Below are 111,518 nucleotides of genomic sequence, written 5' to 3' on the forward strand. Positions count from 1 at the left end.
TTCAGTCTGCACATCATGCTTTTGGAGCTTGGGCCAGTTTAGACTTAACTGAGCGTGTAACCTATTTGCAACGATTTAAACATCAGATTGAAAAAAATAATAAAGCATTATCGACTCTGATCTCTAAGGAAACCGGCAAGCCATTATGGGAGTCTAACACAGAAGTTAAATCTGTTATTGGAAAGATTAGCTTATCTATTGAAGCCTATCATGAACGTACTGGTGAAAAAAAAATACAAGCACCTGAGGCGACTGGGCATTTACGATTTAAGCCGCTTGGTGTGGTGGCGGTTTTAGGGCCATTTAATTTTCCAGCGCACTTAAGCAATGGTCATATCGTCCCTGCTTTGCTCGCTGGCAATACCGTTGTTTATAAACCTAGTGAACTAACCCCTGCGGTTGCAGAATTTATTATTCGTTGCTGGGATGAATCGGGATTGCCTCCTGGAGTTTTAAATTGTGTGCAAGGTGACGCAAGCACTGCCAAAGACTTATTAAACCAAGATATTCAAGGCGTTTACTTTACTGGCAGTTACAAAACTGGTTTATCTATCAATAAGCAATTCAGCAACCGTCCAGAGGTTCTTTTAGCGCTCGAAATGGGGGGGAATAATCCGCTCCTAGTTGATTCGGTTTCAAATCTCAGCGCCGCAGTGTACCAAGCAATACTGTCATCGTTCATTACAGCAGGCCAGCGATGCACCTGTGCTAGACGCCTATTGATAGCCGATAATCACCATGGGGATGAGTTTCTATCACAATTTCTAGAGGTGACCAAATCCTTAAACGTTGGAGCTTACACACAAGAACCAGAACCATTTATGGGTTCTGTGATCAGTTATGAACATGCCCTTTCTCATATAACCGCTCAAGAACAGCTGATTAATAAGGGAGCCAGGTCTTTACTTGAAATGTCGCTCATATCTGAACAATCCGCACTTCTCTCACCTGGGATTGTGGATATGACGCCAGTTACGGACTTGTTTGATGAAGAAATTTTTGCACCTTTTGTGCAGGTATATCGCTATCGCGATTTTGAACATGCACTAGAATTGGCGAATCAAACTCAATATGGTTTAGCGGCAGGAATTTTGTCAGATAGCTTCGAGCGCTATCAGCAGTTTTATCGAACAATTCGAGCCGGTTTAATCAATTGGAATCGGCCAACCACTGGTGCAGCGAGCAACCTCCCGTTTGGTGGGGTTGGACATAGTGGAAACCATCGTCCAAGCGCTTGGTTCGCTGCGGATTATTGCGCATATCCTATTTCGAGCCTTGAACAATCAGAGTTGTCTTTGCCTTCAACGTTATTACCAGGAATCAATTTACCATGATGAACGTTTATGAACTGAATATGGATGGTTTAGTGGGGCCTACACATCATTACGCAGGTCTCGCTCCTGGCAACCTCGCATCCACACAAAATGCCTTTAAACCGGCCAATCCAGCAGCAGCTGCGATGCAGGGCATCGAAAAAATGCGGCTGCTCCATCATTTAGGCATAAAACAAGCGGTATTACCCCCGCATCAGCGCCCTAATTTAGAGTTATTACGTCGCTTAGGGTTTCATGGAACACCAACCGAACAAATCAACCAAGCAAGCAAAATCGATATTAATATACTGAGTGCCTGTTATTCGGCTTCCAGTATGTGGACCGCCAATGCTGCAACGGTATCCTCTAGCTTGGATACCTCGGATAATCGAGTTCATTTTACAGCAGCAAATTTAGTGAGTAACTTACATCGACACCAAGAGTCTGAATTTTCTGCAGAACTTTTAAAGCGCCTATTCTCAAGTAGAGACTATTTTTATCATCATTCGCCCTTACCTGCTACCGATGGGCTGGGTGATGAAGGCGCTGCAAACCACAACCGCATTTGTGCTCGTCATGGCGAGCGAGGAATAAATATCTTCGTTTATGGGAAACGAGCGTTACCAGCGAATAATAAGTATGCCAAGCCCGAACGTTTTCCAGCGCGACAAACTTATGAAGCTTCACAAGCGATCGCACGTAAACATCAACTTGATCCTCAACAGGTACTTATGGCTTGTCAGAATCCCGCCGTTATTGATCAAGGCGTGTTTCATAACGATGTGATTTCTGTCGCGAATGAATCCGTGTTCTTAGTTCATCAAGAAGCCTTTCTCAACCAACAAGAACTATTAAGCACCTTGCAGCAATCTGCCAATTTCCCTTTACATCTTTTGGTGGTGAGCAGCGAGCAGGTTTCTGTTGCAGACGCTGTCAGTAGCTATTTATTTAACTCGCAATTAGTCACCCTTCCTAATGAACCCAATCAATCCATGGCGTTAATCGCTCCCATTGAGTGCGAAGAAAATGAGCACATTAAAACTTATATTCAAGAACTGATTGCTGACGACAATAATCCTATTGACTCAGTTCATTACATTGATCTCAAGCAAAGTATGCGAAATGGCGGCGGACCTGCCTGTTTACGGTTGCGAGTGCCTTTGCTTGAACCCGAATTAGCAGCCATGCACCAAGGGGTTTTGGTCAATGACTCACTATTAGATAAGCTCGCCAACTGGGTTAAACGTCACTATCGAGATGAGCTACACGCCGATGATTTGTCAGATCCAATGTTAATTGATGAGTCCTTTTCCGCGCTCGATGAGCTAACTCAACTATTACAACTTGGAAGTATATATCCCTTTCAACGCCCATGAGAATTATCAGGCTTAAAACTTATTTTAAACATTGCATCTATGAGTCGGACTCTGGGATCCAAGTATATCAAAATTTAATCTATCGCTGGTTAACCTTCAGCACAAGACCAATACAAACTTTAATTAACCGCTATAATCCTCAGCGACCAATGCTTGATTATCTAAATCCTTTAACCCTAGCAGTCAGAGCTAGACCCGGGAACACGTGCCTCCTAGGCCTGGGTGGAGCTGGGGCAGCTCATTACTTACAACCCTATTTGCAGACAATTCCCTTAGATATTATTGAGTGTCATCAAGAAGTCATTGAGGTGGCCAAGAAGTTTTTCATGACTGATAGGCTATTAAATACCACGATATATCATCAACTCGCAGAATTATTTGTTCAAGAAAAAAATCATTATTATGAACACTTACTGATTGATTTATTCGATGAACAGGCTTTTCCTAACTCCTGTAACACAGAAGAATTTTTCACACAGTGCGTTAATCGATTGTCACCTAAAGGAGTACTTGCGATTAATATGGCTAATCCGAGCCAACAATGGTCTATATTTACAAAATTAAAAGCCCTATTTCATCCTGGAATAGTCTCTTTTCCTATAAATAATTCTGCGAATATTGTCGTTTTAGCTTCAAAAGATCGCTCCATCGATACCTTGAAACAATACATAGGTACAGAATATAAAAGCACGAAATTATTTTGGGACACTAAATGGGGATATATCGTAGAACATTAACTTTGAATTGCTTATGGTACTTCAAAAATCGATTTCACAAAACCCATCTTTGTTAATCATTTTTGTTACACAACCATCTTTGACCTAAATCTTCATCAGCAGTCTTAACGAGAGCGATCATGAATCTTTTTTTTGTTGGGCTATGCTTTTCTCTAGCCCAACAAATGATAACTTTCTAGATTTTCATGCACACTCAATCTTATGGGGTAACTGAAGCACGAGCTATCGCGTTTCTTCCATTGATAGTTGTTCTTTCTCCGCGAACAGTCACTGATTGGTTAACTCGAAGATGCTGTCTGCATAGACGTCTGATATCCCCTTGATTGCGTACACCCACTCCAGCAATGGCAACCGTTGGGAAGACACGGTAACTTTGACCTTTTTTTGTTTTCACCAATATTTCATTATCTTCACATAACAGCTCTTTGATTTTACCGCGTACGGTAACTGGAATGACTTTGGGAGCAATTGGTTTCAAGGCTCCTGGTTTAAGATTAACATTAGGGACTTGCTGTTGCGGATTTTGAGCGGCTTGTAATGATAGACTGTATGCAGAAAAAAAAGCGAAAATGAATATGAATATTTTTTTCATAATATTATCCTTAATGTACAGGGTCAGCTAACAATTCCTTTTACGGTATAAAATGTCACCTATTGTTCACATTAAAATATAGCTTTACTATTCCTATTACGCAAATAGTTCCTGCAATCGTTCAGGGCAAATGAATGAATGCTCAAAAAATCCACTCAATACTTTTTGTGCATACTCTGGCTGCAAAGCGGCCTTATAACCTTTGGCTTTTACCCCTTTTTGCATATATTTCATTACGAAAGCTATTAATGGCAACGTGGCTAAATACGCCTAAATTTTCTGAGGCATTATCCCTTTGTACCCTTGAATCATCCTCTCTAAAAGTTACATCAACATCCAATGTAACTGATTCTCAACTGACCAATGCTTTCTGACGGCATTAGAAAATATTGTTACGTCAAGTCTGTTTTTTTATTTTTTTCTTAGGTAAGATATAGCAATATACCTCTATCAAAATTAGCCCACATATAAACTGTGGATAATTTCATTAAGAAGCCCATACTTTCTACTTGACAAACCGTCTCAAATTTTAGAAAACCCAATAAATAAAAGAGCTATAGATTATATTTGAAAAATACTTACAATGTATCTTATCCACAATTTCTGTGGATAAACCTGTTAGCATGCATTTAAAAACCTTGTAAAATAAGAACCTTTAGGACGTGATCAGAGTTTCTTCAGGGGTACTTAGAATTGATCGCTGTGTTCTGTGTTATAGTCCGACAAAACATTATAAATTTAAGCGTTATGCGTACACTTATTTTAACGATCTGGTTTGCCATTGGAATATTTTTTATGAGCTCGCAAGCATTAGCCTTGGACATTGTAACCATCGAACAAAAAAACTATGAGACGGTTTTAAAAACGCCTGCAAAAACGGTTTTCTTTCCATTAAACTCAGAAGATAAAGAATTAATTGAAGCTATGAAAGCAAAGCTTGAGTCACTCGGTGGTGTTGGATTAGCAGCACCCCAAGTCAACGCCCATAAGCGAATCATTGCCGTATACATTCCTGAAGGAGCTTCTCTTTTAAGAGACAACGTCGAAATGCACCCCATGCATATACTAATTAACCCATCTTTTAAACCGGAGAGTGAAGAAACAGTGAGTGATTTTGAAGCGTGCTATTCCGTTACGAGCCTCGCTGGAAAAGTGCCGCGTTTCAATCGAATTAAGCTGAGCTATCAGGATGAAACGGGCCAAAGTCATCAAAAAATAGCCAGCGGGTTTTACGCGCGTGTACTACAGCATGAAATCGATCATATAAATGGATTTTTAATTAAAGACCGATTAACCCCTGATTGCGTTCAGGGCAGCGTTGAGGACATTTTAGCGTTAAGACGCGCTGAACTTTCATCGGATAAACAAAAGCTCTTTGATGAAATCATGTCTAAAAAGCGAAAGGGATAATTCATGCACATTCTGCTCTTTTTAAAAAATTTCGTAACACCCCACGTCATCCCGAGCGCAGCGAGGACGCTCTCTTCAGTGGCACAATTTTTAAAGTAACGTTCGATACCAATCAGTCCACTCAGGATTCAATGCATGAATCAAATCCTACTTCTTTTTTCGTGACCATCGCTTGATTTGTTTTTCTCGTTCAATAGGAGTAATGATACTTCCACAAACTTCATAATAAACCAGACGATCCACATTATTTTTTTTCGTAAACCCTGCCACCAGTTTGTTCTTATGTTCATAAACGCGGCATATCAAATCATTGGCAACACCAGTGTAGAAAACATGATTGTGTTTATTGGTCAGCGTGATAGTCAGTTGCCGTTTTAATCGATGCTACGTGTAACCAATGTGTTTTTCCTGCCACACGAACCCCTGTTTCATCCAGGTTTTTTACCGCAGCAGTTTTGACCTCTGACAAGATAGATTCTTCATCTGACTAGGCAACGTAATAAAAAACATGCAAAAAAGGGATAAAAGCCAAACGTTAAGGCCGCTTTACAACCAGAGTATGCACAAAAGGCATTAAGTGGTATTTTTTGAGCATTCATGCGCATGCCCTGCTGCAATCGTTTTTCCTGCAATCACTCTCTGGCATAACTAATCTTTTTATGTTGATGAAATATGATTTCAGACCTATACCCGTGATCGTTCAAAATACGTGTTTTTAGGCACCTCTATTTTTTGTCCTCTCGCATTTTAAAAAGCGAGTAATGGATCATTCTCTTGCGAGTTTTTAAAATGTGGCGGGGCGAAAAAGGAAAAGCATAAATCACGTATTTTAAACGATCTCGTATATAGGTCGAATGTTGCAGCAGAGAGACTAGACTTCCATTAAGTCTTTTTCCTTTTCAACCAATAACGCATCAATTTGGGCAATATATTTATCAGTTAATTTTTGAATGACTTCACTGGCGCGACGTTCATCGTCTTCTGATATTTCTTTTTCTTTTACCAACTCTTTCAGCTGGTTATTTGCATCACGACGAATATTCCGAACCGAAACCCGCGCTTGCTCAGCTTCACCACGAACTACGCGAATCATTTCTTTCCGACGTTCTTCAGTTAAAGGAGGCATAGGCACACGGATTGATGTCCCAGCGGTTGCAGGATTTAGACCAAGATCAGAGGTTAAAATCGCTTTTTCTACAGCCTGAACCATACTCTTATCCCAGGGGGTGACCAAAATTGTTCTAGGATCACTTAACGTAACATTAGCAACCTGGTTTAACGGTGTGAGGGAGCCATAAAAGTCCACTTGAATATGATCAAGTAAACTAGGATTGGCACGTCCTGTTCGGATCTTTGTGAAATCTTGACTCAGTGCTTCGACTGATTTTGCCATGCGCTTCTCTGCATCTTGCTTGATGTCATTGATCATGCTTCGCTCCTATAATAGTTCCTACGCGTTCACCAGTTACAATTCTTTTTAATGCCCTTGGTTCAAACATATTGAACACTTGTAGAGGCATGTTGTGATCCTGGCAGAGGCAAATCGCTGTTAAATCCATGACTTGTAAGCCCTGACTTAACACCTCACGGTAAGTCAAAAAATCATACCGAACCGCATCCGGATTTTTAACCGGATCCGCAGAGTATACCCCATCTACCTTGGTGGCTTTCAGCACAACATCGGCCCCAACTTCGATTGCCCGTAAGCAAGCGGCTGAATCGGTGGTGAAAAAAGGATTTCCTGTGCCTGCGGCAAAAATAACGACCTGCCCATTCCTTAAGTTGGTGATTGCCTTTCTGCGGTGGTAAGGATCAACAACACCTAGCATGGGTATAGCGGACATAATCCTCGCTGGCAAATCAATACGTTCTAAGGCGTCACGCAAAGCGAGCGCATTCATCACAGTGGCTAGCATGCCCATGTGATCACCAGTTACCCGCCCCAAACCTGCTTCGGATAAGGCTTTACCACGAAAAAGATTACCGCCACCAATAACCAAACCAACCTCAACCCCCATTTGGATAAGCTCTGCTACGTCGTTTGCTATTCGGTCCAAAACGGCTGGGTCAATACCATATTGCGCATCGCCCATCAAGGCTTCACCGCTGCATTTAAGAACGATACGCTTATATTTTAGTTTTGTTTGGTTTGGACTTGTCATTGTTCACGAACCTGAGCCATAACTTCAGCTACAAAGTTATCTTCTTTTTTCTCAATGCCTTCGCCAACTTCATAGCGTACAAATGAAAGTACTTCCGCATTTTTCTCTTTTAGGAGTTGTCCTACCTTTTTATTCGGATCTTTAACGAAGGATTGACCTGTCAAGCTCACTTCATCGACAAATTTGCTAATACGTCCTTCAATCATTTTATCAATAATCTCTTGAGGCTTACCACTTTCACGTGCTTGAGCAGTAAAGATTTCACGCTCATTTTCAATCGCATCAGCAGGAACTTGCTCACGACTCACCACCAAAGGGCGGCTGGCTGCAATGTGCATGGCGATGTCTTTGGCTAATGATTCATCAGCATTTTTCATTGCTACTAAAACACCAATTTTAGTGCCGTGCAAATAAGAACCAATCACGCCATCGCATTCAACTTGTACTAAGCGACGTAATTTAATATTTTCGCCGATTTTTGCTACCAATTCTTGTCTGGCTTCTTCCACCGTATTGTTGCCACCTTCAAGAGTGTTCGAAGAAAGCTCGATCACATCAGCAGCATTTGATTTTAGTGCAGTTTCACCAACACGATTAGCAAATGAAGTAAAATTATCATCGCGAGCGACGAAATCGGTTTCACTGTTTAGCTCTAACATTACTGCTCTCTTTAAATCTTCTGATTTAGAAATTACAATAATCCCTTCCGCAGCAATTCGATCAGCCTTCTTATCGGCTTTTGCCCCGCCAGCTTTGCGCATTTCCTTAATTGCTTCATCGATGTCACCATTGGCCATCACTAGAAACTTTTTGCACTCCATCATACCAGCGCCAGTAATTTCACGTAGCTTTTTTACTAATGAAGCATCAATAGACATGTTGGTTTCTCCGTACAAAAATTAGTTTGATTACCTGAAAAAAAGGGTATTTAAAAAATACCCCTTTTAATTGACTCGAATCTGAAAGATTCTTACTTGCTTTTCTTTTCAGCTTTTTCAGTTTCATTAGCCGATTTTGCCTTTTTAGATTCTTTGGCCTCTTCAGACTTAGCGGGTTCTTTAGCCTGTTTAGTGTCTTCAGTTTCTGTTTTAGACTCTTTAGCTTTTTTAGGCTCTTCAGCTTTTTTAACCGTTTTGGTTTGCTTAGTTTCGGCTTCTGAGGTTACTTCGACAAACTCAGTATCTGATACTCCACCAACGGTGTTACCACGTTTTGCATCAATGATTGCATCGGCCACACAACGGACATAAATTTCAACAGCGCGCATAGAATCATCATTCGCAGGAATGATATAATCCACAGGATCGGGATCGTTATTCGTATCAACAATGCCGATAACAGGAATTTTTAAGCGCCGAGCTTCTTCAACTGCAATATCTTCAAAGCCAACATCCACAACAAACAGCGCATCTGGCAAACCACCCATATCTTGAATACCGCCTAAGCTGCGCTCTAATTTTTCAAGTTCGCGTGATAGCATTAGGGCTTCTTTTTTGATCATCTGTTCAAATGCACCATCGTCACGCATTTTTTGTAATTCTTTTAGGCGAAAAATAGATTGACGCACGGTTTTGTAGTTGGTCAACATACCGCCTAACCAACGATGATCGACATATGGCATACCACAGCGAGTCGCGTGCTCACGAATGCTTTCCTGAGCTGCACGTTTAGTACCTACAAATAAGATTTTTGCTTTATTGGCAGCCAATCTTCCAACGAAATTCATCGCGTCATTGAGCAAAGGGATAGTTTTTTCAAGATTAATGATATGGATTTTGTTTCGAGAACCAAAAATATAATCGGCCATTTTAGGGTTCCAGAAACGGGTGCGGTGACCAAAATGGGCGCCTGCTTCTAAAAGTTCACGCATACTAACATTCATAAATTTTCTCCAGGGTTAAGCCTCCACGCTTCCCATACGGAACCCAATGGCCTTAAATCATCCATCAGGACCCTACCGCATGTGTCGAAACGTGTGTGTCGTTAAAAAGCGCGAGAATCATAACATATCTATTTAATATCAGCAATTTATTTGTTACAAATTATCTCTGCTTAACAATTCATGGATTTTGTTGATGTAATCTTGGCAAATTGAAATTAAGGTCTATACTTACAGCGGTTAAATAAGGAATCAAACTTACAATAAGGAACTTCGAGATGAAAAAATCACTAGTATTACTACCAATATTGGCGTTATCACTTTCTTTTAGCCCCATAACCTATGCAGATACGCAAATGAAGGCAGAGTGCCCCTGCAAGCGCATGGAGCAGATGAAAAAAATAACTAAAGACCTCGACTTAACTGCGGATCAAAAGAAACAAATCGATGCAATAAAAGAAGATTCCAAAAAGCAATTAATGGATATTCATCAGCAAATGATGAATCTTAAAAAGCAAATGAAGGACTTGGTTACTGTTGACAAACTGGATGAAAGCAAAGTCGATGAGTTAGTAAATCAAAAAAAAGAACTTGTTGCTGAAAAAACAAAACTAATGCTGCAAACCAAAAATAAAATTTATAATGTCTTAAATGCTGAGCAAAAGCAAAAATACGAAAGCATGCTGGAACAATGGCAACAAAAGCGAATGGATGCCATGAAAAAAATGCAAAATCAAAAAGACACCTCAGTCGACGCAATGACTGATGATGACTAATCACTGAACTATACTTATACGCCGACATTGATTTGCCATGAATACTGCCACAATGTCGGCGTTTTTATTTAGGTTTTCCTCTGTACATGACAGGTTTTTTGTCATGTACAGAGTAGGTTTTCATATACTTAGTGTGCTAACATCTAATGCATGTTAGTAATAAAAAAGTTTTGGATAAGATACAAATGGCTGTAACCATTAAGACCGCTGATGAAATTGAAAAAATGCGTGTGGCCGGTAGACTCGCTGCCGAAGTTCTTGAGATGATTGGTCCTCATGTGCAAGAAGGCATTACAACCGATGAATTAAATTCCATTTGTCACAACTATATTATTAATGAGCAACAAGCTATCCCTGCCCCGCTAAATTATAATGGCTTTCCTAAGTCTATTTGCACCTCAATTAACCACGTTGTATGCCATGGAATTCCTGGGAAGCGAGCCCTTAAAAATGGCGATATTATTAATATTGATGTAACCGTCATAAAGGATGGTTATCATGGGGATACCAGCAAAATGTTTTTTGTTGGCGAACCATCGATCAAAGCGGCCCATGTTATTAGCGTTGCCCATGAGTGTCTATTTATTGGTATTGGAATGGTCAAACCTGGCACTCGCTTAGGCGATATTGGTCATGCAATACAAAAGCACGCCGAACAAAATCGATGTTCCGTGGTTCGAGAATATTGTGGCCATGGAATTGGTCGAGTTTTTCATGAAGACCCACAAGTATTGCATTATGGAACACCAGGAACCGGGGAAATATTACGTGAGGGGATGACGTTTACGATCGAACCAATGGTAAATGTCGGTAAACCTCATACTCGACTTTTACCCGATCAATGGACCGTTGTGACGAAAGATCATAGCTTATCAGCCCAATGGGAACATACTCTCTTGGTCACCAGTGACGGAGTTGAAATTTTAACATTGCGAAATGAAGAACGATAACCAAGTTTTAAAACGTCGTTTAAAAAAGCTCAAGGATGAGCTAAGCCAAGAATTTTTCAAGAAAACAACAAATATCGCTAGCCTCACCAATAGATTGGTTAAAGGAATTGATGATCTTATTATTCCTTTATTTCAAAAACACCTACATGACCAAGAGCATCAGTTTTGTTTACTCGCTTTAGGAAGTTATGGGCGAAGAGAGTTGCAACTTTATTCGGATATCGATCTGCTTCTGTTGCATTCAGAAAACCTGGAGGAGCAACCGCTCCTAAGAGCCCAGCAGTTTATTCAAGATTGTTGGGATATTGGCCTTGAAATCAGCCATCAAATTACCACGATAAATGAGTGCGCAAAACTCGCGAGCCAGGACATCAGCGTAATCTCCAGCATTCTCGATATGCGATTATTATGTGGTCGTTCTTCTTATTTGGAAGAATTGACATACCAGACCCACCCTCTTCATATCTGGACTAGTCACGATTATTATTTTGCTAAAGAAAAGGAACAACGATTACGCTATGAAAAGTATGGAGAAACCGCATACAACTTAGAACCTAATGTCAAAAACGGCGCTGGAGGACTTAGAGACATCCAAGTACTGCTCAATATCTGTAAGCGTCACTTCGGTATCCACAAACTCTCTGATGGAATCGGGTTTGGATTCATTACGCCAAAAGAATATGAAGAATTGATTTACTGCCAACTTTTTTTATGGCGCGTTCGCTTTGCACTTCATATTCTTGCCGATAAAAAAGAAGATCGCTTGTTATTTGACTACCAAACTCAACTTGCCGAGTTATTTGGTTACTCTGACACAAAGCATTCCCTTGCCATTGAACAATTCATGAAAGCTTATTTTAAAGTGATTAAGCGAAGCCGTGAATTAAACGAAATGTTGTTACAATGGTTCGCAGAAACCATCGTTTATCATCAAAAACAGAAACTTACACCACTAGATGATTGGTTTCAATTGTCCAATAATTATATTGAAGTTAAACATAGCAAAGTTTTTTCAAATCGTCCTCAAGCCCTATTGGAAATTTTTCTCTGGCTTGCCAAGCACCCTGAAATTAAAGGAATAAGAGCCAATACTATCCGTTTAATCCGGCAGCATCTTTATTTGATTGATAAACCTTTTTGTATTTCAAAGGAAGCTACCCACACCTTTCTTGCGATTTTAGCCAGTAAACATTCTCCATTTGATGCCTTACAACGAATGAGTCGTTATGGTGTGCTTGGCTATTACTTAGAGCCTTTTGGTGTAGTAACCGGTCAAATGCAGTATGATTTGTTTCATGTGTATACCGTTGATCAGCATACTTTATTTGTCATTCGCAATCTAGGTCGATTTAGTCATTCAGAATACTCTCAGCATTTTAAACTTGCCCATAAATTATTTCACACCATACCAGATAAAGAAGTTCTGTACTTAGCCGCTCTATTTCATGATATTGCTAAAGGAAGAGGTGGTGATCATTCTGATCTTGGCGCCATAGAAGCGAGGCTCTTTGCTAGACGCCATCGGTTAGTAAAACGAAAATCAGACCTACTGATTTGGCTAGTGCAAAATCATTTATTAATGTCACAAACAGCTCAGCGCCAGGATATATATGATCCGCGTACCATTGCTAAATTTTGTAACCAGTTACCCAATGCTCAATACCTGGATTATTTATATTTATTAACCGTTGCCGACATTTGTGCCACAAATCCAACGCTCTGGAATGCTTGGAAAGATTCGCTGCTCAAGGAGCTCTATTATGCTTCTAAGAAAGCGATGGATGCCGAAAAGGAATTGTTGGATGAACACGTGCTGATTGAGCAACGAAGGAGCGAGGCACTTTCTATTTTAAAAAATAAAGGTCTTAACGAAGAGCGAGTATTAACGCTTTGGTGTCATTTTAAAGGAAAATATTTTCTGCATGAGTCCTCTGAAGTGATCGCTCAACATACCCAAGAAATTCTTACCAGCAAGCAATTCCCACTCGTTATGATTATGCCCCATCACAGCCAGGGCGGAACAGAAGTGTTTATTTACCTACCCCACTGCGATGAACGTTTCACGATCACCACCACGACCTTAAGTAATCATCAAGTAACCATTCAAGAAGCAATGATTTTAACGTGTGACAACCAATTCGATTTAGATACTTATGTCATACTGGATGAGCGCAACCAAGCCATTGCAGATGAACAGAGAATGGCTGAGATAAAACGTGATTTACAAAGAAATCTGAGTAATCCTTGTCAGCTCCCTACCATTACCTCTCGTCGACTATCTAGGATCCAAGCGCATTTTAAAATTACCCCCCTCATAACCTTCAATGAAGATACGGAAAAGCGATTAACCCAGTTATTTATCATCGCTGGAGACCGGCCTGGATTATTAGCCCATATCAGTCAGTTGTTTCTAAAGGAAAAAATCTATTTACACAGCGCAAAAATTGCTACGGCTGGTGAGCGAGTAGAAGATATGTTTCATGTTACTAATCTAAAAGGCGAACCATTAAGCTCTGAAGAACAAATGAAATTAAAGAAAAAATTAATCGTTGAATTGAAAAGATAATTTTAAAGACGTTTCGTCTTAAAAAAATCACTTAAAAGTGATGCGCATTCTACTTGTAAAATGCCTTCGTCAACCTGGACTTGGTGATTTAATGATATTCCGCTGGTTAAGTTGTAAACTGAGCCAGCAGCACCAGCCTTGACGTCGCGACATCCAAATACAAGACGCTTAATGCGTGCATGAACAATGGCTCCCGCGCACATGCAACAAGGCTCCAATGTGACGTATAAACTACTGTTGTTTAAACGATAATTCTGTAATGCTAATCCTGCTTCTCGTAATGCAATTATTTCAGCATGAGCGCTGGGATCATGAGTATGCAACACTTGATTCCAGCCGCGACCAAGAATTTGATTATCCTCGCTCACCAGAATAGCGCCTACCGGAACCTCACCCTTACTTTCGGCGTGTTTGGCCAAATCCAGCGCTTGCTGCATCCAAACCATATCGTGCCCCACCACCCCATTACTCCCATTCAATCGTGGCTGGAGGTTTTCCAGAAATGTCGTAAGTAACGCGGGAAATGCCATTAACTTCGTTAATGATACGGTTTGAAACCCTGCCTAAAAAATCCCAGGGTAAAGGCGCCCAGACAGCCGTCATAAAATCAACCGTTTCTACCGCCCGTAAGCAGATGACATAATCATAACGTCTGCCATCCCCCATTACCCCTACGCTTTTAACAGGTAAAAAAACCGCAAAAGCTTGGCTTACCTGGTGATATAGATTGGCATTATGAAGCTCTTCTATGAAAATGGAATCGGCCTCTCGTAACATGTCCGCGTAGTTTTTTTTAACTTCACCTAAAATTCGGACACCTAATCCAGGACCAGGAAATGGATGACGGTAAACCATATCATACGGTAAGCCAAGCTCTAAGCCGACTTTTCTGACCTCGTCTTTGAACAGTTCACGAATGGGTTCAAGAAGCTTTAGGTTCATGGTTTCTGGAAGTCCACCAACGTTATGATGAGATTTAATGACCTCCGAACCACCTTTAATATGAGTTGCCGCAGACTCAATTACATCAGGATAAATAGTTCCCTGAGCCAACCACTTTACATCCTCAATTTTGGCAGCCTCTTCCTCAAATACATCAATAAATGTTTTCCCGATTTGCTTTCGTTTTGCTTCTGGACAAGTGATGCCTTTTAATGCCTCTAAAAATTGCTCTTCAGCATTCACGGTAATGATTTTAATGCCCATATGTTTGCCAAACATAGTCATCACTTGCTCTTGCTCATTCAAGCGTAATAAACCAGTATCTACGAATACACAAACGAGCTGATCGCCTATCGCCTTATGCAACAATGCAGCGACTACGGACGAATCAACACCGCCGGACAACCCCAATAAAACTTTATTCGTTCCAACTTGATCCCGTACTTTTTTAATCGCTTGATCAATGATGTTCTCTGGCGTCCAATCGGCTGTCGCACCACAAATATCGATCGCAAAGCGCTCTAAAATTCGATTTCCTTGTAACGTGTGCGTTACTTCTGGATGAAACTGTAGTCCGTATAAGTGGCGTTGTTCATCAGCCATGCCGGCCAATGGTGCGTTATTGGTTTCACAAATCACCTCAAATCCAGGCGGTAACTCAGTCACCTTATCCCCATGACTCATCCACACATCAAGTAGAGCTTGCCCTTCTGAGTTAGTTTTATCTTCAATGTTTTTTAAAAGTTGGCTATGCCCGTGTAATCTTAGCTCAGCGTAGCCAAACTCTCGTTTTGTGGAGGTATGTACTTTACCACCAAGCTGTACAGTCATGGTTTGCATGCCATAGCAGATTCCTAGGACGGGCAAGTTAGAATGGAATATCCACTCTGGTGCTCTGGGGTTTGTTTCCAGTGTAACCGTTGAAGGGCCACCTGAAAGAATAAAACCACAAGGATCAATTGATTTTAAAACATCATTACTGACATCAAAGGGATAAATCACGCAATAAACACCAAGTTCACGAATTCGTCGACCAATTAACTGGGTATACTGCGATCCAAAATCTAAGATAACAAGTGGCTTATGTTTAATACTATTCATGGATTAATTGTCTACTTGATAATTCGGTGCTTGTTTAGTAATGCTTACGTCGTGGACATGAGATTCACGAATACCCGCATTTGTCACACGGACAAATTCCGCTTTTTCATGCATTTCCTCGATTGTTTTACATCCTAAATATCCCATACAGGAACGTAAACCGCCAAGCATTTGATGAATAATAGTTTGTACAGGGCCTTTATAGGGAACTCGTCCTTCTATGCCTTCTGGGACCAGCTTTTCTGCGCCTTGGCTGATGTCCTGAAAATAACGATCGCTCGACCCTTGTGCTTGCGCCATTGCACCAATTGACCCCATTCCGCGATAATTTTTATAGGTACGACCCTGATAAAGCTCTATCTCTCCTGGTGACTCTTCTGTACCTGCAAAAAGGCTACCCAGCATGACCGTATCAGCACCAGCCGCAATGGCTTTACAAATATCGCCAGAGAAGCGAATGCCACCATCGGCAATAACAGGGACTTTTCCTTTAATGGCAGCTGCTACATTGGCGACAGCAGACACTTGCGGAACCCCAACACCGGTTACAATTCGAGTCGTGCAGATAGAACCTGGTCCTATACCCACTTTCACAGCATCTGCGCCCGCTTTTACCAAATCTTCTGCAGCAGCGGCCGTTGCAATATTTCCACCAATCACTTGGATTTCAGGATAGTGTTTTTTAATCCATTTTACGCGAGTTAATACACCTTCTGAATGCCCATGGGCCGTATCAACGACGATGACATCTACGCCTGCATCCACTAGGGCGGCCACCCGTTCATCAGTACCCTCGCCTACGCCCACAGCCGCGCCAACTCGCAGTTGTTCAGCGCTATCTTTACAGGCATAGGGATTTTCTTTAGCTTTTTGAATGTCTTTAACAGTAATCAATCCACGTAGACAAAATGCGTCATTAACTACCAGAAGCTTTTCAAGCCGATGCTTATGCAATAGACTGCGAATTTCTTCACGACTAGCGCCTTCATTCACAGTTACTAATCGCTCCTTAGGCGTCATTACAGCCGAAACAGGTAAAGACATATTCGTTTCAAAACGAATATCTCGACTGGTTACAATTCCAACCAATTTATCGCCTTCGACAACGGGCACACCGGAAAAACTATGTTTATCCATCACATCCAATAGTTCTTTAACCGATAGCTCCGGGGTTACCGAAATCGGGTCTTTAACCATGCCGCTTTCATATTTCTTAACTTTTCGGACTTCTTCAGCCTGCGAAAAGATACTCATATTTTTATGAATAACTCCAAGTCCACCATCCTGGGCCATTGCAATGGCTAGCCTTGATTCAGTCACCGTATCCATTGCTGCTGCAATGAGTGGCATATTTAGATCAATCTCTCGCGTTAATTTTGTTTTTAATGAAACGTTTTTAGGCAATACAGATGAGTGAGCAGGAATTAGCAAAACATCATCAAACGTTAACGCCTGTTGGATGATAGAAAGAGGCATACATCAATCCCCCAGTTATTTAGTTAACCGATCATTATACATTAAAACTAATTAGTAATAAACTGAATTGAGCAATCTTACCCGAACCTACGCATAAGCATTTTGTGAATAAAGCCCGATCTTGAATTTTATTTCTAAACGGTTGAACTTTGGGGATAACTCCGTGTAAACTGACCATAAATAATATTGATCTGTCAACTATAGGGAAGGGCTGAGCGTTGGCTAAAATTATAGTAGTTACATCTGGCAAGGGCGGAGTAGGTAAAACAACCTCATCAGCCGCGATTTCAACTGGATTGGCCTTAAAAGGTCATAAGACTGTGGTCATTGACTTTGATATTGGTCTTCGAAATCTTGACCTAATTATGGGTTGCGAGCGTCGGGTTGTCTATGATTTCATTAATGTCATTAATGGTGACGCAAGCTTAAAGCAAGCCCTAATCAAGGACAAAAGAACTCCCGAACTTTACATTCTTCCTGCCTCTCAAACCCGTGACAAAGATGCACTGACCCTAGAAGGAGTTGACAAGGTACTGAAAGAGCTTTCTAAAGAATTCGATTATATAGTCTGCGATTCGCCAGCAGGAATTGAATCAGGCGCGCTTATGGCCATGCACTTTGCCGATCATGCCATCATCGTAACTAACCCAGAGGTTTCTTCAGTTCGAGATTCTGACCGTATTCTAGGCATCTTGGCTAGCAAAACAAAACGTGCCATTGATGGTGGTGAGCCTATTCAAGAACATTTATTACTTACACGTTATGATCCAGCTCGTGTAGAATCGGGTGAAATGTTATCTGTTGAAGATGTAAAAGAAATCCTTGCCATTCCTTTAATCGGAATAATCCCAGAGTCAAAGGCCGTATTAAGAGCGTCGAATACCGGCACCCCTGTTACTCTGGATGAGCAAAGCGATGCCGGCGTTGCTTATCAAGATGCTATCGCACGTTTTCTCGGGGAAGACAGACCCATGCGATTTATTAATACAGAGCGCAAGGGATTATTGCGCCGAATCTTTGGCAAGAACAAGGAGGAAGTTCCAGCATGAGTATATTTAACTACCTACGTAAGCGTAACACCACCGCCAAAGTCGCAAAAGAGCGATTGCAGATAATCATTTCTCATGAACGCTCAAAAAATAATACTCCCGATTACTTCCCTAAACTGCAAGATGAAATTCTGGCAGTTATCGCAAAATACGTCCCGATAAGTCGGGATCAGGTTACAGTTAATTTGGAGCGTCTAGGTGATAATGCCGTATTGGAATTAAACGTCACAATGCCGGATGATGCTTTAGCACAGTAGTCGTTAGCTAATAATAATAGACAATTCGAACCAATATGGGTTTTGTCGCGAAAATTTTCGTGTTAACAAGATACATTTGTGTCCGACGAAATTATGCAACGAGGCCGTAACTTTCCGCGACATCAACTCGAGCGAACGAGTGATCTTCTATCGAAAGCCGCATTTTGAACGATCATGGGTATATAGGTTGACTTTTCCGCAACAGGGATAAGCGCAATACTGTTAGAGACTAAACCTTGATCGCTCACACCATATGAGCTATTAGTGCACACTTTAATCAACAATGTAGTACCAAACTCCTATGTATACTAAACTTAAGTAATTAACTCAATACAAGACAGAAAAATCTGTACTGTACAGAGATCTTTATATTAAAGCTCTTTTCCTTTTTCCATATAATAATATTAGCAGCATAGCTAGGCACAATTGAATTATAATAATCCCTAAGCCTCTACTATAGACATGATAAGGGTAACCTGCAAAGTTTAATATTGTTTCTAATAGAGACAGGTTATTATCAATAAACCATCCAATCAGATTGTTCGTCAATATACTGATTACAATGCTAAATGCGCTCATGATTGAATTCATTGTTCCGACGGAATTTTGATGACACAGATCCCGCAAAAATGAATAGCAAAACACCGTGGCGCCTAGGAAAATTCCTGTAACAGCAACTAAAACGATAATCATGAGCTCGCTAAGATTAGAGAAATATATAATAGATGTATAGAATATTGTGGCTAAGAAGGTTGCCAGGAACAGAATGAGAACCTTGTGTTTGACTTTACTGTAAAGATAAGAAAAAAATATTACACCCAAAGAATAAAAAAGAAAAAATAAGGAGCTAATTAAGCTCGCGTGCTCAACAGACTCAGAAAATCGAACCTTAAAAAAATGAATTGCCCAAAAGCTATAAAATGAAAGTAACGGAACTTGTAATAAGCTAAAAAAAAGAATTATTAGCCAAGTATCTTTTGTTTTTAATTGGTTGAATACATTCGACAAAATAAGAGATATTTTCTCTTTTTCTCGCATTTCGTGTACTTTTTCTTTTGGGTAGTCCCGAATAATGAGAAACGTTAATAAAGCTAAGATTATTGCTACAACTCCTGAACTAAAAAATAAGTTATGCCAATCTTTCTCTTGCAACCATAAGGATAATACGCCTTCACCTAAAAATGCGCCTATGCTTCCAATAGTGATGGTGACACCCACTAATAATTGAAAATATTTTTTATCAAACCAGTCATCAATTAATTTTATCGAACCGAGGAATGCAATGGGTGCGCCCAACCCCATTAATGTTCGTGAAAGTTCAAGTTCTCGAACATCAACAGAATGGACGAAAGCGAAGCAACCCGCCCCCATAAATAATGCTCCAAGAGTAAGCATAATTCTTACGCCAAACCGATCGATTAAAAATCCACCTAAGAGTTGTGTACCAATGAATGTATAAAAGAATGCATTATTTAAATTGGAAAGACTGATCATGTTTAGATGGAATAGTTCGGTAAATTTATCCGACAAACTTGTAAACGAAAGTCGCAAAAAATATTGGTGCAAATAATATAAAATTGAAATGAACCAAATTACCCAAGGAAATACTAATATTAACCATTTCTTAAGCATTAAAGATTTCTGTCCTTTAGCTTGATTGTAAGTCACTAAGGGCTGTTGACATTTGAACCCTCCCCCCGTCGTCCCGCGGCTTGTCCGAGGGATCCAGTGTTTTTAACTAAGTACAAATCTATTCAGATAATTTAGACCCATTAAGGGTAGTTTTTATTTTTCATCCAACCAATTGATTAATAATCGCAACTCGTAAAATCGCAGTTCCAACACCAATATTAAAATGAGTTTGCAATGGCCCGACTAATGCTCACAGATGAGCTATGGTCGAAGCTAAAGATGATCATGCTACAGCACGGAATTTATGACAAGCCAAATCTTCGACTTATGGTTGAGGGAATGTTCTACCGTATGCGAGTTGGCGGTCCTTGGCGAGACCTTGCAGCAGAATTTGGACACTGGTAATCCCCCCTAACTCAGCAATAGAAGGAATTCCACCCAAAAGAAAATTGGCTCTACTGGCCTAGGTTTCTACTTTTGACGCCAGTTAAAAATGGGGGGATTACCATGTGTCGGATTCATAAGGAACGTGGCTATAACAAAGCGGCTGTTGCTGTGGCAAATAAGAACGCCAGACATATTTGGGCGATGTTGGCTTATGGCGATAAATACGTTGACCATTTAAAAGTTTGTACTTCTAAAACAATATCGCCAAAGAGGTTATGTATTTAAAACGTGTTTGGAAAACAAAGAGGTTTATACCCGTAATCTTTCAAAATGCGTGTTTTTAGGCGCCTTTATTTTTTGTCCTGCCGCATTTTAAAAAGCGAGTAATGGCTCATTCCCTTGCGAGTTTTTTAAAATGCGGCAGGGCGAAAAAGAAAAAGCATAAATCATGCATTTTGAAAGATTACGGGTATAACAAAGAAGAAACGATAACTTACCTGTGTTTTGCAAGAAAATTGATGTGAAAATGGTAAAACCTGCTCTGTCAATACCGGATAGGCAACCTGGATGAATATCCGTAGGGACGATAAGGAGACAGAGCGCGAATATCATCAAGGCCCGAGTGAATTAAAACAGTTCTCACTCATTGAATGGCCGGATATACGTATGCATACATATACTTCTCTTTTCACTCAATGATTACTTGCGAAAACGGATGAGTCCATATACGTTGCCTAATTTAGCGTGAAACTTTTACGCATCAATTCCTAATGCCTCTAGCATTTTATTCTTTTTTGAAGGTTTATTACCCTTGCCTAAAGCAAGCTCTTCGGTGCTAAAGTCATCAACTGCAATAACGTGTTGCCTTGCTGCTTCTGCTTGTCGAAGTTTCTCCGCCTCTTCTGCTGTGAGAATTGCTTTTTCTAGAGCTTCATTGATCTGTTCAAAGGTCGTGAGTGAGTCTAATTTTTTCTCTTTTATGGCCGAGGATAGTTTCTTTTCCAGCTCTTCCACACGACATATTCTCTGAAACGCTTCTTCAACTTCCCCAAGCGGACAGTTAGGTATAGCTTCATGAAATACAAATCTGGTTAACCGTTCACGAGATTCATTGGGTGATAAAAGGATTCGAGCTAGTTTTTGGCCCAGTCTGTCACTGGGAAGAGCCCGTTGTCTTCCAATAGGTTGTAAAATTATTTTCAAAATGATTCTAGCCCAACGCATTGGCATATTAACAATAACTCCGTGTATGGCCTCTTCAATTTGATAGAATAAATATTGGCAACACCAATCCACTAACGGCTTATCTGAGGCAGGTTCTCCATCACGATAAAATCGATGTAATACGCACGATGCAATATACAAGTAACTGAGCACATCCCCTAAACGAGCGGAAATTTTTTCTTTACGTTTCAGTTTTGCGCCTAAAACGATCATTGAAAAATCAGCCAAAAACGCTAGATTCGAACTATAGCGATGAATCAGTTGATAATATCTCTTGGTATACCCATTTGGAGCAAATGTGAAACGACCATCGCTTAACGAAAAGAAGATTGATTTTACAAAATTAGCCATAAAAAATCCTGCATGGCTCCATAATGCTGTATCGAATTCGGCTAAATTATTCTCACGAATGCTTTCCATTTCTTTTAAAACGTATGGATGACAGCGTATAGCACCCTGTCCAAAAATAATTAAGCTACGGGTCAAAATATTTGCTCCTTCAACAGTGATACTGATAGGTGCACCTTCATAGCCGCGACCAAGATAATTTTGGGGTCCTAAGCAAATTCCTTTTCCACCGTGAATATCCATTGAATCAATACCAATTTGCCGCGCCCATTCAGTGGTATGATATTTTAAGATAGCGCCTGCAACCGCGGACTTTTTACCCTTATTAATGGCGCTCGCGGTTGTAGTGAGAGCCGCATCTATCATATAAGTTTTACCTGCAATTCTAGCCAAAGCCTCTTCTATGCCTTCAAATCGACCAATTGGCTGATTAAATTGCTTGCGAACTCGAGCATAAGCTCCAGTTGCCATTGAAACCGCTTGAGCAGCTCCCACGGCACTGGAAGGCAATGAAATTGCTCTGCCAGCACTTAAGCACTCCATCAACATTCGCCAGCCATGGCCTGCCATTTTAGCGCCACCAATTAAATAATCGATGGGTACAAACACATCTTTACCCTGCGTTGGCCCATTCATAAAGGGAGTATTTAACGGAAAGTGTCGACGTCCTTTAATTACACCAGGATAGTCTGCTGGAATTAAAGCACAGCTAATGCCAATATCCTCTTTTTCTCCAAGAATATGGTCGGGATCAAATAAGCGGAAAGCAAGACCAATCACAGTCGCAACCGGAGCTAAAGTAATATATCGTTTATTCCAGTTTAGCCGTATTCCAACAACTTCCTCACCATTAATCTTTTGAATGCATACAATACCAGTATCCGGAATTGATGCTGCATCAGATCCTGCATTAGGCCCAGTCAGTGCAAAACAAGGAATGTCTCTTCCATCAGCAAGTCTTGGCAAGTAATGCTCTTGTTGTGCCTTGGTTCCGTATTTCAACAGCAATTCCGCAGGGCCTAGTGAGTTGGGGACTGCGACTGTAGTTGCAACGGTTATAGATCGAGCATATAGCTTCACTAAGACAGACATAACACCAACGGCTGAAAATCCTAAACCACCATAGAATTTAGGAATAATCATTCCGAAAAACCCTTTCGTTTTAACAAATTCCCACAGTTCAGGTGGAAGATCAGCCCGTTTATGTGTAATGTCCCATTCATCAATCATGCGACATAACTCATTAACTGGACCATCTAAAAATGCTTGTTCATCGTTTGATAATGCGGCGGGTGATATATCTCTTAAATGTTTAAAGTCGGGAGAACCACTAAACAACTCACCTTCCCACCCAATAGACCCAGCTTCTAAGGCTTCACGTTCTGTGCGAGACATAGCTGGCATAGCTTGACGTACTTTATGAAACAGAATCTTAGAAAGATATTTCCTACGCAACGGTTTGATAGAAGCCAAAGTCAAAAGACTTAACAGCCCCCACATTAAAAAAGAAAGAAAAATGCCAGGAGAATAATAGTGTGTAATCCATAACGCCACGAACGCATAACTTATCGTCCATACCATTATTGATGCCTGCTTGGCCAAGAGAATGGCTGCAGCCGCTATGAAAGCGAACAAAATTAGGCTGTTTAACACGTGTATCTCCTTATAAAATGAACACGGGGTAAGTGTTTATCCACGAGACTGTTTCTCGGTAATTCCTATCCTGGTTGCAAGGAATCAGGATGCCTTACTAGATCTTCAATTGCTCTAAAAACGAACCGGGCGGTTAATTCAGGATGCTCCATCGGAAACATATGAGAACCGGGTATCTCGTAACAATATATGTTGTAGTTCTTTTTCATGTTACGTAAATCCAGGCCATCTATGACATTGCTCTTTTTACCATGTATTAGTGCGCATGGTACTGTAAGCCGTTGTTCATATTTATAGAGCATATGAGGGATTGTACGATAAATTTGATACTCTATCGTTTTGTCAAAGCGAAGAGAATATCCGTTATCGTTTTTAGTCATACCATATTCAATATAGTCTTCGAGACAAGCGTCTGTAAAGTGTTTAAATAAATCACGACTTCTTAAATACTTTATTGCATCTTCTTTCGTTTTCCAAAAATGACGCCGACCTCGAGTTCTAAATGCAGGCGTTATGTGATCAATCATGCCTAATGTTTTTGAAAGTTTCAAAAGACGGGATTTAAAGCGGCCAATGATTGGAGAATCCAACATAATCACCGCTTGAAATAACTCAGGCTGTTCAATTGCGGCCCTAAAACTGAGCACTCCTCCCAACGAATGCCCAACTGCAATTACTGGCTCCGCTGATTGCGATTTTACGCTGTGAATAAGTTCTTCCACGAGCTTATGCCAATTTTCGGTTACAGGATAATCAGAAGAGTGTCCTATCCTATCAATAAAACAAACATTAAATCGCTCACTTAGACGATTAAGCAATTGATGGTAACAAGGCGATGGAAACCCATTCCCATGAGCAAAATGAATGGTCTGCCTCATGAACGCACCATTTTATGACGCTCAAACTTAATACACGCCAGTGCGTAATAAAAATATCCAGCTAACAAAGCAAGATATACAAACCCAAGTCCAGGAAAAGCTATATCGAAAGTCATCAAGATAAAAAAGACGATAATTTGTGGTGTGGCTGCTACAGCAAACACTCGACAAGCTTCGATATATTTGAGTTTGAAGTTAAAAAATACTGACGCAAGGATTTGACCCATCAACGGTAAAGTCAATAATAGAACTAAATAGATAGAATAAAATAAGATCAACATCACTGGATAAACCAGAACTTGGACCATCAGTCGAACATTGAAAACCCCACTGTGTTGAATCCACGCTTTGGCGTCAAAGATCTCCGTATCTTCATCTGAAATAGTTTGTACTTTAACTTCTTTCTCAGCAACAGGAACAGTTGTAGCTTTAAACAACGGTGGAGGCGGGGGTTCTCTGAAGTACAGTTTATTTTTAGTAATCAGTAATACTAAATGTGGGTATTCAGGCGTAATTTCTTTTATTTTACCCGTGGTATCAACAATCGCCACCACATTGCCAGATTTGTTTTTGATCATATAAGGCATGGGTTTATCCAAAGAAATTTGCCCGCCTTGGATATATAACTTAGGTATTTTCTCAAGGGGCGCGATAAGCTCGTTATCAATATAATCGGTCATATAACTAATCACACGGACACTTAAAGGAACGCAACCAATCGCAATAACAAGAAACAGATAGATGGCACCCACCCCCTTCCAACGCTTGCTTACATCACGATAAAGACTAGGCGAGTAAAACGATAGGAATATTGCCTGCCAATAGTGATAAATTGGCTTATCGATTAATCGCAGTTCTTTACTCTTACTCATCCCAACCTCCAAGTCTGCGCCCACTTTTACTACAAAAAAGACTCGCCTTAGTTAAATTAAAGCCCAGCATCAACTGGCTTTTATGCTCAGGCAATCGTTCAACTAAACGAATTGATAACGAAAAGTTACCAATCTCACTGATGACCTGTACCAACATATCTGAACCCATATCATCCACATATTGCACTTGGGTCATAATGCCATTTGCTACGTCGTTTTGAATCAAATGAAAATGTTCCGAACGAACCCCAACCATCAAATCATCCGCATCATCTAAAGAACCTTCTAACCTAGGCATGGGATGCTCAGTTCCGACCAGTGTTCTAATTTTATTTGTAGATTCATCTATAGTAGCAGGAATAAAATTCATTGGGTAATGTCCAATGAATCCAGCTACAAATATACTCGCGGGCTTTTGATAGAGATCTTGTGGGGTTCCTACCTGTTCGATATTTCCTTGATTTAAAATGACAATTCGGTCAGCCAGAGTCATCGCTTCCGTTTGATCATGGGTAACGTAAAGACAAGTTGTATTTAACTTTTGGTGTAGTTTTTTAATCTCATGACGCATTTCTGTACGTAATTTTGAATCGAGATTCGATAAAGGTTCATCAAATAAAAACACGGCAGGATCACGCACAATAGCTCTGCCCATAGCGACACGTTGACGTTGTCCCCCCGATAATGCCATCGGTTTACGATATAAATAGGGTCTTATCTGCAAGAGATCGCTGACTTCTTCCACCCGACTTTGAATCACTTTTTTATTGATACCTCGCATTTTTAAACCGTATGCCATATTTGAATAAACCGTCATGTGCGGGTATAACGCATAGTTTTGAAAGACCATAGCCATATTTCGCCGCGAAGGAGGAATTTGATTAACGCATTGATCATTAATTAAAATACTGCCATCACTGACTGTATCTAAGCCTGCAACTAGCCGCAATAAGGTGGATTTCCCACTTCCAGAAGGCCCAATTAAGGCTACAAACTCGCCTTTTTCTATATTGAGGCTGATATCGTTTAAAATAACCGTGTCACTATAACGCTTACTTACTGAATCAATATTAACTGTTGCCATTAGTTTCTTAACCCTTGTTCAAACCAACGTTGAAGTGTGATGACTAATATGCATGGAGGAGTTAAGGCAATTAATGCTACTGTCATAATATAATGCCACTGTGGTATTTGATCCGCTACACCTGCCAAGTACCTAATTCCCATAACAATCGTTGCCATTTCAGTATTTGTTGTGACAACCAAAGGCCATAAATATTGATTCCAGCCATATACAAACAAGATAATGAAAAGCGCTGCAATTTGGGGCTTTGAAAGAGGGATTAGAATATCAAGAAAAAAACTTAAAGGGCCAGCCCCATCCATTTTTGCGGCATCGACCAATTCAGAGGGTATGGTTTTAAAAAACTGACGGAACAAAAACGTTGCGGTAGCCGATGCCATCAGAGGTAGCGTTAATCCAGCAAACGAGTTTAACCAGCCAATTGAAGCAACTACTTGGAAGGTAGGAACAATACGAACTTCAACAGGAAGCATCAATGTCATAAAAATTAATATAAAACATACCCTTTTAAACGGAAAAGCAAAATAAACAAGCGCAAACGCAGACAGTAGCGCAAGAAGCACTTTTCCAATTGCAATCATTACCGCCATCCCTAGGCTATTCAACAACATCCTAGCAACAGGCTCACCACCGGTTGCAGACAAGCCTTCATTTAGTACGGTCATTATATTAGTAATAAATGCACGGCCGGGTAACAGTGGAATTGGCGCATGCATTAATGCCCCACCTTCATGACTTGCAGCAACCAAGGCAAGATACAAAGGCAGAAACATGCATACGATAAAACCACACAATAAAACATGAGGAATTACGCGATATACTGGATTGCCTATATTCATTGGTAATGAACCTTTTTCTCAAGATAATGGAACTGGATTAAAGTGAGTCCTATCACGATTATCATCAATATGACGGATTGAGCGGAAGAGCTGCCTGGATCCATTCCAACAAACCCATCTTGATACACTTTGAAGATCAACGTGGTTGTGTTGTTTTCTGGCCCACCGTTAGTCATGACCTGAATAATTCCAAAGGTATCAAAAAAGCAATAGATAAAGTTCATTATCAATAAAAAAAAGGTTGTTGGTGATAATAATGGGAAGATGATTTGCCAAAATCTTCGCCAAGTAGAAGCACCATCCATGATGGCTGCTTCTATTAAATTTTTAGGAATGAGCTTAAGCGCTGCAAAAAAAAATAAGAAATTATAACTAAATTGCTGCCAGGTGGCGGTAACAATAATCACCCACATGGCTTGATTCGCATGGATGAGATAATTGAAATCATATCCCAGGGACTGCATAATTCTTGAAATCCATCCAAGAGTCGGATGACAAAGAAAGCGCCACAGAATTGCAGCCACAGCCGGAGCCACTGCATAGGGCCATAAGAGTAACGTTTTGTAAAGTCTCTGACTTTTATTACGCCCATTAACCAAGACGGCAATAGCTAATCCTAATGACATTGTAAAAAAAGTTACTGCAAGGGCAAGAACTAACGTTACAACCACTGCTTTGCCATAATCTGGGCTATGGAACAAATCAATATAATTCGTCAATCCCGCAAAGCGATTGTGTAATCCAAAAGCGTCACTAAAAAAAAGCGATTGTAAAACTGCCCCACACGCAGGCCAGATAAAAAATAGCAACGTAACCAGCAATTGCGGAAAAATCAATAGAAAAGCCAGTTTGCGATGCTTAGTAAAATTAGGCATTCAATAACCAAGCGCTCGGGATCTGATTTTTTTTAATTTACCGGTTAATCGTTATTTTTACAAATACAAGATTCAATTTTTTAGATTTTTTCCAAGAGAACTGAATCTCAAAGCCGTTTATTTCCTAAGTATCTAATGTTTCTTCGGCATGAGCCTTTTTTAGCGTTCGATGTAAAAGTTGCGTATAAATCGGAGCGTTTTTGGCTAATTGCACGATGGTAGTTGATGTCAAGCAAGTCACCATCAGTGGTAAAATTAAAAGATAATTTTGGGTCATCTCCACCACCAAAATAATCCCTGTGACGGGTGCTCGAACCGCTGCTGCAAATAATGCGCCCATGCCAGCTACAGCAAACATACCAGGATGAATAGTCAGGTCGTTAGAAATCGCCTGAAGAATATGAGAGGCTGCTAACCCAAGAATAGTTCCTAAGGCAAGCATGGGTGCGAAGATACCGCCAGGAACTCCAGTCCCATAACATAATAAGGTCATGATAAATCGCACAATAAAAATAATAAGTAACATTGAAAGCCCTGGATCTAGTGTTAAAGATTTTTCAATAATGACATAACCACCACCTACAAAATTAGGTTGCATATAGGCTAAATACCCAACCAATAACCCAATCACCAGTACGTATAAATCTTTCACCCAAGGTTTTAACTGGTCTAAGCCATATAAAACCTTCATTAAGAATGTATTAAAAAACAGACCAACAAATCCGACAAGAATCCCAAAGAGAAAAAATAGCCAAAGCGATTGCAAGCTTGGGAGAGAAAATACGTCCATTGGAATATCGGGCTGGGGACCAATAATCAGATGCAATACAATCGTCGCCATGACACAGCAAATGGCAACCATTTTGAAGTTCACAAAAGAAAAGTTAAATTCGTTGCGCATTTCTTCCAACACAAAGAGCACCCCTGCAAGAGGTGCGTTAAACGCGGTGGCTAGCCCTGCGGCTGCGCCTGCTGCAATGAGTGAGTCGCGTCTTTTTCTGGGTAGAGAAAACCATTCACCTAGCATTTCTCCTATGTTCCCGCCAATTTGGATGGTTGGACCTTCTCGTCCTAAAACCATTTTAGAAGAAATAGCTAAAACACCACCGATAAATTTAACCGGAAGCAATCTTCGCCAAAAAATCGGCCGCTCATGAAGAAGCGTTCCTTCAATTTCCTGCACACCACTGCCAGAAGCCTCCGATGCTACCCACTTCACCAAAGCCCAAGATAAGTACACCATGACCATAGTTGTTAGCGCCGAAACAAGCTCTACTGGCCAATCATGGGCATTGGCAAAGGAGAACCACCAGGTTAATAATTTCCCTAACCAAGTAATGGATAATTGTAAGAGAGAGCCGACACAGCCGGTTAAAATTCCTAATAAAATGGACAACGCGTAAAGAATTAATATTTTATCCCGCATTATGCTTAATCATCCTCATTAAGTTGCAGATAATACGTAATCCTGCCTGGTTTGGTAATGAAAGTATTGTTTCAGGATGAAACTGAACCCCGTAAATCGGAAGTGTTTTATGGGTCAAAGCCATAATGACACCATCCTCACTTATGGCGGTCACTTGCAACTCATCTGGGAAATGCGCTTTCTCGGCATAAAGCGAATGATAACGTCCCGCTGTAAAGCGCTTCCCAAGACCAGCCAACAAGCCATCCTGATGCAATACTGTTATCGTTGAGGGTTTACCATGCATCGGATAATCTAAAACACTCAAAGTACCGCCAAAATGCTCAACAATCCCTTGCAATCCTAAGCATACCCCAAATAATGGTATACCTTTTGAGATAACAGCGCTAATAATTTGTGATATATCAAAGTCTTTTGGTTTTCCTGGTCCAGGAGATAACAAAACTAAATCATAAGGGTTATTCCCTTGAATAGACCGCTCAAGACGATTCTTTCTTTTAGAGATTGACATCTCCAAATAAGGTTTGGCCTGATCATATCGAACTGTAGTCACTTCAGCTCCAGTCTGACGAACGTAATTTGCCAAAGTGTGCACAAATGAATCTTCATGATCGACGAGTAAAACACGTTTTCCTTCCCCATCTTTTGATAAAGAAGTTTGCTTTTGAGCTTCAGCCTTAGGCTTATCGAGCAAATCAATAAATGCGGAAGCTTTTAAGCGAGTTTCTTGTTCCTCGGCCTCGGGATTAGAATCATAAAGTAACGTTGCTCCTACTCGAATTTCAGCAATCCCTTCTTTAATTCTTAACGTTCTTAACACAAGTCCCGTGTTCATATCGCCGTTAAATCCTAGCCAGCCTACAGCTCCTCCATACCATCTCCTGGGTGATTTTTCCTGTCGTTCAATAAAATTCATTGCCCAGAGCTTAGGCGCACCGGTAACCGTGACGACCCACATATGAGATAAAAATGCATCCAGCGCATCAAAGTCGTTTCGAAGTATTCCTTCGACGTGATCGACCGTGTGTATTAATCGTGAATACATCTCAATTTGTCTTCTTCCAATAACCTGTACACTACCTGGCTTACAGATTCTGGATTTATCATTGCGATCCACATCCGTACACATGGTTAATTCAGAACACTCTTTTTCAGATTCTAACAGTTCTTGAATATTTCTTGCGTCTTCAATGGCGTTTTCACCGCGCTTAATGGTGCCTGAAATAGGACAAGTTTCAACTCTCCGCCCTTGAACCCGAACATACATTTCCGGTGAAGCACCTACTAGATATTCCCCATCGCCAAGATTAATAAAAAAACCATACGGCGAAGGATTTACCGTCCTCATGCGTTTAAAAATTTCAGCAGGTTGTTCGCTTACATGACGATAAAAGGTTTGGCTCGGTACAACCTCAAATAAATCGCCACAGCTAAATTGCTGTTTAGCTAGTTTTACAACCTCAGCATACTCCCCAGGTTTATGATCACAATCCTGTGCGGGTTTATTAATCGGCTTATAGGACAAGCATGAACCAGTCCTGTCCATGTCTTTGGTCGACATTTTATGAAAAGTAAATTCATACCGTATTGTAAATGCCTCCTCTTTACGGTGATTTACGATAAAGATTTCATCCGGAAAATATAAAACTAGGGTGCGATCATCTGGGTTGCGATTGTGATGAACTTTAAGGTCTTCAAATTGAAAAATTAAGTCATAACCAAACGCGCCATATAACCCAAGAAAAGGTTCATCCTCTGATTTAAACAGAGAAATAATTTCCCTTAACACCGAAAAAACGCTCGGTTGGCGGCTTCGTTCTTCTTCAGTAAAAACTTTATCTGAATGAACAACTCTGACCTCACAACAATGTTCATTATAGTCTGTGATCTCAACGACCGAGAGACGTTTTAATCTTGGGCTGATAATGCCTAATAAAACAGACCCTCGCTGATTCAGTGCTTCGATTTTAATTGTGGCGTTTTTACAGCTAATCACCAAAGGAGGATTATGAAAGCCAACATCCCAACAAGTATAGCGCCCAGGATATTCAAAACTGGATGTAAATAAAGCACCACGTTCGGAATTAAGCGCTTTAATGAGGTGATCAAGCTGCTGAGGATAACCTAAAATCTGTTTATCAGACTCAACTATCACTCCTCCCTTTGTTTTTACTTTTTGCATCAACTCTTACTCTTTCTATTTATACACAATCAAGCAAACCATTTTTATCCAGGGCAACCGCATCTAAACGGATACTATGAAATCAAAATGCCTACGTTCCGCGCTTTATGCGCGGAATCTAGCCTCGCACATTGTTCAAGATCAACTGGATGCCGTGCATAAAGCACGGCACGTAGACAAAAACAAACTTTTTAGTGTTTAAAATTTAGATGCGGTTACCCTGCATTTTTATCATTGTTCAGTTAGTAATGAAATAAAATAATTTCGATATTATTCAATCTCAACAAAAAACTTGATTTTATTACTTAAATTTTGAGCGACCCACTTATGATCTTTAAACAAAAATGATACATTGGCATCAGTGTTTACTAATTTAGGGAAATATTATGAAATCACTATTGATAAGCAAAGCTCCTGGGCCTTATAAGCCTGAAAGAGAAAAACATCGATTCTATGGATTTAATCCCTCTAATACCCATGATAAAAACTTACTTAAATGGACGAACAAATATCAACGTCTGTCAAAAGAAATTGATGCGAGATTATCCTCAGTTCAAACCTTACCCGCGGCTTATGATGAGAGAAAGAAACAACAACTTTCAGGATTCAGGTTTTTCATTACCCCAAGCATAAACACGGAACGCCCTGAGGGAATTGCTTTTATAACCTCTATTGCACAAAGCCTAAACTCTCCCAAGAATATCCCCGCTTCAAAATTAGTCGGCTTAAAAAAGGACTATCATAAATTAGAAACTCGGCTGAGAGACAGTTTAACCATTATTGATGGCGCTCATTTGTTTGTATTAATGAGAATTGAAAATGATTATAAAAGTGCCTGGATAAGTAAAGATCCAAAATCCAGCCAACTTTATCAAGAACTATCACAACGATTAGGCGAGAAAACGCCTGCTGAGCAAAAAACTTGTTTAGAAACATTTCGAGATTATTTAAACAATTCCGATACCCAAGCTAAAATTAATTTTGGTTCTTTAACGCCAGAAAAGATGCTGGCCAAAATCAATGAATATATTGATCAACTTACACCGACTGTTGGGCTAAAAAACTAATTTAACATTTACAAGGAAAGTGCCAATGTCAATCCCGGTCACCACAAGTAATTCCTTTGAAGGGAAACCCATTAAACAATATTTAGGCATTGTACGCGGAATTGTGGTTCGTTCGCCAACAATTACCCAAGGATTAATGGGCGGGTTAAAATCCATTGTTGGTGGAAAAATTGGATCGTATACCGAGATGTGCGAGCATGCCAGAGAGGAAGCCTTTGAGCTAATGTTAAAGCACGCCGAAGAACTTGGAGCAAACGCTGTAATTTCGATGCGATATGATGCTGGCGAGTTGGGGCAGATAGGCACAGAGGTTTTGTGTTACGGCACCGCGGTAATTATTTAACTTAGAAAAGCAGTTGAGCTTGTAGCCTTCATAGTAGGGCTTACTGCTTTTTCTAGATTTAATCATCGGTCTTTTGAGTAAGGTTGCCTGATTACTCGGAATCAGGCTTTTTTCTGCTCACTACCCCCCTAATTGACTTTTTAATGATCCCTATCTAATTTTAATTCTTTAGAACAGCTTAAAACACCTAGTCAATAACTACCTGGACTTTGGCCATTTTTATAAAATTGTTTAATAATGCGTCTTTGCGAGCGTTAGCGAAGCAATCCTGCTCGGAACTCTTATTGAAAATCCTTCTGGATTGCTTCACTTTGTTCGCAAAGACAGCACCTTCTGGCTCAAATTAAAAATGACCGAAGTCCAAGACTACATAATTCGTCATTTTTGTCCTATTATTAACTAACAAGATTTTTTTTGAATCAGGAAGGATCATGAAAAAACAGCGCAAAGGATTATTGGAACAGAGCAATAACGAAAAAAGAGGAAATCAACCATCAAATCACAAGCGACCTAAAGAGACTCGGAGTATAGACAAAACGATTAGTTATACCCCCCATGACTTTGACTATAATGCAGACCATGAAGCATTTCGGTCAATAAATTAATGATATACCCGTGATCGTTCAAAATGCGTGATTAATACTTTTTCTTTTTCGCCGTGCCACACTTTGAATGATCATGGGTATATACAAGAAGTATTCTTGCCATTTATGTCGCGAAAGGACGGAAGATGCTTGCTTTTATCACACACAAGGATTGTTTGTTACATAATATGGGGAACCTTCACCCTGAACGCCCCGAGCGCCTTCAAGTCATTGCAGACGCCATTAAACACTCATCATTACAGGATAAGGTACATTATTACGAAGCTCCTAAAGCGACACGTGAAGATTTATTGCGTGTTCATTCGGCAAACTATATGGAACATCTTTTCAATTTGTCTCCTAAGGAGGGATTGGTAACCCTTGATCCCGATACCAGCCTAAATCCACATACTATAGAAGCAGCATTAAGAGCCGCGGGTAGTGTTATTCTAGCCGTTGATCTGATAATGAATAAAAAATGTCATGCTGCATTTTGTAATGTACGTCCACCAGGCCATCATGCAGAGCCCAGCCAAGCGATGGGATTTTGCTTTTTTAATAATATTGCAATTGGCGCGGCATACGCTTTTGAGCACTATGGGTTACAACGAATTGCTATCGTGGATTTTGATGTTCATCATGGCAATGGAACAGAAGCGGTGTTTAAACACAATAACAACCTGTTACTCTGCTCATCATTTGAGCATCCATTCTACCCAAACAAGCCTTTTGCAACAGAACATGATCATCTATTAAACCTATCCCTCGCCGCAGGCACTGGGAGTATCACATATCGCCAGCAAGTTGAAACGCATTGGCTAGACGCAATCGATGCATTCAAACCAGAGTTTATTTTTTTCTCCGCAGGATTTGATGGCCATAAAGCCGATGCCATGGCTAATTTTAATTTAACAGAAGAAGATTATTCATGGATCACGAAAAAAATTAAACACCTAGCTGATAAACATTGCGATGGTCGCATTGTTTCAGCGCTAGAAGGAGGATATGAGTTATCTGTGTTAGGAAAAGCCGCTTTAGCTCATATAAGAGAGTTATGAGCCTTAATGTTCAGCACTTTCACTTCAGCTACTCAATGTTAACAAACGTTACGGGGTGGTTTTTTAGTTTTTGTATAGCTTTTTTTGACACGACTATCGGAAGCAAATGTCGAAACTGCACCCAATATCATGCAACCAACTTTTACCATTACCCGCGATAATTTAACCAAAAACGTTGATATCAAATTTTTTTTTAGAGACATGATGGCCTCATCAAGAGCAAGAACGATGCTAGGAAACGCCTGGGTTTATAAGTCCGAAAAGTGATACAATCAGTGCAAGTGGTCACTTGTACCACCTTACAGTAACGCCCCCTTTATACCCTCGAAATATAGTGCTAAAACAGGATTTATGTAAAGACATATTTGTAAAAAAATTTTAAAACTCACCACTAAGGATAAGACCAATCCCCTTCATGAATAGAGCGATAAATAAGATACATCGATATCAGCAATAAAATATGATAAACATCGTTATCATAACGATACTCAGGAGGTAAAGTATACCCTAATTCATAATTTGCCCCTTCGCGTAAAACAATCCAGACAACGTTTGAAAGCAACACAGCAAGAAACCCAATTTTGGTCAGTTTTTCGGTATAAACGGCGGCTAAACTATAAATAAAAAGCATGGAAATAGCGATATACATGTATTCATCATGAATTGTAAAAAGATACAAGAGCAATAACGAGATAAAGAGAACTAACATTCGGATCGAATCAGGTACTTTAATGGCGTAAATAACGCAGTAATTTAAGTATACAATCCCAAAGGCTATGACTAACCATAACCGCTCTAAAGCATGATTAGATACCCGATCTGTTAAACAATGAGCGACAGAACTTAATAAACTAAGAGCAAACGTGACAAAAAAGAAAGCCACTATAAAGCGAGTGAATTTTTCATTGCCTTTGATGCGATTCATTAAGGTGACAATAAAAAAATAAAACAAGCAAAAGGCCAATAGTAAGTCCGTTATGGTGTTTGTGAGAATTGCATTCAAGGCGCTCTCCTTGCGTCATTCAATTTGAGCATTTTATAATTAATCGCTAACTGAGTGCAATTTTAAACAACCAGGTCGAACCGATTATGTCATTGAGAAAAGGCCAAAGCTCAGACTCAGGAGCCTTCCCTGGTTAACAATAGACCCAAGATACTTCAAAATACGACTTTTATGCGGATATTTTTCTCAACGCTTGGGCAAAAAAATTATATCGCCTAAAATCACGCATTTTGAAGTATCTTGGGTATATATTTTTACCACCCTCTTGAGCGGTTCACAAACCTGTTTTATTCTAGAGCATATTTAACAAAAAGGGGCTAAAAATGCAGCTTATACGATCAACCTTGGATGGCGTTGGCACTGGAGCTGGTGTGGCATGGCCTTTATTTGGGATCCTCACATCCTCATTAGGCATCGCAGCTGGGAGCACGGTAGCCCTTGCGACGGGCTCTATTGCTAGTGTACTGTTTTGTGGCATTTGCTGTGGAATCTTTTTGATTTCTTATCAAAATGCCTTAAAACAAAATACGGCTGCCTCGGAAAAAATTAATAAATATATTAAAAGATTAAATATTGAAGTCAATCAATTACTTGAAGATAGCTATCAAGGGTATTTAGCCCATTGTAAATTAGAAAGCAAAGAGGTCAACGCTCATGATGCGCTTAGTTATATAAACAGCCGACTTAATTCTAAAATAAGAGCCGCAAAAAAATTCCCAACTAAATTTCAGTCGCCAAATACACTTAAGATCTTGGAGGAGTTGCTCAAGTCCGGACAACCTAAGAAATCCAATGAATTATTGTCCGCATTTATAATGCAAAAAATGGAACATAACAATAATCAGGAATTTATAGCCCTATACATTCAATCACTAATTCATAGAGTCGTTTTAGAGATACCCTTAAGTCCTTTGCCGTTTTCAAGTAGTTTTAAAACCGGTTTTGTCGCCTTTGCAGGAGCGTTTGGCTCAATTGCTGGATGTTCAGCTGGATTTATGGGGTTGCTCTCAGGGCTGGGGGTGATTAGTGGGTTTTCTGCGCTTCCGGTGCTTGGTTTAAGCATTTTAGGGATTGCTACCGTCCTAGCTATTGTTGTTGCGGTGGAAGCGGTCAGAAATGCGACTGAATTACATAAACTCAACTCGTTAAAATCAAGCATTAAATTAGTATGTAACGATTTAAAAGACATTCATAATGAATTTGATATTCAATCTAGAGCGGAATCAATCGCTGCCAATACAATGAATGCACCTCATCATCCACCCGTGTTTCGTCATCGCTTTTCTAATTCCAGCGATGATAGTGATGATGAAGATGTTGAACACAGGCAAGTACAGACAATGTGAACTAAGAATTCAAGAAGTGCCTATTTTGCTTAATTTTTCTAGAATTTAGACGAGGGGAATAACCATGTATCGTGCAGGCCAAGGAAATACTAAATTTCGTGAATCAATTAAATCGCCAGAAAAATGTCGTTTTTTCAAATCTCTGGAAGAAGGACAAAACCCTAATGCGTGGCTTTTGACATGCTGTGATTCAAGAGTCGTTCCGAGTCAATTTACCGAGACCAAACCAGGAGAGCTATTTATTCATCGCAATGTTGGGAACATTATTTCACCAGAACCGACAGAAGCCGAGATAAAAGTCACTATCGAATATGCTTTAAAGTACCTTGAGGTTGGAGAAATAATTGTCTGTGGTCATACAGATTGTGGTGCGATGAAGGCATTAATTAACCCGGAAATGGTAGAGGACTCACCTATAATTAGACAATATTTAAAGCACGCATCTCCCGTGTTAGAGAAGATTAAAGACATTCGTGATCCTCGCCAGAAACTCCAAAAAGCGATTGAAGAGAACGTTCTACTACAAATTGAACATTTAAAAACTCACCCTCGTGTAAAAGAGGCGCTAGAAGCCGGTTCAATAAAAATTCATGGCTTCGTTTATCATATTGGAACCGGGGAATTACACGCTTATGACCCAACGCAAGAGAAATTTGTTCTAATAGATGAGTGTGCGGAATTTAAAACGCTCCATAGTGCGGCACATGCTTGAGAAGCTCATAATCCAGCTTGGTTCTGTCTCGCTTTATATTGAATTCTTGTGTAATCTTTTATGTATCGTGCTATTCATTAGTTTTAATCATCCATGCCAATTCACTGCATAAGGGCTTTACAAGCCATAATGTTATTACCCTTGCTGATTTATGGTTCTAGTTCTTATGCATCAGAAACGGTAGAACAGTCGTCCAACACTGTAATTCAACCCCCCAATATTGGCAACTATTCAGTCCAAGGCTCGCAGCAACCAGGACCGCTGTTTGCATTTGGTCAATTCACAATTGATCGCAACCAATCTCAGTTGTTTTTAAACCCCTCCTATTTAAACGGGTTTCAGCAATATCAGTGGACCATTTCACCCCTTTACGTTTATGGAATTACTGATAACCTCACCATGCTAATCAATACCCCTATTGCGGTACTGTACTACCAAAAGCCATCACGTTCCTATGGGCCATCCGACACCGATGTTCAATTTGAATACGCCTTTTATAATGGGTCTAATCGCCGATATACCGATCAAGCGACTGTGGTTGTAGCTGGCACAGTCCCTACTGGTTCTGCCAAAAAGGAGCCCAGCACAGGACTTGGCGCTGCTTCAGTTTTTATGGGCGGAACCTTTGCACGCATGTATGTGGATTGGTATGGATTTATCTCTCCAGGCATTACCTGGATTCCTCCAAACAATCAATCCGATTTGAATCTTATTTATTATTACGATGCTGGTATTGGTAGAAATCTCTATAGTGTCTCAGATCGTTATTATTGGTTTGCGCTGGTTGAAGTCAACGGAATGTATTTTGGCTTTGATGCAGCCAGAGAGTTTGTAAAACCCAACTCAGGTAACAACATTATCTTCGTCTCCCCCTCCTTAATTTATGCCACGGAACACCTGTACCTTCAGTTTGGTGTTGCAATACCAGCGTATCAAAAATGGGTAAGTTTTGAAGATAAACTTAATTACGAAGCAAGTTTTTCTATAGGTTGGACGTTTAATTAGGACACAAAACCATGATATGGATTAGTCAACTTCATTTATGGATTGCATTAACCGCAACCCTCATCCTAATGTTATTTCATTACTTAAGCCCTTGGTTTGCCGACCACCTTCCGGGGCGAGGAAAAATATTTGTCTCCTTTGCAGGCGGTACGGCCGTTGCTTATGTGTTTTTACACATGTTGCCCGAATTAGTGGAATACAATGAGCCTATAGGTCGATTTCTCGTGAATCAAGATTGGTTAACCCCATTTACTGAATTAACCATTTATATCGTCGCATTAATTGGTTTTCTTGTTTATTACGGTCTTGAACTAACCGCAGAGCGATATCAACAGGCGGAGCAAAATTATTGGCTCGTATACGGGCTTCATCTTGGAATGTTTTGTCTTTATAACTTTTTAATCACATACACCATGTCATTGCGAGTTCAGGAAAGCCTTAGTGCGACTATTCTCTTTACTTTTTCCATGGCCTTACATTTTGTTCTTACCGATCGCAAATTTTCACGTCTTTATAGAAACTTATTTAATCACCTTGGTCGATTTATTTTAATCAGTTTTTTATTTCTAGGCTGGCTATTTTCAGTCATTTTTGATCCTGTCAATGTAGTCGTTGCTGCATTCATGGTTGCTTTTTTAGCCGGGTCGGTTTTATTAAACGTGTTCAGAGAGGAATTGCCGGTCGCGGGTTTAGCAAATTATCGTTGGTTTCTTTATGGTTCTGGAATCATTACAATTATTTTATTATTGCAAACCTGGTCAGCTGTAAATTTAAATTTTTAACTTCATAATTGAATCGATAAATCATTAACTTCCTGAAATATTTCTTTTAAATGATATAATGAAAGAGTACTATAAGCGTCTATTTTGAGATACTGACACACTAAGAATACTATGCTTGAAGCGGTAATATTTGACTTTGATGGAGTTATTTTAGACAGTGAACCGCTCCACTATGAAGCTTGCTGTATGTCCTTAAAGACATTGGGTTTATCAATAACTTATTCTGAATATATGGCAGACTACTTAGGGTTATCTGATAAAGAAATGTTTCCCCAATTACTTATGAGTCAAGGCCACTATCTTTCTCCGAAAGAAATCAATTCCCTCATCGATAAAAAAATTGAAAGTTATGCATATCTAATTAATAGCCGAAATAAGTTACCCTTTATTCCAGGCGTAGAACAATTTATTACAAACCTTCATCAAAAGAGCATAAAAATAGCCATCTGCACTGGCTCCACCAAAACAGAGCTCCTTCCAGTGCTCGAACGATTTAAATCAGGCAATCTAACCCATTACTTTGATGTAATAGTCACTTCTGAAGAGGTTCAGTACGGAAAGCCTTCACCAGAAGGATATCTACTTACAATAAATCGACTTGGTGTATCGCCGAAGCATTGTCAAGCTTTTGAAGACTCTCCTTATGGGATAGACGCCGCAAAAAAAGCTGGCTTAAAAGTAACAGCACTGGCTACAACCCATAATAAGCACGAATTAAACGGCGCAGATAATGTGATTTCAAATTTTGAAGAGCTACTTACTGCGCAATCGATGCATAAAGCAGAAACCGCTTAATTTAGCCCAATTAAAGCGAAGGAATTTATCCCCTCGATCGCATTAATGCCGAGAGGCTTAAGACCTTAATCATGGCCTGGGCTCCCTTCATCATGGCTGCGGGTTTGACCGCAGCATCCTCAAAACCAGGCGAACACTATGACCAACGCGATAAGACTTCAGCCATTCTAAAGAATGGTCCAAAAGATAGCTCCAGGCTGAGCAGACCAATAACTTCCCTGAGAAGAGACATACTTTGCATGAAGGTTATTCATCGTATAAACTTCCCCAGTTACATTCCCTGCAGCTAAAAAGCAAAGATGTTGCTTAGAAATTAATGAAACAGATTTATTATTGCAGGTGTAGACTAATTGGGCCGCGGGGCCAGACAAATAGCCTTGTTGCATTTGAAAGCTCGGTGTGGTTTCACCGTTAGAAATAAGTTTTGGAACTTGACCTGAAGCCAAGGTTCCACTCATAAAATTGGCGGCTTTGAGCTTACAAGCCCCGCCACTGTAATTTTGAATCGAAACACGCAGGTAGCCACAAGCGCTATCGGCCAAAACCACGGAGGGAATCAAACTTAAAATCACAGGAAATATTAATCGTCTCATAGTAGCCACCCTTTATGGATTGAAAACTAACCCGTCTATCGGATTTCATCATAGATGAAACGGTAAGTCTAGGTAGTCGCTTAACCCAGCACGGCTGTCCCACCATAAATTTATGTGTACTTATAAGCATAGTTGACCCTTTCTAACTCAAAACTCGTCGTTGCAAGCCATGGCGAAGCAATCCAGTTCGATGTTTTTTAATGCACATCGGCCTGGATTGCTTCACTTCGTTCGCAAAGACGTGATTTTGATGGGACAGCCCTGCTTAACCCAGAGTAATTACCAACTTGAACGTACTCTTCAAACAAGATCTCTCGAACAGATATACCCGTGATCGCAACCAAAATTCTATCTTCCGCCTACTTGGCTGACTTATTAAATCTGTCAAGCCAGAAATATTGAATTTGGATTGTTTTTCTGAAATGATGAACGCTCAATTAAAGGAGTCTCGCTTTGAATAAAAAGGCTGTATTTTTAAATAAGATAAGTGGAAATTTATTTCTTGGCGGCTTATTTCTTTCAAAACTAAGATACATTCCATTATTAGCTCTGAGGCCAATCCTTGATCTTATGTCATTATTGGCTTACTCAATTGGATATATGGCCTGGTATGCAGCCACAATATTTTATCCTGATCACCCTCGAAAACGTGATCGTTGGTATGGATTTACAGAATTTAAAGAACAGTATCAACTGGCTTCCTTTATAGGCTTATTTTCCACAATATTATGCTTAGTTAATCCCGCGCTGATTCTCGTTTCAGTGTGGCTGTTTACTCTGAGTAATGCTCTCTGGGCCATCAGTGAATATCATCGTTACAAACACCCCCCTGCTTATGAGGAAAACTTCTCATCCGAACGGCAGGCCATGTATCTAAGATACACATTTACAGCTCTCGGTGTTAGCCTTATCACTGCCATCACAACCACCATTGCCGTTCTTTTTCCACCAGCCGCACTCATTACCTTTGTTTTATCCGCCCTCTATGGAAATGCTTTAACCCTCTTAGCCTTTTATTACTGGAAGCAAAGTATCTTTACTCATTTTGAGCCAGATGTGCTGCCTTCAACGACTTATTCTGAAATCTCCTCAAAAATGGGTGTTCAACCTGAACAGAGGTTAACCGTTGAACTGACTGAGACAAATTCCCAGAGTTCCTTATGGCGGACACCTATTAGAATCCCCAGGCCTGCAACCGATTTAACAAATGATCAAACTCAAGCGTTAAGATAAAATAAAAATCCTTGTTCGTTTTATTCATAATGGGTATAGTTCGCTATGCGCTAAGGATAAAAACATGAATAATAAACTTTCCTTGATGATTAAAAAAGCTCGTGATGCTCTAAACAACGCTTACTCCCCCTATTCGAACTTTCAAGTGGCCTGCTGTCTAAGTAGCCCTGATGGATCTTTATACACAGGGGTAAACGTTGAAAACTGTTCATACAGCTTAACAACGTGTGCTGAAACATCGGCTATCGCCCAGCTAATTGCGAGTGGGAAAAGCACTATTCAAGATGTGGTCTTAATGAATGGCGAAAACACGTTATGTGCGCCCTGTGGAGCTTGTCGACAACGCATCCTCGAATTTGCAACCGAAGATACAAAAGTACATTTATGCGATCACAATCGAATCTTAAAAACGTTAGCAGTCAGTGAGCTACTGCCTTTAGCGTTTACATTTAAACCTAGTTCTGGAAGTAACAATGACTGAAACCATATCCAATCCCTATTTGGCTGCTGAACTTATTCAAAAGCGATTTCCCTTATTTAGCCCAAGCATTGGTATTGTGTTGGGCTCTGGTTTAGGAAGCTTTGCTGAGCAACTTGAAGATTCAATAATAATCAGTTACAGCGAATTGCCCGGATTTCCAAAACCTACTGTTCACGGTCATGGTGGTAATCTCGTATTGGGCTACTTATATGGCGTTGGAGTTGTCTGTTTACAAGGTCGCTCCCATAGTTATGAGGGTGAACGTAGCTTTGAAGCCGTTAAAACGTACATTCGGACGTTAAAAGTGCTTGGATGTAATTATTTTTTAGCAACCAACGCCTCCGGATCATTACGAGAAGACGTTGGACCTGGGGAATTGATGCTCATAAATGATCATATTAATTTACAGCCAGGTAATCCACTCGTTGGTCCCAATGAAGATGATTTTGGCCCTAGATTTTTTCCGTTAGATAATGCTTATGATGCTTATTTAAGAGAAAAACTGCTTCGAATAGCCCATAAGGAAAATATTAATTTACATCAAGGGGTATACATCTCTGTTTTGGGGCCAAACTATGAAACTGCGGCTGAAATTAAGGCTTTTCGGATTTTAGGCGCTGACGCTGTTGGTATGTCTACCGTTCCTGAGGTTTTAGTGGCTAATCATTGTGGCATGAAGGTTGCCGTGATTGCCACCATCACCAACTATGCAACTGGCCTTGCCAAAACCAGTCACAGCCATGATGCCGTAGTGCTAATGGCAACTCAGGCCGCTGAAAAATTGAACTTGCTAGTAAAACAGTTTGTCGCTGAGCTAGCATGAATTTATCCGAACAACTTGAGCAAACGAATCAATTGATTGCTAATCGCACTCTAAGAACGGTTAGCAATCAAGAAATCCTACAATTAATTGATTTAACATTACTCTCAAATACTGCGACTGAAGAAGATATTCTTCACTTGCAACACACTGGATCAAACTTAGATGTAGCCTCCATATGCATTTTGCCGAATCATCTATCAAGTCTTTCATACCCTCGTCCTTTCAAAACAGCGACGGTAATTAACTTCCCAACTGGAAATAACCCACAAAATGAAGTAGAACAATCTATATTACAGGTAATTAATCAATACAAAATCGATGAAATTGATTATGTGTTCCCTTATCAAAACTATGTTAATGGAAATAAGGAATTAGCGTTATCACTTTGTAAACGCAACTATCAATTATGCAAACAACACAACATCACCTTTAAGGTAATTTTAGAAACAGGCGCACTACCCTCAGCCGAATATATTTATACCTTAAGTCGAGAAGTAATTCGCCAGGGTTGCGATTTTATTAAAACTTCAACAGGTAAGATTGCTGTCGGTGCAACCATAGAATCCGCTTTTGCTATGTTGCAAGCCATAAAAGACTCCGAACTTCTCTGTGGGTTTAAAGCCTCAGGTGGAATAAAAACAAAGGCCCAGGCTTTAGAATATATTCACCTTGCTGAGTGTGTTTTAAATCGCTCTATTTCGAATGATTGGTTTCGTCTAGGAGCTAGTAATTTGATTACCGATCTGCTCTGAAAACGTTGTGGATATTTTTTTTAAGCAAGTGGTAATTTTATATTGACTTTACAGTATTTTTCCTCAACACACCAATGCTCGTAAAGGGTTGCAGCACTTTTAATTGCTTAACCACTCATTTGGCTTATCCACAAATTCTGTGGATAAGCCTGTGTGTATCCCATTAAGATCTGATAAACTCAGTGAGTTAGCTCATTGACCATAGATTTTCCAGTCCACCAGAAAGTTTTCCTTCGCACTACCTAATCCCTACTTAACCAATTAACAGACTCAGAGATGGCCTTAACAAGTCAAGCCAAGTGGGTTGTTCTGGATCGATTTATTCCCTACCTTTCTCGATTTTCGAGCCATCTAAATAAACATTAATTAATATGCTTTAACAAAGTAAGCAACATCTTTTCTTCTAACTGTTTTGCTTTACCGATGGATAAATGGACATTGTTAATAATAATCGAGAACGCTAAATGCTTCCCTGATGGGGTAATCAAATAGCCTGATAATGAGGACATATCATGCATGGTCCCCGTTTTAGCTAGCACTTTGTTTTCAAGATCGGTTGCCTTCATTCGCGCTTGAAGTGAGCCGGATTGTCCCATTCTTGGAAGCGCCTCGGATAAGTAAGGCCAAATAGACTTATCATTGTATAAATCTGTTAATAAAACCACCATTTGAGCCGGTGTAATGAGATTATACCGCGTACCTTGCCCATCTGAGATATCCATCTTTTTTGTATCCAGACTGGTATGCTTAGCGATTATTTGTTTAATAGCATAAGCCCCTTGCTTATACGTTCCTTCGCGAGTTAAAGAATATCCGAGCAATTTCGTTAAACTATCTGCATATACATTGTCTGATTCTTTTAACATATGCCCCACTAACTTAATCAGCTCAGGGGATTGATGGTTAGCGAGGAGTGTTGCGCTATCTGGAGTTTTACCGGTAATAATTCGCCCTTCTAATTTAATTCCGTTTGCGTTTAATGCCTGTTCAATGATCGCTTTAGCATAGAGCACAGGTTCAGGAATGGCTAACGCCAAGCGACGGGGTTCTTTATATTGCGGTAAACACCCATAAAGTCTCAGAGTATTATCTGGCTTAATATCGATATTAAAATTGCAGTGATTACGTTCCTCGGCATGACTAACTGAAATTAAATTATTAATCAGTTTAACAGGCGGATTGGAATTCTTAGTTTTAATGGTTACCTGTTCCCCAATTTTTTTGGGGCTGATAAAGTCAAACGTTTCTTTATTCTCATTCAAAATGACTGCTGAAGAAGGCGCAACATAATACCAACCCAAATCGTCATAATTAATGCCGGCAGCGTAATAAGGTGGTTTAAATCTTGAATCATCAACGACAATATTTCCTTTAATCGATTGAATGGAATGCTCTTTTAGTGCTTGTATCAATCGAATGAGATCTTCTTTTGAAAGTGAGGGATCGCCAGTAAAACGCAGATAGATATTGCGATCATCTTTTAACAGCGAGGTTTTATAATGATATTCTGGACCGAACCGATACAAAGATGCGGCAGCTGTAAAGAGTTTCATACCGCTGGCAGGGCTTAATAGTTTATTAGGATTTTGTTCATAAATAGATCGCCCAGTCTCAATATCTTTAACCACAACACCAACAGAAGCTTGTGGTAATTCAATAGAAATTAGCGAATCGAGATCCTCTTTTAAAGAAACGCTGTAGAGAACCGTTGGAACCAAAGCAAGCAAAACAAATAAGAAGGAAGCAACGCTTCTTTTAATGGTGCTCATATTCATATGTGGTCGTCCTTGGAATAATAATTCAGAATATCATTTTATTAACTAATACTAAAACTATAGGAAAGATACTTCAAAATGCGATATTTTAGGCAATATAATTTATTTGCCTAAGGATTCAGGAAAGCGACTAACAACCCGCCCTATCGCGAACTTTTTCTCAACGCTTGGGTGGGAAAAGTATCCGCATAACCGTTGCATTTTGAAGTATTTTGGATATCAGCTTAGAAAAAGGGAGCTTTTTTTCAAAATAAGAATTTACGCGTTAGTTTTTAAATCCTTCGGCCAAACCTTCCTTGTGCTGGTATACCCATGATCGTTCAAAATTCAAGTTTTTAGGCGCCTTATTGTTTGTCCTGTCGAATTTTAAAAAACTAGTAATGGCTCATTCCTTTGCGAGTTTTTTAAAATGCCGCAGGGCGAAAAAGAAGCCGCATAAATCACGCATTTTGAACGATCACGGGTATATATTCATTGTACAAGATTATTGGCAACGCCAGTATAAAGGGTTCCTTTTGCCTTACTGGCTAGCATTCTCCTAGGCAACCTCTCCTAAGTTTTTTAATCCGTAATTATCCATTGCAATGTACCATGTTGTGACCAGAAAAAACTACCCACATGGCCAGTATAGTCTGCATTTAAATGATGCAATTCAAGCACTTGACCCTGTACATCTCCGGCATGGAAAAAACAAAGATTTTGTTTGCTTCTTAGGGTAATTATTTTTCTATCTCCGCATTCATATGATAAAATCAGTTCCGGACCCATCATGCCTTGCGTCAAAGTAATGGGGTATGTGGTTGTATTCGCTGGGATAAAAGCTGGTACGCTGGAGGTATATTTATAATATCCTGAGTTTAATGAATGTCTTAATAATTTACAGGTATGATTGGTGTTATTAGTAATGAGCACATTGAAATTTTCACAGTTATTTGATTCTGCATAGCTATACAGGCTGATAGTAGTCAAAATTGCCCCAACCATTAAACTCTTATTTTTCATTTTTCCTCAGCTTGATCTCTGATAAAGTCGGCGCATTATACTAAGTGAACTTTTACTTTACAAACAATTTAGGAATATAGCCGTGATCGTTCAAAATTCGTGTTTTTAGGCGTCTTTATTTTTTGTCCTGTCGCATTTTAAAAATGCGAGTAATGGCTCATTATTCCCTTGCGAATTTTTTAAAATGCGAACGGGTATAGTTTAATACAATGATTTATAATGGCAGAATAAGTTACACAAAATAGCGACCCTAATGACATCAATCGAACCTAAACAGCGTATTATTATTGGCATCACTGGTGCAAGTGGAATTCAATACGGCATTCGGCTACTAGAATTACTTCGTCCCCTACCGATTGAAACACACTTAATTGTTACTAAAGCAGCTCACCAAGTTCGACAATATGAAGTAGACATGAGTGCTGATGAGTTAAGTAAACTAGCTGACCGTCATCATCATATCCATGATGTGGGTTGCTCCATTGCCAGCGGTTCTTATACGACGCTTGGTATGATCGTCGCACCCTGTTCTATGCATACCTTAGCGGAAATTGCTCATGGATTTGGGGGCAACGCACTGACGCGTGCGGCTGATGTTATCCTAAAAGAACGTCGTAAGTTAGTTCTCATGGTTCGTGAGTCACCTCTTAATGCCGCGCATCTTGAAAATATGCTTAAAATCACCCAAATGGGCGGTATTATTGCCCCTCCAGTGCCCGCTTTTTACAATAAACCCCTATCGCTGGATGATTTGATTAACCATAGCGTTGGAAGAGTACTCGATCTCTTCAATATTGACGTCAATGTGGTTACCCGTTGGAAATAACCTGTTAATCTTTGTCATAGCAGTGCTGCTGTCATTTTTAAACGATTATTAGCGGCCCAACTTATTCGGTACGTAGATACCTTAGTTAGAGCACTTTGCTCCTAATCTCTGCTTCGTAAGAATCAATTACCAACCGATGGAGCTTTTACCAGTGTTCATAACATTTGGATTTTTATCAAACCCTATTGAATCAACTATCCAATCAGAACAAGCATAATTTTTTTCATAACGCCAAATCCGTCTATCGCATTGAGTCCGTTTAGGGACGCGTTTTAAGAAAATTTAGCGAGTAAAAAATACTTATTCCGAAAACTTTTAAAGCGAGCAAGAAGGAGATTGCTCAACTATCAAATATTTTCTTCTTAAAGCATTTCTTTTTTATTTTTTTTTAGATAAGATACCTATTATCTAAAAAAACCACTAAATACAATTGTGGATAACTTTAATTTACCAATCCTTTTTTATTCGAAATATTAATAGTCTTCTCTCCCTAAAATCCACGCACCCATTTATTTATTTTACTATTTTCCACCGTGGCTCACTTTATTCGTTATCCACAAAATCTGTGGATAAATCTGTGTGTATTTCCTTTAAATACTGATTTCATGCGGATAACTGCACTGCCTATCCTTTTTCCAAGCTGTTTTTGTTCTTATTGTATTTTGCTAACGGCGCGATAGAATTGCTGTTTTGAATTTGGTAACTAAATATATGGGCAAGCAAAATATCTGGTGGGTCGCTGGTATTGGAGCTATAGGCACTCTAATGGCCACCATGATGCATCAAAGTGGACAATCCGTTAGCCTACTCCTTAAAAATCAAGCCCAGCTCGATGGCTATAACGGACTACATCTTAGTACCAATGAAAACCAATATTACTGTATGCCGAACGCAAAAATACCCTCGAATCTTGAAGAATCCTCCATACATCAACTAGTCGTTTGTTGCAAAGCATTTGATATTGCTCCCCTCATCCAAAACCTTAAACCATTCCTCGCAGACAGTGCGATGGTGGTTCTAATTCATAATGGTCTTGGAGTAGTCGAAGAGATTAAAGCTATTTTACCTAATCTTAGAATTGTTGTAGGCATCAGCACTATAGGGGCTTACGCAGAACGTTCTTTTAGAGTTCGAGCGTTTCTAGATGGAACACTGCAATTAGGCATTCTAAATGGGCATTTTTTTCCAGCAGAAGTTGAACATCTTAAGACGACCTTTGAGCAAACGAAACTAAATACGCTCTGGCAGAATGATATCTATCCCTTAATGTGGAAAAAATTTGCTCTAAATTGTGCCATCAATATTTTTACAGCGCTTTATCAATGCAAAAATGGAGATTTACTGCAGCGACTGGATGAGATCCGCAGAAATACTCAGGAAATCACTGTGGTGCTTAATGCATATGGTGTTGAAATGACACAAGAATCGCTATTTAACACCATCATTGAAGTCATTCAAAAAACAGACGGTAATTATTCATCCATGTATATGGATACTATGAATGGTCGGCGTACAGAACTCCCCTATTTGAATGTACAGCTAATTAAATTAGCTCAAGCCAAGAGTATAGCCACACCCTTTTCCTTAGAATTATTAGAACAATTTCATGCCCAATATGGTTGAGGTTATTCTCTTGAATTCCAATCAGTAAGGATACTAACGTCCATCCTCATGCACCTTAAAGATATATGATGAACGTCTTTTATCTTGGGTATATTATGGCAAGCCAAGGTCAGTATAGTAAGAGAACTCTATTGATCAGATTCATATGCCTTTCAAAGGTTAATGTTTCTTGAATTAAATATCGTTGCACAAAAAGCTCTAAGCAAGCTTTCTTTTCAGAAGGAGCCGATTCATCCTGCACTTCCCGTGCCAGAGATAAGGCTGCTAATAAGGTTGCCATGCTCTCTACAATAGCTTTAAAAGTCAACGTCTGTTCTTCAAGGGGTAATGATTTTAAATGCGCAAGTGATTGTTCTAACGCTTGTATTTTACCTTCAAAAACACTTTTATAGGACGAATCTTTGGGTTGTTGCACGCTTAATGCGCGTAGATGCGATAAGAAAATATCATCCACATGAAATCGATGTATATCTTTTAACACCTGCATCCATAACACGAAATGCGTGCCTTCCCAGTTTTCACAAACGATGCAATCTCTAAGCAATCTTGGTAATGAAGAAAAACTCTCGATCGTGCCATTACCCGCTAACACATCCAAGCAGTGATGTATGTTTTCAACCGAATATTTCGCGGTAAAATACTTATTGATGTTCGCGAGGGTTCGTAACAACAATTGTTTTTCTTGGCTCTGCTGGGACGTTGAAGAAGAATCGAAATCATCCTGTAAGCATGCCATGTGAAATACACTGGCAATCATTGCTGTGATATCCGCTTTAATCGTGGCAAGAGATTCTTTAACTAAAGGGTAATCAATAATTTTATGCTCAAACGCTTGGCGATTAAGTGCATAATAATAAGCAATTTGATACGCTCGACGTGCCATTCCCAACACAGAAAAGGCATTGAAAATACGCGATAAATGCAGCACATTTTCCATGACAAGATTAATGCCTTGTTCCAATTTCCCCATGGGGTAAGTCAATGCGTGCTCAAAATCAACTTCAGCGGTTGCCATTGAGCGCGTGCCAAATTTTTGTTTTAACCGTCGGATTCGATAATGGTTCGGGCTACCATTCGGCAACGTTTGCGGCACTAAAAACAAGCCAAGACCTTTTGTACCTGCTATGGTTTGATCAAAACGCGCCGTCATTAAGATAAGCTCGGCATTCGCATTAGAACAAAACCATTTTTCACCGGTGATTCGCCAATGACCTTCTTCATCCTGATAGGCATAGGATGCATTTGCGCCCACATCGGAGCCTCCTTGAATTTCGGTTAAAAATTGCGCGCCGGTAAAGTTTTCACGAAAAGAAGGTAGTGATAGTTTTTCAACCCATTCGTCATTTTCTTTTAAGTCGGAATGATGATTTAATATCCTCATCACCCCAGCAGAGCATGCTATTGGGCAATTATGACCTGCTTCGCCTGCATGAGAAGAAAGTATAAATAAGCTTAATGTTTTAAGCATCTGACCTGGCTTATTTAAGTACCCCATTAATCCAGATCCATAAATAATATCCCCTGCTTTTACGTACAAAGGATTATGATTCACCACATCTTTACGCTCACCAATTGCATCGTATTGCTGTAGCCTTGGGAGGTGTTCATCCTGATTGTTTTCACGCACAATCGGCTCAAGTTCTTTAGCAACTTGGCTCGCAAAGGTTTGCAGCGCATTTAAAAAATGAGTGTCCTCTGACAAATAAAAACAATAGGTATGCATTAAATTCGATTCAGGTCGTAGAATGTTTTCTTTAAGCTGCTTTTCCCATGTTTTAAATTGTTCGCGTGCTGTTTCATAAGCATTCATTTCAACCATTCACTTTCCTTATTCAAGTCTAAATCCAAAAGGGTTATTCTGTCTTAAACCCATCATAATTTTTCCACGGCATGCTTTCACGGATAATATCCTCTACTTGCGCTAACTTCGGCCCATGCTGTAGCCACTCATAAAATTTCTCAAGTTGCGACTCATTGCCACAAGCTTGAACTTCAACACGACCATCAGCCAAATTCCGAGCTATACCAACGATTCCTAACGTTTCAGCCTCTTCTTGCGCTGAGGCTCTAAACCAGACACCTTGTACTCTCCCGGATATCAAGCATTTCATACAAGTCCTGTTCGTCATTTAAAACCCTCATTTGATAGATTAAATTTTCTTATAAAATCAGCTATATTAGTTAATAAATCAAGTGATTGTACAGGAGTACACCATGAGGGTGCTGATTGTAGGAGCAGGGATTGCTGGTTTAACACTCGCAGGGCTGCTTAAACAGCGAGGGTTAAACCCTACCGTCATTGAGAAAGCAGCATCAATTGGGGATGTGGGTTATATGCTTGGACTCTACCCCACTGGGGCCAGTGTATTACGAGCGCTAAAGGTCTATGATCAATACCTTGAAGTGTCTGCTCCAGGAAAAAACTATGAGGCGTATAACATCGCAGGCGAAAAACTCAAAGACTTTTCATTCCAACCCATTGTCGAACGATATGGACCCTATCAACTGATCACCCGCTATGAGCTTTTAAATCTTCTTTACCAAGCCTGCAAAGACTTAGAGATACGTTTTAATATGCAAGTCTCCACACTTCTGCAGCACAAGAACGAAGTGGAAATTCAATTTTCAGACCAAAGCAATGGTATGTTTGATTTAGTGGTTGGTGCTGACGGCCTTCACTCAGCAATTCGTGATTTAATCTTAAACGAAGATGAATATCATTACTTCAGTACTGGCTGGGGCGGCTGGGTTTGGTGGTCAGATCTAGACACGCTTCCAAGACATACCATCCGCGAATATTGGGGCAAAGGGACTTTCTTTGGTGGTTATCCTGTTCGCGATAAAGTTGGACTAATTGCAGCCGTGAATCATCCTTCATCTGAGGATGCTTTGCAAGGACAAAGTCGAAAACAATACCTCAACAACCATTTTGAATCCATATTTAGCATTCATCCTGAATTTTTAAAGGATCTGCCCCCTGACGATCATCCTGTTTTCTTTTGGTCGCTTAAAGATCAACGCGCTTTGAAATGGCATAAAGGTCGAGTTGTATTGCTTGGGGATTCTGCTGCCGCATTTTTGCCTACGGCAGGTGTCGGAGCCTCAATGGCTCTGGAATCTGCTGCAGCGTTTAATGACATTTTGTCAAGAACGGGTGCGGAATTTATTCCTCATGCGTTAAATCTATTTGAAAAACGACGTAAAAAACGGGTTGAAGGCGCACAAAATGATTCTAGGCGCCTTGCAAAAATGATGTTTGTAAGCTCTGGGTTTAACGCCTGGATGCGGGATTACTTTACTAAAATGATGTCGGTCGATTCTGTAATCAAAAGCATCGTTAAAGGATTCGACGAACCCATTTAAATCCAGTTGAGTCGACTGCCACCCAAAAAGCCAACATAATGAGCAGGATAAATGCTTAAGGTTTAAAAGCTCTGTACATGACAAAAAAACCTGTCATGTACAGAGGTTTAAAAGCTTATGGTTTGCTGCTAATAGAGAATCTTGTATCATTAAAGTGCTTTGCAAAAATTACCTTTGATCCAGTGTTTAGTTAATAAAACGGCCAGAAGAGCATGATGAGTAAAGTTCCTATTGACGCGATGATAACGGTAAGCGGTAGGCCCATAAGCCAATAATCGGAAAATCGATAATTACCGGGGCCTAGGATAAGGGTATTGGACTGATGGCCGACTGGGGTTAAGAAGGTGCAGGAAGAGCCAATTGCCACCCCCATTAAAAATGGATCGGCCGAAGCGCTCCAATCTGCAGCCATTTGCAAAGCGATGGGCGCAAAAATCAATGCAACTGCGGCGTTGTTAATGAGATTAGACAAAATCATAGCCACCAGGATTAACAAAAAAAGGTTGATGCCTAGCGGCATCGTTTGACCGTAATAATATAATGTCGTTCCGAGCAACTTGGCAGTACCCGTCGATTCCATTGCTTCACCCACCGGAATTAACGTTCCGATAAGCACAATTATCGGCAAATTAATACTGCGATACGCTCTTTCCAAACTTAAACAGCCCGTTATCACCGTTAAGACGGCCGCTGCAAAAAAGGCCACATCCACACGTACCAAATTGAAAATAATAGCCAAAAGCGCTATGGCAAAAATCGTAATGACTTTTATGCTGGCTTTTTTTGAAAATGGCCTAACATGCTTTTGGTCTAAAAAAACACCATTTAGCGCTTCTAATATGTCTGGAGATATTTTAAACTCTGATTTTACTAATAAAGCATCCCCGGGTTTGAGCTTAAGCTCTTTAATTCGTTCTGTAACGGTCGTATTTCTTCGTGCTACGGCAATAATTTCAATGCCATAGCTTTCTGGAAGTTTTAATGCTTCAATAGGTTTTTTAAGTAATGGAGATTGTGGCAATACGGTAATTTCAGATAAAAAGTGAGGCTTTGTCTTTGAATTTTTAATCTCAGGCCTGTATTCAGCACTAAGTTTATATTGATCGATTAACTCATTCACCGTCCATTTATCAGTTTCTAAAATAAATGAATCGCCAGGGTAAACTGTATAAAAACCCATGTTTTCACGAATAACTTCTTCAGCTCGTACCATGGCCAATAATTCAATTTTGTCTTCATAATCATTCAACATCGACGCCACTTTTTTATTAATTAATGAAGAATTGGGTTTAACCTTAAGTTCTACTGTGAATTTCTCAGTTGGTTTTTGTTCCTCCTTACCCTTAGGAAGAGGAATCAGCTTCCAGCCCCAATACGCGATAAACAGCACCCCAACAATTGCCAGGCCCAAGCCAACCGGAGCAAAATCAAAAAAGTAATAAGCTTCTCCAATATATCGTTTACGATAATCAGAAATAATAATGTTGGGCGGCGTTCCAATTAGTGTAATTAGGCCCCCTATCAAAGAACTAAACGCTAAGGGCATGAGCATCTGCTGGCGAGGGATGTTTTTAATTCTTGCAATTTTTAACGTAATCGGAATCATTAATGCCACGGCACCGACGTTGTTAATAAAGGCAGAAAGCCCCACAACCATCGAACAAAGCGCTAGATTCTGTTTTGGAATATTCTTTTTTCTTAAGCGAATGTAGTTTGCTATTTGTGACAAAACGCCTGAATTCTCAACGGCTTTGCTAATGACAAATATGGCTGCAACCGTGATGACCGCGCTATGGCTAAAACCAGTAAAGGTTTTTTTGACAGGGATCAATCCGAAAAAAACGGTGAGCAATAAAGCAAGTGATGCTACTACGTCATAGCGTACAATATTAGTGGTAAACGCAACCAACGCGAGCACTAAAATAATAGTCAAAACAACTTGGTCGTAGTTCATTTCATCACTAGAAAAAATAATTTTACCTCTATATTTAACCGGTTTTGAACGTAAGTAAAGAAAAAATAAGCATTTATTATTTGTGAGTTTAGACAGCTAATCGAGCATCCCAAGCCGTTTTCTTGCCCTACATCTTTCCTTCTTGTATAATTATGGTACAGGAATTGTTTATCATTCACCTCGAGTGATCTTTAAAAAATACAAGGAGAGTATCATGCAAGTCAAAGACGTTATGACACCTAATCCCAGATTCTTGCTTACTTCAGCAACTCTAAGTGACGCCGCAAAAAAAATGCGAGAACTGGATACAGGATTTATTCCAATTGGCGACCAAAGCACTAACAAAATCGTTGGAACCTTAACCGATCGGGATATTGTGATTGAAGCGGTTGCCAATAAAAAAGCGCTGGATACCCCCGTAGAAAACATCATGCATAAAGGCGTTTGTTACTGTTATGAAACCGATGACATTAAAGAAGCCACCGAATGCATGAAAGATAAGCAAATAAGACGATTAATTGTACTTGATAAAGATAAAAATTTAACCGGAATTGTTTCACTAGGGGATATTGCTCTTCATTGCCAAGATGAGTTAACCGGTGACGCCCTTGAGAAAATTTCCAAGCACTGATTTAAAAGGATCTGAGCATCAACCATTTTTTTGGTTGATGCTTTAATTTTATTTGCGCTTTAGACTTTCTAGGCTCAACCAGTTCTTTTATCGCAGTAAACCTAGTCCACGATCGTCCAATATTTCACTTGTATCACAGGCGTCACTTACGGTACGCTTATGCTCGAATCAGGTGACCTATACCCAATTGTATAAAATACGTATTTTTAGGCGCCTTTATTTTTTGTTCTGCCGCATTTTAAACAGCGAGTAATGGCTCATTCCCTTGCGAGTTTTTTAAAATGTGGCAGGACGAAAAAGAAAAAGCATAAATTACGCATTTCAAAGATCACGGGTATATATCTCAAGGATGTCAGATGGCACTAGCCAATTTGGCTCACGATTTAGACCCTTGTAGCAGGGAGCTTTGATTTAAATCGTTGTAAATTTTGATAATCAAAAACAACCACCGGCCGACCAAGTCAAAAAGAATAGGGAGATAACGTAATGAATTTTAAAAAGAATCTAATCGCTGTTACTGTATTGCAATGTGCTAATCTTGCTGTGTTTGCAGGAACGATGGGCACCGTATGTACCCCTGATAATGTAACTGTTCCTTGTGAAGCTACTGCCTGGGATTTTGGTGCAGAAGCATTGTACCTACGTCCTTCTTACAGCGGTGAGTTTGCTTTTACTTCAGATCGCGCAATAACTTCAACGCGTGATATAGAAAATCCCGTACAAACCAAATGGAATTGGGGTTTCAAATTAGAAGGATCATATCATTTCAATAAGGGTAATGATATCAACCTTAACTGGTATTCTTACGATGCAACATATCGCTATTCTGTTGACTTTGGCAATGACCCAACCAACTTAAGATCGAGCTTTCTTACAATTAAGCCGACTTGGAATGCCATTAACCTAGAGCTTGGGCAACGTGTTGATTTTATTGACCATAAAAATATTCGGCTTCATGGTGGAGCTCAATTTGCCCAGTTAAAAACCACAGTAAACAACATTCTTACAATTAACGGACTGACTACTGACGAGTATCGTCTTAATTATATGCGATATAACGGTGTTGGACCTCGTCTTGGAGTTGACCTATTGTACGGATTGACAAAAATCGATGGCCTCTCAGTGTACGGTAATGGTGCAGCAGCGATGCTTGCAGGAAACATTAAGTTTGATGAATATAGCGCTATCTTAAATAAAAGTACAACGGGTAAACGATTTGGGGTTGTGCCTGAAATGGAAATGAAACTGGGTGTTAAATACGACTATACGAACTCAAAGGGAGTTTTGAGCCTAGATGTTGGCTATATGTTCCTTAATTACTTTGATGTATTACGCAGTGATAACAACACTGTTATTCAAGGATCTGACACTAATTTTGCACTCAATGGTCCCTATTTTGGTTTAAAATGGCTGGGCTAACACCTAACAACCCGGATTGGGTTTTACCTCATCCGGGCTACCCGTTAAATGTAACTCATTATAGACACTGAGGATTAAAAAAACTCTATAGCTTTAACCTTTAACGCATCCATGAACTCAACATAGAGCGATGTGTTTCATCCACCGCTTGCACCGCTTCCATGGCATTTTTTAGATGTTCGGAGTCTAATATTATTTTCTCCTTGTCATTTAACCACCCGAGCTCTTTTAATACCGCTTTAGTTCGATTTCCACCCTCAGTTAAGGCGTGTCTTAATACAGTCTCTAAGGATGCGTTTTTATAGTCCAAATTTGAATGCCTCAAAAAACTAAAAAAACCTTGTTTATCCTGGTGTAATCGCCTTTCATAATGTCTTCTAAAACAAGTTAATAATTCTTCTTCTGTGCACTCGCGTTTTTTTTGGCGAATGATTTTATCAGGCTCTAATAAGGTATATTGTCTACCTAAGTGTTCATAAAAATGAGCCGCTAATAAAGCATGCATATCTGCAGAGGGATGTACATCATCGTAATATATATATCCACGAGCTGGTGATATCCCTTTTGAGGGTCGGTTAAAATCAGGTGAGTCTGAGTAGGCAAGATGTTTTTTTTCTTCTTCAAAATAATACTTAGTGGGGTTTTGATAAATCTTTTCAAACTGCGAATTAACATCAAACACATCAATCGAACAATAGGGATAATCGCTTGCCAAAGCCGCACAGGCTTCTTGCAATTTCGTATTGAAGTAATGAGAACATTGGGCAGCCTCATCTCGTTCAGCCTGGCTTTTATTATAAAAACGTGGCGTTAAAGATAAGTTAGGTAGATTGAACAAAATAAAGTTACGATAACCCGCTGAAATGAGCTTTTTTACATTATCCATACGCGCAGCGATTGCGCGATTCACTTCTTCCTGTGTGGGTTTAGCATTGACGGTAATCAAATCATTCGCGCCAGACCATTCTATAATTAATGTCTCACTTTTTTGTTTACAAGAGATATTATGCTTTCTGTCATATTGCAAAAGCTTATGCCGCATGTCCTCCAGTGCTGATAAAATCAAACGAGAAAAAAAACGCTTGAGATTCCAACTAAGCGCCCAACTATAATCGTGCGACATTAACCCACCCTCACAATAGCTTCGCACCCATAATTTATTATGGTAACGAACATATTTATCGTCATCTAAAGAATAGCTATCGTAAATCGCTCGTAAAATTCGCTGATCACGCATAATGACTGCATCAGCAATATCGGTATCACGCAAATGACATCGCTTTTCAAGCCGCTTAATAGTAAAGTCACTAGCGATGCTCGCTGTCACATGGTCGCCCCATACCAAACCATTGGTAAATCGTCCATCGGGAGAGCGCTGTTCTAGCCCAGCAATTTTACGCATAGGAATGATGCCGAATAAAAACGCTCGATTAACCGTCCCACGATCCGATAGGCTGTCCCCCATCATTGTTATATATTTGATTTCATTTAGTTTTATATTGATTGCTTGCTGAGCCTCTCCTTGGTTTAGCGGCATAAAACCTCCAGTAATAATAAACATCGTGTTGATATATACCCGTGCTCGTTCAAAATGCGAGTATTTAGGCGCCTTTATTTTTTGTCCTGTCGCATTTTGAACGATCACGGGTATAGAATGTGATCTTACTCGCTCATTGTAAATACCGATTCTTAATGCTACTTTTATTTGTTATAAAACCCACAAAAGGAGATTGCGTGTGAATCGTTCAATCTGGATTAGAAGTATTATGATTGGTATGTTATTTAGCCCTGTAGTATTGGCAAAGGCTGAAATTACTGGAACCTATCAGTGTGCAGGTGAGTCCAATATCAACAATAAACCATTTAAAGGAACGCTTGAGATTAAAGCCCATGATAAAAAAGGACTCTATGAATCGCAGTTTACCTATGCCGATGGATCAAAAGATGTTGGAATGTTAAAGCCATCTAAAAAAGAAAATATTTTCGTCCAATACTTTCATTCTGTTGCGGCCCCTAAAGCCAGTGGGTTCACTAAATTTACTTTAAAATCCTCCCAGCAACTGGTAGCAGACTTTGTTTATATTAGTGAAGATACTGGTGATATTGCAACTGGCTCAGCGCTTTGTACCAATTTAAAAGCAAAAAAAACTTAAGTCTGGTAGTAAAGCCCCGTTTTCCTGATTGATAACCTTGCAACTCAGAAGATGATCTGAGCAAATCAGTCCACTAAGCAGAGAGTTTTCTACTCTTATCTGCTTTATTGTGCTTTAATTATAATAATACATCGCATTATTGATACGTCCGGAAGAGTTAAACACTTGTATTATCAACGCTTATTTAAATGGGTTTTTATCATTAGCATTTTGCTAATGGGGATCACCTATTACTATAAAGATAATTTACCCAATCCAACTGCATATGATCCAGAGCTACTGAAAGCTCCTTTACAATCTAAAACGGAAAGAACACCTTTTTCCGTTGTGGCAAATAAACAACAATATACGATTACACCTAAATTTGATTACGAACTCACAGGCATTGTAGTCAGTTATAGTGATGCAGATGGATTCACCAATATTTGGCACCATAAGCGCTGGAAAGACTTTATCAATGTCCGTGATCTTTGTGTGATTTGGGAACCTAATGTGAGCTCTGGGATCTATAAAAATATGCAATTCAGTAGTGATAGCTGGACATGCTGGTCTTATTGGCCAGACGATAAAACAGGGGATATGTTTCAATCAAATGCTATGTCGAATAATCATTTGTTAACCGATAATTATTTAATAAAAAATACATTACGACAAGCTGAAATAGGCGATGTCATTCATTTTAAAGGGGTATTAGCAGAATATAAAAACAATTTAAATGGCAGCTCTCGGGGCACAAGCACAACGCGCGATGACACGGGTGATGGCGCATGTGAAACGGTATATATTGATGAGTTTAACATTGTGAAAAAAGCCAATCCAGGCTTAAGAAATCTATATGCTTTTTCTAAGTGGATAGCTGGTGTCTCCCTTATCGGATTTCTTTATCTGTTTTGTACCGCCAGACATAAACCCTATTCTTAATTATCGATTATTTGCGAAAGACCGTCTGCCTTTATTGTTAAGAGTTTAGATACCCAGTCGAACCTTGGCCGTCTTTACTTGTTCACTTTCTCAATTCCATTAGTACTGAAATGTCTAAAGACTTAATTGCAAAGCATTAGGACTACCATTTATTTTTAATAGGCAGTCCTAAACCAGGATTATATGTTATAAGAGTCGTAGTCCGCATCGGTTAATTCTTGAAAAGGCTCAGGAATTTGATCAGCAACCGTGTTCATAGCTCTTGCCAATCCAGTTTGTTTTGGATGATAAAAAGTACCAAATAACATCAAGCCAGCGCCTACTCCAGCGGTTACTGCTCCAGCAACAAGGGGTGCAAATGGGATTAACACAATTCCGGCAATAAGAATTGTTATGCCCAAGGCAAACATTAAATTACTCAGCTGTTGTAAGGGCTTAGCTGGATTTCCTTGCACTGTTTGAGCTAACAGCTTATATTCATCGACTTTTTCTTCAAGAGTCTTATCATTCGACTCAAACAAATTGATAGTGGCGTTTAACACCTTACAAAGTTCAGGTATTTGTGATGATTTGGAGTGCCTTAAAGAAGTTACTTCTTGGATTAGTGCTCCTAAGCTCCTTTGGACATCATTGTGTTGTTCGACTTTTATATTGCCCAGTTGACGGAGTAGTACCTCGAACTTTTCAATAAATTGTTCTTCCTCTTGATTACCCATCAATCCGGGCTGTTGTGAGGATTTTAAAGCAGCCGCTTGATTCCGAATACCATCTAACGCGTCAATAGTCAAGACTGGAGGATCATTGTCTTCACCGCGAAAATGGTATGCTCTGCCTAACTCTGGGATGTAGTGCTCTAGCGTATTTAGCGTAGTATTGGGTTCAGTTGACTCTTCTAGCGCAGTGAGTGCCTCGTTGGAAAGCAGGCGTAAATGTAAACTAACATACTTTTCAGCGGCAAGACGTTGTAATGCTCTAAAGTTATTTTCTTCATAATTCTCGCCTGAACCAGCAAAATGCAGGAAATCATCCCCATTGGAATGGTCTTGAATAAAATCATCTTCTAAACCAAAGGTTTTATAATGCTCAACAACTTTAGTTCTAAAGTTTTCTCCATCACTTAGATCAGCCTGCATTAAATCTAAAAGTGCCTGCTTGGCTTCTGAGTTCTCAAGCGCCATACTGTTCAATGCTTCTATAAATTGTGCGTTCTTAGCCATTTAATTCTCTCACTGTTAGTGACATATCCTTTTCCTCGCGAATCCTAACATAGGGAGTATAAGCATGCAATAAAATCTACTTTGTGAATTTATTTTGCGCACCTATTGGCACTTTGTTTATCCCTCTTTGCTACGCTGCTTATGGGTGACGCAATCTTGTAGGTTCAGACTACTCGCTTCGCTCTTCCCCCAAAAGCGAATATGCTTTTTTTCCTTCTTTTCTAGGCTCTAAATAATAAGGGGTCTCATAAAAGATGGAGTCAATTTTTTTTTCTTTCACAAATTCTTTAATTTCAAAGGCATGACTTTTTTTAGAGCTGGTTTTTTCAAAATCTTCTATGACAGCCGCGTTTTCTTTGGCTATTCTTAAATAATAACTAAGTTATTTTTAGCCTTTTCGTTAAGGATCAATCATTAAAGGAGTAATCAAATGAAAAACGTACACAAGTTAAAATCAAAAGCAGAATCTTTAAGTAATCAGGCGATGGAAAAAACCAGCGATCTGGTTTCACAAGGCACTAAAAAAGCAGATCACGTCTATGAACAGGCTCAAAAAAATCTTCACAAAGTAGAAAAAAATGTAAAACGTTATTCGCGTAAAATTTCTAAAAACATTCAAAACAACCCAAGGTCTGTAATATTAGCCGTTATAGGGATTGGTTGCCTAATTGCGTCTATTTGGAAAGCAAAATAATTTAAGAATATGTGGCTCTTTTGCAATTAGGGCGTATTTACAAGCATTTTGAAGGATTACAGGCATGAGTGTTTTTTGTCCAGAACGAAGTTATTTTTTTCTCTGTACGGTACGATTTTTAAACCTATGATATAACTGCTGAAAGGCTTTAGGATCATTGGTCTTATCAATATAATCTTTGATTTTAGATGCAGTTTCCATGATTGAAATATTCGTATTATCCACTTCTATACCCGTAATCTTTCAAAATGCGTGTTTTTAGGCGCCTTTATTTTTTGTCCTGCCGCATTTTAAAAAGCGAGTAATGGCTCATTCCCTTGCGAGTTTTTTAAAATGCGGCAGGGCGAAAAAGAAAAAGCATAAATCACGCATTTTGAAAGATTACGGGTATAGATCATAGCTCATGTTTTTATGAGTGACTAAAGCACTGCAACGGTTCCAACCATCAGGTCTTCCTCCAGCTGCAGTATCTTTTGTACTTAGTACACTCCTAGCGCGTTCACGTCTTGCGCCCTCTTCATCAGATACGTGTAAAGCAATGACATATACTTTAAAGGGATGAAACATATTTAGAGCGCGCTCGAACCATTCTGGCTTCCAAAAAATTTGATCAGAGATCACATTTAATCCAAGCTCTAAATAGGCGGCAATGGCATCGTAACTTGCGTACATAACCTTATCGAGAACAGGACCTGGTGTAACCTGAAAGTATGGCTTATTGTCTTGATAATAAGTCTCTGCGGTGTAATAGTCTGGTGTTGCGCTATCAAGTTGCATTTGTTTTGGAGGAATTGAAGACCAGAAGCGGTCAATTCCCAACCGAACGTATGGTTTTTCAGCTAAGTCCTGGAATACCGCACAAGTTGAAGTTTTGCCTGCACTCGATCCACCATTGATAATAATTAATTGTCCCTTTGCCATGATTCTTTCCTTAAAATACAGTATCTTAATTAGAGCATAACAGAATTTGGAGAGAGTATGTCAGATCTTGCCGCGGATATATTATTAGGCTTTTCGCATTATCTGCCTGTACTTTTGATTGCTTTTGCTGGTTCCTTATTGTACAAGGAGCAAGGACTGCGACTGTTCTTTCAAACATTCTGCTTGATTGCGTTTGGACTCATTTTAAACGTCGCCTTAAAAGGAACGTTTAAAGTCTCTCTATCACCGAAGATCAGCACTGTGCATTATGCTTTTCCAAGCGGTCATATGCAGCTTTCAACCGCTTTTTATTTATGGTGGCTTATTTACCTTCCTTACTGGTGGTATCGAATATTGTTAATTCTGGTTTTATCAGGAATTGGAGCGGCTATGATTCATTATGAGTTTCATACCCTAGTCGATATTATCGGGGGTTTTGTAGCCGGCTTATTGCTTGTCACTGGCTATTATTATTGTTTAAAACAAACCTTTAAATGCTTACCATGGGTGCTGCTATTGCTTATAAATATTCTTCAACTCTATAACGTTCTGGTTTATACCCATGTTCCTTCCCATGGCTGGACGATGTATTATTATTTATCGATTCTGATTCTTTTAGAGCGTATCGCAAGTCTCAATGGTCGATTATTTTCCTTGTGGCGCTTTGTACCTCGAAAACAACTTTCATGAATTGTTTTGTGATTTTATAAATTTCTCAAACTCTTTGGCTGGCATTGGCTTAGCATAGTAATATCCTTGCATATAAATGCATCCATGTTTTTTTAAATACTCTGTCTGTGCTTTGGTTTCAACCCCTTCTGCTATGACTTGCAAATTTAAGGCTTTAGCAACTGAAAGAATACTGCGGGTGATCGCCTGACTGCTTGGATTTTCCAAATCTTGTATAAAGCTTTTATCAATTTTTAATACCGATAGAGGCAATGATTTTAAATGACTCAATGAAGTGTACCCAGTACCAAAATCATCAAGGGACACTGAAAACCCCATTTCGGTGAATGTATTTAAAACTTTATTGGCTAGAACAACATTTGACATCACGGCTGTTTCAGTAATCTCCAGCACCACCAGTGTTGGGTCAATTTTATAGCGTTCTAATTGTGATTCTAATAGCGTTATAAGCTTATTCGCAATACGAAAATCAATTTGAGTGGCTGAAAGATTAATGGATAAAAATTTTTTTTGATTAAAGATGTCATTATCGGTTTCTATCCATTTCCCCAGTTGCTTTAATGCCGTACTAGCAACCCATTCAGTAATTGGGTTAATTAAGTTCGCCTCTTCGGCGATAGGAATAAAAAGATCTGGAAGAATAAAACCTTTAATTGGGTGATTCCAACGAATCAACACTTCACATCCAATGATTTTATTTGTAATTGCATCCAGCTGCGGTTGATACACTAACGAAAATTCTTTTTTCTTTAAAGCGCGACGAATATCCTGCTCCATTGCAACAATTCGTTGAATTTGTTCATTAAGTTCTTGAGTATAAAATTCTGCACGATTACGGCCCCGTGCTTTAGCACGATACATCGCCTGATCACCGTGTTTCATTACGTCAATAGCACTCAATTCTTTAACAATCCGATCGATGTGCATAATTCCAATGCTAATCGTACTTGTGCTCTCCTCTCCATCAACCATAAAAGGCCTTTGAAAACTTCTTAGAATTCGCTCGGCGAACTGATTAACCTTATAGGCTTCGTTACATTCTTCCAATAGGATGATAAATTCATCACCACCAATACGAGCAACAAAGTCGGTATCTCGCAATAGTTTCTTAAAGCGTTCACTAGCTTGTTGTAATATGAAGTCGCCAGCTTGATGCCCTAAAGTGTCGTTAATTTTCTTGAAACAATCCAAATCCATGTAGAATAAAGTTAAGGAGGCGAGCTTACCACGTTTGTGTTTCTCTAAAAGGATATTTAAAGTTTCATGGGCAGCAAGACGATTCGGAAGTCCGGTTAAAAAGTCAATTCGTGCTGCTTCTTCGAGTTTGTGCTGCATTTTTTTGAACTCTGTAATATCAATGACCGTTCCGAAATATCCTGTAAGTTCCCCATCTTTTTTTTCCGGATCACAAAAAACACGAACCCAAATCACATCATCTAACGCGGATCTAAGTCGACATTCAAACTGGAAGGACTCTCCACGTTTTAAATTCGTCTTCAAGGCACTAAACGCCCGTTCCTTATCTTCTGGGAGAATACATCTCAACCAACCTTGCCCCAATAAAGCTTGTTCTGAAAATCCTGTTAATTGAGATAATTGTTGATTGACATAAACTCCGTTTCCTAACTCATCAACTTTAAACATTCCGGCTTGGGTTGAGCTAACTAAAGCTTGTTGGATTAATTCATTTTCTTTAGCTTTCTCACGAGCCTGCGATTCAAGGATCGCTCGTTCTATGGTGTTAGGCAGACGGATAAGATTATCTTTCAGGACATAATCTACGGCACCCTGCTTAATGTACTTCACCGCTTGCTCGTCTCCAACCATCCCTGAAACAATCACGGCTGGTGTTGCATGGCTTAGCTCTTGTAAGGCCTTTAATGCTTGCAGCCCATTAAAATAAGGAATACTGCAATCAATTAGGACAATATCAAACCCATCTTTTTTTAAAGCTTCGCAAAACGCCTTTTTATTGGATACTACTTTGATAGTTCCAGAAAAAGAGTCCGTCGTTAATGCTGCTTGTACCAACTCAACGTCATAGGGGTCATCTTCGAGATGTAGAATACGATAATTATTCATATAGCACTCAGTCGTAGTATTAATCGGGAGGTGGTGTATTAATCATTAGCCAAAAAACCCCCAACTCCCGAATAGCCATTGCAAACTGATTAAAATCAACCGGTTTAACGACATAGGCATTGACTCCTAGCTCATAGCTTTTTAATAAATCCTGCTCTTCTTTTGAGGAAGTAAGTACCACAACAGGCGTATGTTTTAAGCACTCTTTGCTTCGGATGGTTTTTAAGACGTCCAGCCCACTGATCTTAGGTAATTTTAAATCTAAAAGTACTAGCGCCGGACTACCTGATGGACAGTCTGCAAAACGTCCTTGACGATTAAGATACATTAGAGCCTCTTCGCCATTCGTCACGCGTATTATATTGTTAGCAATATTATACTCTTGTAACTTAAGCATCGTTAATTCAGCATCATTATCATCGTCTTCCACTAATAAGATTTGTTTTTTTACTTCATCCATAACTCGGTCCTTTTAGGCAATGTAAAATAAATGGTTGTCCCTCGGTTTATCTCACTTTCTGCCCATACTCTGCCACCATGGCGGTTAATTATTTTTGCTACGATAGCAAGACCTATTCCGGTTCCTTCAAACTCTGAATCCTTATGCAGGCGCTGGAACGTTTCAAATATTTTATCGCTGTATTGAGGTTCAAAACCTACACCATTATCGCGAACCGAAATTTCATAATCATCCTGTTTTTCTTGAGCTTTTATTTCAATTAAAGGCTTCTTTTTCTGTTCTGTAAACTTAATGGCATTGCTAATAAGATTCATTAGGACGGATCGCATTAAGTTTTCATCCCCATAAACCGATGGCAAATCACTATATTGCAATGAGATATTTCTATCGCTTATTTCAGTATTAAATTCTTGTTCAATTTCTTTTATGAGTTTATTTAATGAGATAGGCTTCACCTTTAGTACAACTTGCCCGGCTCGAGAAATCTTTAATAAATCATCAATTAAACGACTCATTTTGGCTGCTGCTGCTCCAATAATTGATAAGTGTCGTTTGCCTTCCTCACTAAACTGGTTATTGCGATCTTGTTTCATTAAGTCAATAAACCCAAGAATGTGCCGTAAAGGTGCTTTTAAATCATGTGACACAGAATAACTAAACGCCTCCAACGCTTTATTTGATGCCTCTAAGGCTGCATTTCGTTCTTTAATTTGTTGTTCCATTCGTTTACGTTCAGTAATATCTGAAAAAGAAACCACGGCACCAATCAACTTACCATGTTTACTAAACATCGGTTCCGTTTGATATTCTACAGGAAAGCTTGTTCCGTCTTTACGCCAAAAGACTTCTGATTCAACCAAACGCGATTGACCATCCTTAAACGAAGTGTAAATCGGATAAGTCTCTCGTGGATATGGCGAACTAGGATAACTATGATGGTTGAGAAAAAGCTGAACTTTTCCAAGCATTTCTTCAGGCGCGTATCCAAGCATTTTAGCCCCAACTTGATTAAAAAATATTATTTTTCCCTCACTATCCAAACCATAAATTCCGTGATTGACCGAATCTATAATCAATTGCAGGTTTTTTTTACTAGTGTTCATCATTTGCCAATAATAAACCAATATGGCGAACATCAGAGCAAATGGCAGGCTAAATATTAAAAACCCAGCTGGGATGTAGGATAAGTATTTATCAATAAACAGTGGGGTTGGCCATACAGTTATAGTAAATGGATAGCCATTCAGCGTAAATTGGTGCTGTTGTGCCCATTGCTTACCCTGAATGAAGCTTTCCCCATTAATACTTTCATAAGCGACTTTGTTTTGGTAATACCAAGTGACGTTAATTAACTGTTTTACTGGGGGGGAGAGAAAATCTTCAAACAATTTATGATAGTTATAATATGTGGCTAAATAAGCGCTAGAGGCATCGAGGGGCGACACTGGCATTACAATCCAACTTGCAAAATTATCATTGACAGATAATAAAGGCTGGCTCACAAACGGGTCGATCGTTACTTTAGGTAATTCTTCTTTAATTTGTTCAAGTAACCGCTTTGTTTGCTCAGGCGTTAATTTTGATTGATAGAATTTTGGACTTAGATCCTTATCTAAAATAGTTATTAACATGAGTTCAGAATTATCTTGAAGATAGGATATAGCATCGTTATGCCACTGCTTATTCAGAATATAATGTTGGTCATTGATACGAGTAACCATGCGCTTCAATGCTGAGTGTTGTAATGCAACCACTTCTTTCGCTCTGGTTTCAATTTGTGGCAAGAAACTTGCGATTGCTTTGCGTAAATCCATCCTTTCTTTGAGGGTTAATATTTCAAACAGTCCTATACATAATAGCGAAACAATCACAAAAACAACTAAGGGAGCGAGGTAAACTTGGTTGCTAATACCTGTTTTTAGCGTTTTTAAGAACAGGAAGATCCAAGCAGAAATGGACAACAAAAAAAACAGGGTCGCTGACAACAACGACATGTTTCGTAAACCACCCCAACCAAAGGTTGAGGAAAAGCTAAACGTATAATCAAGCAAAACTAAGCTAGAAAATAAAGCAATTAATGTCGACAACAATAAGGGATAAAAATAAAGTTTTTTAACCAGGCTTCTCTGTAATAACAGCAAGATCAGACCTAGGATTATGAAGCAAAAAGCCGTATTGGGTGCCATTAACCAGACTTTAGTTTCCCGATAGATGACCAAATCGAAGGCTGTAAGAATATATTGTACCAGAATTGCAAAACCGAGCAAAAAGACTAACGCGCCGAAGAATTTAGCGATATAGGATAGGCGACTCGTAGGGAATAAATAATACATTAATAACCCTATACCTGAAAATGAAAAAGCCAGAGCAGTAAAAATATGCATTTGAAGTAAAGGCGGTAACTCAAATAAACATATTGCTTGCATTATCCAAGAAAAAACTTCAGCCAATCCAACAAAGCCTACAATGGCAGCCAGTGTGAATGAAAGAATATTGCAAGTCTTAAAGCTTAGTTTAGTGTTTTTCAACATTTAAATTGATTTTTGCGGTCAACAATGACTCACTCATTATAAGTGTAGCAAATAGATTCAAAACATGGTGAATGGGTACTCGTGTTAAAGGTATTTAGGATGGTGTAATAAAAAAGCCGGGCAACAGTACGCCCGGCATTTAAGATTATCGAACTAGCACATACCTACCGTCATGAATATGATAAGCAACCCCATCGTGATAAACAACGCCTTTTTTACGATAGACTACAATATCGCGATCCGTTGCTTCTTTCCCCACCAAAGCGCCTACACCCGCGCCAACAGCTGCGCCTAAAGGTGTTCCAGTAGCTGCCAAGCCAACACCAGCTCCAGCTGCCGCACCTCCAGTAGCACCTACTTCACCACGGGTTCCACAACCAATCAAACCAGCAGATAGGACACTTACCGCGAGCATTGAGAAAATTAACTGTTTCATTTTAAGTCCTCCTTGAAATAATATTCACTTTTTTCATTACACCAGTTCACTATAGACTAAAAATGTACAATTTGAGAAAATTTAAATTCTTCACTATAGTTGCTTCCAGGATTATTTAAAAAGGATTTAAACAATGCCGGAATTACCGCAAGTAGAAGGTTTTGTGCGTTATTTTAATTCAACTTGTCTTCATAAAATCATTGATACGACGTTTTGTAACGATGAAGACTTTATTGAAAACACAAGCTGTTCTTATTTGCAACGGGTTTTAAATGGTCATCAATTTACAACGGCTTATCGAAGGGGCAAATATCTTGTTGCAAAGCTTAATGATCATGCTCACTTGTTTATTATTCATTTTGGCATGACTGGGAATTTAGAGTATGGATTAAAGAACAATTTCTCAGACGAGAATGAAAAACACGCAAAGATTATCCTTGAATTTCAAAATAATTATCAGCTTTTACTAATAAATGTAAGAAAGCTAGGAAAAATTTTTTTGACTACTTCGCTTGATAATATTGATCCCTTGAGTCAATTGGGTTTTGAATCGCTAGAGATTAGTCAAGACCAATTTTTAAACTTACTAAGTGAACATCAAAATAAAAACATCAAATCATTTTTAATGGATCAAAACCTAATTGCGGGAATTGGCAATGAATTTTCAAACGAAATTTTATTTCAATCAGAAATTGATCCTCACTTACAAATAAAAAAGTTAGAAGATGAGAAGCGAAAAACACTCTATTCTTGTATGCAACACATTCTGAAAGATGCGGTGAATATTTTTATTCACGATAAAAATGCATCACACTACCCTAACTCTTGGTTGTTAGCACATCAAGAGGATATGACTTGCCCCAAAAATAAAAAACATTCCTTAAAAAAAGAAACGATTGCCGGACGCTCAGCAATATTTTGCCCTGAGCATCAAAGCTAACTCATTACACCCCTACGTCGAAAATGTGTCCGGTTCATCAATACCTCCTTGTTTTTCAACAAGAAGAGTTTAGACAAATCCGGACAGTTCTTGCGCTACAGAAGGGGACAGTTTATTTGCTCCCTACACATTTAAATCAAATTTATTTGATTACCTACATCAGCCGATATATATTTGCACAGATTAGATAATTATAGAGCGCCCTACTCCCATGCTTACTAAACTTAGAGAATGAATTGATAATCAAGACGTCACTGCGTTGAGAGCGTTTATTGCTGAACATGAGGAATTAAATTTCGCACGGGATGAAGATGGAAATACCGCATTGATATGGGCGGCCTGTAAAAACAGCAGTGAAGCAGTAAAAGCCATTCTCGAAAGCCCGCAGTGTGATAGTGAGGTTTTAAAAGCACAGAATAATGATGGCTATTCCGCGTTGATGTGGGCGACCAAGAAAAGAAATAGTGACGCAGTGAACGCCATTCTTGCAAGTCCGCATTGCAATAGCGAGGTTTTAAAAACACAGGATTATTTTGGCAATACCGCATTTCAACTAGCGCAGCGTAAGTGGCATCACAAAATAGCTCGAGAAATAGCTAAACATGACCCTTTACTAAGCAATCTCTGTACATGACAAAAAACCTGTCATGTACAGAGCTAAGTAATATTAGCATGATGATTTTGGGTGGTTTTATAGCCGCCGTGGGAATAAGTGCTATCGCTCTTGCATTTACCGTGTTAAATGTCGCCACCTTTGGAGCAGCAGGTATTGCCTTGGCGACGATGGGTGCAGCTGCAACGATATCTGGGCTTGGTTTATTCGCTGTTGGCGCCCATAAGCAAACCCGCCAATCAAGTCGCTTATCACCGCCTGAAGCAGTGTCGTACGAAACACCTGCTGCGGCTAATTAGCGGCAACGACATTAATTTGTTCATGCGTAAAACCGCGGAAAGTCGTCAATGCATACCCGTGATCGTTCAAAATGCTAGCTTTTGGGCGATTCGATTTTTTCGGCAGAACTGCTTTTATAGATTCGCAATAGAGCTTGCTATTACTCATCTATAAAAGCTGTTCTGGCGGAAAAAGCGTATTTGGCGTTAAGCAAGATCGTTTGGATGCCGAGGACAGTAAAGGTTGTGCCAGACTTGACCCGATATCGCGGCAAGTAGGACAGCGGGATAAATTGTCAACAACCCCCTAGTTAAGGTCTTTTCGCAACGTAGCTGGCAATGAATGCATGATTTTTTTCTGCTAAATGATCGCCCAATTTGTATATAATAAATTCAATGGTCGCAGTCACAGCATCTTTGGTATTGACGTTAAGCTGGGTCAATTCTTTTGATACTGGCTCAATAAACTCCTCTAAATTATTAGGGCGATTGGCCTTAGAACTTATCGATAACTTAAGCCGCTTTGCTCAGCTGCTTGACGTAAACTCAGTCGTCTTTGTTTTACCATTTCCAGTAATGCTTTTAATTGCCGCTCTTTATCAGTCATTATTAATACCCCATTGGCCTTGCCTCCTTTCAAGTTATTAGCCTTAAAAAGAAGCGTAGTTGCAAGATGACATTTTTATGGAGTTCCGACATCTGTCTGTTTAATTTCTAGACAGCGGGAAATGCTATACTAAACTAGATATTATTATTGTCATCTAAAACAAGGTAGTTTGATGAACAGATATATTGTGTGCTTGTGCCAATGTTTTCTGGTTTTATTTTTAATCAGTATAACTTATCCGAGTCGTGCCGCTATGCAAGATAATATTTATCCCCAAGTGGCTAGAATAAGTTATTTTGATGGAACCGTCAGCTATTTACCGGCTGGTGAAAAAAAATGGGTTAAAGCTATTTTGAATCGTCCCGCTACCCGGGGAAGTCAGATATGGACTCCAAAACAAGCAAGAGTTGAGCTTCAACTTAGTTATGCTGATATTCAATTGAATAACTTATCTCATTTAAAAATACTTAATCTCACCAATCGAATAACTCAAGTTCAATTAAATCAAGGTTCTATAATTGTTCGAGTTTACAAATTAAATAAAGCACATACTTATGAAGTAAGTACACCGAACTTGGCTTTTACATTTAAACAACCCGGCTATTATCGTATTGATGTAAATAAACAAGATAACACAACAGCTGTTACCGTTAAAAAAGGGAGTGGAACTGCATACGGTGTCGAAGCCACCTTTTCAATAAAATCAGAACGTCAATGCTTTTTTCCCGGCAGGAATCTCCTAAATCCGGTTTGCAGGAAATTACCTAAGCTGGATGCATTTGATAAATGGCGTGAAAAAAAGCAACCTTATGCCAAACAATATACAGCATCTGGCATGATTGGTCGGGTTGATCTTGATCAACATGGTGAATGGATAACAGTTAAAAAATATGGACGTGTTTGGGTGCCAACTAAGGTTTCAAAAAACTGGGCACCTTATAGAACTGGTCGCTGGGTATGGATAAGCAGTTGGGGATGGACGTGGGTCGATGCACAACCATGGGGGTTTGCCCCTTTTCATTACGGACGTTGGGGATATTATGAAAAAAGATGGGTATGGGTTCCTGGCCCTGTAGAAGTGGAGCCAATCTATGCACCAGCTTTGGTAGGCTTTATTGGTGGAACTCAATTTCGCTTGGAAACCAGACCTAGAGTTAGTGGAATTGGATGGTTTCCTCTTGCTCCTGGTGAAGTCTATATACCGCCTTATCAAGTGAACAGAAATTATTTTGTTCAGGTAAATACCAGTAATACTAATATCAACCCGACGTATGTAACTAATATTTATAACAATCAAGATGTAAATATCACTTATCAAAATATAAATACAACGGAAGCGGTTACCGCGGTACCATTAACTACATTTATACAATCTGAGCCAGTATCAGAAAATGTGGTACAATTATCCAGTGAAGAGATAAAAGAGGCTACTATTTCTCAAACAGCTACAGTAGCCCCAACTTCAAGCAGCGTTTTAGGAGCTCCTACCACTACAGAGATCGCACCTTCCATGGGGCAAGATGAAACCACTATCGTCGCAAATGAACCCCCACCACAACCGGCGTCCTTTCAAGAAGAACAAAAAATACTAGAACAGGATCCAGGTGTTCCGCTTGATTCAACTGAATCTGAAAAACTAGCCACCACCGATGAAAATGTTATGCAATCTGAAGCAGCCACTGAAAAAATGGAGCTTTCACCTTCTGAAAAACCTGCTCCTGCACCAGTGGAAAAACCTGCTCCTGCACCAGTGGAAGAGCCTGCTCCTACACCAGTGGAAGAGCCTGCTCCTGCACCAGTGGAAGAGCCTGCTCCTACACCAGTGGAAGAGCCTGCTCCTGCACCAGTGGAAGAGCCTGCTCCTGCACCAGTGGAAGAGCCTGCTCCTGCACCAGTGGAAGAACCTGCTCCTGCACTGGTGGAAGAGCCTGCTCCTGCACCAGTGGAAGAGCCTGCTCCTGCACCAGTGGAAGAGCCTGCTCCTGCACCAGTGGAAGAGCCTGCTCCTGCACCAGTGGAAGAGCCTGCTCCTACATCAGTGGAAGAACCTGCTCCTGCACCAGTGGAAGAGCCTGCTCCTGCACCAGTGGAAGAGCCTGCTCCTACATCAGTGGAAGAACCTGCTCCTGCACCAGTGGAAGAGCCTTCCACTGCATTAGATGAAGAGTCTGCTCCTGCTAGTTAAAGTACGCCAGTGCCAACATCACCGTAACGAGAGCTGGAAGTAGGCTTTCATCACCCCACGTCATCCCGAGCGAAGCGAGGGATCTCCCTTCAGTGGCACAATTTTTAAAGTAACGTTCGATACAAATCAGTCCACTCAGGATTTAATACATGAATCAAATCCTGCTTCGTTTTTTGTGACCATCCGTTGATTTGGTTTTCTCGTTCAATAGGAGTAATGATACTTCCATAAACTTCATAATAAACCAGACGATCCACATTATATTTTTTCGTAAACCCTGCCAGCCAGGAAATGATGCGGTTATCGTTTTATTACAGCAGTCGCAATATTTTACTTCAGCTAGGGGTTGTGTGACTTCAAGTTTGGGCGGTGGAATATCAAAAACTGTTCGCTTCTTAATCCCAATCACCGGCGATGAGGCTAATGAGCAGCGACCGTCCGGACATGTTAATACAGCATGTTTCTTGACAAGATCCGGTGACTCGAGTTGTTTTAACGTTTCGCCCTTGTGACCTTTTTGGCCCCCGCTGGTAAGCCTTCCATGTTCACGAAACGACGTCGTACGAGGTGGTTTAGCTAACCCGTCACTTGATGGAGGCGTTGAGCTATTGCTGCTATTCTTATTCAGACGCTTTTCCAGCTCTGCTATGTTTGCAGCTTGCTGTTGTACGACTTTTTCCAGTTCAGCAACCTTTGCCAAAAGCGTTGATATGGTTTGCTCGTCATCTTTCATGCCGCGATTTGATCATAACCACATAATTTTTTAAGTGTTTTTTTACATTAATTTTATACATGCCATTTGCTGGAGATCCCTCGCTTCGCTCGGGATGACGTGGTTATGTCCGTAGAAGGCATTTCAGGAGGAAGCCAACCAGGTATTACGGTTAGCGATATCATAAAATGGGCTGGAGAAGCCACTCTAACCCATTATAAATGTGAACAATAGTGAATTACAGTTCCACTTGCTTGCCCTTCCAAAGATCACGATCACCCCAAAGCTCCATTCGCCAGCAATTATATTCTACGATGTTTTTTGAATTCATCATAAGATTTATCTCAGGGCCTATATTTTTTAAATACCATTTAAAAGTTTTCCGGGCTTCATCATCTTCTGGAGACACTTCAAACATCAATTTTTCAATCCCAAAGGTCTCAATTAACGCAAAAATAACATCTTTTCGCCAATCGTTTGGATCCGGTATGCCTTCGGTAATACCTTCTGACTCAATCATAAGCGTATGTGCACCGGCATCAAAAAACTGTTTACCCTCCTCCAGCAGCGCATCAACGGATTTAGCGGATTTTATTTTGCTCTGGTAATCGAACTCCTTAGAACCACCCCCAACGCCAGACATAATGGTAATTTCAGGCTTCGCTTTCAGTCCAATTTTTTCAATTTTTTTAACAATTTCGATTTGATCGCTTAGCTTAAAATCATTTGGATGTTCAAACATCCCGCTGGATACTTCAACCACATCAAAGCCTAGCGCCTTAGTTTCTTCTAAATAAGAACCCACTAATGGAGGATTTTGAATCATAATGCGTTCAATAAAGCCACCAGTGTTCACATAGACTTGGTGATGATGAGCCATGCTTGTAAAAACCATCACTTCTTCGGGCGTTAGCAAAGACTGCGTGCCGCCGGCGAACTTCAACCCATCAATATAATGCCCCCAGGTGGTCAATAAACCATGAAGCTGTTGGGTCGTAAACGCTTCATAATACGGCCCTCGTACTTCAGTTAGGCCAGTAGTACGGGGTTTTGGTGGTAATTCTTTTAGATTTACAAATTCAAAACTTCTTTTATAGTTTTCCATATTCACCATCCTTGGTTTTTTCTAGATATTAAGACGTGTCATCAAATCTTATTTTCAACATCTTTGCGTTAAATTGGCTCAATTTTTCTCTAGAACAAATTAATTGATTGTCCTAATTAAGTATATACCCACCTATTACAAAGATTAAATACATCACCATTATCATCCCCCCCATGCTCCTAGTGATTCGCTTCTTCAACATAAATATTGAAATTAAAACCATGGTGACAAAGCAGACTGGCAAATAAAATAATCGCGTTTGAATATCGACCTGAACCGGATGCAACATGGCGATAATCCCTGCATTAAATAAAAAGAATGCAAACACAGAGCCCACCACATTTCCAAAACTAATATCGGCACGCCCTTTTAGCGCTGCCGGCAATTCACGCGCAACTTCCTCAATGCTGACTAAAAACGCCAAAATGATCATTCCGAAAAAGGTATCTGAGATTCCCCAATGACTCATCATGAATTTTGAAGCAAGCACCATCATTTCGCTTCCAAGAATAATCGCAAACAATGACAACAATAAAAGACCTAAGGATTTCAGAGGAGTTTGTCTTTGATTTTTTTGGGTTTTCTCAGAAAAATCATGGGAGGACTCTATGTTATAACCTTGTTTCGACAGAGTTAATAAATACAAAACAAAACCTATAAACCCTAGGAAAAGGATTAAACCATCCAGCCTTGAAAGAGAGCCATCATAGGTTAAAGCGGCAAACAGCAACATTGCCAAATTAGGCAAAATAAGAATACGGACTGGTACTTGTTTAAAGGTCATTGGACACAACATGGCAGTTAGACCAAACGCAAGTCCAATCGCCACCATCGTAGAGCCAATAATACTGCCTAAGACAATCCCTGGCACCTGATTCACTGAGGCAACCGCGCCCACAGCTAGGTTTTCTGGGTCAAATCCAATAAAAATAACGCTCACTACAAACGCTGAAACACCGAAATGAATCGATGTCCCAACGGCACCCTTTACTAGCTTGCCGGCAAAACACAAAACCAAACCCAAACCAACGACAAACACTAAAAGCGAAATGCCAATATTCAATTTTTACCTCCTCACCATCCTAAGTGTATTCAATCCCACACCTGTCAATCATGTCAATTGGGGTATAGAACCCGCGAGAATTATAGTTTTTACAATCCCCTCTTTTTGCTATGCTTACCCTTCATAAATAATCCAGGGAAGAGTCATGCATTTAAGTCGTTTAATTATAGGATTTTTTTTAATAGTAACATTCAGTACACTTATTGCTGCCGATCTTAGCGATAGCGCGATTGACGAGCAGCAAACTGATCAAAGCTTATGTGTTCAGCAGTCGATTAGCCAGTGTCTGGAAAAATGTCAACAATCAGGCGATTCAGATTGTGAAGCATTGTGTGAAGAGAACATTAAAAATGAATGTCGGCAGGCCGGCGAATAGCGGTTACTCAAGCTCAGAGGTACAATCTGGGCAACGCGTTGCTTTAACTGGAATATCGGAGCAACAAAAAGGACACATTTTTATTGCTGGTGGCTTCGCTTCATGTTGCTGAGATAACTTATTCATCTGTCGCACCATCAAAAAAATAATGAACGCGAGAATAATAAAATCAATTAGTGAGCTGATAAATTGGCCATATTTAATGGCTATTTCAGGGTGTGTTGTCGTTTTATTTTGCAAAATGATTGCTAAATTTGAAAAATCAACATTTCCCAACAAAAGCCCCACCGGTGGCATGACAACATCTTGAACCAAGGACGACACCAAGTCACTAAAAGCCGCGCCAATAATAATCCCCACCGCCATATCCACGACGTTCCCTCGTAAAGCAAATTTTTTAAATTCCCGAAGCATGCTAAATTCCTTAATAACGGATGAAGGCAATAGCCGTAACCCAGGATGATTATGGAATAAAGCTATAGAAGTATCAAACATACCCCAAAAATAAAACTTGCTCTTTAAGAATCTGATATGTTCTATTAAAGAGTAACAACGTTTGCTTCAAGGAAGAATTCTATGATAGCGAAAAAAACCACTAAAGATTATTTTCGTTTAATTAAGCAAAATCATAAACGTTATCTTGAAAATAACATGCTCACCCATCTAGAGCTCACTGGAGGATTAAAAAAAGCCAAACTGGTCGAGGAATACACCAAAAAGATCATCCACTTTCGCCCAACTAAAGAGCGATATCTGGATGGCGCCATTCAACAATTACCGCTAAGCTCACGAATCGGTCATGGCGCCCTATCAGCACTGCTTGGCCTAGGAGTTCGTGGGTTAACTGCATCGGCAACCCATAAAATTGGGATCTCTTCAGGCGCATTTAGTACGGTTCTTGCAACTGGTGCGAGCAATATCGCCTACAGAGCTTGGAAAGAAAGCGTCCAAAATGCCTCGGAAGATTTTTCTACCTTTCAAGAAGCTATGAAAGAAGCTGGGTTTAACGACGAGCGCTATAACGCCTTGTCTGCTGCGTTAGTAAAGCTATTTCATTTTCGTGAATGCATCTTGCTAAAACTCGAAGACAATAATGGCATTAATATTCGCGAAGAATTCAAAATGCGTTATTTTCCACAGGAAAAAGGATTTGACGAAGATGCCTTAAATCTGGCGATTGAAGCCTATTTTCTCGATGAACTCAATACTTTATTCAATAGCGCATTTAAAGATATTTATGAACTGCAAGAAGACACAATTAAAAGGGAGAAAAAAAATAACATTTTTGCCTGGTTAAAAAAATTCTTTGAAAAACCTGAACATCGGCAACGATTTTCTCAGCAAATGCAAATTCAGTTCATGGAAGAATGCTTAAATTATCTTGAAACGGAGATTGCTGAACCGAGTTTTTATGCACGTTATCCGTATGTATCCGTCAGTGTGATGGGCCTAGTAGGTGGTCTTGTTGCTTTGAGTTTGGCAGCAGCTGTAATTGGCGGTCCAATTATAGGAATTGTTGGGATTGGGTTGCTGGGTGCTTGCCTCGCTGGAGCCGGTTCCTATTGGGCTTTAAAGAAAGTCGATTCTGTTAAGTATAAACGAACGGGAAGCAACCGCGAAGCCATTGCCTCGACCATCCACAACGTCACCAATGAATGTCGAAGGCTTGATCGCTTAATTAAAAATGCAGTGGAAACTTCGACCGAAGATGTGAAACTGCTACTAAAATATCATAATAATGGCTCCCAAAGCACATTCGAGAAGCTATGTTGGTTTTTTATACATCACCAAGAAATAGCAATGGGAGCAAGTTCTGCCTGGTTACGTGAGTACGCTTCACGTTATCGCCATAGCAAAACCATTGAAATTGAATTGGGTAAAGCGCATCAAGGGATTATAGAAAATAGCGAAAAGCAAACCCTTGAACTTCAAACTCAACTGACTGAATGGATGCTGAAAGGGGCTGATAAATCACTTCCTAAAAAGATTCAACAATTTATTTATGACACACATGATTATTTGAGAAAACCAGAGCATCATGTATTTATCGAGCGATTTGAATTGCTTGAAAAGATACGACAACAAATCTTAGAAATCGTAAGCTCACTGCCTTATATCAGCAATAAAACTCCTCTACCCGAATTATTAACCAAATTTTATACATTACCAGCTTATCAGGGAGGACTTGGAGGGCAGCTAGAGGACTTAACCATGGCTAGATTACTCTGCCCAATAACCTTTCCCTTAGATACTTTATTACTTACAGCTCAGAGAGTTAGCTTTGCTCAGTCAAGAAATGCACATCAAGCCTATCTCTTAAAAGGGGATAATTTCTATCGTAAATTGCTTGGTTTAAGTATTCAGAGTGATTTTGAACTGACTGAGCATAACATTACACCTGGCAATATTAACTGTTATCTTAAACACTCCTTTGATTTTTTATTTTCCTTAAACGATGGGATCCAGATCCAACAAAATGATATAAATCTCACCAAACCATTTAGACTTTCCTATGAGTTTGTGCTTTATCGCACCTTATTAATTAAGCAATTGGCGTCGATTGCAGATCCGAATAACCTTCGAACTGATCCCATCGTACGCTCTGAAATTAACCGCTGGATTGAAGATCATTTAAACATTAACCCCACCGTCGTGTTTAACGATGTGGTCAATCAATCTTTATTTCTTGATGACGAACCATCTTATGTAACAATCTCAGATCCTTTAGGTACCCCTCATCCTGCATCCGACATTAGCTTCATTGCAGAAACCATGCGTCTAGACCTTGCTTACGTCTCCAGGCTTTATACCCCAAGAATGCTTATAGACCAAGAAGCCAAAGACTTTTTATCAACACGTAAAACAAGTGAAAAGTTATTATTTTGCCAATCCAACACCCATAAGCTTATGACTCCAGAAGACACGAAAGCGTATCACATGAAAATTGAACAACTAATTTTAAATACCAGCTTATTTATTGCTCATTTGGCGCAGAACAACACCATCAAAAAATCCAAAACACTAGACTGCTATTTACAAGACATGCTCCAAGAAATTGACGATTTAGTGGTAAGAATTGAGCGTCAAGATCATTTATTTGCGCAAAATTATGACGAACAAAATCCCTCCTACCTTAACTTAGCTCGTGAGTTGCTACAGCAATTCAAACAGGAACTTCAAGCGCTTTTAAACCATAAGTCGAATCATCTTAAGTCCCTTAAAACTGCGCTTGATTTAACTTTCGATGATTGGTCTGCTACACCACCCAAATCGGATTTAATTACCACAACATCGAACAGATTTACTTTTTTTACAAAAACCCTATTACATCATATACGAGATATTCATGAGCCTCTGACTGAGCCGATTAAGACGTCATAACCTTTGTTCGAAATTAAAATAACTCTCTTTTGACCTATACTTACTTTAGGTCTACTTGAAATAATCATGGACGAGTTGACACAATAACTAACGGAATGAATAAGAACTTTTATGATTAAAACACTTCAAGAAGCACTCAATGACGTCATTCTAGGCAAAAGCGATGTCATACGACTTGCTGTAAGTTGTCTTTTGGCCGACGGACACCTACTTTTAGAAGATATCCCCGGAATGGGAAAAACAACGTTAAGCCATGCTTTAGCACATTTTACAGGGATGGAATATCGACGAATTCAGTTTACCAGTGACTTACTCCCCACGGATTTAATTGGCGTATCAATTTATGACGTTGAACACCAGCGGTTTAACTTTCATCCAGGGCCAATTTTTTCACAACTGATTTTGGCCGATGAAATTAATCGGGCCACTCCAAAAACGCAAAGCGCGTTGCTTGAAGCAATGGAAGAACGACAGGTCACCACCGACTCTGGCACTCATCCTCTACCCGCCCCATTTTTCGTGATCGCAACACAAAACCCAGCTCATCACGCTGGAACATTTCTACTCCCAGAGTCGCAACTAGATCGCTTTTTAATGCGTCTATCCATTGGATACCCCTCCCCTGAAGCGGAACGAAGATTACTTCTTGAAGAAGAACAAAGAGGCAAACTAAATCACCTATCACCAGTGATTAACCCCCAACAATTATTAGAATGGCAACAGCAATGCCAATCCATAACTGTCTCTGAACCAGTGTTGGATTACATCCAAGCCATGCTGCAAATCAGTCGCGCACGAGATTGGTTCGAGCATGGCTTAAGTCCTCGTGCTGGTCGTGCGCTACTTCGAGCATCACAGGCTTATGCGTTGGTCTGTGATCGTGATTTTGTAAGACCAGATGATGTCCAAGCCATTATTCCGGCCGTCATCAATCACCGGCTCGTATTTAAACGCTCAGGAGGAGAGCTCACTCCAGCAGACATGCTTTTAAATCATGTTGAGGTGCCAGTGTGAACTTGCCATTAAAGCAATGGATTTTGGAAAAAATACATCGCTGGGTAAGAAAGCGTCACCCAATTGCCAATCCACAGGATCTTCATTCCAATCGAATTTATATTCTGCCTTCAGCATTTGGCTGGCTCTATGGGATTGTTATCCTAACTATGGCAACTGGTGCTATCAATTATCAGCTCAATGCGGCCTATTTTTTTGTTTTTCTATTAGTAATTATTGGCTTGCTCTCTATGTGGCAAACCCATCAGAATTTAAAAAGTTTAAGCATCCAATGTTTGATGATAGATGATGTTGAAGAAGGAAAGCCTGCTAAAATTATGCTCTTCATTAACCCCCACCAACAGCCCCGGTTTGGGTTAACTTTTTCACATACCCAAGGGGAAGTAGTCACTATTGAGAAAACACCGAAAGAGGGTAGAAAAGCCGTAATCCCTCTTGCGACCTATTCGCGGGGGGTATTTAAAATCCCGCCCATTAAAATTTACAGCTATTACCCACTTGGAATATTCAAAGTTTGGTCTTATCTTTATTACGACATGAGCTACTACGTATACCCAGCAGCTAAACACCCGGGGTTCTGGCCTGTTTCCATGAATGAAGAAAGCCTCTTAGATAATCCGATACAACACCCTGGTGATGATAATCTTTACGAACTTCAATTAGTAGAAAGCCCATGGGTACAGGCCAGTCGAATCGCTTGGAAAATTTCTGCACGCAGCAAAGAGTGGTATTTAAAAAAAATGACCAATCCAGCTGGCGAATATTGGCTGTTTAGCTTAGAAGATTTGCATGAAACTGATCTTGAAACCAATTTACAATATTTAAGCTATTGGATTCAAACCGCTGAACAATTGAAGCAACCTTATGCTTTAGAATTACACGGCAAACGCTCTGATTTTGCATTTGGAGAAGAGCATAAGCAAGCCTGTTTACGAACGTTAGCGGTGTATTAATGCACGTTTATTATGACGAGCAAATTCCTTTAACCACTTTAAGACATGGCTTATTGGTGATGGGATTTTGCTACTTGCCACATCTCGCAACCACACCATGGTGGCTTTCCATTTTTGCTCTCGCGGCAATCAGTTATCGTTTGGCCGGCAGTTATTGGAATTATCCTGTACCACCGTTATGGATTCGAATCGTCCTAGCCATTAGTGTTTTACTCATCTTAAGATGGTATTATGGGGAGTTTTTATCAAGCGGCTTTTTTATAGGGGTACTCGTCACTTTTTTTTGGTTAAAACTAATTGAATTACATCGCAAGCGCGATTTACGAGCCATCATTTTAATTAGCTTTTATGTCATTTTTACCGCCCTAATCACACATACCAATTTGTGGATTTTCTTTTATGTCATTATAGCGGTACTCGCAAACTTATCCCTTCTGTTAAAAATTCAGCTCCCCTCGTCGCCCTTTGTTAGATTGAGCCGCAATAGTTTTATTATCATAGCGATTGCTATCCCTGTCAGCGTTCTGATGTTTTTTGTTTTTCCTCGCATTACGACACCAATGTGGCTTATTAATTTACCACCAACAGGTCAAACGGCATTTAAAGAAACGATGAACCCAGGTTCGATTGCATCATTACAAACTAACGACACGACAGCCATGAGAATTATGTTTAATAACCCAGCCAAAGCAGGAATAAAGATATATTGGAACGGCTTAGCATTAAGTCATTATGATGGAGTTAGTTGGAGTGAGCCCACTAAAAAAGCGTTTGTTTATTTACCCTTAACGCTTCTGTCCACAAAAGAAGAAGCAGACTATGAAATTCTTCTCGAAGGTCATGAAAAGCCGTGGCTTTTTTACATGGAAGAGCCGATTGCAGGTTGGCCAAAACTGAAATATTCTTCCAATACTGGTTTAACCAGACTTGATTTTCAAGCCATTAATCAACGCTTTGCTTATGCTGTAAATTCTACCCCTCATGGGTACTATCCACTAAATCGCTTATTGTTGCAGCAAAATTTGCAATTACCGCAGAATGCAAGCCCTAAGCTTAAACGCTGGGCAACGGAGCAAATGATTAATGCCCGTTACAATCCTACAAAATTTACTCAACAAGTCCTCAATTACATTAGAGATAATCCGTTCTGGTATAAATTACAACCCGAACCAATTGGACAAGATACTTACCAACTTGACCGCTTTTGGTTTGACACGCGTGAAGGCTATTGCGAGCACTATTCCAGCGCCGTAGCGTTTATTTATCGTGCAGCTGGGATTCCTGCACGCGTGATGCTCGGGTACTATGGTGGTGAGTGGAATCCAATTGGAAAGTATTTAAATGTTCGCCAAAAAGATGCCCACGCTTGGGTCGAATATTGGCAAAATAATATCGGGTGGATCCGCGTCGATCCAACGGCAGCCATCCCTGATTATCGTATTGATACAACCCTTTTAGATGAACGAGAACCAAGTCATGCGTTTTATATGGATTGGGAAAACTATCAGCTAGACCTACCTTGGCTTGAACGAATGAAAATACTCTATGACTCCTATAAGTTTTTCTGGGAGCGTTGGTTGTTATTTTATAATCAAGAACGTCAGCAGGAATTATTTCGATCTCTTGGATTTGGTCGTTGGGATTTAGGTCTTTTACTCCAGATTTGGATTGGTATTGTCTTAGTCTTTTTATTCTTTGGATGGGCCTGGTTTCACTGGCAAGGAAAGCGAGAAGATCCACTCACTCGCGAATACAAACGATTGCAGCAAGAGCTCAAGCGGTTGAATATCCCCGTAGCCCCCCCCGTTTCTTTATTGGCTCAACTTGCTATTTTAAAGAAAAAACATCCTAACTTAGATTTAATTGTTTCCGAGTTTATCGCTAACTATGAATCCATGCGATTAAAAAAACCCTATGATAAAAATTCTTCAGGCCGTATAGAAACACAGACGATACTAAAGGAGCTCCGCAATCAATTAAGAAGGATTTGAAGGAGGAATCGCGTTAGCTTGTTCTTCAAACTTTATAATTGTTTTTAAACCTTCATCGGTTAAAGACAAATAATTATAGTCTGGATCGGCTGTTGTGCGTTGCATCCACTTATTGGCAATGCAGATATCTGCTAATCGCTCAAGATCAGTCAGGCTCGTTTCTATTTTGTATAAATATTTGAGTTGATTCACCATGTTTACATCCACATTAAGAAACACAGCGTCATTTGACAGCCCACGTGCACGCATTTCATTATAAAATACTGCCAACAAACCAAGTTCGTTCATAAGAGCTCCAGATGCCAGAATAGTATTAATAGTGTAGTCGATTGCTAGCGCTAGTGCTTGTTAGTGTTAGTCTTTTTCTACTCCGCAATTTTGATTGGCTGGTACAGCTATGTGCATTAGTTTAGGATTCGGTAAATTTAACCCCGCCATTAAAGTCACATATTGTTCACGTGAGATTCCTTTCAGTCTCGGATTAAATAATTTTTCCTCACCGATAGTACTAACAGTCATGCCATTATAATCATGCCCAGGATAAACTAACGTTTCATCAGGTAAAGAAAACAAACGCTCGTGGATGCTTGAATATTGCTGGGAGGAATCACCATGCTGAAAATCAGTACGACCAGTGCCGCGAATAAAAAGCGTATCACCTGTGAAGACTCGGTCATTCATTAAAAAACAATAAGAATCATCGGTATGTCCAGGGGTATATAAAACCTGCAATTCAAACCCATCAAACCTCAATAGTTCATGATCATGAAATCGTTTTGTCACACCACTTGCTTGGCTTTGCTCACCCATCATCGATTCACATCCCAGTACTCGATTTAACGTCCCTAATGCGGTGATGTGATCAGCATGTAAATGCGTATCTAGGGCTGCCACTAAATTTAAGCCTAGCTGTTTAATCAAGTTAAGATACTGGTCGATTTTAGATTTAACTGGATCAATAATCACAGCGTCAGATCCTAAATTTCGAGCAATTAAATACGTATAGGTGAATGAATCATGATCAAAAAGTTGTCTAAATAACATCTCAAAACTCCGATTTATCCTGTATTGCGTGAAAATCTTAATAACGCATGGTTCGCTCGAGCTACGGCATTATCCATCGCTTGCCTTGGTGTTTTGATTCCGGAGAATATCGCCTCCAACGCTTCATCATTAATGACTCTTAGTTGATTCTGCATTCTCGCTTCAATAGCGCCCCCTCTGTTTATTAATTCCTGCTGTGCCAGTTGAAGCGTTACAAGGTTCATTTTTTCCTGTAACGGCTCATAGATCCCCGTTATTCCAATGGGTAAATAACCGGTATTCTGATGCCACTGCAATTGTACTTCGGGGAGAGACAAAAACTCCAAGAAACGCGCAACCCCTTTATAAACTAAACTTGAATGTCCTTCAATCACCCAAAGTGCGGCCCCGCCGGAAACATTAGGATAACGATTGGTAGAGATTTCGTTGTCCAAAGGCATCATTGCCATTCCAACTTGAAACGAAACCAGTTTTGCTAAGCTACTATACGCTCCTGAAGATTGTGAATAAACTGGACATCGACCACTGGTAAATAAGACGCTTGAATCATCGGTACGCCCTCCGTATTCAAAATAATGTTTGTTCTGCCATCTTTTTAATCGCTCAAGAAAATGAATAATTTCATCATTATTATATAGAGCATTGGTTGGAGAACGATTAATTAAAGGCAGACCATGTAATGCCGAAAACGATTCAATAAATATCCAGGCCGGATTAGCGCTGGTATATACACAGGGATACCCCAAATGTCTTAACTTTGCCGCTAAGGTTTCAAACTCATCCCAGGTTTTGGGAAAGTTTGAGCGGTTATAACCGACCTTTGCCAGTGCGTCTGCATTATAGAACATTACAGGAATTGAAATATTAAATGGCATTGCCTTTAAACGACCATTAATCGAATAATATGCTCTAACCACAGGGAAAAAACTGTCTTCCGGCAAGCTAAGACCATTATCACGCATGATCGTATCAACCGGTTTAATGATCCCCATAGGTGCTAACATCGTTGGAGTACCAATTTCAAAGACTTGCACTAAGGGCGGTGCTTGCTTTGCTCGAAACGCTGCGGCAAGACTACTTAGACACTCGTTATAATCCCCTTTGTAGATAGGTTTTACAGTAAATTCTGTTTGACTGCGATTAAATGCATCCGCCAAGCGAGCGACTTCTGCTCCTAAGTCGCCGGCCAATGAATGCCAAAACACCAGTTCAGTCGATTTTGCAAAAACGCTGTTCCCCCAAACGCTTAGAAGACATATAAAGCATATACATCTAATCCGTCTAGAGAGCTTAAGTATCATGACTTAATCCTAGGTATTAGAAAGCATAAATCGAGCCTTAAATTGAAAACAATTTAGGCTCAAGCCAATAAGTCTGGATAGTCGCTAAAAATAGCATTAACACCCCATTCAAACAATTTATGAGCCAAGCGTCTACGATTAACCGTGTAGATCAAAACTTTGTAACCCTTATCTTTAATTGCAGCAATTCTTACTTTATTGGCTGCTTTTACACTTAAGTGAATCGAAACGCATTGCAGTTCATCGGCCAGTTTATACCAATTCTCATCCCAGGTATGAAGCAACAATCCTAAAGGAGCTTCAGGAGAAAGATCCCGGCAAAGTTTTAATACATCAGGTTCAAAACTGGAAAGCAACGGCAGTGGTTTACTGCTAGGCCAGTGACGATTTAAAGAGGTCAAAACAGCGACTGTGGTTTCTTCTAATTTTCCAGCAGTGGGCTTGATTTCGATATTTGCATGCACTTTTGAGCTAATCATCCATTGAAGGACATCCGATAAAGTAGGAATGCTTTCCCCACGAAATCGTTTTGAAAACCATCCTCCTGCGTCGAGTTCGAGTAGTTCTTTTGCTGACTTTTTAGCAAACGGTCCCCGTCCATTAGTAGTTCTTTTTAAGGAATCATCGTGAAAAACGAATGGCTCGCCATCTTCACTCAACATAACGTCAAATTCGATAAAATGACATCCCAATGCCAGAGCTTTCTTAAAAGCAGCCATTGTATTTTCTGGTGCATAAGCTGAAGCACCACGATGTGCAATTATGGGTTCAAAGTCTAACAACATCAACTCTCCTGCTTTCGATTTGAAGCCACTTGTACCAGAGCCGTCATGGTTAGTTCATTACTAACCGCAACAGCCGGGGCACTGGCAGCAGCCAAGGCCATGGTGTTCACAAGTTCCCGTGCTTTAAAGGCTTGGGGCTGAGGTTGGGCATCCCCTTCCACAAAAATTAACTGATGCAGACTATAGGATTGTCCAGAGTACACTTGATTTAAACGGCTTAATTCCTGATGGGCTTGTTGATACAACGTTTGGCGCAATTGATTTTTAGCCTCTTGCACTTCTTCCAAACTAGGTTTGAATTCAATAGAACTAATTTCATAATTCATTCCTGGCTTGCTCACTGTTTTTGCGTTTTTATAGACATTAGGCAGCACGTGTTGATCCACTCGTGCTCTGGCAAGAACCGTGAGCTTTTCAAGCCCGGAGCTATCTTGTGAGCGATCAAACTGGACAATATGCCATGCTCCTGCAGCGATTTTATCTAAGCTATCAGTAATTTCTGCGCGTGCTTTGATTAAATCTGTATTTGTTAGAGTTGCGTTGATACTGACATTAACCAAGGCACTTTTGGTGGTCACCCACTGTCTGGCTGTGACTTGAAAGCTAACTTTATCTAAGACCAGATCGGGTGGAACAGAATCTGTAAATCCCATCGAGCTGAAAAAAAACGTGACCAACATCACTGCTGCTTTTTTCATTATTTTCTCCTGAAGTAGGAATTTTTAAAAAGCGAGAAGCACTTTAATTTACCTAGAGAACAATTCTATTGTAAAGGATATCCTAAAGCAAAAAATTGGCATCAATGCGAGTTAACGCAATGCTCCGTTTTTCATAGGCTAATTCGGACCTTCCCCCGTAAGGGTGTACTTGTTCCGTTTTTTAACTCTAATATATGACAAAAATTCTATCATGGCCGCGCATTATGATTGATTTAGAGTTAAAATAAGACTATAACTTTAGACAGAATTCACCAAGGGAGCTTACCTCCATGATCTCCATTGACACTATTGAGGCAAATTCAAGCATCAATCAAGAAGATTTTCTAGATTACGCAATCACGCGAGGATTTGGTGATCTTCATTTTAAAGTGGACCCTGAATCCGGCATGAAAGCCATTATAGCCATTCATAGCACCAAGCTAGGTCCAGCATTGGGTGGTTGTCGTTTCATTTCTTATCCCAATACCCATTCTGCATTAATGGATGCTATGCGTTTAGCTCGTGGTATGAGTTATAAAGCTGCACTAACTAATCTCCCCTTAGGTGGAGGAAAATCCGTTATCATAAAACCCTCAATGCCTTACAATCGCCGAGCTTATTTAGAACAGTTTGGTCGATTTGTTCAAGAGTTGAATGGGCGTTACATTACTGCGTTAGATAGCGGTACTGATTTAAATGACATGGATGTCATTGCAAAACAAACCCCTTACGTCGCCAGTTTATCCAGTTACAATGGTGACCCTTCTCCTTATACTGCAATGGGTGTATTGCGGGGAATACAAGCGGCCGTTGAGTTCAAACTTAAAAAACACAAATTAAATGGCTTACATATCACCGTTCAAGGGTTAGGTCATGTGGGGTATCAATTGGCAAAACACCTCCATGAGCTAGGCGTACGTTTAACCGTTGCCGATATCGACCCAACGCGCGTCCAACAGGCAGTCAATGAATTTGGAGCGATATCTGTTCCTACAGAAGAAATTCATAAAGTCCCCTGTGATGTTTATGCTCCTTGTGCGCTTGGTGCCATAATTAATGATATTACCATTCATCAATTGCAAACCCCAATCATTGCAGGAGCCGCCAACAACCAATTAGCTCATACCTACCATGGGCAACAATTGCATGATAAAGGTATTTTATATGCTACAGACTACGTGATAAATGCAGGCGGTTTAATTTTTGCTGCAAGTAAATATTTACACACATCAGAGGAAAAAGTTAAACAGCAAATCGATGGTATCCGTACCAGTTTGCTAGAAATCTTTGAGCGTTCACTGCAAGAAGATAAACCCGTCAGTGTTATTGCGGATACCTTAGCCCAAGAAAAATTAGCCTAATTAAAAAAATATGAAACATTTAAATATGACTGAGGAATTGCATGATTACATTCTTGCAAAATCCCTGCGAGAGCACCCGGTTCAACAAGAGTTACGAGAAGAAACCGCCAAAATGCCACTGGCCATCATGCAAATTTCTCCGATTCAGGCTCAATTCATGCAACTGCTGATTCGTCTAATTAAGGCAGAAAAAGTATTAGAGTTAGGCACATTTACTGGCTACAGTGCCTTGTCTATGGCGTTAGCCTTACCCGATCATGGGCGGCTTGTTACCTGCGACCTCAATGAGGAATGGACCAATATTGCTAAACCTTATTGGGAAAAAGCAAATCAAGCCAATAAAATTGAGCTTCGACTGGGCTCTGCCTTAACCTCTATGCAACAATTGTTGAATGAGGGGCTAGCTCATCAATTTGATTTGATTTTCATTGATGCCGATAAAACAAATTATCTAAATTATTACGAGCAAAGCTTAAAATTAATTCAGCCAAATGGTCTAATCATCATCGATAACGTGTTATGGAATGGAAAAGTTATTGATGAGTCAGAAACAGGCGGCCAAACACGAGAAATACGCCGAATCAATGATTTCTTAGAACATGATGATCGTGTCCACATTTCGATGTTGCCTATTTCGGACGGTCTTTTTTTAGTGCAACCTAAATCACAGTTTTAAACAACCGCGTATAAAGTTTTTCGCGTTGCCTGAAGTAGCCGCTAACGATTACAAGGAGTTAAGCAATGAATGCATATCATCAAGAAAACCCCTGCGGACTGAATGGGTTTGCTTTTTTAGAATTTTCTGGCCCAGACAAGCAAGCGTTACACCGCCAATTTTCCCAGTTGGGATTTCAGCCTATTGCAAACCATAAGCAAGAAGAGATTACTCTATATCAACAAGGTCATATTCGTTTTATTTTAAATGGCGCAAAGCATTGTCAGGCCGAAGAGCATGCAACGATTCACGGACCTGGTGCTTGTGCTATGGGATTTCGAGTTCATGATGCTGAAGCTGCGTTAGATTATGCCCTAAGCCATGGTGCTATCCGTTTTAATGACTGCAAACATGCTCATCACGGACTTCCAGCAATCCAAGCTATAGGAGGAAGCGTTATCTATTTTGTCGATAACACTCATCAACCTTTTTCAAAAGAATGGTCTGAACTTAATTACGATACAACCCTTCCCAAATCTGCTGATCTCATTGACATTGATCACTTAACACATAATGTTTTTCGTGGAAATATGGATAAGTGGGCGAATTTTTATCAGTCTATTTTTAACTTCCAAGAAATTCGATTTTTTGACATAAAAGGTAAAATGACCGGGTTAGTCAGTCGCGCACTAGCAAGCCCCTGCGGTAAAATCAAAATTCCATTAAATGAATCAAAAGATGATAAATCACAAATTGAAGAGTTTTTACATGAATACGAAGGCGAAGGGATTCAGCATGTGGCATTAACCACCAATAATATTTATGACGCAGTGAAGAAACTTCGCAAAAATGGTGTCTCATTCTTGGATGTTCCAGATACCTATTATGAAATGATTGACGATCGTATCCCCTGGCAACAAGAACCCATTAACCACCTCAAAGAACAAAAGATACTTATTGACGGTGAGCGTGACCCAAAGCATGGACTGCTGTTGCAAATTTTTACTGAGAATTTATTTGGACCAGTGTTTTTTGAAATTATCCAGCGCAAAGGAAATGAAGGATTTGGCGAAGGGAACTTTCAAGCCCTATTTGAAGCGATTGAGCGGGATCAAATACGCCGGGGAACACTACAAGAGACACCACAGTAAGTTAAGCAGAAACATGTCATCCTCGCGATGGCAGAGCCATTATCATGCTATAGTTATTTTTTACTAAGGAAGACTTATGAAGCTAGCGTCATTAAAATCTCCTCAATCACGAGATGGAACACTATGTGTAGTCAATAAGTCATTAACGAAGGCGATTCTTGTGGAAGCAATCGCTCCTACGTTGCAATACGCTTTAGAACATTGGACCTTAATTGAAGAGCCTTTAAGCACGATTTATAAAGAGTTAAATGCTGATCGCTTCCCGGATGCATTTTCCTTTGAGCCGGAACAATTCGCCTCTCCTCTTCCTCGAGCTTATCAGTGGGCAGATGCTAGTGCTTATGTGAATCATGTCGAACTGGTTCGCAAAGCTCGAGGCGCTGAAATGCCTAAGAACTTTTGGACTGATCCGTTGATGTATCAAGGCGGATCTGATTGCTTTTTAGGCCCTTGTGATCCAATTCTCGTTGCCAGTGAACAGTATGGGATTGATTTTGAAGCGGAAGTCGCTGTAATCACAAAGGATGTTGAAATGGGTATCGATTCTAATGACGCAGCTGATCGTATAGTGCTTTTGATGCTGGTTAATGATGTGTCGCTACGAAATTTAATTCCAAATGAAATTGCTAAAGGATTCGGATTTTTTCAATCTAAACCTGCGAGCAGCTTTTCACCAGTCGCAGTAACTCCTGATGAATTAGGGGACAAATGGGACGGTGAGCGTGTTCATTTACCTTTGCTGAGTTATCTAAACAATACTTTATTTGGTCAGCCCAATGCAGGCGCTGACATGACCTTTTCATTTCCTGAATTGATAAGCCATGCAGCTAAAACTAGAAAGCTCTGTGCGGGAACTATTATTGGATCAGGGACGGTATCAAATATCGACCGAAGCAAAGGATCATCGTGCATTGCTGAACGACGGATGCTTGAGGTGCTAGAAAAAGGGGATCCAATAACACCATTTATGCAATTTGGTGACACGATAAAGATTGAAATGAAGAATTCTCATGGGGAAAGTATTTTTGGTGCAATCGATCAAACGGTGCAGGAAATTAAAAAACCGATTTAGAAATTATTTGAACTATCTTAGCAAGCGATGACAGATTGAACTAGACTTTGGGCTAAGCAATGATTATCTAGCTATAAGGAAGCATCGTGAAATTATATGATTACTATCGTTCTTCAGCGAGTTATCGTGTGAGAATCGCTTTAAATTTAAAGCAAGTAAGCTATGATTCCATTCCTATTCATTTGGTCAATCATGGCGGCGAACAACACCATCCAAATTATTTAATCCTTAATCCCCAAGGATTGGTTCCTACGCTTGTAGAAAATGGGCATGTACTAACTCAATCCTTAGCGATTATTGAGTATTTGAATGAGATTATCCCTGAGCCGCCTCTGTTGCCACAAAGTCCCCTTGAGCGAGCCAATGCTCGCAGCCTTGCTTATATTATTGCTTGTGATATCCACCCGTTAAACAATTTGCGCGTATTAAATGAACTCCGAACTCTATTGTCGGCAACCGACGATGATATTAATCAGTGGTACCACTTATGGCTTAAAAAAGGATTTGAAAGTATTGAAAATCGTCTGCAGCAGCTTTCAAGAAAAAAACCAGTTTGTGTCGGTAAAGAAGTATCGATTGCTGATATCTGTTTAATTCCACAGATCTATAATGCCAAACGGTTTAACCTGTCGCTGGATGAATACCCTTTAATTAATGAAATTAACAATTTCTGCTTAACCATACCAGAATTTTCAAATGCATCCCCTGAACATCAGAAACAATCAGGGTAAACGCATCTAAACGCACATTGTCGATTCAAAATGCCTACTTTCAGCGTTTTATGCGCGGAATCCAGTTTCGACATTTATCCAAGATCGTATGGATGCCGTGCATAAAGCACGGCACGTGGGCAAAAGAACCCTTTACACCCTGAGAAAACAATAAACCCGCTTGTACAAGCGGGTTTATTGTATTTATTGCGATAAAAGCGTTAGAAAAAAGTATATTCCATATGCTCATTAGGAATATATAAGTAAAACCCTTTGGTTAAGAGAAATACTCCAACGACCACCATGACTACGGCAACAACATAATACCAGGGACTTAAGTAAACTTTTTTTGCCCAAGCAGTCATTTTTACTGGGAAAGACAGCCAAAAAACAGATTTAATGAGGATGAACCAAGATAGGATGGTTACAACAACACGAGGTTCCCAGGACCATAAATTATGAATCACAACCAGTAAAATACCGAGCATTAATCCAAAAGACGCCCCGATTGCAATAGCGGGATCAAATGGATCAAGACGCAATATTAAGTCGCGGTAATATTTTGTTCGACTTACCATGATAATTGCCATAATTACCAGGAAAAGTCCAAATACTTGAGAAAGTACGAATGTATGAAAAAGTGCACCGAACATGTTAAGCTCCCTGCTTATTTTCCTATTTATAATTAAAGACCTAAATAATCTTTTTTGCAAACTACCGACTAATGACTAAAACCAGGCTTTTGCAATGTTAACGTTTGTAGATCCACTGGGTACATATTTCAACATACTCCATATTGCCTTACATCGCTGTAGATGTCCAATTAAAATTGAGGCATCTTGACAACGATAGTGAACTGGCAATCCATTGATGACCTCTTCATTATCATCATCTGAAATACAGCGCATGCCGTTGGCAAGTTCTACCGCCCATGGGTATGTGCGCGCCATATCAAGCCTTAAATGACTGCGCTCATCCAATGAGGTACTCGTAATTATCTTTACTGCCTTATCACTCCAGGGTGACTCAGTACACATTACTTCATTAGATGAGCCAAAGCGTTTTGTAAAACAAGGATCAAATGCTTTTCCAGATGCATAACATCGCCAAGCATCTTCGCGTTTTATCTTATGCGATTGATCGCGGCAGTGACCGTGTAACACACGACCAACTTTCGGAGCTGGGTGATGCTCAGATCCTGCATAGGGTCTATATAAATGCAAGGCTGTGTCACTGAATGCTCCTTGAGATACAACCCATAAAATGATAACTACTAGGATTTCTAACCCTTTTACCATGTCTTTTCTCATGCTTCTCCCGCTATAATTGTTGGTCAGAGCAAGACCATGAGTGTCTTAAAAAATTAATCTGCTATTAATTGTAATATTTTCAGCGCTTATGCTCTTCCCATTGTTGGTGAAAGATTTAGGTTTAGTGTATTATTACTCATAAGATCTATACTCCGTGAGCTTTCAGTTTTTAGGCGCCTTTATTTTTTTGCCCTGACGCATTTTAAAAAATGCTAATAAGAGCTCATTCGCTTGCGAGTTTTTTAGAAAAGAAAAAGCATAAATCACGCATTTTGAAAGATCGCGGGTATATAATCAATAGTATAATAGTGTCGATACGATTCGACTCATTCAAGAGATTATTTGCAAGATGTCCTAAACGCAATGGCGCTTAATTAATTTTTTGCTGAGTACTTCACGTTCGTATTGTTATGACCGTCTTGGGGGCTCCCCAAACATTTCGTGGCTAACATCAGAAAGATGCACGTCCATTATTGCAAAACCGCGTGCGGCTGAAGCAATCTAGGAGTTGGCTACGATCTCTGGATTGTCATACCAGCTTCTCTGGTTACAATGACAGAGAACGCATTAGGAGAACTAATTGATGTTCTTTAGTTTAATTGGAGTTAATTCATGAGCAATGTATTTACTATTAAAGAATGTTTAGAAGGTGAAATTAAAATTGATGAACTCGTTACGGTAAAAGGTTGGGTTAAAACTCGTCGCGACTCAAATGCCGGACTCTCTTTTATCAGCTTGCACGATGGTTCTTGCTTTTCACCCATCCAAATTGTTGCTCCAAATACGTTAGCCAACTACCAAGATGAAGTATTGAAGCTCACGACAGGTTGTTCCATGATTGCAACCGGACGATTGGTCGTCTCGCAAGGAAAAGGGCAAAGTTTTGAAATTCAAGCCGAGAACATTCAACCTGTTGGTTGGGTTGAGAATCCAGATACGTATCCAGTCCAAGCGAAGCGACATACCTTAGAATTTTTACGTGAAGTTGCACACCTTCGACCGAGAACCAATACCATTAGTGCTGTCGCTCGTGTTCGTAACACGCTCTCTCAGGCGATTCATCGATTTTTCCATGAGCGCGGCTATATTTGGGTACACACTCCAATCATTACAGCCAGTGACTGCGAAGGTGCCGGCGAATTATTCCGCGTGAGCACCCTTGATTTGATGAATCTACCCAAACAAGAAAATGGCAAAATTGACTTTAGTGAAGATTTTTTTGGCCGTGAGACTTTTTTAACCGTTTCTGGTCAGCTTAACGCAGAAGCCTATTGCCTGGCCATGTCCAAAGTTTATACTTTTGGACCCACATTTCGCGCCGAAAACTCCAATACCAGTCGTCATCTAGCTGAGTTTTGGATGGTAGAGCCTGAGTTAGCTTTTGCTGATTTAAATGATATCTGTCATTTAAGCCAAGAGATGCTGCGGTATTTATGCAAAACAGTATTGGAAGAACGCAGTGACGATATGAATTTTTTCAATCAATTTGTTTCGCAAGGCTGCATTGAGCGCTTAGAACATATTATTGATTCAAGCTTTGAAATCATGACTTATAGCGATGCCATCAAAGCGCTTGAGACAGCAAATAAAACCTTTGAATTTCCGGTGAGCTGGGGGCTGGATTTACAATCTGAGCATGAACGCTATCTTGCAGAAGAGCTTTGTAAAAAGCCAGTAATCATTACAAATTATCCAAAAGAAATAAAAAGTTTTTACATGCGTTTAAATGACGATGAAAGAACCGTTGCAGCTATGGATGTTTTAGCTCCTGGTATTGGAGAAATTATTGGCGGAAGCCAACGTGAAGAACGCTTGTCAATTCTAGATAAACGCATGGATGAGTGTGAATTAGATAAAGAATTTTATAACTGGTACCGTGATTTACGCCGTTATGGAACGGTTCCTCATGCAGGATTTGGCCTAGGGTTGGAGCGCTTGGTAAGCTACGTCACAGGAGTTAGCAACGTTCGAGATGTGATTCCATTCCCAAGAACACCTGGTCACGCAGAATATTAATTTGGGGGACTCTGCCGCATTTTAAACAGGGAAAGTAATGACTCATTCCCACGCGAGTTTTTAAAATGCGGCAGGACAAAGAAGAAAAAGCATAAACCACGCATTTTAAAGTATCTTCGCTATAAGCAAATCCTCTCAACTCCAACAGCCTAAATCTTTCGTAACCCCAGTTCGGAGTTTTTATGCTTTAGAAGCAAGCAAAATCAAGGCGTACGAGGCAAAATTAAATAAAAAGCGCAGGAAGAGCCGCGCTAATTTGAGCCTTTTTATTTGATTTTAACGAAGTAATCCTTGATTTGGCGCAGCTTATTAAGCATAAAAATTCCGAACTAGGGTTTTCGTATTTACTCACTTGAAAAAAGTAGCTAAGCTGAAGATTAATGACTTGTTGGGGCACGTATTTATGGAACTGATACACCTTTTGCAAGACGCGCTAAAATCGTACCCGCTAGTAACCAGAGAGCAATTGAATCATCTTAAACAAGCATGGACATCAGATCTAACGAGACTAAGCCGTATGAGCTTTTTCAAAGGCAGATTGTCAAGGAATGAGCAAAAGAAACACTATGGTTTAAATAAGAAAATTGATTTTCTTTCTAATTTAGTGGATCAGGTTGGTGAAGAGCCTAAGTCACTTGGTGCGATTTTGTTTCAAGAGGTGTTTCCAGATGAAATCTATCAAGCTCAAGTCATTGCGGATTATTTGGAAAATCAACTCATTTACGAAGAAGGTTTTTTGCCTATGCTAATGGGCATGCAACTGGAATCCTTTGATCCCCCTCAATTTGCAGGATGCATTTTGTATCTATTACGCCAGGGATACACTGCGGAAACACTCCTACAATCGGGAATCTTCCATCGCTTTTTTATGAATCATTATTCCAATTCGGAGGAGATTAGTAACGTCTATAGAATATTGGCTTCTGAAGATCTCCAACAAGAGGATTGTTATGGTGAAATATTTAAATTATTACAAAACACTACTGCCATTAGAGCAAGCAAAAGAAAAATAATGCGTCAACATGCCTTAAATGGGGAAACATCACACTGGTTTATTCCATGCAAAGTCGAAAGTCCACGTTTTTTGCCAAGTAATTCCAAACAAAACCTCAATAGTTTGTATTTAATTTTTGGACAAGCGTTTTATGTTTATTTATTAGGCAGACGAACTCCGTTTATTAACAATGTGATGGAGACATGGCTTAAAGAAACCACCCAGAAGATGGGACCGCAGGTTTTGAAGCGTATATATCGCTTTATTAATACAAAAATTGCTGAAGAAAAGCGAGTTCGACTGTTAGATAAATTTGGGAGTTTTCTCAAGTTGGATCAGGTGCGTCCACTTTTACTGGATTCTGAAGTTGCCTGGATGGTGTTGGTTTCTATGGAGGCATTGCTGGATAAGCAGCCTAAACAGTACTTAGAACAATTGTCTGTTTTGCCAATTACCACAACAAATTACCGATACGCCGCCCTATATACCGAGGCTTATGTTCTTCAATCGTATCTAAAACCAATCCTGTTTCAGTTTTTTCAATTATTTTTAAAACAACCATCTCTAGTAGACGATGAAATGGAGCCGATTGTATTGAAGTTACAGAAATTTCCTGAAACATTCGAATGGTGCAGCATGGAAATCCAATTGTTGCGCGATGAGTTAGAACAATGCATTTGTGCGGAAAATTCTCTTAACTTGGAACGGTACCAATTAATTTTTGATAGGTATCGGAGGCATTCTTCGAAAACAAGTCTTTTAATGAGTTTGACGAATCAAAATTTGCACTATCCTTGCAATGATTTTCAGTTACAGGCGCTTATCATTCATTTGTTATTTAAACTGGATCCTGCAATTGATATCCATGCTTGTTTAAACCTTATGCACTCTGAAGAGCAATATCGTTTAAACCATTATTCGAAAGAGAGTTTAACACTTGCAAAATGTCGAACTTTGTATCAAGTCTTGGCCGACGTAGATGATCAAGAGCTGCACCGTTCTATCATTGACTTATTAACCACATCATTTAACATGCCTTATTGGCATGATCAACGATTGAGCGATGGTTCTTTTCTACGAGATAGAGCGCTTCAGAATGGGAATGAATCCATTTTAAACTTCTATTTTTCTAAAGACATGGAGGATGAAACACGCATGCAGGTTCTTCATGATATAGAAACCGATTTGCTCAAGAGAAAAAATCAGAACGTATTGCATTTTGTCAGCCAAAACCCACAAGCATTAAAAGCCGCGTTATTACTTTACCCTGAGCATATGCGATCTGAGATATTAACTCGAAGAGATGGCCAAGATCGTACGATATTTGATTTAATCTCCTCATTGCCTCATGCATTAGAAGTTGTTATTTCGGTATTGCCAGCCCATGAACGCGCACATTGGCTCGCGGAGGAAATAGTCTCTTCTAACCGGACGGTCTTGCACTATTTGCAGCATGCTTCTCAAGTGTTGCAACAGGTCTTGTATCATCTTTCAGAGCAAGAACGCTATCAGATTTTAAAGAAAAAATTTCATGGTCAACCGATCTTTTTGCATCATCTGGCCAAGAGCCATCCAGAAGCCTTTTTTGCCGCTTTTGAAACCCTCACTCGACATCAGAAAATAGATGCTCTGGCCTTGAATGATTCAAGATTTGGTTCATTAGCGTTTTATTTATCTGATATTGCTTGTGTCGATTTTTTAAATATTTTGATTAAAATGACTGAGCATGAACAGTCTCGTGTCTTGTCTTTGCGAAACAGCGATTACATGCCGCTTGTACATTATCTTTTTGCAGACCACCTGGAAGTAATGCAAGATTTTTGGCAAAGTCTTTCTGAGTCCTTACGTTTGCAGATCCTGGGGATATACGATGAGGAAAATCTAAACTTATTAGAGTTTTCGATTCGCTATTACCCCAAAGCCCTTATCTTCATTTTAAATCCATTTTCAGAAGCGAAACGTGAGGCGTTGCTTTTACGAAATGATGAATATGGCTTTAATTTAATGAGTCTGATCGCTGACTCATATAGGGTGGATCTATTGCATGTCGTGTTATCTCTTTTGCCTGGAAAATCTTTTCTAGTTTGGGATAAACCAAAAATGTATGTGTCTTTTACTACAGATAGCTTGGATTTAAGTCATCGAATTCCTCGTGATAAAACAGCAAGGGAGGTTCTTGAGTTATTAAAAACAATCCCTCCTCATATACGACATTTAGATTTAAGCAACATCGAATTGCATCCGCAAGAGCAACAGAAATTTTCGCCAAAAAACATTCTGAAAGCCATTCCAATCAGCGTGCAATATGTGGCTTTTGAAGGGCACACGTTTAAAAATATACAATACCTACCGAAAGCACGTCACTTTTCGAACGTTGAACCAACTTTTTTTAACAGAGAATCTTATCACGGGGGATTACACAGAATGAATTCCACTGGAAATTTGTCTCCGAATTTATGAGATTGATGCGGTTCTTAGCCACTGATCCTCGGAGCAGTGCTTATCCTGCTTCAAGTAATTGACCCTCTTGCAAGTGCATTACTCTATCCATACGCTTGGCTAAGTTTGTATCATGAGTGACAATAACCAGCGCAGTTTGTAATTTTCTATTCAAGTCCAACATAAGTTCAAACACTTTTACCGCTGTGGCATGATCCAAATTCCCTGTTGGCTCATCGGCCAGAACACATTGAGGCTTATGAATTAAAGCTCTTGCAATAGCGACTCGTTGCCGCTCCCCTCCGGAAAGCTGTGAAGGTTTGTGTTCTTCTCGTGCACTAAGTCCAACTTGATTTAATATATTGCTCGCTTCTTCTCGTGCTTGCGGCACGCTTTTACCGCTCAAAAGTAAAGGCATTGCCACATTTTCCAAAGCGGTGAACTCTGGTAACAAATGATGAAATTGGTAAATAAACCCCAGATTCTTATTTCTTAAATGACATCGTTTTTTTTCTGATAACACTTGCCAGTTTGTGCCTTGGATTAATACCTCCCCTGCACTAGGTTTATCAAGTCCACCAAGCAAATGTAAAAAAGTACTTTTACCAGAGCCTGAAGGGCCAACAACCGCCAGTCGGTCCCCTTTATGAATCGAAAAATCGATTCCTGCTAAGACATCTATGGTTCGATTACCATCATAATAAGATTTTTTTAATTCCCGACAATCAATGACGTGATCATTCATAATGCAAAGCCTCCGCAATGATGGTTTTTGAAGCACGTCTAGCAGGATAGATGGTGGCTAAGAAGCTCATGAATAATGCCACAGCACAAACTAGCCAAAGGTCGCTGAACAATATCTTAGACGGTAAATAGTCAACAAAGTAAATGTTCGAAGACAGGAGCTGTACATTAAATAAAGACTGGAGAAAATTAACAATGGTTGTGGCGTTACTTGCTAAAATCAACCCGCCAATCAAACCAATTATTGTGCCAATAATACCAACAGTCATCCCTTGAACGATGAAAATCCACATGACCGTTGTTGGAGTCGCTCCAATGGTTCTTAAAATCGCAATTTCAGCTTGCTTATCATTGACGACCATAACGAGTGAAGACACTAAGTTAAATGCCGCGACGGCAATGATTAACAAAAGGATTAGAAACATCATGGTTTTTTCCATCTTGACCGCTGAGAAAAACGCACCGAATTGCTCGGTCCAGTTTCCAACTTGATAATCAGGACCCAACTTATGCGCTAGGGTTTCGGATAATTGAGGCGCTTGGTAAATGTTGTTTATTTTCATTTTCAAACCAGTGACTTCATTCCCAAGCTGCAACAGTTTTTGAGCATCTTCAAGGTTTATAAAGGCAAGCTTTGTATCAAAGTTAAATCCGGAACCAGCGGAAAAGACCCCTTTCACAGTAAATCGTTTAAACCTTGGGATCATCCCAGCTGGAGTTACAGTCGCCTGAGGAATCATAATGGTTACTTTATCTCCAATCATGACCCCCAAGCTATCGGCTAATCCTCGTCCCAAAATAATCCCAAAGTGATCTAATTCGTTGACATCCCCGATGATAAGTTTTTCTTGTAGGTGATTCACGTGTTGCTCATATTTAGGGATAATGCCGGTTAAGACAATAGGCAAAACCTCGCCATCATGGGTAAGTAACCCTTGCCCGCCAACATAGGGCGCAACTGCTACAACGCCAGGCGTCTTTTTCACCTCATTAGCCAAAGACTCCCAATTACTTATCTTTCCATCCATTCCAGTCATGGTAATTTCAGGAGCCATGCCAAAAAAGCGCTTATGAATTTCCTCATCAAAACCATTCATAACGGATAGAACCGTAATTAAAACCATCACGCCTAGGCCTATGCCGAGCATCGAGCTTAATGAGATGAACGAAACAAAATGATTCTTTTTTTTAGCGCGGGTATATCGTAACCCGATATATAAAGCCAAAGGCTTGAACATAGACACTTATATTTGATGTGAAAACAGTATTGTAGTTAAAAAAACTACCTTATGGTAGCTTTGCAAAAAATCATTGTTTTGCTTTAGCTGCCGCCTCTATTTGCTGTTGTAGTGTCTTAATTTCATTCTGCAGCTCCGATTCCATTTGTTTCATTTGAGTTTGAGTTTGGGAATTTACTTGTTGAATCTTGGTTTGCAAATCAGATTGCATTTGTTTAATTTGAGTTTGAAATTGTTGATTCAATGTCTGAATTTGATTTTGCTGGGTTTCTTGTAATTTTTGCAGTTGTACTTGGATCTGACTATTTAACATTTGTATTTGTTTCGTGACATTATCATCTGCAAAGCAAGATTGACTCATAAATAACAAAGATGAGCTAACTATTGCTAAGATAGTTTTTTTCATCTCCAACTCCCTTTAATAATTAAGCGTTTTAAATTAAGCTTAACCAAATCACAATAAATAGCAAGAGCACGAAGGTCAGAATACAACGCTCACTTAACCTGGATAATATAGGCTAACTCTTCTAAGTCGAAGACAAACCTTAATATTTCAATGGATAGCTAATCAGGATAGCAATGAATAAAACTGATTCTTTTTATAATTTAGAGACGATTGGAGGACTATTATTATTTGCAACCGCGCTATGTGCGATTGTGATTGCCAATACACCGTTTCGTTTTGCTTATCATGATCTAATTCATCTACCAGTAAATCTCAGTATTGGCGATTTTGAGATTAAAAAGCCCCTACACATCTGGATTAATGATGGACTCATGGCTATCTATTTCATGCTCGTAGGCTTAGAAATTAAGCGTGAAATTCATCGCGGGATCTTAAGCAGCAGAACCAGTGTTGTTGTGCCTGCAGTCACGGCATTTTGCGGATTAGTCGTTCCGGCCATCATTTATGCGGCTATTAATTGGCAAAACCCTCTCTACTTAAGGGGCTGGGCCATTCCAACCGCAACTGATATTGCCTTCACGTTAGGCATCGTCTCTCTCTTAGGAACCAGAGTGCCCTACCAATTAAAAGTGATGCTCACCGCCATTGCTATTTTTGATGATATTGGAGCCATTGCCATCATCGCTGTATTTTTTACTCATAAATTATCCTTAGTTTCATTAAGCATTGCTCTACTGTGCACTTTAATTTTAGTTGGTTTAAACCGCTTTAATTGCAAACGTCTCTCAGTTTACATCGTCGTTGGGGTTATATTGTGGGCAGCCGTATTGAAATCAGGCGTTCATGCGACTCTTGCTGGCATTGTTATTGCTATGACCATTCCTGATAAGCCTGGAGATTCCCTATTAAGTCGGCTTGAAGATGGACTACATCCCTGGGTTGTCTTTTTAATATTACCCCTATTTGCATTGGCCAATGCAGGGGTTACCTTTATTGGGCTGGATCGCGAAATCCTAACTCATCCTATTATCTGGGGAATCATTGCCGGACTCTTTATAGGAAAACAAATTGGAATATTTATACCCCTAAACTATTTCATAAAGCAAGGCAGCTATATCCAGTCTTATAAAAGTTATCAAATCACTACGACCCAAGTATATGGCTTATCTTTAATTTGCGGCGTTGGTTTTACCATGAGCTTGTTCATCGGTTCTCTTGCCTTTACCAACGGCGCTCATCTGATGAATTTTGTTAAAATTGGCGTGGTGGCTGGTTCATTTTTGTCTGCAGTCATGGGTAGTTTGGTCTTTATTTTAACCAAGAATGGAAGGGCTAACTCTTTACAAAATCGAAGCAGTGAACTTACTTCGTAAATAAAATCCTCTGGGCAGTGTCTGGATTTTATTTCCTTCCTTATCATAACCGTAACACAAAGATTTGTTATTAGCTGCTTTCGGCCGTATCTGTAAGTACTCACCCATCCCCGCATGAATTTCTTCCAGCTGACCGGAGACTATCATCCATGACAATTCATTCCAATCCGAGGATAAAATCTGTTCTTGATCCGGATTAGGAGACCATAACATCGCTTTGCCAATTCTTCGCTGATGAAAAAGAATGCTCTTATCCGACTCTATGGGAAGCCATAAGATCCGTTTTAATTTCGCATAACATTGAGATGTTATCCAAGATTCCTGATGAATGGTTAGAAGAGAAATGGAAGTAATAAATGTTGATTCCGCTGGGTTCCCTTGATGATTTAATGGCAACGTTTTAAGTTCGATGCCTAACTCAGTAAAGTCTGGGGTCGCAAGGGTTCCTGCATTGGCCCCTAGCGCCAACTCCACGGCCTGTCCCGTCCACCCCTTACGTGTAGAGGGTGAGCAAGGAATCCTTAGATTTAACTCATAAGCGAGCTGGGCGAGCGTCATGCCCTCAATGTTTTGACATCGATCTAAAAGCTCAGCTTCGCTCTTCGCTGGGGCTTGAATCACTAACATTCTCCTTCAACTCAATACTTAAAGGTGGAATTGGAGGTTTAATTCCAGCGGCTTTAAACTGTGCCATGATCGCAAACAACACCTTAGATCGCACTTCAAATCGAGTATGCTCCTGAACATTAATATAATAGCGGGCTTCAAACTCAATTAATGCATCATCAATCTGTTTCAAAAAAACCTGAGGTGCAGGATTATCTAAAATTTCAGGTATTATCATCAAAACATCTAGAATCAATTGTTGCACCATCACCGGATCGTCACTGCGGCTAACTTTTACTGGAATAACACTCCTGACAACATTATCTTGATGAGTCCAATTCGTAAACGGTTTATTAAACGTTTCGGCATTTGGAATCAGTACTTCCATATTATCCCAAGACGATACTCGCATAGAACGAATGCCAATATGAGCAACTCGCCCTTCATACTCTCCAAGTGTAATTAAGTCACCCTCTCGCACAGGTCGTTCAATTAGTAGCATAATGCCACCAATAATATTACTCGCAAAATCACGAAGTCCAAATCCCATGCCAACAGCAAGTCCCCCAAGGATCATAGACATGCCTGAGAAATCAAGACCAAGGGCTCGCAACGTAATAAACGAACCGATTAAGATAACGCCGTATTGCGTAAAAGCTGATAAGCTATTACGGACGCCAGCATCACGAGCTTTGCGATACAACCATCGGTAGCAAAATTCTCGAGTCCACTTTGAAGCCCATAGAAAAATAAACAGTAAGACCAGAAATTCCAAGAAACTAAATAGCGTAATATGGATACCTGAGAGATTTACAAAAGGGTAGTTTCCAATCACCTTCAAGTGCGTCATCACCCATGAGTCAGAATACCAACCATAGAGTTGAAATAAAACCAATAAACTCAAAAGCCACAGCAGCACTCGAAGAATTTTATCAAACGGCTTCAGTATGACTTCAATCCATAACCAACCATTTCTAAGCGAGGAAATCATCCATTCCGACAATAACTCCAGCGCATCAGCCACTAAACCGCGAGCAACGACATAGCCCGTAATCACCAGTAAGAAATAAGCCTGATAGCGACTCATGGTCCAAGCTAGATTAATGTATCCAATCAATCCAATGACGGCCGTCGTAAGTAACGTGATAGGAATTAAATTCACTAGCAAGACGATTGCGTTTCTAATATAACGTTTTTTAGCCTTAAGAATTGGACGCAATAGGTAAGGAATTACCTCCTTACTTTTCCAAATAACCACAGCCATAGAAAGTAGAAACAGCATAAATAAGCGATTAAAAATATCTTGCATCAGTATGGATAATGGATACTGATGACTAAAGACCATCAATGCAGTAGCCCACCCCCCGGCTACAAATAGCCATCTAAGACGATGATAGAGTTTTACATCTTTCCCAGAAGAGTCGCTAATTCGCTCTAATAACATCAAGCGCGCAATAAGAATCAAGTTACGAAAGGTCAACCAAACAAACGTTAAATTGAGTAGTAGTCGATAATTTCCTACGGTTATGTTGTTTAAGTAGAATAATGCGATCATAAGAGCAACGAAGGTTAACTGCGGAATATTTCGCTTTATCAATACCAACAACCAATCATAAAGATGTCCAGTTAGACGCTGTCGTTCCTTATCCTGGATTAATTTATTTAAGAGCACTCTGAGAGCAAAAGCTACGATTATTATTAAAGACCAAACTCCCCAAAATAGTCCCTTTGACCAAGGGGATTGCCAAGAATAATTATCTAAAAGCTTAACCACCAGTGCCTTGATATAATGATAAAATTTAACTGGAATTTGTAAAAATTCACGAGCAATATCCGGCCAGCTGGTTAAGTGGTATTCCGCTAAGTTTTGACGAATCGCTAATTGTTTTTTTAACTGCTGTTGTTGTTCAATAATCTGATGTTCGAGCTTTAGTTCTCGAGCAGACACTTCTTCAAGACGTTTTTTTATTGCGACTTGTAATCCCTTAAATTTGGTATTCAAAGACTTGTCATTTAAATGTAAGGGCTCATGATCCACGAACACCTGCATTTCAGTTAAGGATTGTTTTATAGCGTTTAACTGAGTAATCGAGTTCCGGGTGGTATTAATAGCCGACTCGAGAGACTTAACATCCTGATTTTTTAACAGCAAGAATTCTGATTTTAGTTGTTTTTTATAGGATTCAAGTTCTGCACTGCGTGTTTGAATCAGGATAATATATTGATTGTTAAGCAAGAGCTTAGCTTCAAGATCAATATTAACGGCCCCATCACTGCCTTTATTTCGTAACGCTTGAATTGTTAAATTGTCTTTATAGAGTTGTGATTTAGTTCGATCAAGCCTTTGAATTCGGTTATTAACTTGTGTGATTTGATTGCTTAAGTCTGTTTCTGCTTTCCATAATCGCAAATCATGTTGCTCAGTTAGCAACAATTTAGTCATTTTTTTGGCTAAAATTAGGTTTTCATGGATTAGATCGATGGTCTTATTGTTTATTTCTAACAAACTGCTGAGCTTCGCTGCCTTTTCTTGAGCTTCAACATCGCTTAATGAACTCAGAGGAGACTGCTGTAATTTTTTTAACTTTTGCGACAACTGCTCTCTGTCTTTTTTTTGATCGGTTAAAAAGTTCTCAAGATTAGCAACTTTAATTTGAGTCACGGCCAATAACGCATCGTTTTGTTGTTTACGCTCAGTAAAATCAATGAGCTTGCTCGGCTCGACAAAGGGCTTAAACGCATTGATCTTGAGCGTTAAAGAAGACTTTTCTTGCGTCAAGTATTCAATAAGTTCACTTCTACCCGCATCGATAGCTGCATTAGCAGAAGAGATAAGAAAAAAGGTAAGGAACAGTAGTAGGGAAAAAAAGTACTGCGGCATGGAGCAACGCCAAGACGTTACTCCAAATAAAAACCAGTTATTTGAGTGATGCCGTTTGTGCAAAGCGTATTCCCAATTCTTTCAGTTGAGCAGCTCCTGCAGGTGCGGGAGCATTCGTTAATAAGCATGAGGCAGATTGGGTTTTCGGGAAAGCAATTACATCACGAATAGAGTTGGAACCCGTTAACAGCATTGCTAAACGATCGACACCCAAGGCAATACCACCATGAGGAGGACATCCATATTGTAATGCGTCTAATAAAAAGCCAAATTTCTCACGAGCTTCCTGGTCCGTGATTCCTAGCATGTTAAAGACCGTCTGTTGCATTTCTTGACGATGAATACGAATCGATCCACCACCAATTTCGTACCCATTGATGACGATATCATAAGCATTGGCTAACGTGCCTATAGGATTGGCTTCTAATGCTTCTGGGGTAGCATTAATAGGCGATGTAAACGGATGATGCATCGGCTGTAATTGATGCGTTTCCATATCCAATTCAAACATAGGCCAATCAACAACCCACAATAAACGCCAGCCTTCTTGGACTAAGCCACAATCATGGCCTAATTTGATCCGAAGTGCGCCCATGGCTTCATTAACAATCTTTTCTTTATCAGCCCCAAAAAATATAACATCCCCTGAATTGGCCTCGACGCGATTTAAGATCGCTTCAATAAGTTCAGGATTTAAGAATTTCAAAATAGGCGATTGCAACCCTTCTAGCCCTGCATCACGATCATTAACTTTAATATACGCCAACCCTTTTGCACCATAAATACCAACGAATTGACCATAATTATCAAGTTCTTTGCGAGTTAACTTGCAGCCATCTGGCAACTTCAGCGCAACCACTCGACCTTCGGGATCATTTGCAGAAAAAGAAAAGACTTTAAATTCACTGTCCATGACAAGATCAGCAATGTCGATCAGTTCCAGCGGTATTCGTAAGTCAGGCTTATCACTACCATAACGTCGCATTGCTTCGGCATAGGTCATTCGTTGTAATTTTTCTGGAAGATCAACCTGTAACAGTTCCTTAAAAACTCTTTTAAGCATGCCTTCAATGGTGCTGATAATGGTTTCTGAATCAATAAACGCCATTTCAAGATCAAGCTGAGTAAATTCAGGCTGACGGTCAGCTCGCAAATCTTCATCCCGAAAGCAGCGAACCACCTGATAATACTTATCAAAACCAGACATCATCAATAATTGTTTAAACAACTGTGGAGATTGAGGAAGCGCATAAAACTCACCAGGATGTACACGCGATGGAACTAAATAATCTCGAGCTCCTTCAGGAGTAGCTTTCGTTAACATGGGTGTTTCTATGTCCAGAAACCCCTTCTCATTTAAGTACTCACGAATGCAACGAACTAAGTTATGACGAAGCGCAAATTTTTCCTGCATCTCAGGACGACGAAGATCTAAATAACGATAACGATAGCGTAAATCTTCACTAACCGCTTGATGCTCATCAGGTAGGATTGGGGGGGTTTGTGATAGATTCAAAATTTCAAGCACCTGCCCTACTATTTCGATATGGCCTGTAGCCATTTTTTCATTGATCATGCCGCCAGGGCGTGGTCGTACTACCCCTTTTACTTGAATTACATATTCATGCCGTAGTGTTTCAGCGATAGCAAACACTTCTTTTTGTTCTGGTTCATAGACAACTTGCACCAGGCCAGAACTGTCTCTGACGTCTAAGAAAATAACGCCACCATGATCACGACGATTATGAACCCACCCGCAGATTGTTACCTCTTTATCAATCATCGCTTCATTAACTTCAGAGCAATAGTGAGTTTTCATAAGACCGCCTATTTCGATATTTGTTGTTCTTTTAAATTAAATGCAGCTGGTGACACAGGCTGCATTACCCCTAGTGAAATAATAAATTTTAATGCTTCATCAATCGTCATTGACAGTTCGATTACATCAGACCGAGGAACCATCATTAAAAATCCAGAGGTTGGATTTGGGGTGGTTGGAATAAATATCGACACCATTTCGTCGCCAGTATGACGTTTAATTTCGGGAGAGGTAACCCCAGTCTGGAATGCAAGACTCCATAGCCCCTTACGTGGATACTCTACCAAAATTACTTTGCGAAACGCTTCACTGTTGGTTGCAAAAATGGCTTGAATAACCTGCTTGGAGGCGTTGTAGATTGAGCGAACCAAAGGGATTTTGTCAAGAATGGTTTCACTCCAGCTCATCAGACGTTGGCCAAAAAAGTTGGTGGCAAGAAGCCCTGTTAATAACAATAATAATAGCGATAACAATACACCAAGCCCCGGCAAATGAATGCCAAACAAGGCTTCAGGTTGGTACGCATCCGGAAGCAGCGCCATCGTTTGGTCTAGAATGTCAATTATAAATCGCAAAATAACGATGGTTGCTAATATTGGCAACCAAACCACCAAACCGGCTAAGAGATAGCTGCGAATCGATTTACTTTTCAATCCTTTTCACCTTGTGTTTTCGTAGAGGAGTTCGCTGAACTTGATGCCTGCTTCTCACTTACTCCAGATTCAGAAGATTTACTAGCATCTGACGATTTAGGTTGCCCCTTATTCTTAAAATCGGTCACATACCATCCTGTGCCTTTCAACTGAAACCCCGCAGCAGAAACTAATCGCTCAGCCGTATTCATCAAGCACTTCGGACACTGTTTTTCGGGAACATCACTAATTTTTTGCATTAAATCAAACAAATGATGACAATTAGAACATTCATACTCATAGATTGGCATCAAAACACTCCTCTAAGCAAAAAAAGAAAAAACTGGCGACAACATTTTAACAAAATGAGCAACCAATATCCAGAAAGTAACGTTAAATTATATAGAAGTCTAGGCGGGTAAACAATAGAGGCAATAGGCAGTTATCTCTGTACATGACAAAAAACCTGTCATGTACAGAGATCAGTTATGAACAAGTGTAAATAGAGGTCAGATGCAGGCGAAGCCGTAATTCGGGGATTTTGCCTTTCCGCTGACTCTGCTAAAAAGTTGTTTATCTTGAAATGGACTCTGCCAATTAGAAATTGGCAGACAGCTTTATAGCGGTTTATAATCGAGTTCGATCAGCGCTTAATTGATCTACCTAAAAACTTAATTAAAAAAGGAGGTGGTATACAGATCGCTTACAGTATCCAAGCGAAGCATGCTAAAGCATAAACGGCCTTTTAATTTTGTTATTTACAAATAGTTGAACACCCCTGCCCTTTCTTTTTTCATTTTTTTGGTATAGTCGATGAGTGTCACGCAATATTAAAGCAATACGCTCGTCATCTTCTTGGCAATGATACTCTAAATAAATTAAACTAGTATTTACTAAAGTGTCCTTTAGCGAAAGCAGTATTTCATACTCGCATCCCTGAGTATCTAGCTTTATCAAATCATAATATTCTATATCGTTTACAGCTAGGGTTAATGATGAATTGACAATGATTACTTTTTTTTCAATAGCCTCACCAAGGTCATTTTTATCCAGTTCATTATTGTAGTGTTCTTTTTTAATCGTACCCCATAAATTCCATAATAGGTCTGGAGATTGAAATAAGGTACTTTCGCTATTTTTATTACTCAAACCTACTTGATAACAGTGAATATTATTATATTTTTTAGTGGTTTCCTTAAGAATTTTAAAAATATCAGGATCAGGTTCATAAGCATATATATGGGCTTTAGGATAGTACTGTTGGAAATATATTGCCGTGGTTCCTATATGTGCACCAGCATCTAAAATAGTCTTTATGTCATGGATGAACGGTTGAATGGGATAATCGTTTTCTAAAGATGAAATTTTATTATCTTTGGCGCATTTATGAATAAACTCAAGTTGCGATTTTGTATACATGATCATCTCACTGAGTAAAATATTTAAATTGCCGCGAATGTACCCTTTCATCCTTGAAATACTTATTTTAATTACAGTCTATAAAATTTCATTTATCAAATATTTGAATGCCAATCCAAAGCTTAAAATTTAAGCTAAAAAATTTAATCGTTGCCGCATGAGAAATAAAGCTGCAGCTAATTTTCCAAAAACATGCACTATCAAACCTTGATAAGATCTAACTTTACTTGCGATTTGGATACCGGTTTTCTCGTTAACCCAATTAAACAGTGATTCGATAGGTTGGCGTGCTTGCGAAATTGCTGTTGATAACCATTGGTCTGCTGCATCAAGAAAGTTTTGTCCTTTTTCTTTTTTCACAGGAGTTAATAGGATAATATGTTGT

General features: G+C 39.7%; 103 protein-coding genes and 2 pseudogenes (1 of these 105 only partly in view). 49 read left to right on the forward strand and 56 right to left on the reverse strand.

The features are described 5' to 3' along the window. The 3 genes in view from astD to E1O47_RS00245 are tightly spaced (each overlapping or abutting the next) and all read left to right on the forward strand, a layout consistent with a single transcriptional unit that may run on beyond the window. Nucleotides 1–1,334, forward strand: the 3' portion of a protein-coding gene (astD, locus tag E1O47_RS00235; RefSeq protein ID WP_133129264.1) for a succinylglutamate-semialdehyde dehydrogenase. The gene continues 136 nt to the left of window position 1, outside the view; the window shows 1,334 of its 1,470 coding nt (coding positions 137–1,470); its start codon lies beyond the left edge, outside the window; it ends in the stop codon at nucleotides 1,332–1,334. Further along, entirely contained in the window at nucleotides 1,334–2,689 is a 1,356-nt protein-coding gene (gene astB / locus E1O47_RS00240; RefSeq protein ID WP_133129362.1) for an N-succinylarginine dihydrolase, read from the forward strand. The genes astD and astB overlap by 1 nt, the downstream gene beginning before the upstream one ends. Continuing rightward, nucleotides 2,686–3,426, forward strand: coding sequence for a spermidine synthase (locus tag E1O47_RS00245; protein ID WP_133129265.1), 741 nt, complete (start codon nucleotides 2,686–2,688; stop codon nucleotides 3,424–3,426). The genes astB and E1O47_RS00245 overlap by 4 nt, the downstream gene beginning before the upstream one ends. 199 nt (nucleotides 3,427–3,625) lie before the next feature. On the opposite strand, the gene E1O47_RS00250 is transcribed toward E1O47_RS00245, so the two are convergent. Together E1O47_RS00250 and E1O47_RS12570 are read right to left on the reverse strand one after the other, a co-directional pair. Then, nucleotides 3,626–4,018: a hypothetical protein gene (locus E1O47_RS00250; RefSeq protein ID WP_133129266.1), complete on the reverse strand. Its 393-nt coding sequence runs from the start codon at nucleotides 4,016–4,018 to the stop codon at nucleotides 3,626–3,628. Nucleotides 4,019–4,114: 96 nt separating this feature from the next. Beyond that, the gene (locus E1O47_RS12570) at nucleotides 4,115–4,243 is read right to left on the reverse strand and encodes a hypothetical protein (RefSeq protein WP_278025345.1); all 129 of its coding nucleotides are present in this window, start codon (nucleotides 4,241–4,243) and stop codon (nucleotides 4,115–4,117) included. A gap of 570 nt (nucleotides 4,244–4,813) precedes the next feature. On the opposite strand from E1O47_RS12570, the gene E1O47_RS00260 reads away from it, so the two are divergent. Continuing rightward, on the forward strand, nucleotides 4,814–5,428 hold the full coding sequence (locus tag E1O47_RS00260; protein WP_242601940.1) for a peptide deformylase: 615 nt from the start codon (nucleotides 4,814–4,816) through the stop codon (nucleotides 5,426–5,428). 147 nt (nucleotides 5,429–5,575) lie between these two features. Here E1O47_RS00260 and E1O47_RS00265 read toward each other — a convergent pair whose 3' ends face one another. From E1O47_RS00265 to rpsB, 6 genes and pseudogenes are all read right to left on the reverse strand, one after another. Then, the gene (locus E1O47_RS00265) at nucleotides 5,576–5,734 is read right to left on the reverse strand and encodes a GIY-YIG nuclease family protein (protein ID WP_242601941.1); all 159 of its coding nucleotides are present in this window, start codon (nucleotides 5,732–5,734) and stop codon (nucleotides 5,576–5,578) included. Nucleotides 5,735–5,771: 37 nt separating this feature from the next. Further along, on the reverse strand, nucleotides 5,772–5,897 hold the full coding sequence (locus tag E1O47_RS12575) for a hypothetical protein (protein WP_278025346.1): 126 nt from the start codon (nucleotides 5,895–5,897) through the stop codon (nucleotides 5,772–5,774). Between the two features lie 402 nt (nucleotides 5,898–6,299). Continuing rightward, entirely contained in the window at nucleotides 6,300–6,857 is a 558-nt protein-coding gene (gene frr, locus E1O47_RS00270; protein WP_133129268.1) for a ribosome recycling factor, read from the reverse strand. Beyond that, nucleotides 6,847–7,590: a UMP kinase gene (gene pyrH, locus E1O47_RS00275; RefSeq protein WP_133129269.1), complete on the reverse strand. Its 744-nt coding sequence runs from the start codon at nucleotides 7,588–7,590 to the stop codon at nucleotides 6,847–6,849. Before pyrH ends, frr begins: the two co-directional genes overlap by 11 nt. Beyond that, nucleotides 7,587–8,468 (reverse strand): translation elongation factor Ts, encoded by an 882-nt coding sequence (gene tsf, locus E1O47_RS00280; RefSeq protein ID WP_133129270.1) that lies wholly within the window; start codon nucleotides 8,466–8,468, stop codon nucleotides 7,587–7,589. The genes pyrH and tsf overlap by 4 nt, the downstream gene beginning before the upstream one ends. A gap of 260 nt (nucleotides 8,469–8,728) precedes the next feature. After that, nucleotides 8,729–9,472, reverse strand: a pseudogene (gene rpsB, locus E1O47_RS00285) (30S ribosomal protein S2); the annotation flags it as partial. A gap of 275 nt (nucleotides 9,473–9,747) precedes the next feature. Between rpsB and E1O47_RS00290 the strand changes: the two are divergent. The 3 genes from E1O47_RS00290 to glnD all read left to right on the forward strand — a co-directional run bounded on the left by E1O47_RS00290 (nucleotide 9,748) and on the right by glnD (nucleotide 13,761). Continuing rightward, complete coding sequence (locus tag E1O47_RS00290; RefSeq protein WP_133129272.1) at nucleotides 9,748–10,245, forward strand: Spy/CpxP family protein refolding chaperone; 498 nt, start codon at nucleotides 9,748–9,750, stop codon at nucleotides 10,243–10,245. 185 nt (nucleotides 10,246–10,430) lie between these two features. Then, complete coding sequence (map, locus tag E1O47_RS00295) at nucleotides 10,431–11,195, forward strand: type I methionyl aminopeptidase (RefSeq protein ID WP_133129273.1); 765 nt, start codon at nucleotides 10,431–10,433, stop codon at nucleotides 11,193–11,195. Continuing rightward, complete coding sequence (glnD, locus tag E1O47_RS00300; protein WP_133129274.1) at nucleotides 11,182–13,761, forward strand: [protein-PII] uridylyltransferase; 2,580 nt, start codon at nucleotides 11,182–11,184, stop codon at nucleotides 13,759–13,761. Before map ends, glnD begins: the two co-directional genes overlap by 14 nt. Nucleotides 13,762–13,763: 2 nt before the next feature. Here glnD and tadA read toward each other — a convergent pair whose 3' ends face one another. Genes tadA through guaB form a run of 3 tightly spaced genes read right to left on the reverse strand, consistent with a single transcriptional unit; the run spans nucleotide 13,764 to nucleotide 17,280 of the window. Continuing rightward, nucleotides 13,764–14,198, reverse strand: coding sequence for a tRNA adenosine(34) deaminase TadA (gene tadA / locus E1O47_RS00305; protein ID WP_133129364.1), 435 nt, complete (start codon nucleotides 14,196–14,198; stop codon nucleotides 13,764–13,766). 28 nt (nucleotides 14,199–14,226) lie between these two features. After that, nucleotides 14,227–15,804, reverse strand: coding sequence for a glutamine-hydrolyzing GMP synthase (gene guaA / locus E1O47_RS00310; RefSeq protein ID WP_133129275.1), 1,578 nt, complete (start codon nucleotides 15,802–15,804; stop codon nucleotides 14,227–14,229). A gap of 3 nt (nucleotides 15,805–15,807) precedes the next feature. Then, nucleotides 15,808–17,280 carry an IMP dehydrogenase gene (guaB, locus tag E1O47_RS00315; RefSeq protein WP_133129276.1) on the reverse strand — a complete coding sequence of 491 codons (1,473 nt, stop codon included), beginning with the start codon at nucleotides 17,278–17,280 and terminating at the stop codon, nucleotides 15,808–15,810. Nucleotides 17,281–17,498: 218 nt separating this feature from the next. Here guaB and minD point away from each other — a divergent pair, with 218 nt between their 5' ends. After that, a complete protein-coding gene (gene minD / locus E1O47_RS00320) occupies nucleotides 17,499–18,329 on the forward strand; it encodes a septum site-determining protein MinD (RefSeq protein ID WP_133129277.1) in 831 nt (276 codons plus the stop codon). After that, nucleotides 18,326–18,586: a cell division topological specificity factor MinE gene (gene minE / locus E1O47_RS00325; protein WP_133129278.1), complete on the forward strand. Its 261-nt coding sequence runs from the start codon at nucleotides 18,326–18,328 to the stop codon at nucleotides 18,584–18,586. Before minD ends, minE begins: the two co-directional genes overlap by 4 nt. 366 nt (nucleotides 18,587–18,952) lie before the next feature. On the opposite strand, the gene E1O47_RS00330 is transcribed toward minE, so the two are convergent. Continuing rightward, nucleotides 18,953–20,254 carry an MFS transporter gene (locus E1O47_RS00330; protein ID WP_133129279.1) on the reverse strand — a complete coding sequence of 434 codons (1,302 nt, stop codon included), beginning with the start codon at nucleotides 20,252–20,254 and terminating at the stop codon, nucleotides 18,953–18,955. A gap of 198 nt (nucleotides 20,255–20,452) precedes the next feature. Between E1O47_RS00330 and E1O47_RS00335 the strand changes: the two are divergent. Next, nucleotides 20,453–20,620, forward strand: a pseudogene (locus tag E1O47_RS00335) (transposase); the annotation flags it as partial. A gap of 105 nt (nucleotides 20,621–20,725) precedes the next feature. Continuing rightward, complete coding sequence (locus tag E1O47_RS12200) at nucleotides 20,726–20,890, forward strand: hypothetical protein (protein WP_165475000.1); 165 nt, start codon at nucleotides 20,726–20,728, stop codon at nucleotides 20,888–20,890. 468 nt (nucleotides 20,891–21,358) lie between these two features. Here the strand turns inward: E1O47_RS12200 and E1O47_RS00340 are convergent, their stop codons facing one another. The 8 genes from E1O47_RS00340 to E1O47_RS00375 all read right to left on the reverse strand — a co-directional run bounded on the left by E1O47_RS00340 (nucleotide 21,359) and on the right by E1O47_RS00375 (nucleotide 31,989). Continuing rightward, on the reverse strand, nucleotides 21,359–23,830 hold the full coding sequence (locus E1O47_RS00340; RefSeq protein ID WP_133129280.1) for an acyl-CoA dehydrogenase: 2,472 nt from the start codon (nucleotides 23,828–23,830) through the stop codon (nucleotides 21,359–21,361). Between the two features lie 65 nt (nucleotides 23,831–23,895). After that, a complete protein-coding gene (locus E1O47_RS00345; protein WP_133129281.1) occupies nucleotides 23,896–24,708 on the reverse strand; it encodes an alpha/beta fold hydrolase in 813 nt (270 codons plus the stop codon). Further along, the gene (locus E1O47_RS00350) at nucleotides 24,705–25,580 is read right to left on the reverse strand and encodes a DUF1189 family protein (protein ID WP_133129282.1); all 876 of its coding nucleotides are present in this window, start codon (nucleotides 25,578–25,580) and stop codon (nucleotides 24,705–24,707) included. The genes E1O47_RS00345 and E1O47_RS00350 overlap by 4 nt, the downstream gene beginning before the upstream one ends. After that, nucleotides 25,573–26,664, reverse strand: coding sequence for an ABC transporter ATP-binding protein (locus E1O47_RS00355; protein WP_133129283.1), 1,092 nt, complete (start codon nucleotides 26,662–26,664; stop codon nucleotides 25,573–25,575). The genes E1O47_RS00350 and E1O47_RS00355 overlap by 8 nt, the downstream gene beginning before the upstream one ends. Next, nucleotides 26,664–27,503: a sn-glycerol-3-phosphate ABC transporter permease UgpE gene (gene ugpE / locus E1O47_RS00360; RefSeq protein WP_133129284.1), complete on the reverse strand. Its 840-nt coding sequence runs from the start codon at nucleotides 27,501–27,503 to the stop codon at nucleotides 26,664–26,666. Before ugpE ends, E1O47_RS00355 begins: the two co-directional genes overlap by 1 nt. Continuing rightward, a complete protein-coding gene (locus tag E1O47_RS00365; protein ID WP_133129285.1) occupies nucleotides 27,500–28,378 on the reverse strand; it encodes an ABC transporter permease subunit in 879 nt (292 codons plus the stop codon). The genes ugpE and E1O47_RS00365 overlap by 4 nt, the downstream gene beginning before the upstream one ends. 124 nt (nucleotides 28,379–28,502) lie before the next feature. After that, nucleotides 28,503–29,804: a H(+)/Cl(-) exchange transporter ClcA gene (gene clcA, locus E1O47_RS00370; protein WP_133129286.1), complete on the reverse strand. Its 1,302-nt coding sequence runs from the start codon at nucleotides 29,802–29,804 to the stop codon at nucleotides 28,503–28,505. Further along, on the reverse strand, nucleotides 29,794–31,989 hold the full coding sequence (locus E1O47_RS00375) for an anthranilate synthase component I (protein WP_165475001.1): 2,196 nt from the start codon (nucleotides 31,987–31,989) through the stop codon (nucleotides 29,794–29,796). The genes clcA and E1O47_RS00375 overlap by 11 nt, the downstream gene beginning before the upstream one ends. Nucleotides 31,990–32,372: 383 nt before the next feature. Between E1O47_RS00375 and E1O47_RS00380 the strand changes: the two genes are divergently transcribed. From E1O47_RS00380 to E1O47_RS00390, 3 genes are all read left to right on the forward strand, one after another. Beyond that, nucleotides 32,373–33,053, forward strand: coding sequence for a hypothetical protein (locus E1O47_RS00380; protein WP_133129288.1), 681 nt, complete (start codon nucleotides 32,373–32,375; stop codon nucleotides 33,051–33,053). A gap of 25 nt (nucleotides 33,054–33,078) precedes the next feature. Then, nucleotides 33,079–33,396 (forward strand): YbjQ family protein, encoded by a 318-nt coding sequence (locus tag E1O47_RS00385; RefSeq protein WP_133129289.1) that lies wholly within the window; start codon nucleotides 33,079–33,081, stop codon nucleotides 33,394–33,396. A gap of 730 nt (nucleotides 33,397–34,126) precedes the next feature. Beyond that, entirely contained in the window at nucleotides 34,127–35,038 is a 912-nt protein-coding gene (locus E1O47_RS00390; protein ID WP_133129290.1) for a histone deacetylase family protein, read from the forward strand. Nucleotides 35,039–35,429: 391 nt separating this feature from the next. Here E1O47_RS00390 and E1O47_RS00395 read toward each other — a convergent pair whose 3' ends face one another. Further along, entirely contained in the window at nucleotides 35,430–36,041 is a 612-nt protein-coding gene (locus E1O47_RS00395) for a DUF6962 family protein (RefSeq protein WP_133129291.1), read from the reverse strand. 323 nt (nucleotides 36,042–36,364) lie between these two features. On the opposite strand from E1O47_RS00395, the gene E1O47_RS00400 reads away from it, so the two are divergent. From E1O47_RS00400 to E1O47_RS00420, 5 genes are all read left to right on the forward strand, one after another. Continuing rightward, nucleotides 36,365–37,387, forward strand: a complete 1,023-nt coding sequence (locus E1O47_RS00400; protein WP_133129292.1) for a hypothetical protein — start codon at nucleotides 36,365–36,367, stop codon at nucleotides 37,385–37,387. A 64-nt stretch (nucleotides 37,388–37,451) separates the two neighbouring features. Then, the gene (locus tag E1O47_RS00405; RefSeq protein ID WP_133129293.1) at nucleotides 37,452–38,099 is read left to right on the forward strand and encodes a carbonic anhydrase; all 648 of its coding nucleotides are present in this window, start codon (nucleotides 37,452–37,454) and stop codon (nucleotides 38,097–38,099) included. A 129-nt stretch (nucleotides 38,100–38,228) separates the two neighbouring features. Then, on the forward strand, nucleotides 38,229–39,104 hold the full coding sequence (locus tag E1O47_RS00410) for a hypothetical protein (protein WP_133129294.1): 876 nt from the start codon (nucleotides 38,229–38,231) through the stop codon (nucleotides 39,102–39,104). Nucleotides 39,105–39,115: 11 nt separating this feature from the next. After that, complete coding sequence (locus tag E1O47_RS00415; RefSeq protein ID WP_133129295.1) at nucleotides 39,116–39,886, forward strand: ZIP family transporter; 771 nt, start codon at nucleotides 39,116–39,118, stop codon at nucleotides 39,884–39,886. Between the two features lie 111 nt (nucleotides 39,887–39,997). Further along, complete coding sequence (locus E1O47_RS00420; RefSeq protein ID WP_133129296.1) at nucleotides 39,998–40,681, forward strand: HAD family hydrolase; 684 nt, start codon at nucleotides 39,998–40,000, stop codon at nucleotides 40,679–40,681. Between the two features lie 167 nt (nucleotides 40,682–40,848). Here the strand turns inward: E1O47_RS00420 and E1O47_RS00425 are convergent, their stop codons facing one another. Beyond that, a complete protein-coding gene (locus E1O47_RS00425) occupies nucleotides 40,849–41,274 on the reverse strand; it encodes a hypothetical protein (RefSeq protein WP_133129297.1) in 426 nt (141 codons plus the stop codon). 453 nt (nucleotides 41,275–41,727) lie between these two features. Between E1O47_RS00425 and E1O47_RS00430 the strand changes: the two genes are divergently transcribed. From E1O47_RS00430 to deoC, 4 genes are read left to right on the forward strand one after another with little or no spacing between them, the layout of a single operon-like run. Further along, on the forward strand, nucleotides 41,728–42,507 hold the full coding sequence (locus E1O47_RS00430) for a hypothetical protein (RefSeq protein WP_133129298.1): 780 nt from the start codon (nucleotides 41,728–41,730) through the stop codon (nucleotides 42,505–42,507). 22 nt (nucleotides 42,508–42,529) lie between these two features. Further along, complete coding sequence (cdd, locus tag E1O47_RS00435; RefSeq protein ID WP_278025347.1) at nucleotides 42,530–42,988, forward strand: cytidine deaminase; 459 nt, start codon at nucleotides 42,530–42,532, stop codon at nucleotides 42,986–42,988. Further along, on the forward strand, nucleotides 42,981–43,811 hold the full coding sequence (locus E1O47_RS00440; protein WP_133129300.1) for a purine-nucleoside phosphorylase: 831 nt from the start codon (nucleotides 42,981–42,983) through the stop codon (nucleotides 43,809–43,811). The genes cdd and E1O47_RS00440 overlap by 8 nt, the downstream gene beginning before the upstream one ends. Beyond that, nucleotides 43,808–44,563 (forward strand): deoxyribose-phosphate aldolase, encoded by a 756-nt coding sequence (gene deoC / locus E1O47_RS00445; protein WP_133129301.1) that lies wholly within the window; start codon nucleotides 43,808–43,810, stop codon nucleotides 44,561–44,563. The genes E1O47_RS00440 and deoC overlap by 4 nt, the downstream gene beginning before the upstream one ends. 362 nt (nucleotides 44,564–44,925) lie before the next feature. Here the strand turns inward: deoC and dacB are convergent, their stop codons facing one another. After that, nucleotides 44,926–46,338 carry a D-alanyl-D-alanine carboxypeptidase/D-alanyl-D-alanine endopeptidase gene (dacB, locus tag E1O47_RS00450; RefSeq protein ID WP_242601942.1) on the reverse strand — a complete coding sequence of 471 codons (1,413 nt, stop codon included), beginning with the start codon at nucleotides 46,336–46,338 and terminating at the stop codon, nucleotides 44,926–44,928. 561 nt (nucleotides 46,339–46,899) lie between these two features. Beyond that, nucleotides 46,900–47,340: a hypothetical protein gene (locus tag E1O47_RS00455; protein ID WP_133129302.1), complete on the reverse strand. Its 441-nt coding sequence runs from the start codon at nucleotides 47,338–47,340 to the stop codon at nucleotides 46,900–46,902. 262 nt (nucleotides 47,341–47,602) lie between these two features. Between E1O47_RS00455 and E1O47_RS00460 the strand changes: the two genes are divergently transcribed. Together E1O47_RS00460 and E1O47_RS00465 are read left to right on the forward strand one after the other, a co-directional pair. Further along, entirely contained in the window at nucleotides 47,603–48,166 is a 564-nt protein-coding gene (locus E1O47_RS00460) for a UbiX family flavin prenyltransferase (protein ID WP_423202741.1), read from the forward strand. Between the two features lie 711 nt (nucleotides 48,167–48,877). Beyond that, nucleotides 48,878–49,789 (forward strand): ketopantoate reductase family protein, encoded by a 912-nt coding sequence (locus tag E1O47_RS00465; RefSeq protein WP_133129304.1) that lies wholly within the window; start codon nucleotides 48,878–48,880, stop codon nucleotides 49,787–49,789. A 109-nt stretch (nucleotides 49,790–49,898) separates the two neighbouring features. Here the strand turns inward: E1O47_RS00465 and E1O47_RS00470 are convergent, their stop codons facing one another. Beyond that, complete coding sequence (locus E1O47_RS00470) at nucleotides 49,899–51,608, reverse strand: acyl-CoA dehydrogenase family protein (protein ID WP_133129305.1); 1,710 nt, start codon at nucleotides 51,606–51,608, stop codon at nucleotides 49,899–49,901. Between the two features lie 34 nt (nucleotides 51,609–51,642). Then, the gene (locus tag E1O47_RS00475) at nucleotides 51,643–51,918 is read right to left on the reverse strand and encodes an acylphosphatase (protein ID WP_133129306.1); all 276 of its coding nucleotides are present in this window, start codon (nucleotides 51,916–51,918) and stop codon (nucleotides 51,643–51,645) included. Between the two features lie 85 nt (nucleotides 51,919–52,003). Between E1O47_RS00475 and E1O47_RS00480 the strand changes: the two genes are divergently transcribed. Then, nucleotides 52,004–53,152 carry an FAD-dependent oxidoreductase gene (locus E1O47_RS00480; RefSeq protein ID WP_133129307.1) on the forward strand — a complete coding sequence of 383 codons (1,149 nt, stop codon included), beginning with the start codon at nucleotides 52,004–52,006 and terminating at the stop codon, nucleotides 53,150–53,152. Nucleotides 53,153–53,342: 190 nt separating this feature from the next. Here E1O47_RS00480 and E1O47_RS00485 read toward each other — a convergent pair whose 3' ends face one another. Then, on the reverse strand, nucleotides 53,343–55,106 hold the full coding sequence (locus E1O47_RS00485) for an SLC13 family permease (protein WP_133129308.1): 1,764 nt from the start codon (nucleotides 55,104–55,106) through the stop codon (nucleotides 53,343–53,345). Between the two features lie 214 nt (nucleotides 55,107–55,320). On the opposite strand from E1O47_RS00485, the gene E1O47_RS00490 reads away from it, so the two are divergent. Both E1O47_RS00490 and E1O47_RS00495 read left to right on the forward strand, forming a co-directional pair. Continuing rightward, nucleotides 55,321–55,737 (forward strand): CBS domain-containing protein, encoded by a 417-nt coding sequence (locus E1O47_RS00490; protein WP_133129309.1) that lies wholly within the window; start codon nucleotides 55,321–55,323, stop codon nucleotides 55,735–55,737. A gap of 486 nt (nucleotides 55,738–56,223) precedes the next feature. Further along, on the forward strand, nucleotides 56,224–57,156 hold the full coding sequence (locus tag E1O47_RS00495) for an Lpg1974 family pore-forming outer membrane protein (RefSeq protein ID WP_133129310.1): 933 nt from the start codon (nucleotides 56,224–56,226) through the stop codon (nucleotides 57,154–57,156). A gap of 100 nt (nucleotides 57,157–57,256) precedes the next feature. Here the strand turns inward: E1O47_RS00495 and E1O47_RS00500 are convergent, their stop codons facing one another. Next, a complete protein-coding gene (locus tag E1O47_RS00500) occupies nucleotides 57,257–58,693 on the reverse strand; it encodes an SGNH/GDSL hydrolase family protein (RefSeq protein WP_165475002.1) in 1,437 nt (478 codons plus the stop codon). A gap of 199 nt (nucleotides 58,694–58,892) precedes the next feature. On the opposite strand from E1O47_RS00500, the gene E1O47_RS00505 reads away from it, so the two are divergent. Next, a complete protein-coding gene (locus E1O47_RS00505; RefSeq protein ID WP_133129312.1) occupies nucleotides 58,893–59,309 on the forward strand; it encodes a hypothetical protein in 417 nt (138 codons plus the stop codon). Between the two features lie 216 nt (nucleotides 59,310–59,525). Further along, a complete protein-coding gene (locus tag E1O47_RS00510) occupies nucleotides 59,526–60,230 on the forward strand; it encodes a hypothetical protein (protein ID WP_207384266.1) in 705 nt (234 codons plus the stop codon). Between the two features lie 179 nt (nucleotides 60,231–60,409). On the opposite strand, the gene E1O47_RS00515 is transcribed toward E1O47_RS00510, so the two are convergent. Together E1O47_RS00515 and E1O47_RS12650 are read right to left on the reverse strand one after the other, a co-directional pair. Further along, nucleotides 60,410–61,447 carry a hypothetical protein gene (locus E1O47_RS00515; protein WP_133129314.1) on the reverse strand — a complete coding sequence of 346 codons (1,038 nt, stop codon included), beginning with the start codon at nucleotides 61,445–61,447 and terminating at the stop codon, nucleotides 60,410–60,412. A 169-nt stretch (nucleotides 61,448–61,616) separates the two neighbouring features. Next, on the reverse strand, nucleotides 61,617–61,811 hold the full coding sequence (locus E1O47_RS12650; protein WP_423202742.1) for a Ku protein: 195 nt from the start codon (nucleotides 61,809–61,811) through the stop codon (nucleotides 61,617–61,619). 66 nt (nucleotides 61,812–61,877) lie between these two features. Here E1O47_RS12650 and E1O47_RS00520 point away from each other — a divergent pair, with 66 nt between their 5' ends. After that, complete coding sequence (locus tag E1O47_RS00520; RefSeq protein ID WP_133129315.1) at nucleotides 61,878–62,141, forward strand: hypothetical protein; 264 nt, start codon at nucleotides 61,878–61,880, stop codon at nucleotides 62,139–62,141. A gap of 381 nt (nucleotides 62,142–62,522) precedes the next feature. Here E1O47_RS00520 and E1O47_RS00525 read toward each other — a convergent pair whose 3' ends face one another. Further along, nucleotides 62,523–63,062, reverse strand: a complete 540-nt coding sequence (locus E1O47_RS00525; protein WP_133129316.1) for a phosphotransferase-like protein — start codon at nucleotides 63,060–63,062, stop codon at nucleotides 62,523–62,525. A gap of 57 nt (nucleotides 63,063–63,119) precedes the next feature. On the opposite strand from E1O47_RS00525, the gene E1O47_RS00530 reads away from it, so the two are divergent. Continuing rightward, on the forward strand, nucleotides 63,120–63,752 hold the full coding sequence (locus E1O47_RS00530) for a phosphatase PAP2 family protein (protein ID WP_133129317.1): 633 nt from the start codon (nucleotides 63,120–63,122) through the stop codon (nucleotides 63,750–63,752). On the opposite strand, the gene E1O47_RS00535 is transcribed toward E1O47_RS00530, so the two are convergent. From E1O47_RS00535 to E1O47_RS12395, 4 genes are all read right to left on the reverse strand, one after another. Then, complete coding sequence (locus tag E1O47_RS00535) at nucleotides 63,747–65,834, reverse strand: EAL domain-containing protein (protein WP_133129318.1); 2,088 nt, start codon at nucleotides 65,832–65,834, stop codon at nucleotides 63,747–63,749. The genes E1O47_RS00530 and E1O47_RS00535 overlap by 6 nt on opposite strands. Nucleotides 65,835–65,853: 19 nt before the next feature. Next, nucleotides 65,854–66,294, reverse strand: a complete 441-nt coding sequence (locus E1O47_RS00540) for a response regulator (protein WP_133129319.1) — start codon at nucleotides 66,292–66,294, stop codon at nucleotides 65,854–65,856. Continuing rightward, nucleotides 66,282–68,825 (reverse strand): PAS domain-containing sensor histidine kinase, encoded by a 2,544-nt coding sequence (locus E1O47_RS00545; RefSeq protein ID WP_133129320.1) that lies wholly within the window; start codon nucleotides 68,823–68,825, stop codon nucleotides 66,282–66,284. Before E1O47_RS00545 ends, E1O47_RS00540 begins: the two co-directional genes overlap by 13 nt. Before the next feature lie 145 nt (nucleotides 68,826–68,970). Continuing rightward, nucleotides 68,971–69,261 (reverse strand): glycine zipper domain-containing protein, encoded by a 291-nt coding sequence (locus E1O47_RS12395; RefSeq protein WP_207384267.1) that lies wholly within the window; start codon nucleotides 69,259–69,261, stop codon nucleotides 68,971–68,973. Between the two features lie 133 nt (nucleotides 69,262–69,394). Between E1O47_RS12395 and E1O47_RS00555 the strand changes: the two genes are divergently transcribed. The 4 genes from E1O47_RS00555 to E1O47_RS00570 all read left to right on the forward strand — a co-directional run bounded on the left by E1O47_RS00555 (nucleotide 69,395) and on the right by E1O47_RS00570 (nucleotide 73,884). Further along, a complete protein-coding gene (locus tag E1O47_RS00555) occupies nucleotides 69,395–70,201 on the forward strand; it encodes a DNA-formamidopyrimidine glycosylase family protein (protein WP_133129321.1) in 807 nt (268 codons plus the stop codon). A 235-nt stretch (nucleotides 70,202–70,436) separates the two neighbouring features. After that, complete coding sequence (locus E1O47_RS00560; protein WP_133129322.1) at nucleotides 70,437–70,835, forward strand: ankyrin repeat domain-containing protein; 399 nt, start codon at nucleotides 70,437–70,439, stop codon at nucleotides 70,833–70,835. After that, nucleotides 70,832–71,113 carry a hypothetical protein gene (locus E1O47_RS00565; RefSeq protein WP_133129323.1) on the forward strand — a complete coding sequence of 94 codons (282 nt, stop codon included), beginning with the start codon at nucleotides 70,832–70,834 and terminating at the stop codon, nucleotides 71,111–71,113. The genes E1O47_RS00560 and E1O47_RS00565 overlap by 4 nt, the downstream gene beginning before the upstream one ends. A gap of 758 nt (nucleotides 71,114–71,871) precedes the next feature. Then, entirely contained in the window at nucleotides 71,872–73,884 is a 2,013-nt protein-coding gene (locus tag E1O47_RS00570) for a DUF6600 domain-containing protein (protein WP_133129324.1), read from the forward strand. Between the two features lie 154 nt (nucleotides 73,885–74,038). Here E1O47_RS00570 and E1O47_RS00575 read toward each other — a convergent pair whose 3' ends face one another. From E1O47_RS00575 to E1O47_RS00585, 3 genes are all read right to left on the reverse strand, one after another. After that, nucleotides 74,039–74,617 (reverse strand): DUF6444 domain-containing protein, encoded by a 579-nt coding sequence (locus tag E1O47_RS00575; protein WP_133129325.1) that lies wholly within the window; start codon nucleotides 74,615–74,617, stop codon nucleotides 74,039–74,041. A 217-nt stretch (nucleotides 74,618–74,834) separates the two neighbouring features. Continuing rightward, nucleotides 74,835–75,701 (reverse strand): phosphosulfolactate synthase, encoded by an 867-nt coding sequence (locus E1O47_RS00580; protein WP_242601944.1) that lies wholly within the window; start codon nucleotides 75,699–75,701, stop codon nucleotides 74,835–74,837. Between the two features lie 112 nt (nucleotides 75,702–75,813). Continuing rightward, entirely contained in the window at nucleotides 75,814–76,764 is a 951-nt protein-coding gene (locus E1O47_RS00585) for a sodium:calcium antiporter (RefSeq protein ID WP_133129326.1), read from the reverse strand. Nucleotides 76,765–76,909: 145 nt separating this feature from the next. Here E1O47_RS00585 and E1O47_RS00590 point away from each other — a divergent pair, with 145 nt between their 5' ends. Next, a complete protein-coding gene (locus E1O47_RS00590) occupies nucleotides 76,910–77,140 on the forward strand; it encodes a hypothetical protein (protein ID WP_133129327.1) in 231 nt (76 codons plus the stop codon). Between the two features lie 3 nt (nucleotides 77,141–77,143). Here E1O47_RS00590 and mscL read toward each other — a convergent pair whose 3' ends face one another. Beyond that, entirely contained in the window at nucleotides 77,144–77,554 is a 411-nt protein-coding gene (mscL, locus tag E1O47_RS00595) for a large-conductance mechanosensitive channel protein MscL (RefSeq protein ID WP_133129328.1), read from the reverse strand. Between the two features lie 162 nt (nucleotides 77,555–77,716). Here mscL and E1O47_RS00600 point away from each other — a divergent pair, with 162 nt between their 5' ends. The 4 genes from E1O47_RS00600 (at nucleotide 77,717) to E1O47_RS00615 (ending at nucleotide 84,479) form a co-directional block, all read left to right on the forward strand. Continuing rightward, entirely contained in the window at nucleotides 77,717–80,521 is a 2,805-nt protein-coding gene (locus E1O47_RS00600) for a hypothetical protein (RefSeq protein ID WP_133129329.1), read from the forward strand. Between the two features lie 111 nt (nucleotides 80,522–80,632). After that, the gene (locus tag E1O47_RS00605) at nucleotides 80,633–81,535 is read left to right on the forward strand and encodes an AAA family ATPase (protein ID WP_133129330.1); all 903 of its coding nucleotides are present in this window, start codon (nucleotides 80,633–80,635) and stop codon (nucleotides 81,533–81,535) included. Further along, a complete protein-coding gene (locus E1O47_RS00610) occupies nucleotides 81,532–82,488 on the forward strand; it encodes a hypothetical protein (RefSeq protein WP_133129331.1) in 957 nt (318 codons plus the stop codon). Before E1O47_RS00605 ends, E1O47_RS00610 begins: the two co-directional genes overlap by 4 nt. Beyond that, nucleotides 82,488–84,479, forward strand: coding sequence for a transglutaminase TgpA family protein (locus E1O47_RS00615; RefSeq protein WP_133129332.1), 1,992 nt, complete (start codon nucleotides 82,488–82,490; stop codon nucleotides 84,477–84,479). Before E1O47_RS00610 ends, E1O47_RS00615 begins: the two co-directional genes overlap by 1 nt. On the opposite strand, the gene E1O47_RS00620 is transcribed toward E1O47_RS00615, so the two are convergent. The 5 genes from E1O47_RS00620 to E1O47_RS00640 form a co-directional block, all read right to left on the reverse strand. Further along, nucleotides 84,465–84,767, reverse strand: a complete 303-nt coding sequence (locus E1O47_RS00620) for a hypothetical protein (protein ID WP_133129333.1) — start codon at nucleotides 84,765–84,767, stop codon at nucleotides 84,465–84,467. The genes E1O47_RS00615 and E1O47_RS00620 overlap by 15 nt on opposite strands. Nucleotides 84,768–84,833: 66 nt before the next feature. Next, nucleotides 84,834–85,523 (reverse strand): MBL fold metallo-hydrolase, encoded by a 690-nt coding sequence (locus tag E1O47_RS00625; protein ID WP_133129334.1) that lies wholly within the window; start codon nucleotides 85,521–85,523, stop codon nucleotides 84,834–84,836. Nucleotides 85,524–85,537: 14 nt separating this feature from the next. Beyond that, entirely contained in the window at nucleotides 85,538–86,824 is a 1,287-nt protein-coding gene (locus E1O47_RS00630) for an extracellular solute-binding protein (RefSeq protein ID WP_133129335.1), read from the reverse strand. 59 nt (nucleotides 86,825–86,883) lie between these two features. Then, on the reverse strand, nucleotides 86,884–87,609 hold the full coding sequence (ugpQ, locus tag E1O47_RS00635) for a glycerophosphodiester phosphodiesterase (RefSeq protein WP_133129336.1): 726 nt from the start codon (nucleotides 87,607–87,609) through the stop codon (nucleotides 86,884–86,886). Beyond that, the gene (locus E1O47_RS00640; protein ID WP_133129337.1) at nucleotides 87,609–88,307 is read right to left on the reverse strand and encodes a hypothetical protein; all 699 of its coding nucleotides are present in this window, start codon (nucleotides 88,305–88,307) and stop codon (nucleotides 87,609–87,611) included. The genes ugpQ and E1O47_RS00640 overlap by 1 nt, the downstream gene beginning before the upstream one ends. Before the next feature lie 290 nt (nucleotides 88,308–88,597). On the opposite strand from E1O47_RS00640, the gene E1O47_RS00645 reads away from it, so the two are divergent. The 5 genes from E1O47_RS00645 (at nucleotide 88,598) to maiA (ending at nucleotide 93,277) form a co-directional block, all read left to right on the forward strand. Then, nucleotides 88,598–89,668, forward strand: a complete 1,071-nt coding sequence (locus E1O47_RS00645) for a Leu/Phe/Val dehydrogenase (RefSeq protein WP_133129338.1) — start codon at nucleotides 88,598–88,600, stop codon at nucleotides 89,666–89,668. 10 nt (nucleotides 89,669–89,678) lie between these two features. Beyond that, nucleotides 89,679–90,344, forward strand: a complete 666-nt coding sequence (locus E1O47_RS00650; RefSeq protein ID WP_133129339.1) for a class I SAM-dependent methyltransferase — start codon at nucleotides 89,679–89,681, stop codon at nucleotides 90,342–90,344. 65 nt (nucleotides 90,345–90,409) lie between these two features. Continuing rightward, nucleotides 90,410–91,474, forward strand: a complete 1,065-nt coding sequence (gene hppD, locus E1O47_RS00655; RefSeq protein ID WP_133129340.1) for a 4-hydroxyphenylpyruvate dioxygenase — start codon at nucleotides 90,410–90,412, stop codon at nucleotides 91,472–91,474. 76 nt (nucleotides 91,475–91,550) lie between these two features. Further along, on the forward strand, nucleotides 91,551–92,546 hold the full coding sequence (locus E1O47_RS00660; protein WP_133129341.1) for a fumarylacetoacetate hydrolase family protein: 996 nt from the start codon (nucleotides 91,551–91,553) through the stop codon (nucleotides 92,544–92,546). An 86-nt stretch (nucleotides 92,547–92,632) separates the two neighbouring features. After that, nucleotides 92,633–93,277, forward strand: coding sequence for a maleylacetoacetate isomerase (gene maiA / locus E1O47_RS00665; RefSeq protein WP_133129342.1), 645 nt, complete (start codon nucleotides 92,633–92,635; stop codon nucleotides 93,275–93,277). A gap of 200 nt (nucleotides 93,278–93,477) precedes the next feature. Here the strand turns inward: maiA and E1O47_RS00670 are convergent, their stop codons facing one another. Together E1O47_RS00670 and E1O47_RS00675 are read right to left on the reverse strand one after the other, a co-directional pair. Further along, complete coding sequence (locus E1O47_RS00670) at nucleotides 93,478–93,909, reverse strand: hypothetical protein (RefSeq protein WP_133129343.1); 432 nt, start codon at nucleotides 93,907–93,909, stop codon at nucleotides 93,478–93,480. 75 nt (nucleotides 93,910–93,984) lie between these two features. Then, nucleotides 93,985–94,566, reverse strand: coding sequence for a hypothetical protein (locus E1O47_RS00675; protein ID WP_133129344.1), 582 nt, complete (start codon nucleotides 94,564–94,566; stop codon nucleotides 93,985–93,987). Between the two features lie 612 nt (nucleotides 94,567–95,178). Here E1O47_RS00675 and asnS point away from each other — a divergent pair. Together asnS and E1O47_RS00685 are read left to right on the forward strand one after the other, a co-directional pair. Beyond that, on the forward strand, nucleotides 95,179–96,582 hold the full coding sequence (gene asnS, locus E1O47_RS00680) for an asparagine--tRNA ligase (protein ID WP_133129345.1): 1,404 nt from the start codon (nucleotides 95,179–95,181) through the stop codon (nucleotides 96,580–96,582). A gap of 403 nt (nucleotides 96,583–96,985) precedes the next feature. Next, the gene (locus E1O47_RS00685) at nucleotides 96,986–100,036 is read left to right on the forward strand and encodes a hypothetical protein (protein ID WP_133129346.1); all 3,051 of its coding nucleotides are present in this window, start codon (nucleotides 96,986–96,988) and stop codon (nucleotides 100,034–100,036) included. Nucleotides 100,037–100,076: 40 nt separating this feature from the next. Here E1O47_RS00685 and lolD read toward each other — a convergent pair whose 3' ends face one another. From lolD to E1O47_RS00700, 3 genes are all read right to left on the reverse strand, one after another. Beyond that, the gene (lolD, locus tag E1O47_RS00690; protein WP_133129347.1) at nucleotides 100,077–100,760 is read right to left on the reverse strand and encodes a lipoprotein-releasing ABC transporter ATP-binding protein LolD; all 684 of its coding nucleotides are present in this window, start codon (nucleotides 100,758–100,760) and stop codon (nucleotides 100,077–100,079) included. Continuing rightward, nucleotides 100,753–101,997 (reverse strand): lipoprotein-releasing ABC transporter permease subunit, encoded by a 1,245-nt coding sequence (locus E1O47_RS00695; protein WP_133129348.1) that lies wholly within the window; start codon nucleotides 101,995–101,997, stop codon nucleotides 100,753–100,755. The genes lolD and E1O47_RS00695 overlap by 8 nt, the downstream gene beginning before the upstream one ends. A 70-nt stretch (nucleotides 101,998–102,067) precedes the next feature. Further along, nucleotides 102,068–102,403 carry a hypothetical protein gene (locus tag E1O47_RS00700; RefSeq protein ID WP_133129349.1) on the reverse strand — a complete coding sequence of 112 codons (336 nt, stop codon included), beginning with the start codon at nucleotides 102,401–102,403 and terminating at the stop codon, nucleotides 102,068–102,070. A gap of 173 nt (nucleotides 102,404–102,576) precedes the next feature. Between E1O47_RS00700 and nhaA the strand changes: the two genes are divergently transcribed. After that, nucleotides 102,577–103,776: a Na+/H+ antiporter NhaA gene (gene nhaA / locus E1O47_RS00705; RefSeq protein ID WP_133129350.1), complete on the forward strand. Its 1,200-nt coding sequence runs from the start codon at nucleotides 102,577–102,579 to the stop codon at nucleotides 103,774–103,776. Here the strand turns inward: nhaA and mutH are convergent. The 7 genes from mutH to E1O47_RS00740 all read right to left on the reverse strand — a co-directional run. Further along, complete coding sequence (mutH, locus tag E1O47_RS00710) at nucleotides 103,744–104,397, reverse strand: DNA mismatch repair endonuclease MutH (protein ID WP_423202740.1); 654 nt, start codon at nucleotides 104,395–104,397, stop codon at nucleotides 103,744–103,746. The genes nhaA and mutH overlap by 33 nt on opposite strands. Next, entirely contained in the window at nucleotides 104,366–107,263 is a 2,898-nt protein-coding gene (locus E1O47_RS00715; RefSeq protein WP_133129352.1) for a mechanosensitive ion channel domain-containing protein, read from the reverse strand. Before E1O47_RS00715 ends, mutH begins: the two co-directional genes overlap by 32 nt. A 37-nt stretch (nucleotides 107,264–107,300) precedes the next feature. Further along, nucleotides 107,301–109,082, reverse strand: a complete 1,782-nt coding sequence (aspS, locus tag E1O47_RS00720; RefSeq protein WP_133129353.1) for an aspartate--tRNA ligase — start codon at nucleotides 109,080–109,082, stop codon at nucleotides 107,301–107,303. A gap of 8 nt (nucleotides 109,083–109,090) precedes the next feature. Next, nucleotides 109,091–109,735: a DUF502 domain-containing protein gene (locus E1O47_RS00725; protein WP_133129354.1), complete on the reverse strand. Its 645-nt coding sequence runs from the start codon at nucleotides 109,733–109,735 to the stop codon at nucleotides 109,091–109,093. Next, nucleotides 109,732–110,025, reverse strand: coding sequence for an FmdB family zinc ribbon protein (locus E1O47_RS00730; protein ID WP_133129355.1), 294 nt, complete (start codon nucleotides 110,023–110,025; stop codon nucleotides 109,732–109,734). Before E1O47_RS00730 ends, E1O47_RS00725 begins: the two co-directional genes overlap by 4 nt. Nucleotides 110,026–110,440: 415 nt before the next feature. Beyond that, nucleotides 110,441–111,133, reverse strand: coding sequence for an FkbM family methyltransferase (locus tag E1O47_RS00735; RefSeq protein WP_165475005.1), 693 nt, complete (start codon nucleotides 111,131–111,133; stop codon nucleotides 110,441–110,443). A 129-nt stretch (nucleotides 111,134–111,262) separates the two neighbouring features. After that, nucleotides 111,263–111,518, reverse strand: a 256-nt coding sequence (locus tag E1O47_RS00740; protein ID WP_207384268.1) for a hypothetical protein, incomplete at its 5' end; no start/stop codon positions are given.

It is taken from the genome of Legionella yabuuchiae (genome assembly GCF_900640115.1).
GTDB lineage: Bacteria > Pseudomonadota > Gammaproteobacteria > Legionellales > Legionellaceae > Legionella_A > Legionella_A yabuuchiae.

Bases quoted from the DNA above. Each gene is read 5' to 3' on its own strand.
- E1O47_RS00390 (WP_133129290.1), top strand. From the start codon at position 34,127: ATGCTTGCTTTTATCACACACAAGGATTGTTTGTTACATAATATGGGG.
- tsf (WP_133129270.1), bottom strand. From the start codon at position 8,468: ATGTCTATTGATGCTTCATTAGTAAAAAAGCTACGTGAAATTACTGGC.
- aspS (WP_133129353.1), bottom strand. From the start codon at position 109,082: ATGAAAACTCACTATTGCTCTGAAGTTAATGAAGCGATGATTGATAAA.
- dacB (WP_242601942.1), bottom strand. From the start codon at position 46,338: ATGAATATGAGCACCATTAAAAGAAGCGTTGCTTCCTTCTTATTTGTT.
- E1O47_RS00575 (WP_133129325.1), bottom strand. From the start codon at position 74,617: ATGAAAGATGACGAGCAAACCATATCAACGCTTTTGGCAAAGGTTGCT.
- E1O47_RS12570 (WP_278025345.1), bottom strand. From the start codon at position 4,243: ATGCAAAAAGGGGTAAAAGCCAAAGGTTATAAGGCCGCTTTGCAGCCA.
- E1O47_RS00530 (WP_133129317.1), top strand. From the start codon at position 63,120: ATGTCAGATCTTGCCGCGGATATATTATTAGGCTTTTCGCATTATCTG.
- E1O47_RS00630 (WP_133129335.1), bottom strand. From the start codon at position 86,824: ATGATACTTAAGCTCTCTAGACGGATTAGATGTATATGCTTTATATGT.
- E1O47_RS00355 (WP_133129283.1), bottom strand. From the start codon at position 26,664: ATGGCAACAGTTAATATTGATTCAGTAAGTAAGCGTTATAGTGACACG.
- E1O47_RS00495 (WP_133129310.1), top strand. From the start codon at position 56,224: ATGAATTTTAAAAAGAATCTAATCGCTGTTACTGTATTGCAATGTGCT.
- E1O47_RS00525 (WP_133129316.1), bottom strand. From the start codon at position 63,062: ATGGCAAAGGGACAATTAATTATTATCAATGGTGGATCGAGTGCAGGC.
- E1O47_RS00660 (WP_133129341.1), top strand. From the start codon at position 91,551: ATGAAGCTAGCGTCATTAAAATCTCCTCAATCACGAGATGGAACACTA.
- guaA (WP_133129275.1), bottom strand. From the start codon at position 15,804: ATGAATAGTATTAAACATAAGCCACTTGTTATCTTAGATTTTGGATCG.
- lolD (WP_133129347.1), bottom strand. From the start codon at position 100,760: ATGAATGATCACGTCATTGATTGTCGGGAATTAAAAAAATCTTATTAT.
- E1O47_RS00640 (WP_133129337.1), bottom strand. From the start codon at position 88,307: ATGAAAAAAGCAGCAGTGATGTTGGTCACGTTTTTTTTCAGCTCGATG.
- hppD (WP_133129340.1), top strand. From the start codon at position 90,410: ATGAATGCATATCATCAAGAAAACCCCTGCGGACTGAATGGGTTTGCT.
- E1O47_RS00735 (WP_165475005.1), bottom strand. From the start codon at position 111,133: ATGTATACAAAATCGCAACTTGAGTTTATTCATAAATGCGCCAAAGAT.
- E1O47_RS00465 (WP_133129304.1), top strand. From the start codon at position 48,878: ATGGGCAAGCAAAATATCTGGTGGGTCGCTGGTATTGGAGCTATAGGC.
- E1O47_RS00515 (WP_133129314.1), bottom strand. From the start codon at position 61,447: ATGGCTAAGAACGCACAATTTATAGAAGCATTGAACAGTATGGCGCTT.
- E1O47_RS00500 (WP_165475002.1), bottom strand. From the start codon at position 58,693: ATGCCGCTAAACCAAGGAGAGGCTCAGCAAGCAATCAATATAAAACTA.
- glnD (WP_133129274.1), top strand. From the start codon at position 11,182: ATGAAGAACGATAACCAAGTTTTAAAACGTCGTTTAAAAAAGCTCAAG.
- E1O47_RS00365 (WP_133129285.1), bottom strand. From the start codon at position 28,378: ATGCCTAATTTTACTAAGCATCGCAAACTGGCTTTTCTATTGATTTTT.
- E1O47_RS12395 (WP_207384267.1), bottom strand. From the start codon at position 69,261: ATGAAACAGTTAATTTTCTCAATGCTCGCGGTAAGTGTCCTATCTGCT.
- E1O47_RS00350 (WP_133129282.1), bottom strand. From the start codon at position 25,580: ATGAGTAAGAGTAAAGAACTGCGATTAATCGATAAGCCAATTTATCAC.
- E1O47_RS00650 (WP_133129339.1), top strand. From the start codon at position 89,679: ATGAAACATTTAAATATGACTGAGGAATTGCATGATTACATTCTTGCA.
- E1O47_RS00685 (WP_133129346.1), top strand. From the start codon at position 96,986: ATGGAACTGATACACCTTTTGCAAGACGCGCTAAAATCGTACCCGCTA.
- nhaA (WP_133129350.1), top strand. From the start codon at position 102,577: ATGAATAAAACTGATTCTTTTTATAATTTAGAGACGATTGGAGGACTA.
- E1O47_RS00540 (WP_133129319.1), bottom strand. From the start codon at position 66,294: ATGGATGAAGTAAAAAAACAAATCTTATTAGTGGAAGACGATGATAAT.
- E1O47_RS12200 (WP_165475000.1), top strand. From the start codon at position 20,726: ATGTGTCGGATTCATAAGGAACGTGGCTATAACAAAGCGGCTGTTGCT.
- deoC (WP_133129301.1), top strand. From the start codon at position 43,808: ATGAATTTATCCGAACAACTTGAGCAAACGAATCAATTGATTGCTAAT.
- ugpQ (WP_133129336.1), bottom strand. From the start codon at position 87,609: ATGTTGTTAGACTTTGAACCCATAATTGCACATCGTGGTGCTTCAGCT.
- E1O47_RS00420 (WP_133129296.1), top strand. From the start codon at position 39,998: ATGCTTGAAGCGGTAATATTTGACTTTGATGGAGTTATTTTAGACAGT.
- E1O47_RS00520 (WP_133129315.1), top strand. From the start codon at position 61,878: ATGAAAAACGTACACAAGTTAAAATCAAAAGCAGAATCTTTAAGTAAT.
- E1O47_RS00405 (WP_133129293.1), top strand. From the start codon at position 37,452: ATGTATCGTGCAGGCCAAGGAAATACTAAATTTCGTGAATCAATTAAA.
- E1O47_RS00480 (WP_133129307.1), top strand. From the start codon at position 52,004: ATGAGGGTGCTGATTGTAGGAGCAGGGATTGCTGGTTTAACACTCGCA.
- minE (WP_133129278.1), top strand. From the start codon at position 18,326: ATGAGTATATTTAACTACCTACGTAAGCGTAACACCACCGCCAAAGTC.
- asnS (WP_133129345.1), top strand. From the start codon at position 95,179: ATGAGCAATGTATTTACTATTAAAGAATGTTTAGAAGGTGAAATTAAA.
- guaB (WP_133129276.1), bottom strand. From the start codon at position 17,280: ATGCCTCTTTCTATCATCCAACAGGCGTTAACGTTTGATGATGTTTTG.
- E1O47_RS00475 (WP_133129306.1), bottom strand. From the start codon at position 51,918: ATGACGAACAGGACTTGTATGAAATGCTTGATATCCGGGAGAGTACAA.
- E1O47_RS00645 (WP_133129338.1), top strand. From the start codon at position 88,598: ATGATCTCCATTGACACTATTGAGGCAAATTCAAGCATCAATCAAGAA.
- tadA (WP_133129364.1), bottom strand. From the start codon at position 14,198: ATGCAGCAAGCGCTGGATTTGGCCAAACACGCCGAAAGTAAGGGTGAG.
- E1O47_RS00715 (WP_133129352.1), bottom strand. From the start codon at position 107,263: ATGCCGCAGTACTTTTTTTCCCTACTACTGTTCCTTACCTTTTTTCTT.
- E1O47_RS00620 (WP_133129333.1), bottom strand. From the start codon at position 84,767: ATGAACGAACTTGGTTTGTTGGCAGTATTTTATAATGAAATGCGTGCA.
- E1O47_RS00410 (WP_133129294.1), top strand. From the start codon at position 38,229: ATGTTATTACCCTTGCTGATTTATGGTTCTAGTTCTTATGCATCAGAA.
- E1O47_RS00730 (WP_133129355.1), bottom strand. From the start codon at position 110,025: ATGCCAATCTATGAGTATGAATGTTCTAATTGTCATCATTTGTTTGAT.
- E1O47_RS00400 (WP_133129292.1), top strand. From the start codon at position 36,365: ATGCAGCTTATACGATCAACCTTGGATGGCGTTGGCACTGGAGCTGGT.
- E1O47_RS00415 (WP_133129295.1), top strand. From the start codon at position 39,116: ATGATATGGATTAGTCAACTTCATTTATGGATTGCATTAACCGCAACC.
- E1O47_RS00700 (WP_133129349.1), bottom strand. From the start codon at position 102,403: ATGAAAAAAACTATCTTAGCAATAGTTAGCTCATCTTTGTTATTTATG.
- pyrH (WP_133129269.1), bottom strand. From the start codon at position 7,590: ATGACAAGTCCAAACCAAACAAAACTAAAATATAAGCGTATCGTTCTT.
- E1O47_RS00485 (WP_133129308.1), bottom strand. From the start codon at position 55,106: ATGAACTACGACCAAGTTGTTTTGACTATTATTTTAGTGCTCGCGTTG.
- E1O47_RS00675 (WP_133129344.1), bottom strand. From the start codon at position 94,566: ATGAGAAAAGACATGGTAAAAGGGTTAGAAATCCTAGTAGTTATCATT.
- E1O47_RS00580 (WP_242601944.1), bottom strand. From the start codon at position 75,701: ATGGAAAACTATAAAAGAAGTTTTGAATTTGTAAATCTAAAAGAATTA.
- E1O47_RS00250 (WP_133129266.1), bottom strand. From the start codon at position 4,018: ATGAAAAAAATATTCATATTCATTTTCGCTTTTTTTTCTGCATACAGT.
- E1O47_RS00535 (WP_133129318.1), bottom strand. From the start codon at position 65,834: ATGAATAATTATCGTATTCTACATCTCGAAGATGACCCCTATGACGTT.
- clcA (WP_133129286.1), bottom strand. From the start codon at position 29,804: ATGCGGGATAAAATATTAATTCTTTACGCGTTGTCCATTTTATTAGGA.
- E1O47_RS00455 (WP_133129302.1), bottom strand. From the start codon at position 47,340: ATGAAAAATAAGAGTTTAATGGTTGGGGCAATTTTGACTACTATCAGC.
- E1O47_RS00545 (WP_133129320.1), bottom strand. From the start codon at position 68,825: ATGTTGAAAAACACTAAACTAAGCTTTAAGACTTGCAATATTCTTTCA.
- E1O47_RS00615 (WP_133129332.1), top strand. From the start codon at position 82,488: ATGCACGTTTATTATGACGAGCAAATTCCTTTAACCACTTTAAGACAT.
- E1O47_RS00695 (WP_133129348.1), bottom strand. From the start codon at position 101,997: ATGTTCAAGCCTTTGGCTTTATATATCGGGTTACGATATACCCGCGCT.
- E1O47_RS00605 (WP_133129330.1), top strand. From the start codon at position 80,633: ATGATTAAAACACTTCAAGAAGCACTCAATGACGTCATTCTAGGCAAA.
- E1O47_RS00590 (WP_133129327.1), top strand. From the start codon at position 76,910: ATGCATTTAAGTCGTTTAATTATAGGATTTTTTTTAATAGTAACATTC.
- E1O47_RS00625 (WP_133129334.1), bottom strand. From the start codon at position 85,523: ATGTTATTTAGACAACTTTTTGATCATGATTCATTCACCTATACGTAT.
- astB (WP_133129362.1), top strand. From the start codon at position 1,334: ATGAACGTTTATGAACTGAATATGGATGGTTTAGTGGGGCCTACACAT.
- E1O47_RS00385 (WP_133129289.1), top strand. From the start codon at position 33,079: ATGTCAATCCCGGTCACCACAAGTAATTCCTTTGAAGGGAAACCCATT.
- E1O47_RS00440 (WP_133129300.1), top strand. From the start codon at position 42,981: ATGACTGAAACCATATCCAATCCCTATTTGGCTGCTGAACTTATTCAA.
- E1O47_RS00470 (WP_133129305.1), bottom strand. From the start codon at position 51,608: ATGGTTGAAATGAATGCTTATGAAACAGCACGCGAACAATTTAAAACA.
- E1O47_RS00565 (WP_133129323.1), top strand. From the start codon at position 70,832: ATGACAAAAAACCTGTCATGTACAGAGCTAAGTAATATTAGCATGATG.
- E1O47_RS00245 (WP_133129265.1), top strand. From the start codon at position 2,686: ATGAGAATTATCAGGCTTAAAACTTATTTTAAACATTGCATCTATGAG.
- E1O47_RS00425 (WP_133129297.1), bottom strand. From the start codon at position 41,274: ATGAGACGATTAATATTTCCTGTGATTTTAAGTTTGATTCCCTCCGTG.
- E1O47_RS00380 (WP_133129288.1), top strand. From the start codon at position 32,373: ATGAAATCACTATTGATAAGCAAAGCTCCTGGGCCTTATAAGCCTGAA.
- E1O47_RS00290 (WP_133129272.1), top strand. From the start codon at position 9,748: ATGAAAAAATCACTAGTATTACTACCAATATTGGCGTTATCACTTTCT.
- E1O47_RS00490 (WP_133129309.1), top strand. From the start codon at position 55,321: ATGCAAGTCAAAGACGTTATGACACCTAATCCCAGATTCTTGCTTACT.
- E1O47_RS00555 (WP_133129321.1), top strand. From the start codon at position 69,395: ATGCCGGAATTACCGCAAGTAGAAGGTTTTGTGCGTTATTTTAATTCA.
- mscL (WP_133129328.1), bottom strand. From the start codon at position 77,554: ATGCTTCGGGAATTTAAAAAATTTGCTTTACGAGGGAACGTCGTGGAT.
- E1O47_RS00670 (WP_133129343.1), bottom strand. From the start codon at position 93,909: ATGTTCGGTGCACTTTTTCATACATTCGTACTTTCTCAAGTATTTGGA.
- E1O47_RS00510 (WP_207384266.1), top strand. From the start codon at position 59,526: ATGGGGATCACCTATTACTATAAAGATAATTTACCCAATCCAACTGCA.
- E1O47_RS00260 (WP_242601940.1), top strand. From the start codon at position 4,814: ATGAGCTCGCAAGCATTAGCCTTGGACATTGTAACCATCGAACAAAAA.
- E1O47_RS00345 (WP_133129281.1), bottom strand. From the start codon at position 24,708: ATGAGGCAGACCATTCATTTTGCTCATGGGAATGGGTTTCCATCGCCT.
- ugpE (WP_133129284.1), bottom strand. From the start codon at position 27,503: ATGAATATAGGCAATCCAGTATATCGCGTAATTCCTCATGTTTTATTG.
- map (WP_133129273.1), top strand. From the start codon at position 10,431: ATGGCTGTAACCATTAAGACCGCTGATGAAATTGAAAAAATGCGTGTG.
- E1O47_RS00570 (WP_133129324.1), top strand. From the start codon at position 71,872: ATGAACAGATATATTGTGTGCTTGTGCCAATGTTTTCTGGTTTTATTT.
- E1O47_RS00600 (WP_133129329.1), top strand. From the start codon at position 77,717: ATGATAGCGAAAAAAACCACTAAAGATTATTTTCGTTTAATTAAGCAA.
- frr (WP_133129268.1), bottom strand. From the start codon at position 6,857: ATGATCAATGACATCAAGCAAGATGCAGAGAAGCGCATGGCAAAATCA.